Genomic DNA, 115343 nt, shown 5'->3' with positions numbered 1-115343 from the left:
AGGTCCGCGAATGTGAGCAATTTTTTTACACCCTTTTTGAATCAAATGTTCTACCGCATTGAAAGCCGCTTTTTGGTCGTTAATAATCACTTTTGAACACGGAATCAATTTGGAAATTTTGTCAAACATCACAAAAGGAACTTCTTTGCGAAGAATATCTTTGATATGCTCGTCGTCGTTTGATTCATTCGAAAGCGACATGATAATGCCATCGACTCTTTTATTCATCAAAAGCTCTACTTGCTTTTTCTCCATTTCCAAAGATTCATTCGATTGGAGTATAATTACCAAGTAACCATTTTTCTCTGCTTCATCAATAATACCATTAATGACATTGGAGAAAAAATGATGCACCACTTCCGGAATAATCAATCCAATGGTGCGCGATTCTTTGGTTCTTAGGTTTACGGCAAAACTATTAGGAGTATAACTTAAAGATTGTGCTAAATCTAAAACCGCTTTTCTCGTCTTCGGACTAACATCAGGGTAGTTTTTTAACGCTTTGGATACCGTAGTAATAGATATTCCTAAGGTTTCAGCAATTTGTTTCAAAGTAATGTCTCTCATTTAACAAATATCATAAAAAAAATCCAATCTTGTATCGAAAACGTTTTCGGTACTTTCGAAAACGATTTCGGTAATGAATTCTTAATTTTTTGTTAACTAAAAATATAATTTCGAAAAATAAACCAACAAAAATTACTAATCAAACAAATCACAAAAAATGAAAAAAAGTACTTTATTTTTGAAAAAGATGTTGTTTTTTATGGCGTTAATGCTATTCAATCTCTCTTTTTCACAAAGCAGTAGTTTAACTGGAAAAGTTACCGATACCAAAGGCGAAGCAGTAGTTGGCGCCAATGTAGTATTGAGTAGCGGATCTAAATCCACTGCCACCAATGCCGATGGTATTTACACTTTCTCAGGTTTAACTGATGGTGCAGCTACAGTGACGGTATCTTACATCGGTTTTGCGACCGAAAAGAAAACCACAACAGTAAGTGGGAATACCAATTTGGATTTCCAAATGCAAGATGATTCTAAAACATTGGATGAAGTGGTTGTAACGGGTGTTGTTAATCCGAGAGCCAAAATCAAATCCAGTGTTTCCATCACCACTTTAGATGTGAAACAAGTAGAGCAATCAGCACCAAGATCAACGGCCGAAATCTTCAGAACCATTCCGGGGATTCGTTCAGAATCTTCAGGAGGTGAAGGAAATGCCAACATCTCGGTTCGTGGAGTGCCAATTTCTTCCGGCGGTTCTAAATATTTACAACTGCAAGAAGACGGATTGCCGGTATTACTATTTGGCGATATCGCCTTTGCAACGGCAGATATATTTACGAGATTCGACAGAAATATTGCCAAAATTGAAGCGATTCGCGGAGGTTCTGCTTCTACACTTTCTTCCAATTCTCCGGGTGGAATCATCAACTTTATCAGCAAAACCGGCAAAACCGAAGGCGGAAGTATGGTAACCAGCTTTGGATTAGACTACAATGATTTCAGAACAGATTTAGAATACGGAGCCAAAATCGGAGATGGATTATATTTTCATGCCGGTGGTTTCTACAGAACTGGTGAAGGCGTTAGAAGTCCGGGATTTACAGCCAATAATGGAGGTCAATTTAAAATGAATGTTACCAAAGAATTCGAAAACGGTTCCGTGACTTTTTATGCGAAGTTCTTAAATGACAGAGCAGCAGCCTATATGCCAATGCCAGTGCAAGTAACCGGAAGTAATTCTAGTCCAAATTGGGGCAACGTCAGAGGATATGATGCTACTTCAGGAACACAACAATCTATTTATCTAAAACATAATGTTGGTTTAGATGGCAATGGCAATGTGAGAAGAGGAGATGTGTCTGACGGTATGCATCCGGTTTCTAAAACAATTGGTGCTTCGATGAACTTTGAGTTAGCTGATGGTTGGAAAGTAAGCAACAACGGGAGATTCTCTTCTAACAGCGGACAATTCATCGCGCCATTCCCGGCAGAAGTTTCTGCGGCAGCAACAATAGCCAACTCTTTCGGAGCTGGTTCAACTTTGACCTATGCTAATGACGGAACTCCATTTAATAACTCAAATGGATTGGTTTCAAGAATTCACATGTTTGATACACAATTAAATGATTTCAATAACTTCATGAACGATTTAAGAATCACCAAGAAGTTTGATAAATTCGGTTTAACAGCAGGTTATTTCAAATCGATTCAAAATATTTCAATGTCATGGTTGTGGAATTCTTATCTACAAGAAGTGTCGGATGATAATCCGCGTTTAATCAATGTTACTGATGCTGGCGGAAATTTACTTTCTGAAAACGGATTGTACGCTTATGGCGTTCCGGCTTGGGGTAACTGTTGTACCAGAAATTATGATACACAATACAATGTGTCTGCACCTTATGCTAATATTTCATTTGATGCATCAGACAAACTTTCATTAGAAGGTGGTATTCGTTTCGATATGGGACAAGTAAACGGTTCGTTTGCAGGTTCGTCTCAAACGGTTTTTGACATCAACAATGACAATGTAATCTCTGCACCTGAATCTAGCGTTTCAGCTATCAACACAGCCAATACAACCGCAGTTGATTATGACTATGATTATGTTTCTTATACTTTAGGCGGAAATTATTTATTAGACGCTCGTCAATCAGTATTCGTTCGTTACAGTAAAGGTGCTTCTGCCAAAGCGGACAGAATTTTATTCGCAGGATTAGATTATTTGGATGGAGACAAAATCAACTCTTTAGATTATTTAGCCCAAGCGGAATTAGGATACAAAAGAAAATTCTCTAAAGGTTATGTTTATGCCACTTTATTTAGCTCAACCACTAAAGAAGAAGGCGGATTTGAAGCGACTTCAAACAGCATCATCGAAAATGATTACAAATCAATGGGTCTTGAGTTAGAAACTTCATACAACGTAAATAACGATTTGAACTTACGCGGTGGATTTACCTATACTAAAGCCGAAGTAACTTCAGGAGCTAATGATGGAAACGAACCAAGAAGACAACCTAAAATGATGTACAACTTCATTCCAACCTATAAATTCTCTCAAGGTAAAAATACACTAGGATTGAGCTTTATTGGTCAAACTAAAGCGTATGCACAAGACAGCAATGAGTTAGTAATGAATGGATTTGTAATCGTAAACGGATTTGTAGAATTCGGAATTACCAAAGGCTTATCACTAAACCTTGCCGGTAATAATTTATTAAACACTTTAGCCATTACAGAAGCTGAAGAAGGAAGTATAACAGCCAATACCACTAATATCGTTAGAGCAAGACCATTGCCGGGAAGATCACTTTCTATGGCGTTGTCTTACAAGTTCTAAACAACCTTTTCATGTTTAATTTGAGTAATTCCTATACCGTAGTTTATATGGTATGGGAATTGTTTTTAAAGCAAAAGAATTTTTATATTTAATCAAATTCTATTCTAATGAAAAAATCAGCCTGCCTTCTTTTCCTTTTTATGTTGTTTTTCAATGCGAATGCGTTGGCTCAGGAAAACAAAACCAAAGACGAAACAAAACCTGAAAAAGCAGTAATGATTGTCTATGGAAGTGACGAATGTCATCATTGTACGGATACTAAAAAATACCTGAAAGAAAACAACATTGAGTTCCTCTTTTATGATATAGACAAAAGCCAAGAGGCCCTAAAAGAAATGCTTTTTAAACTCAAAAAAGCGAATGTCAGTTCCAATAATTTGTCAATTCCGGTAATCGATAAACAAGGCGTGATTTTTACCAATAACATTCCTTTTGAAGAGTTTCTAAAGAAATTAAATTAAAATCATGAGCAAAAAAACACACCTAAGCTTTTGGCAAATAATCAATATGAATGTTGGTTTTTTTGGCATTCAATATAGCTTTGGGTTGCAACAAAGTGCTGTTAATCCTATTTATGATTTTTTAGGAGCTCATCCTGATCAAATTCCCTTGCTTAACTTAGCCGGTCCATTAACGGGATTGTTAATCCAACCGATTATTGGCGCCTTGAGTGATAAAACTTGGTCACCAAGATTGGGCGGAAGAAGAAAACCATTTTTCCTAATCGGAGCTTTGATTTGCAGCTTAGCACTTTTTGCTTTCCCGTTTAGTAGTTCTTTGTGGATGGCAGCTGGATTACTTTGGATTTTAGATGCAGGAAACAACACGGCTATGGAACCGTATCGCGCTTTTATCGCCGATAAATTAGACGAATCGCAACAGCCAATGGGTTTTCAGGCGCAAAGCTTTTTTACCGGATTCGGACAAACTTTAGCCAATATTTCACTTTTTATTTTCCCGTTAATTTTTATTGGAACGACTGGCAAATTGCCTACTTGGGTTTTTGCTTCGTTCTTTTTAGGTGCTGTTTGCTCGATTGCTTCGGTGTGGTGGAGTTCTCACACCACAAAAGAAATTCCTCCAACTGAAGAAGAGCTGCAAAAAATCAAATCCGAACGCATCAGTCTTTTTACGCCTTTTATTGATATAGCAAAAGCCGTAAAAGACATGCCTAAAGTAATGTGGCAATTGGCTTTAGTCTATTTGTTTCAATGGTACGCTCTTTTTTGTTATTGGCAAAACTCCTCCAAAAGCATAGCGCTCTCGGTATGGAATACAAGCCCGGAAAAAGATATGAAATTGTACGGAGAAGCTGTTAGTTGGACAGGTTTGGTTAATGGTTGGTACAACATAGTCACTTTTTTATGTGCCTTTTCCTTGGTTTATTTCGCCAAAAAATATTCGCCAAAGTATGTGCATTTCGGTTGTTTACTATTGGCCGCTATTGGATTTTTAGTATTTCCTCATATTCATAATAAATATTTATTATTCCCCGCCATTACCGGATTTGGAATTGGTTGGGCCAGCATGATGGGCATTCCCTATTTGATGGTCGTTGCCAATATTCCAAAGGAACGTTACGGAGTTTACATGGGCATTATCAATATGATGATTGTCATTCCAATGTTTATCCAAACCATCACTTTTGGATTTATCATGAAGCATTTTTTGCACAATGATGCCCGATTAGCCATCACTTTCGCCGGAGTATTATTGGTAATCAGTGCGGTTTTGACCCTTTTTATATCAACTAAAAAACAAGCAATTAGTGAATAATACAGCCTACCATAAAGCCATTGAATTATTAGGTTATGTTTCCACACCCGATGGTTTTTTAGCCAGCGCGGTAAGCACTACCAATTACAAACGGGTTTGGGCAAGAGACGGTGTGATTTGCGGTTTGGCAGCCTTAGCTTCAGACGACGAGAAATTAATAAATACTTTTAAAAACACTTTAGAAACGTTGGCAAAAAACCAACATCCAACCGGAAAGATTCCTTCAAATGTCTTGATAATAGATGAAAAAAGTGAGGTGAGTTATGGCGGTTTAGCCGGAAGAGTAGATGCCGTGACTTGGTTCATCATTGGCGTTTGTCAATATGCCTATTACAAATGTGATGTTTCGTTTATATCAAAATACAATTCGGAAATTGAAAAATGTTTTGAACTTTTAGAGGCATGGGAATTCAACAACAAGCATCTTTTATATGTACCTCTTTCAGGGAATTGGGCAGATGAATACATTACCGATGGCTATGTTTTATACGACCAATTGCTTAGGATTTGGGCTTTAAAAAGTTATAATTATTTTGTAAAAAGTGAAGCCATCACTGATAAAATCGAAAAAATAACCACGCAAATTGAAATCAATTTCATGCCTGATACAAATGGTGAGAAATACCACGAGCGAGCCTATAAGGAAGTCAATTTTCAAGACTACATGCCCTGCTCGTTCTCTCCTTCGGGCTATAAAACCCAATTTGATGCTTTCGCCAATTCGTTGGCGTTATTGCTAAACATTGGTTCAAGCGAATTCCAAAATAAGATGTTGAACTATGCTAATACTCTCGCATCAGAAACTCAATTAGGATTGTTGCCTGCTTTTTGGCCACCAGTTTTTGAAACCGATGAATATTGGCATTTACTCAAAAATAATTGCAAATATGAATTTCGAAATTATCCTTATGAATTCCACAATGGTGGAAGTTGGCCTATGGTCAATGGTTTTTTCGGATTGGCATTGTTGTCAAAATTTGAAAGGCAAAAAGCAATCGCTATTTTGGAAAAAATAAATGAAGCCAATGCCAAAAAAGACTTTTCGTTTTATGAAAATTTCAATACCAAAACCACTGAACCCAATGGGGTTTCTCTTTGCGCTTGGAGTGCAGCAGCAGCGGTTTTAGTGCATCAATCATTACATTATAATTTTAAAATTTTAGTTTAATTGAAATCAATAGACATCATTAGCATAGGCGAGGTACTGATAGATTTTATTGGCCACGAAGTCAATACACCCATCAATAGAACCAAAGACTATCATCGTTTTTTAGGCGGTTCACCAACGAATGTAGCTGTGAATGCTTCGCGTTTGGGGTTGAATTCCGTGCTCGTGGCTTCTTGCGGTCAAGATGGTTTGGGCGATTATGTTATTCGAAAATTAAAAGCCAATCATGTGAACACTTCACATATCGGAAAATCGGAAACAGTGCCAACCTCGGTAATTTTTGTGTCGAAGTCAACAGAAACGCCCGATTTTATTCCCTATCGCCAAGCAGATTGCGAAATATACGAAAGCCAATTGCCAGATGAAGTCATAGCGGATGCCAAAATATTTCACACCACTTGTTTTGCATTGAGCAAAAATCCGGCAAGGCAGACCATTTTAAATCGAGCCAAGAAAGCCAAAGAATTAGGATTGCAGCTGAGTATCGATATCAATTTCTCAGAACGCATTTGGCCCGACAGAGAAGAAGCTAAAAAAGTGCTTAAAGAATATTTGTCTAACGACCCGTTAGTAAAACTCAGTGAAGACGATTGTTACCGACTTTTTGCTGCCGTCAAATCGGAAGAATATATTTTTGAATATTTCCACAGTTTAGGTGCCACAACCATTTGCCTTACCAAAGGAAAAAGCGGTGTTGTAGTTTCAGATATTAATCAAGGAGTTTTTTTTCAAAAAGCCATTCCTATTGACGAAGTAAAAGATACTACAGGCGCAGGCGATGCTTTCTGGACCGGATTTTTATATGCCCAATTGCATCAGAAAAACATAGAAGATACCATGGCGGTTGCCCAAAAATTAGCCGCCATAAAACTACAAAATGTTGGGCGATTGCCCGATAACATTAACATCAAAGAGTTAATACAGGATTAAACGCCATTCAGAAATATAGTTAGTTAGATTGCTGAAAAGCTGTAATGATAAATTACGGCTTTTTTGTTTGTCAGTTGTGCAAAAAGAAACCACTAAAAATTTCCTTTTTACATTCAGTCTTCTACCTTTGTAGTTATCAAAATAAAGACGATGCACAAAGATAGTAAACGTAGAGAAGCGCTTTTATACCACGCAAAACCCACGCCCGGAAAAATTAAAGTGGTGCCAACCAAAAAATATGCAACCCAAAGAGATTTGTCATTAGCTTATTCTCCTGGCGTTGCCGAACCTTGTTTGGAAATTGCCAAAGATGTAAACAATGTTTATAAATATACTTCCAAAGGAAATTTGGTTGCTGTAATCAGTAATGGAACTGCCGTTTTAGGTCTAGGTGATATTGGTCCCGAAGCTTCAAAACCCGTGATGGAAGGAAAAGCATTGCTCTTCAAAATCTTCGCCGATATTGATGTTTTTGATATTGAAGTTGGAACAAAAGATGTCGATGCGTTTATAGAAACGGTAAAAAACATAGCGCCGACTTTCGGTGGAATCAACCTGGAAGATATTAAAGCACCTGAATCTTTTGAAATTGAAAGACGTTTAGTTGAAGAACTGAATATTCCGGTAATGCACGATGACCAACACGGAACCGCTATTATTTCGGCAGCAGCTTTACTAAATGCAGTTGAATTGGCCGGAAAGAAAATGGATGAAGTAAAAATGGTTATTTCCGGTGCAGGTTCTGCGGCAATTGCTTGCGCTAATCTGTATGTTTCGTTTGGCGTAAAGCAGGAAAATATTGTTATGTTTAATAGCAAAGGAGCGCTTAAAAAAGACGACCCAAAAATTTCGGAAGAACAAAGAAAATATGCTACTGATAAAGACTTTCCATCGTTACTTGAAGCAATGACTGGAGTTGATGTTTTCGTCGGATTGTCAACCGGAGATATTGTTACGCCTGACATGTTATTGGGAATGGCAAAAAATCCAATCGTTTTCGCAATGGCAAACCCAAATCCGGAAATAAATTATGATTTAGCGATTAAAACCAGAAGAGATATTATCATGGCAACGGGTCGTTCTGACCATCCTAACCAAGTAAATAATGTGCTTGGGTTTCCCTATATTTTTCGTGGTGCTTTAGATGTTAGAGCGACCAAGATTAACGAAGAAATGAAAAAAGCAGCGGTAATTGCTTTAGCAGAATTGGCCAAAGAATCCGTTCCTGAGCAAGTAAATATTGCTTATGGTGAAACCAAATTAAATTTTGGGAAAGAGTATATTATTCCAAAACCATTTGACCCAAGATTGATTGCAAGAGTTCCATTAGCAGTTGCAAAAGCAGCCATAGAATCTGGAGTTTCGCTACATCCGATTACCGATTGGGAGAAATATGAAGAAGAGTTATTAGAGCGCCTTGGGTCTGATAATAAAATGGTTCGTTTGTTAACCAATCGCGCAAGAACCGAACCAAAACGTGTGGTTTTTGCTGAAGCAGATCATTTGGATGTATTGAAAGCAGCCCAAATTGCGTACGAAGAAGGTATTGCTCATCCGATACTTTTAGGAAATAAAGATGTTATTTTGGAACTTAAAGAAGAATTAGGTTTTGATGCTGATGTGCCTATTTTTGATCCAAAAGACAAAGAAGAAGACAAACGACGATTAAAATATGCTGAAATTTACTGGAAGTCGAGACAGCGTAGAGGAATTTCGTTACTCGATGCTCAAAAATGGATGCGTGAACGGAACTATTTTGCCGCAATGATGGTGAATGAAGGCGATGCTGATGCCATGGTTTCCGGATATTCCAGAAGTTATCCATCAACAGTGAAACCATTGATGCAATTGATTGGCAAAGCTCCGGGAATTACTTTAATTGCAACTGCCAATATGATGATGACCAATCGCGGACCCATGTTTTTATCAGATACGGCGATCAATCCAAATCCGACTGCAGATGAATTGGCAAAAATTGCTTTAATGACTGCCAAAACGGTTAAAATGTTTGGAATGGAACCAGTAATCGCAATGGTTTCTTTTTCAAATTTTGGATCGTCATCACATGAAAGTGCTAACAAAGTGAGAGAGGCTGTGGCTTATTTACATAAATATTATCCGGACTTAGTTGTCGATGGTGAAATACAATCTGATTTTGCCTTAAACGCCGAGATGTTGAAAGCTAAATTCCCTTTTTCAAAACTGGCAGGGAAGAAAGTCAACACCTTGATTTTTCCTAACCTGGAAGCTGCAAATATTACCTATAAACTTCTAAAAGAATTGGACAAAGTGGATTCTATCGGACCAATAATGTTGGGAATGGAAAAAGCAGTTCATATATTCCAACTTGGCGCAAGCGTAGAAGAAATGGTGAACATGGTTGCCGTTGCCGTGGTTGATGCACAAGAAAAAGAGAAAAGAAAAAAGATGTCTGCCAAATAGTTTTTGTATTATTGTACAGATATTGCAAAGACATTCTTTCAATTAAAGAATTTTGCTATATTTGAAATAGATTTTAGTAAAAAATGATTGCACACATTCAAGGAAAGTTAATTGAAAAATCACCTACTGAAGTAGTAATTGACTGCAATGGCATTGGTTATCATATTAATATTTCGTTGCATACTTTTTCTTTACTTCCCAATGCCGATTTTATCAAATTGTTTACGTTTCTTCAAATTAAGGAAGATGCGCATTCTCTGTTTGGTTTTGTAGAAAAATCTGAGAGAGAATTGTTTAAATTATTATTATCAGTATCAGGAATTGGAGCTAGTATCGCAAGAACAATGCTATCATCATTAGATCCAAAACAGATAATACATGCTATTGCTAGCGCAGACGTTGTTACCATTCAATCTATAAAAGGAATTGGAAGCAAAACTGCCCAGCGTGTGATACTTGATTTGAAAGAAAAAGTGTTAAAAATCTATGATTTAAGCGAAATTTCCACCTCGCAACACAATATTAGTAGAGAAGAATCGTTATCTGCTTTGGAGGTTTTGGGTTACGTTAGGAAAAATGCCGAAAAAGTGGTGGATAAAATCATAAGAGAAAACCCAGAAGCCGGAGTTGAAACAATAATCAAACAAGCGTTAAAAAATTTATAATTCTTGGAAACAATATACTTTACAAAATCGATATTGAACTTTAAAAAATTAGTCTTAGGATTAATTTTGTTGCTAAGTGCTACAGTTTTTGCGCAAGTAACTCCAACCGAACCAAAACCAACCGATCCAGAACCAACAGGTTATTCAACCGGTAAAGTTGAAATAAAAAATCCAAATAGCATTGTCAATGCTTATACATATGACCCAGCCACAAATAGGTATATCTATACCAGTACAATGGATGGTTTTAATATTAATTATCCAATAATTTTAACACCACAAGAATACGAAGAATTAGTGCTTCGTGAATCGATGCGCGAATATTTCAAAGAAAAATCAGACGCAATTGATGGTAAAAAAGAAGGAAGCGAAGCAAAGAAAAAGGATTTATTACCTCGATATTATGTCAATTCCAGTTTCTTTGAAACTATTTTTGGTTCTAATACAATTGATGTTAAACCTACGGGTTCTGTTGAAATGGATTTAGGAGTTCGCTATACCAAGCAAGACAATCCTGCTTTTTCACCAAGAAACAGATCACAAACTTCTTTTGATTTTGACCAAAGAATCAGTATGAGTTTGAATGGAAAAGTGGGGACACGATTGAGCGTGAATGCCAATTATGATACCGAATCAACTTTTGCTTTTCAAAATCTTATCAAGTTAGAATATGCACCAACGGAAGATGATATCATTCAGAAAATTGAAGTTGGAAATGTAAGTATGCCACTTTCAAATTCATTGATTCGTGGAGCACAAAGTTTATTTGGAGTAAAAGCTCAATTGCAATTTGGAAAAACTACAGTAACCGGAGTTTTCTCTGAACAAAAATCACAAACAAAATCAGTTACAGCTCAAGGTGGCGGAACCATTCAGGATTTTGAAATGTTTGCCCTTGATTATGATTCTGACAGACATTTTTTCTTATCCCAGTATTTTAGAAATAAATACGATGAGGCCTTAAAAGATTATCCTGTAATCAGAAGTAGAGTTCAAATTACAAGGATTGAAGTTTGGGTAACCAACAGACAAAATCGTGTAAGCACCACCAGTAATAACTTAAGAAATATTATTGCGCTACAAGATTTAGGTGAATCTAGGTTGTCTAATTTTACCGACAACAGTAGAGTGGTTGCTGTAAATCCAACTGAATATATTTCAAATAACTTCTTCTTATCACCTACGGCAACTGATTTACCTTCTGATAACAGCAATAATAAGTATGACCCAGAATTAATAACTACGGGTGGCGGATTATTGAAAACAAGTATTCGAGATATTGTCACGTCAAGTGGTGGTTTTAATAATATCAATCCGGTTGACGAAGGAACAGATTATTCCAAATTAGAAAATGCCAGAAAGTTAGCACCTAATGAGTATACACTTAATCCACAATTAGGTTATATTTCGTTGCAACAACGTTTAGCTAATGACGAAGTATTAGCAGTAGCGTATCAGTATACTATTGGTGATGACGTATATCAAGTTGGAGAGTTTGGAACAGATGGTGTTGATTCTACAGTACTTACTGGTACAACACCTGATGACGCATCAGTATCCACACAGAGTTTGATTCTGAAAATGTTAAAGAGTAATTTAACCAATGTTCAGAAACCAATCTGGAACTTGATGATGAAAAATATTTATCAAATTCAAGGCGGATACCAATTACAACAGGAAGATTTCAGATTTAACATTTTGTATAGTGATCCGTCACCGATTAATTATATTAGTCCGGTTGCAGGAACACCTTTTCCAACAAGTCCAACAACTCCACCGGGAAATGATGTTTCGGAAACACCACTTTTAAAAGTTTTCAATGTTGATAAATTGAATTACAATAACGACCCACAAGTTGGAGGTGATGGTTTTTTCGATTTTTTACCGGGATTAACAGTTGATCAACAAAATGGGCGAATTATATTTACTACAGTTGAGCCGTTTGGTAAACTCTTATTTGAAAAATTGCGTTTGCTTCCATCCGAAAACTATTATGGCGATCCAACTACTGCGGATTATAATGCTAATCAGAGAAAGTATGTATTCAGAAGCATGTATGCCGGCACACAAGCGGCGGCTTTGCAAGACGCTGAAAAAAATAAATTCCAATTAAGAGGAAGATTCAAATCTTCTGGTGGTGATGGAATTCCGATTGGAGCTTATAATGTTCCAAGAGGTTCAGTTGTGGTTACGGCAGGAGGAAGAGTATTGCAGGAAGGAATTGATTATAGTGTGAATTATCAGGCTGGAAGAGTTCAAATTTTGGATCCTTCGTTACAAGCATCTAATACGCCAATTCAGGTTTCCGTGGAAAACAACTCCACTTTTGGGCAACAAACCAGAAGATTTATGGGAATAAATGTAGAACACAAATTCTCAGATAAATTATTAGTAGGTGCGACCTACATAAAAATGACAGAAAGACCACTTACGAGTAAATCGAATTATGGTCAAGAATCAGTTAACAATACTATTTTTGGTTTCAATGCCAATTATTCTACCGAAGTTCCTTTTTTAACCCGATTGGTTAATAAATTACCGAATATAGATACTGATGTTCCTTCTAATTTCTCCTTACGTGGCGAAATGGCTTTCCTGAAACCCGATGCTTCCAAAGCAGATCAGTTTGAAGGGGAACCAACAGTTTATGTAGACGATTTTGAAGGATCACAAACAACCATTGATATGCGTTCTGCTCAGTCCTGGAGTTTGTCGTCTGTGCCAAAAAGGCCAATCACTAGTGATCCTAATTATTATAATGATTTTGGATCTGCTTCTACTACTTTAGAGTATGGATACAAAAGAGCCAAATTAAACTGGTACAGTATTGACCCAACCCTTTATGTGCAAACTCCAGGGGATATAGGTCAGGATGGAATTTCTGCCAATAATACGAGAAGGATTTTTAGCCGTGAATTATACCCTAATACTGACATTCAGGTTGGACAATCTCAGGTAATTAATACTTTAGATTTAACCTATTATCCGGAGGAAAGAGGGCCTTATAACTATAATCCAATAGCTCTTTCGTCTGGATTTAGTACAGGACCTACGGGAGATGCCAGGGAAAATTTTGGTGGAATTATGCGTGCCATAAACTCTACAAACTTTGAACAAAGTAATGTTGAATATATTCAGTTTTGGGTTTTAGATCCTTATTTTGATCCGGGAAATCCAACAGCTGTTGCGAACCCGTCAAACATAGGGCAAATTTATTTTAATCTGGGAGAAATATCAGAAGACGTTTTAAAAGATGAGCGTAAGCAATATGAAAATGGATTGCCGTCTAACAGCGCTTCACAATCGTTAACCAATACTACAATTTGGGGTAAAGTCCCTTCATCGCAATCACTTATCTATGCTTTTGATGTTGATGGAGCTAATAGAACAGCTCAAGATGTTGGATTTGACGGTATCGGAGATGCAGCTGAACAAAACCTTCCCGGAATTGGAGGATATGCAGGTCTTGCTGACCCTGCAGGGGATGATTATCAATATTTTTTAAGTGCTACGGGCTCAACCATTTTTGACCGTTATAAAAATTATAATGGAGTTGAAGGCAACTCACCAGTTGGAGTTTCAAATGACAATAGAGGGTCATCTACGATTCCGGATGTTGAAGATATAAATCGTGACAACACGATGAATTATTCAAATGCCTATTATGAGTATAAAATTGATATGCAACCGAACATGGTTGTTGGATCCAATTTTATTACAGATATTGTTCCAACCACGCTTCGAGATTCAGATATTCGAAATCAAAATCCAACAGAAGCAAGATGGATTCAATTTAAAATTCCGGTATCGCAGCCAACTTCAGTTGTTGGTAGTATTTCTGATTTTCGTTCTATCCGTTTTATGAGAATGTTTATGACGGGATTTGACAAACCAATTACAGTTCGTTTTGGGGCTTTAGATTTAGTTCGCGGTGAATGGAGACGTTATGAGAATTCATTTCAAACAGCAGATGACCCTTCACTTGATAATACCAATTTTGATGTGTTGTCAGTTAACATTCAAGAAAACTCACAGCGAGTTCCTATTCCTTATGTAACACCGCCTGGTGTTGTTAGAGAGCAACTTCAAAACGGGCAACAAGTTATTAATCAAAATGAGCAATCACTTTCGTTAAGAGTTAACGGAACACCAGCAGGAACAGGAGGATTAGAAGTTGGCGATTCAAGAGCGGTATTTAAAAATGTTGAAGTTGACATGCGTCAATACAATAAGTTGAAAATGTTTTTACATGCAGAGGCATTGCCAACAGACGGAACACCATTGCAGGATAATCAAATGAAGGCATTTATTCGTTTTGGAAATGACTTTACCAATAACTTTTATCAAGTTGAAATTCCACTTAAAGTAACTCCGCCAGGAGTGCCAACAGGAGATACTGAATCAATAGCAGAAACTATTTGGCCTGATGCTAATGAGATTAATCTAAATTTGTCATTGTTAACTAAAATGAAAGTTAAATCATTAGGTCTCGATTTAACGACATTCCCTGATGGCATTTACTATCCGGATGATGACATCACGCTTCCTGATGGTGATGGTGATCCAAACTTACGTTTGGGAATTAAAGGAACTCCAAATTTTGGTTTGGTAAGAACCTTAATGGTTGGTATTAAAAATAATCATACAGATAGTGTTCGTGGTGAGGTTTGGTTTAACGAATTGCGTATGGCCGATTTGAATAACAAAGGCGGAATGGCAGCTGTTTTAAATATGGACACGAACTTAGCCGATTTTGCTACAGTTTCTGCTACAGGAAGAATGAGTACCATTGGCTTTGGAGCTTTAGAACAAGCACCACAAGAAAGAAGCAGAGAAGATATGCAGCAGTATAATATTGTTACTAATCTTAGTTTAGGGAAATTATTGCCAAAAAAATGGGGTATTAATTTACCATTCAATTATGCTGTTGGCGAAGAATTAATTACGCCGGAGTATGATCCGTTTAATCAGGATATTCGTTTGCAACAGTTGATCGACAATACCACGGATGCTGCTGAGAGAGAAAATATGAGAAACCGAGCAATCGATTTTACAAAAAGAAAAAGCATCAACTTTATTGGTGTCAAAAAAGACAGAGCTCCGGAACAAAAGCAACGCATTTATGACCCTGAGAATTTAACCCTTTCGTATTCCTATAATCAAGTTGAAAAGCACAATTACGAAATTGAAAATTATATAGATCAGCAAGTAAATACTAGTGTTGATTATACCTATACTTTCAAAAATAAAGCAATTGAACCGTTTAAGAAAAGTAAGTTCTTTAAGAAAAGTTCGTATTGGAAAATGCTTAGTGATTTCAATTTCAACTATCTGCCGGCAAGTATTTCATTTAGCAGTAACATTATCAGACAATACAACAAACAGCAGTTTAGACAAGTTGATGTTGCCGGAATTGCTTTAGATCCATTGTTTAGAAGAAATTATATGTTCAACTATCTATACGGATTTAATTATAACCTCACAAAAGCTTTAAAAGTAAACTTTACAGCATCGACGCACAATATTGTTCGTACTTATTTAGATGAAAATAACGTTCCGGATAATAGCAATACGATTTGGACAGATTTTTGGAATATTGGAACACCAAATCAGCATAACCAACAAATTGTTGTTAACTATGAATTGCCAATCAACAAAATTCCAGTATTGGCGTTTGTAAAATCGACCTATTCGTATACCGGAGATTATAGTTGGCAAAGAGCTTCATTAGCTATGAATTCAGTTGATGGATATGATTTAGGAAACACCATTCAAAATGCTGGTTCACATCGTTTGAACACGGCATTCAACATGGAATCTTTTTATAAATATATTGGATTAGGTAAAAAACCTGCTGCACCAGCTCAGAAACCAGCTGCGTTACCAAAACCAGGAGAAAAAATAACCGGCGTCAAAACGCAACCTGCCAAAACAACTAATGTGTTTTTAGACGGATTGAAAGGCGTTTTAACAAGTGTAAAAAACATTCAGATTAACTACACTCAAAACGAAGGAACAGTACTTCCTGGATTCTTACCTGGATTAGGTTTCTTTGGTTCGGCAAAACCATCACTAAGTTTTGTTTTTGGAGGACAAGATGACGTTCGTTATGAAGCTGCGAAAAGAGGTTGGTTGACAAGCTATCCGGAATTTAATCAAAACTATACGCAAGTTGTAACCAAAACATTAAATCTTACGGCTAATGTTGATTTGTTTCCCGACTTTAAAATTGATTTAAGTGCAGACAGAACGTATGCTAATAACTATTCGGAACAATTCAATACTACTGACCTTCCGGATGCAAACGGAGATTACTATCACGCTCAATCGCCATACAACTTCGGAAACTTCTCTATTTCTGCAGTGATGCTAAAAACTTCCTTTAAAGGAAGTGATGAAAATTACTCTTCCTCTTTTCAGGATTTTAGAGATAACAGAATTATTATTGCCAACAGATTAGCAACACAATATTATGGTGGGCCAAATTTCCCAACATACGGAGACGGAGCGAATCAGGTTCCGCTACCAACAGATCCTAATTATAATTTTTATACTAATAACTTTGGTTACCCAATTGGTTTCGGTAAAAACAATCAAGCCGTTTTGATTCCCTCTTTCTTGGCAGCTTATACAGGTTTATACACAACAGGTGCGGGTGAGACTTCCAAAGATATTTCTTTAGGTGCTTTTAGAAACTTCCCAATTCCAAACTGGACAATTAAGTACAGCGGATTGATGCGTTATAAATTCTTTAAAGAAAGGTTCAAACGTTTCTCTATTCAACATGCTTACAGAGCTTCGTATACGATAAACTCTTTCCGTTCAAATCTTGATTATGATCCAAATTCTTCAGTACAACAGGATAATGGTAATATTGGGAACTTCTACAACAAAACAATTATTGCCAATATCAATTTAGTAGAGCAATTCAATCCGTTAATTCGTATCGATTTTGAAATGAAAAATGCGTTCAAAATTTTGGCAGAAATTAAAAAAGACAGAAGTTTATCGATGAGTTTTGACAATAATTTATTGACAGAGGTTCAAGGTAAAGAATATATTGTTGGTGTTGGATATCGCTTTAAAGACGTCATTTTTTCTTCGCAATTAGCGGATAATCCAACCGGAATTATTAAGAGTGATATCAATTTAAAAATTGATTTCTCCTATAGAAACAATAAAACCATTGTACGTTATTTAGATTATGATAACAATCAATTAGGAGGCGGACAAAATATTTGGTCAGCAAAATTAACAGCCGATTATTCGTTTAGTAAAAACTTGACGGCAATTTTCTTCTATGACCATTCATTCTCAAAACCTGTAATTTCTACATCATTTCCATTAACGAACATTAGAGCTGGTTTTACTATGCGATATAATTTTGGAAACTAACCCGTATTTTTCAATAAAAATTACAATATCAAATGGTATCTTTACGGTCTAAATTTAATATCAAATGAATATACCAAGCAATTTAAAGTATACTAAAGACCACGAATGGGTTTTAATTGATGGCGATATAGCAACTGTTGGCATCACCGATTTTGCACAAAAAGAATTGGGCGACATTGTTTATGTTGAAGTAGAAACTTTAGACCAAACATTAGACAAAGACGAAGTTTTTGGAACCGTTGAAGCAGTGAAAACGGTGTCTGATTTATTTTTACCAATGTCGGGAGAAATTATTGAGTTTAATGAGGAATTAGAAAGAAATCCTGAAGATGTTAATTCAGATCCTTATGGAAAAGGATGGATGGTGAAAATCAAAATTTCAAACGCCGCTGAAGTAGAAGAATTACTTTCGAGTGATGCTTACAAACAACTCATTGGTGCTTAAAAAAGCTACGTTTAGTTTAGCCCTAGGTTGGACGCTGTTAATTGCTGTTTTGTGCTTGCTCAAGTTCACCAATTTGCCTGCCATTAGGGTTTCAGGAGCTGACAAATATGTTCACTTTACGCTTCATTTTGTTTTTACAATGCTCTGGGGATATTATTTTTGGCTGAAGCTAAATGAAATAGTACTAAAGAAAATAGTGTTCGTTGTTACAAGCTCACTTTGCTACGGAATACTGATTGAGATTTTGCAGGAAACATTCACCACGACAAGACATGCAGATATATTTGATGTATTGGCAAATTTTAGCGGCGCATTAGTGGCCTTAGTTTTATTTGTTTTAATTAAAAGACATAAGATAGCAAACAAATAAATAATAAAGATTGTCCTGTCTCGCATGATATCGAGACGGGATTTTTTTTTACTTTTATCGAATGAATACAAAATCCTATCTTGAATCGATATATTTAGAGAAAATGAAGAAAATACTACCTTTTTTTGTACTGCTTTTTTTAACAAGCACAATTAATGCTCAGGTTACCCAAAAAGCTGCCGAAAGATTTCCTGTTTTTCCGACTTGCGAAAACTTACAGTATCAAGCATTAGAAACTTGTTTTTACAATCAAGTGCAGGATTTTGTGTACACTAATTTTAATGTGCCTGAAAACCTGAAACAAAATAATTTCAAAGGAAATGTAATTGTACTTTTTGAAGTGAATGATACCGGAAATTTTAAAGTGCAATATGTTGATGCTATCGATGAAGCATTAGTCGCCGAAAGCAAAAGAGTATTTGCAAAAATGCCAAAGATTTCTCCGGCAACGTATAACGGAAAACCAACATATGCCAAATACACTATCAAAATAGCCATTCCTTTGCAAAGCGCAGCCGACTTGCAAGCACAAAAAGATGCGGATGCTTTGGCCGAAAAGGAGTCAAACGTTCACAAACCCAACAACAAACAGCTTACAGAATTAGACAGCATCAAGTATAAAAAATTTGACAATCCACAGTTTGAAAGTCATATTAATATTCCGTTTTCACACAGTTACTATTCGCAGTTTGATGGTGCTTTGAATCAAGTTGGCGCCAATAATCATACTGGTTCAAAACCCTTTTCTTATGCGGAAGTTTCTAAATATTATAACTTAAAAGAAGAAAATCAAAAGCTCTTAAAAAATAAGACAGTATGGTTTGGCCGAAAACTTTGGAACGAAAATTTAGTCGAAATTCAAGGCGAGGATTATTGGTTTACACTGAATCCAATTTTCGATATCCAAGTTGGGAAAAGTGACCCAAGCGTTTCTTCTTATACTTATATAAACACCAGAGGAATTCAATTTAATGGTGGTTTGGGAAAGGAATTAAATTTTACAACTACCATATACGAAAGTCAAGGACGATTTGCTGATTACTTCAATAGTTATGCAGAATCGATAAAACCCGATGGTGGAAATCCAGCTATTATTCCCGGAATTGGAATTGCTAAAGAATTCAAATCGGACGCCTATGATTTCCCAATGGCTGAGGCCAATTTATCGTACACGCCAAGTAAATTCATCAATTTGAATTTGGGTTATGGCAAGAATTTTATTGGCGATGGTTATCGTTCGTTGTTGTTGGGTGATGGAGCGAGTCCGTATCCTTATTTTAAATTGAATACTAGTTTTTGGAAAATAAAATACACCAATTTGTATACATGGCTCAAAGATGTCCGTTCCGAAGTTACCGAAGACAGAACCTATGCGACCAAGTTTGCTGCCAGTCATTATTTGAGTTTGAATATTACCAATCGATGGAATATTGGTTTGTTTGAGTCGGTGATTTGGACCAACAAAAACAATCGTGGTTTTGACATGAGTTTTGTAAACCCAATTATATTTTATCGTACCGTGGAATTTACTTCTTCGGCTAGAAGCGGGAATGCATTGTTAGGTTTGACAACCAAAGTAAAATGGAACAATCAAATCAATTTTTACGGGCAGTTTTTGTTAGATGAATTTTCATTGGAAGCAGTAAAGGCAGGGAATAAGAGCTGGAAAAATAAGTTTGGGTATCAATTAGGAGCCAAATATTACAATGCATTCAACATTAAAAATTTATTGTTGCAGGTAGAATACAATCATGTGCGACCTTATGTGTATGCGCATAGCGAAGCCATTACTAACTATGGTCACAACAACCAAAGTTTAGGACACCAATGGGGCGGAAATTTCAAGGAATTTATTGCCATTGCCCGTTATCATAAAGGAAGGTATTTTGCAGATGCTAAAATTACGGTTGGCGAACGCGGATTGGATCTTAACAACGCTACCGACAATTTTAATTACGGAAGCAACATCTATTTGAGTTATAACGATAGTAGACCAAATGATACAGGCGTAAACATTGGACAAGGAAACAAAACCAGCATTTTCATCACTGATTTGCAAGCGGGCTATTTGATAAACCCTTCAACTAACATGAAACTATTTGGTAGTTTTATCTACAGAAATTTTAATCCTGCAACCGAAACCGCAACAGCCATTAAAGAAAGCACCACTTGGTTCTCTGTTGGATTAAGATGTGATATCTTTAATTGGTATTTTGATTATTAGGATATAGTTTAAAACATAGCAAAACCTGACAGGTCTTTAAGACCTGTCAGGCTTTTTTAGTGGGTTTTTTGCTAGATTTTTTTTTCATGGATTGTAAATCTACAATTCCGATAGAGTTGATTTGCAATTCCTATTTTAATCATAAAATAATCATTAATTTTTATGAATTGTTTTTTGTCAAATCGTTTTCTATAAAGTACCTTTGCGGCAGTTTTAAGACTACAAATGAACGCGACTGCTTCTACATTTTCCCTCAAACAAATTGCGATTGATTTCAAAGAAATCACCAAAGCGGGTTTAGCTATCAGCGTGGTGTTTTCCTCTATTGCGGGTTATTTGCTCGGCGTGCTTGATTTTCATGATTTAAAAGTGACAACCTTATTGATGTTAGCCATTGGTGGTTACTGCATGGTTGGTGCTTCAAACGCGTTTAATCAAGTCATTGAAAAAGATCTTGACGCGTTGATGGACAGAACCAAAAACCGTCCGGTGGCTTCGGGAAGAATGTCTCCAAATCATGCGTTGTTTATAGCCAGTTTGTTGACTATTATTGGTTTGATATTGTTGTATCTTATCAATCCAAAGTCGGCTATGTTTGGCGCGATTTCTATTTTTCTGTATACCAGTGTTTATACACCATTAAAACAATATACACCGCTTTCGGTTTTTGTTGGAGCATTTCCCGGCGCGATTCCATTTATGTTGGGTTGGGTTGCGGCGACGAATAATTTTGGCATTGAAGCAGGAACGCTTTTCCTGATACAATTTTTTTGGCAGTTTCCACACTTTTGGGCCATTGGCTGGTTTTTATTTGAAGACTATGAAAAAGCTGGATTCTTTATGTTACCAACAGGAAAAAAAGACACATCAACTGCCTTGCAAACCATTTTGTATTGCGTTTGGTTGTTAGTCGCTTCTATGTTGCCAAGCTTGGGTTATACCGGAAGATTATTTCTTTCGCCAATTGCAGCGGGAATCGTATTTTTTCTTGGTCTTTGGATGATTTTTTATGCGGTGAAATTATATCAGGAAAGGACTTCAAAAGCTGCCCGAACATTAATGCTGGTAAGCGTTTCTTATATATCTTTGCTGCAATTAGTTTATATTATAGATAAATTTTTAAGATAATGGATATGACAATGACTGCCCAAGAACACAAAGAAAGAAAAGAAAGATCAGCAAAACTATTGTTGTTGTTTGCAATGGGAAGCATGACAATGATGTTTGCCGGAATAGTGAGTGCATTTGTAGTGAGTAAATCGAGAGAAGATTGGATGAAAGATTTCCAGTTGCCAACCGCTTTTTACTTTAGTGCACTAGCGATTATTTTGTGCAGCATTACTTTTCATTTGGCCAAAAAAGCCATTCAAAAAGACGATAGAACGCTCACAACCAATTTTCTTTTTCTGACATTAGCCTTGGGAATCTCTTTTGTGTTTTTTCAATTTAAAGGCTTCGGACAATTGATGGATAGCGGCTATTTTTTTTCCGGACCGGAGAGTAATATTGCCACAACTTTTCTGTACGTAATTGCGACGGTTCACTTGGCGCATCTTGCCGGAGGATTAATTTGTCTTTTAATCATAATTTATAATCATTTTAAACAAAAATACAATTCAAGTCAAACACTTGGAATTGAGCTAGGTGCAATGTATTGGCACTTTCTTGATTTCTTATGGATTTGTTTGTTTTTGTTTTTATATTTCTTTAAATAAGAAAAAAAATCTAAATTTGGGAACTTTTTAACTTATAACTTTTATGGGAGCTACAGTTACTACTGGAAATAATACTTCAACTACTTGGGGCGGCGGAAATGAGCCAATGGGAGCAAGTTATGGCAAATTGATGATGTGGTTTTTCATCATATCGGATGCTTTGACCTTCTCTGGTTTTCTTGCGGCCTATGGTTTTTCTAGATTTAAATTTATTGATAATTGGCCTATTGCCGACGAAGTGTTTACGCACTTTCCGTTTATGCATGGTGTAGAAGCACCGATGTATTATGTGGCATTGATGACTTTTATCTTAATTTTCTCTTCTGTAACTATGGTTTTGGCGGTTGATGCAGGTCATCACATGCAGAAGATGAAAGTAGCGTTCTATATGCTATTGACTATTCTTGGTGGTTTAATCTTCGTTGGTTCACAAGCTTGGGAATGGAAAAATTTTATCAAGGGCGAATATGGTGCTGTAGAAACCAAAGGTGGAAGCATCATCCAATTCGTAAATAATGAAGGCGAAAGAGTAAAATTGGAAGATTTTGCAGTACGCTTAACGGGTCAAAGAGAAGAGTTGACAAGAAACAAAGGAAAGTGGTTCATGAAAGATGAAGAAACCCTAACGACCTATTCTGTTGCTGAGGTTCAGGCCGGATATAAAGCACATCCTGAATTATTAATCAGAACTGAAAAAATATATAGAGACACCGCTGAAGATAAAGCGAACAAAAAGCTTGAACCGGGTTTAAATCATAACAAAAAAAGAGAAATCTTAACAAGAGCCGAATCGGATATTATGGTAGCGAATAGTGCTATTGTTGTTGAAGGCGCTAATTTGAAACACAACGAATACGGAAGTAAATTATTTGCTGATTTCTTCTTCTTCATTACCGGTTTCCACGGATTCCACGTATTCTCAGGAGTTATTATCAACTTCATTATTTTCTTAAACGTTGTTTTAGGAACGTATGAGAAAAGAAGAACCTACGAAATGGTAGAAAAAGTTGGACTTTACTGGCACTTTGTCGATTTAGTTTGGGTATTCGTATTTACATTCTTCTACTTAGTTTAATTTTTTAGAAAACTCATATTATGTCACACGCACACGCACACGAGCACGTATCAAATACAAGAAGAATCTGGATGGTTTTCATCCTTTTATCTGTAGTAACCACAGTTGAGGTGTACTTAGGTATAACAAGACCAAGTTTTTTATATATGAATAACTTCATAAGCATGAACTTGTTAAACTGGGTATTCATCTTATTAACTCTTTATAAAGCATACTATATTGTTTGGGCTTTCATGCACATGGAAGGTGAAAAAAGCAGTTTGCGTTGGTCAGTTGTTGCGACTGTTATTTTCCTTGTATTATATTTATTATTTATACTTCTTGTTGAAGCAGATTACATTTTCGAGGTTTTTAAAAATGCTACCATTAAGTGGAATTTTTAACACTATATTAATTCAAAAAAAGTCCCGTCTATTCTATTGAAACAGACGGGATTTTTTTATTTTTGCACATCCGCTTTTCACAATCCAAATGAAAAAAAATATTGTCCTTTTTGTCTTGTTTGTTTTACCCATAGTTGCCTATCTTTTTTTTGCTTCCGGCGTAAACAGTTTTATTTCTTTGCCAATCATTACCAAAAACATTCCAGAAGTTAACACTTGGAAAACTCTAGACAATAAATCAGTTGCTTTAACTAATAAAATCACCATACTTGGCTTTACAGGAAGTGATGTGATTAAACATAAAGGAAACTTTTTTAACCTTTATGAAGTTATATATGATAAATATAAAGATTTCAAAGATTTTCAGGTTGTAATGGTTTTACCTGACGGAACGCAGAAACAGGTTGAGGAGTTACTAAAATTAGACATACAGAAATTAGGCACACACAAAGGATGGAATTTTGTTTTTGCTTCTCCAAATGAAATAACTACTTTCTATGACAAACTTCAATTGGTAGGGAAGCTCGATACTAGCTTGGCAACACCAAACGTTTTTATCATCGATAAGAAAAGAAACCTAAGAGGTAGAAAAGGGGAAGATCAAAAAGGAACACCCGAATATAAAGAGGGATACAACACTATTTTTGTTTCGGAACTTTATAATAAGATGATGGACGATATGAAAATCATCATTTATGAATATCGTGCAGCGCTTAAAAAAAATCATAATGCCACCAAAGAACTTTAGATTTTTATCAAATGAAGAATAAGTCATACATCGGATTATCGTTTGTTGTTTTGGTCTTTGGAATCATCTTTATTCCGAAAATTATAAGCATAATAAAAAGCGGTACTATAGTTCAAGGCGACAGAATTGATGCTATTTCCAATCATAAAAATGGTGAAACAGGTTTGGTTACAATTGGACCGGTTCCAAAATTTGAGTTAACCGATCAAAACGGAGCAAAGATTAACGACAAAACCTATTTAGGTAAAGTATTTGTGGTGGAATTTTTCTTTTCAACTTGCCCTTCCATTTGTCCAGTTATGAATAGAAACATGGTTGATATTCAAAATAAATTTTTTGGAAATCCTAATTTCGGAATTGCTTCTATTTCTATTGATCCGGAAAATGATACTTCAAAAGTATTGAAAGAGCATGCCAAAATAATTGGTGTGAAATCTTCCAATTGGCATTTGTTAACTGGCGATAAAAACTATATTTTTAATATTGCTAACAAAGGGTTTAATCTGTATGCCGGCGAAAATAAAAATGTCAAAGGCGGATTTGAACATTCCGGACTTTTTGCTTTGATTGACAAAAAAGGAAACATCCGTTGCAGAAAAGATGATTTTGGAAACCCAATTTTATATTATGACGGTTTAGAGAAAAAAGGGGTAAAAGCCATTATAGAGGACATAAAAAAACTTTTAAATGAATAAGTCAGATAACAAAACACTAGAGCAACGATTTAGATTTCCAATAATTCTGGTTTCAATACTAATTCCCTTAGCAGTAGCTGTTTTATTTACAGTCAAGCTAAAAGATTTTGGGATAGAAGTGGAGCCGCTTTCATTTTTGCCACCAATATATGCTTCCATAAATGGTTTTACTGCATTATTTTTAGTGATGGGAGTAATAGCAATCAAAAACGGAAACCAAAAGGTGCACGAAAGATTTATGACTACTGCAATTGTTTGTTCTGTAATTTTCTTGGTAATGTATGTGGCGTATCACATGACTGCAGATTCAACTGTTTATGGTGATATAGATGGGAACAAAATTTTAGATGCAACAGAAAAAACAAATGCAGGTTTAGGACGTGATGTGTATTTATTCATTTTGCTTACCCATATTGCGTTGTCAATTATAATCATCCCTTTTGTATTAATTACATATGTTAGAGCACTTGCTGCACGATTTGACAAGCATAAAAAAATAGCTAAAATTACTTTTCCATTGTGGTTGTATGTTGCTGTAACTGGAGTTGTAGTGTATTTAATGATTTCTCCTTATTATGCTAATTAAAGAACAAAGAGACTCGAGCCCAACGGGCGAACTGTATGGAGCGAAGCGGAATAAAAAGAACAAAGAGAAAAGACTTGTTTTCTGTAAAAGGACATTCTTTTTTCTATTCTCTATTTTCTATTCTCTAAATAGTTTTTCACAATGCGCCATGTGTCGTGCCGCTTTAGAAAGTGAAGGAAATAAAACGAAAGTTGAAGCAGTAAACGATGGTATTGTATTCCTAATGGCTATTCCGTATCTAATTGTGGCAGCTATAGGTTTTGCGATTTATAAAATGTATTACAAGAAGTCAATTTCTAAGGAAGAAAATCTGCCAACTGACCTCTAAAAACCTGCCTGCCGGCAGGCAGGCTGATCACTTTCTCAATCCATTCCGTCAATTTTCACATTCATTTTTCCGGTAGTTGTAATAAATGCAATGATGGCTTTATCAGTTACTTCTACTTTTTCAAAATCAAAATCATTCATAGTTCCGTTAACGAAAACACCTTTCATCGGGGAATAATTATTCAGATAAGGCAGCAAACTTTTTTTGCCTTCCTCCAAATTTTCTCTGATTGAATAGCGACAGTTGTCCTGAATTTTTTTCAAAATAACACCTTGCAATAGCCAATTGGCAGTTCTGGTTAATAGTCCTTTTGTATTTAAAACATAATCCATTTTTTCAAAATAAATCTCTTTGGTTACTGCATTATAATTTGGGCTTCCCGAAAGATATATTGTTCCGTTGATGCTTCCTGTCATTTCAAGCGCAATAATAATCTTGCTGTCTTTTTGCCAAAGCGCCACATTTTGAACTACGATTTTTCTACTTCCAGCTGCGAATTCTTTTCCTTGAAAATTACTCGAAATAATTCGGGATGCGCTTTCGTAAGTCGAAATAGCGGCAACGTTTGCAGTAAGTTTTTCAGGAATTTTAGCCACTGCCTTAAACTGAATAGCATCTCTGTCAAAACTGCTTTTTGGTTTTGAACCAACCATAGTTTGCATATTACATTTCAGCCCTAAATCCATTTTGATTTCTTTCTTTCCCAAAACCGCATCGGTAACATACACTTCAATGGGAATAAGTTTAAACCAAGACTGGTATTGCTCGCTGGTGATAAATGGCGTGCTCATTTTTTCCAAAACATCAAGCACATAAGGCTTAAAATCACAGGAGTTTTCAATGGCTTCATCAATCTTTTTAGCAATTTTTGATTTGAAAATGGAAAGCGTAGGATTAATGATATACGTAATTGGGACATTTCTTCCAGCGACTAGTATAGATGGGCTTTCTGACCATTCAAAATCCTCAATTTTAGAGGTAGTCGACATTTTCCAATTAGACAATTTCACATCGCTAATCAGTGTAATTGTTCCATTCAAATTAATTTCTCTAGTATCATTTAAACCCATAAAATCGGTTCCGTATTTGAATCGGGACCAAATTTTCAAAGGCAATGTCGTTTGGATTTTACCATTTTTCTCAATCAAACGAATCGGTGCCGTTTTAGTGATTTTCATTTCGGTTTTGTCATCTTCCAAATTCGAGTCGTTATAAATTTCACCATTCAGTGTTTTATTCAATTGGGTTTCTATTTCTTTTAATGAAATTTCCAACGGCATATTGACAAACGATGTTTTGGTATTGTATACCATCGGAGTATCATCTGAAGGAAGTGGTTTTAAGGCTTCAATTTTTTGAGTAGTCGAACAACTTGTATAAATAAGGGAAACAAATAGGATAGAAAGTGTTGCTTTTATTCTTGACATAACTGCGATTAATTTTTGGCAAAAATAAAAGTAAAAAATGTAAAACATTGTAACATTATTAAAAAAGGTAAGTCTAAAGTTGTAGGTTACTAAATAAGTAATCAAAAAGCAAAAACTATATCTTTGTCTATTAGAAAATTTGAGGGTTATAAACCCGTTTTACTATGAAAAACAGCATACAATCATTCACATTACTTTTTATCCTTTTTTTAGGTTTTACTTCCGTTGCTCAGCAAAAAAAGTGGACAATTCAGGAATGCGTTGAGTATGCCTTGAAAAACAATATTTCCATCAAACAATCAGAGTTGGATATAAAAACGGCCAATATTGATAAGTCGTCTGCTATTGGAAATTTTCTACCAAATCTAAACACCAGCATTTCTCATTCTTGGAGTATCGGCGCCAATACGAATCCGGTTACCAATGTTAGAGAAAATCAAACGACACAATATACTCAATTCGGTTTGAGTTCAAGTGTTACTCTTTATAATGGTCTGCAAAATGTAAATCGTTTACGCAATGCGAAAATGGTGCAATTAGCAAGACAATATCAGTTGACCAAAATGCAGGATGATATTTCATTATATGTTGCCAATGCGTATTTGGATATACTTTTTAATAAAGAAAATCTAAAAGTGCAACAAGGTCAGTTGGCCTATGATGAAACCCAGTTGAAACGTACGGATGAATTGGTGAATACCGGTTCAATACCAAGAGGAGATTTGTTGGATATGAAAGCAACAATTGCTGCCGATAATCAAAAAGTGGTTGCTGCCGAAAATAGTTTGTTGATTTCAAGACTGAGTCTGGCGCAATTACTTCAACTAGAAGATTTTCAAAATTTTGATATTGCCGATGTTGATATTGATGCAAAGCCAAGTCCAGTAATGGCAGAAACTTCCGAAGCGATTGTTGAAAAAGCAAAGCAGGTAAGAGTCGAAATTAAAATTGCGCAAACTAATTTAGACCTTGCACAAAGAGACATTAAAATAGCAAGAGGCGCATTGCAACCAAGTGTAACTTTTGGTTATAATTTTGGAACAAACGCCAGTTATTCCGATAGAATTGTTGGTGTTGATGGAAGCGGAACGCCAATAATCGCAAGTCCGTTACCTGTTTTTGAACAATTCAGTAATAACAAAGGGCACAACTTTGGACTCCAATTAAACGTTCCAATATTAAACGGTTTTTCTGCCAGAAATAATGTTCAACGTTCAAAAGTAGATTATGAAAAAACAAAAAATGCTTTCAACCAAGCGAATCTGGATTTAGAAACCAATGTTTACAAAGCAATTACCGATGCTAAAGGTGCTTTAAAAACGTATGAATCGGCAATTTCTACTTTGGAAGCAAGACAGGAAGCTTTTAATTATGCCAAGGAAAAATATGCTGTCGGTTTGATGAATGCTTTTGATTTTAATCAATCACAAACCATATTTGTAGCCACACAATCTGATGTTATTCGTGCTAAATACGATTATATTTTTAAAATGAAAGTAGTAGAGTTATACTTTGGAATCCCAATCATTCAAAAACAATAAATCATGTCAAAAAAGAAAATTTATATACTAGTTGGAGTTGTTATCTTATTAATCATAGTGCTTGTTACCCTAAAGACAAAAGGAATTATTGGCAGTAATGATGATTCAAAACAAATAGAAACATCCAAAGTTGATGAAATAACAATAGTTGAAACTGTTTCAGCAACTGGAAAAATCCAACCAGAAATTGAAGTAAAAATATCTTCGGAAGTATCAGGAGAAATTATTGCTTTGCCAGTAAAAGAAGGACAAGTGGTTAAAAAAGGAGATTTATTGGTTAAAATAAATCCCGATTTATACACTTCGGGTTACAACAGAACGATTTCCAATTTATCTGGAACCAAAGCGGGTTTGAGCCAGGCAGATGCAACTTTTAAAGAAGCAAAAGCAAGTTATGAAAGAAGCAAAACCTTGTTTGAAAAAGGAATTATATCCAGATCAGACTGGGACAAAGCGGTGGCTACATTTGAAGGAGCAGAAGCCAACAAAAAATCAGCTTATTATAATGTACAAAGCGCGAATGCAACAGTAAAGGAAGCAAAAGACAACCTTGGAAGAACAACTATTTATGCTCCGGCAGACGGTACTATTTCTTCGCTTGGAGTTGAATTGGGAGAACGGGTTTTAGGAACACAACAAATGACCGGAACCGAAATTCTTCGTGTTGCCAACCTTAATAATATGGAAGTAGAAGTGGATGTGAATGAAAATGACATCGTAAAAATCAGTATTGGTGATAGCACTAATATTCAGGTTGATGCTTATCTGAAAAAGGAATTTAAAGGAATTGTGACCAGTATTTCTAACTCGGCGAGCGCAGCCACTACAGCTGATCAGGTTACAAATTTTAAAGTAAAAGTTAGAATTTTAAAAGAATCCTACCAAGATTTGTTGGAAGGGAAACCGGAAACCTATTCGCCATTCAGACCCGGAATGACGGCAACTGTTGATATTATTACAAAACGAAAAGAAAAAGTTATTGGTGTGCCAATTAGCGCTGTGGTTGTGAAATCGGATACGGCGGCAACCAAAAGCTATGAGGTAAAAGACGAAGGCGAAGACAAAAAAGTTACCGCAAAAAGCGACAAAAAATTCGAATGTGTTTTTGTAAAAGTTGGGAACAAGGCCAGAATCAGAATTGTAAAAACAGGCATTCAGGACGACACTAATATTGAGATTACTTCTGGTTTAAAGAAAGGCGATATAGTCGTTGTTGGCCCATATACCACAGTTACGAAAGACCTGAATTCTGGTGATAAAGTTAGTCAGACGAAAGATTCTGATAAAGAGAAAAAATAATAGTAACCGCAAATTCACAAATTAGAAAAGCACAAATCAGCAAAAATAATCTGCGAATCTGCGGTAACTATTTAACATCAATACTCACTTACCATCTTGACATATATTTTAAACATAGAAACGGCAACTAAAAACTGTTCGGTTTCTTTAGCTAAAAATGGGGAAACTATTTTTTGCAAAGAAATCGCAGAACAAGGCTTTTCGCATGCCGAAAAATTGCATGTTTTTATTGAAGAAATTCTAAAAGAAACAGGCGTTTCGGTTCAAGAAATTAAAGCTGTTGCTGTGAGTAAAGGTCCAGGTTCTTATACCGGTTTGCGCATTGGTGTTTCTACCGCAAAAGGCTTGTGCTATGCGCTTGGAATTCCGTTGATTTCTGTTGATACTTTGCAGGTTTTAGCTAAGCAAGTTGCTGTTGACAATGGTTTAATTGTTCCCATGTTGGATGCGCGAAGAATGGAAGTTTATAGTGCCGTTTTTGATGCAAATCATAACAAAATAATGGAAGTACAAGCTGAAATTCTTACTGAAAGCAGTTATGCTGAAATAACCGAAGCTGTTTGTTTTATTGGTGATTGCCAAGAAAAATGCAAAACGGTTTTAACCAAAAACAATTTCCATTTTCTTTCCGATATAGTTTTCCCTTCGGCAAATGAAATGAGTTCTTTGAGCTATGAAAAATTCGTAAAAAATGAATTTGAAGATGTGGCGTATTTTGAACCTTTTTATCTAAAGGATTTTTTGATAGCAAAACCAAAGTAAATCATTTCTTCGGAGCTTCTTTTACAATAGTCTGCATAGCAATTCCTGCTTGGTCAAAAGCTTCTTTACATTCTTCTAAAACATCAGAACACATTTGTCCATAATCAGCATTTTTTGCCCACGGTTGTATGGCTAACTGAATTGTAGTATCTGTTAAAAGATTTACAACTACTGCTGGAGCTGGAGTTTTCAATACTTTGGGATGGTTTTCCAAAACTTGCATCACTATTTCTTTAGCCGTTTTAATATTGGTATGATACGAAATAGTGAAAAGCAAGTTGGCTCTTCTGTTTTTCCCCAATGAAAAATTAGTGATAACGCCATTAGATAAAATTCCGTTCGGCACAAAAATAGTTTGATTGTTTCCGGTAACTAATTTGGTTACAAAAATCTGAATTTCACTTACCGTTCCGGCAACTCCTTGCGCTTCTATCGAATCTCCAACTTTGAATGGCTTGAATAAAATAATCAGCACGCCACCGGCAAAATTGGATAACGAACCTTGTAAGGATAAACCAACCGCCAAACCTATTGCTCCAAGAATAGCGACAAACGAAGAAGTTTCAATTCCCAGTTTTGAAATAAAGGTTACGAAAAGTAAAAAGCGCATTGCCCAAAGCAAACTATCGGCTAAAAAGGTAGCTAAAGTTGGGTCCAATTCCCGCTTAACCATAATCTTTCTCACCAAACGATTGATAAGTCGAACAGCATAAAGTCCAATGAAAAGAATGACCAAAGCTGAAATTAACTTTGGCGAATAGTCAATTAAAAGTTTGATAAATTGATCAAAATATTCCGCGAAGGAATGGATATAGCGCAGTTCTTTCTTTTCCATAATTTGATAAAAAAATCCCGACTCCCGAAGCTTCGGGACGGGATAAATTATTTTGACAAAAATAGTAATTTTAAAAATTAATCGGCATTTTCATCAGCTGGTTTTACGACATCTTCTGCTTTAGTTCTTATTTCTTCGGCATCATCAGAAGCATCATTTCTAAATGAGCTTACTTTTTCTTTAACCGTTTCAACGGTATCGTGAGCAAAATTTTCTACTTTTTCAGCATATTCACTTGCCTTTTCTTTTACCGTTTCTACCGCATTTTCAAACGTTTCTTTTGCAGCCGGAATATGTTCGTTTACTTTTTCTCTTGCTGTATCCACAAAATCTTCCACCTTGTCAACTAGTGGAGCTGCGGCTACTTTTGCTTTTTCCAGTGTTTCTTCAGCAAAAGTTTCTGCTTTATCTGCCACTTCTTTTGGTGATGAACCAAATAATTTTTTAAAAAAATCTCCTAATGCCATGACTTTGAATTTTAAGAATTAATAATAACAATATTACGATTTTTATACGATTAAAGTCCAATTTCTTTAGTGATTTCTTCAAAACTAGTCGTTGGTTTTTGGCAGGTTTTGTTCTGGCATAAATAAAATAGCGTTTCGTTATCTGAAAAGCGATTTTCTAGAAATGGAAGTTTAGAAACTGAAGAACTTCCGGCAATAATGATGTTTGGTAAATACCTTTGATTTATTTTTTCCAAATAGTCCAAAGCATTATTTCCGCAAATTGCCAGCTCTTTATTTTGTTCTGAAAAATGTAAAAGTACGTTCAGCCAATTAGAAAATGCCGACGGATAAGTAATTGTTGGAATAATATTCTGAACCATTTGCTGGCAGATTTTTTCATAGTAACTATTCTCAAAATAAATACTCAATCTGAATAAAGCATTCGCCATGACTGAATTTGACGCCGGAATCACATTGTCTTCTAATTCAAAATGAGTAGTAATTAAAGCTTCATCTTGATGTGAAGTGAACGAGAAAAACTGCGCTTTCTCATCATAAAAATTATCAAAAGTATAATCCGTTAATTGCTTAGCGTTTTGCAACCAGTTCTCATTAAACGTAACTTCGTATAAAGAAATAAACGCCTGAATAACATGTGCATAATCTTCGAGAAAACCATTGATTGTAGCTTTTCCGTCTTTGTAGCTGTGTTTTAAATTTCCTCCCGAACTCCATATTTTATTGATAATAAAATCAGCATTTTGCAAAGCAATGTCTAAATAATGTATAGTTCCAGTTGCTTTATACGCTTCAACAAAACCCTTGAGCATAATGGCATTCCAAGAGGTTAAACATTTATCGTCTAATCTTGGTTTACTTCTTTTTTCTCTTTCGATATAAAGGATTTGTTCCCAATGTTTTTTCTTTTGTATTAAACTTTCTAAATCAATATTTTGTTGAAAAGCTATTTCTTCCAATGAGTGATTTTGGATTAAAACATAATTTTCATGTTCCCAAAATCCGAATTCATTGATGTTGAAAACCAATGAAAACAATTCGAAATCGTCTTGTAGTAAGGTTTGTAATTCGGTTTTTGTCCAAACATAAAAGGCGCCTTCTTCGAGATGATTTTCACTATTTAAACTATCTGCGTCAAGCGCTGAATAAAAACTTCCCTCTTTTGTAAGCCATTCTTTTTCGACGAATTTTAATGTTTTTTCAATGACTTCTTTATAGAGTTTATTTCCGGTTAGTTTATAGGCATTTGCATAAAGAGACATTAATTGCCCGTTGTCATAAAGCATTTTTTCGAAATGTGGAACATGCCATTTCATGTCGACAGAATAGCGTGAAAATCCACCGTCAATAGTATCGAACAATCCGCCATGAGCCATTTTCGTCAACGTTAGATTCACAAAATCCAATAGCGTTTGGTTTTTAGTTTGATACCCAAATCGCAATAGAAATTCATAATTGGTTGGCATCATAAATTTGGGCGCGCGAGCCATTCCGCCAAAATCCCAATCGAAACTTTTTTGCCATTTGGAAACTAAAGATTCAAGAACTTCGAAATTAAAGTTGGTTTCCGATTCATTTTTTGAAATGATACTCATTGATTGTAGGCCATCATTTAGTTTTTCGGCATAATCTAAAATAGTTTGTGGTTGTTCGTTATAAATTTCCTGAAGTCGTTCCAGTGAATTTATCCAATCATTTTTTCTAAAATAAGTTCCGCCCCAAATGGGTCTTCCGTCGGGCAAAGTCACGACATTCATTGGCCAACCGCCTTGACCAGTCATAATTTGTACCGCTTTCATATAAACGGCATCAATATCGGGACGTTCTTCGCGGTCAATTTTTATACTTATAAAATGAGCGTTCATTGTTGAAGCTACTTCATTGTCTTCAAAACTTTCGTGTTCCATTACGTGGCACCAATGACAAGCAGAGTAACCGATGCTAATGATTATGAGTTTGTTTTCTTTTTTTGCCAAAGCCAAAGAATTGGCATTCCACGCTTTCCAATGCACAGGATTGTTGGCGTGTTGCAGTAAGTATGGACTGGTTTCGAGATGTAGTTCGTTCATGGCAGGTTTTTTAGCCCCGATTGCAGTGGAAATCCTTTTTTATTGCTTCGTGAAAAGTCCTTCTCCCGAAACTTCGGGAGCGCTCAGGAAGACAAAGCAATAAAAAGATTGCAACGGAAAGCGGGAATAGCTCCTAAAATAATTAAAAAAACCGAATGTCCAGTGGACATTCTCTTCTTAATATCAAATATAAAAAAAGCGTCTCAAAAGAAACGCTTTGTGAATTATCCGTTTACCGCTTCGACCACAATGTCTTTATCATTGAGCATGTCTTTCAGCATATTTTCTATTCCACTTTTTAAAGTAAATGTAGAAGATGGGCAACCGTTGCAAGCACCTTGAAGCACTACTTTTACACGCTTTTCGGTTTCATCATACGAATCAAAAAGGATATTTCCGCCATCGGCAGCAACAGCTGGTTTTACATATTCTTCGAGAATATTTATAATTTGCTGTGAAGTCGTATCAAGATTGTCGAAGTTTTTGATTTGTTGTTTTTCCTGTTTTTCAGTAGCAGTAATTTGGCTTTCATCAATCACGGTTCCACCATTTTCGATAAATTGTTTGATGAAGGTACGCAATTCCAATGTGATTTCATCCCAAGAAATGCTATCGTATTTGGTAACAGATATATAATTTTCGGCTATAAAAATTTCCTTTACATAGTGAAACTTAAATAATTCCTGTGCTAATGGCGAAGGCTTTGCATCGTTAATGTTTTTGAATTCGGCTGCTGTTTTGGTCAACGCTTTATTCACTACAAATTTCAGCGAAGCCGGATTTGGTGTAGTTTCACCATAAACAGATATGGGTTGTTTTTTGGTCGGATTTTCATTTGGCAACACAATTACACCCCCGTTATTGACAAAATTTTCTATTTGTTCAGCAACGTCTTCCTGAACATCTGACCATTCAACAATGCTAAATCGTTCAATCGCAATAAAATTTCCAGAGATATAAACGGTTTTCACAAAAGGCAGGTAAAACAATTGTTGCGCCAAAGGAGAATTTTTAGCCTCATCAATATTTTTGAACTCAAAGTTCTCATTTTGAGTTATAAATTCGGGAAATTCAAATTTTAATATAGATGGATTTTGAGTTTCTTTTATGTTGATTTTCATTGGGAAAGTATATTTTTATGCAAATTTAACAAAGTTATTTTCTGTGAATAGCTATATTTGAACAATTAAACAATTAATTAACATATTGAAGTAGATTTGGAATTAAAACCTTTGTATATTATTCCTTTCCCAACATGAAAAGGGAGTAATGATATTCGAATATTGTTCTAATAGATAGAGAACGTATTACATAAATTTATATATTTGAACGCCGTGTCAAATTATTAACCAAATCAGTTAAAAAAGCAGAAAGCAAGGATAGATTGATTATAGATCAAGCATTTAGAAAATCTTGCAGCACAACATTTAGAGCCCATTTCACATCAATAAATATAGTTGACAATGAATTTTAGAAAGATTTATTTATTAGCACTACTAGTAGTTGCACAATTTGCACATTCACAAGAAGGATTACCGGTATATTCGGATTATTTATCTGATAATTATTATCTGCTTCACCCTTCAATGGCTGGAGCTGCAAATTGCGCAAAATTAAGATTAACAGCAAGACAACAATGGTTGGGACAAAAAGACGCGCCAGCTCTACAAACATTAAGTTTCAATGGAGCTTTAGGTGAAAGATCTGGTGGAGGAATTATTGTTTTTAACGATAAAAACGGTTATCATTCTCAAACAGGTATGAAATTGACCTACGCGCACCATATTATGTTTTCACGTGACAATGTTGATTTAAACCAACTTTCATTTGGAATGAGTGCTGGTTTTATTCAAAGTAATTTGGATGAAAGTACGTTTTATGACAATAATCCTGATTTTGACCCTTTGATTTTTGGTTCTATTCAAAAGTCAACCTATTTTAACGTTGATATTGGAGCATCTTATAATTTTCTTGATTTCTATGTACATGCGACAGTAAAAAACGCATTAGCCAGTGACAGAAAGTTATATACTGATTTCGAACCGGTAAATCTGAGACGGTTTATTTTAAATTCCGGGTATACTTTTGGTGATGCAGAACAAATTCTATGGGAACCCTCTTTTATGTTTCAACTGGTTACCTTGACTCAAGAAAAAACAATTGATTTAAATATTAAAGCCTATAAAGATTTAGATTTTGGAAGATTATGGGGTGGAATTTCATATAGAAGAAGTCTTGATGGAGCACAATATGTTCAAGGGAATGGTGTAGCTGACCAAAAGTTGCAATATGTAACACCAATAATTGGAGTTAATTTTAAAAATTATGTATTTTCATATACCTATTCTCATTTATTAGGTGATGTTAAATTTGATGCAGGTGGATTTCACCAAATAACTTTAGGACTTAATTTATTCTGTAAACCAGAGAAATATCATTGTAATTGTCCTGCTATTAATTAATACAAATAACTGTCCCGTCTCGTTTTCTAACCAGACGGGACAATTTTTTAACCATGATACTAAAATCTGTAAACGGTAAAAGCCCACAAATTCCCGAAGATTGTTTTGTGGCTGAAAATGCAACAATTGTTGGTGATGTTGTTTTAGGTAAATCTTGCAGTGTTTGGTTCAATGCAGTTATTCGAGGCGACGTTCATTATATCAAAATAGGGGATAAGGTTAACATTCAAGACGGTGCCATTATTCATTGTACGTATCAAAAGCATCCAACAGAAATTGGGAATAATGTTTCTATTGGTCATAATGCGATTGTTCATGGATGCAAAGTTCATGATAATGTACTAATCGGAATGGGAGCCATTGTGATGGACAATTGTGTTATTGAAAGCAATTCAATTATTGCTGCCGGAGCAGTGGTTACTCAAAACACTGTAGTGGAATCGGGGACAATTTATGCAGGTGTTCCTGCTAAGAAAGTAAAAGACATTAACCAATCTGATTTTGCCGGTGAAATTGAGCGTATTTCCAATAACTACGTGATGTATTCCGGTTGGTTTAAGGAAGAGTAAAGAAAGCCTTTAGTTTGAGTCTATCCCGAAGTCTCGGGACTGATGGTAGCTAGCTAGCATGTAGCGCGGACAGCAGGAACCTGCCTACCGGCAGGCAGGCATGATTTAAAATTCCTAAAAGTTTGGCTCTTAAAAATCTTTAGTAATTACGGCGTACTTATTATTTAAAATGTCCTTCAATACTTTTGGATCTGCATTAGAGTAGAAAACGGCTTTAGCATTATTCTTTTCATTTTTCAACCCGTTTCTTTCCGATAAAACATTTTTTGTTTGACGCGCTACAGCTTCGCCGGAATCGATTATTTTGATTTCTTTTGGAAGTATTTTTTTTATCTGTGGAATCAAATAGGGATAATGACTGCAGCCCAAGACCAAATAATCAATATTGGCAGCTATCATAGGTTCTAAATAGATATGAAGCAATTCGTTCATTTCGGGCGAATTTATCTCACCATTTTCAATTAGCGGAACTAAACCGTGTCCAATTTGTTCAATGATTTTGGTGTCATGGAATTTCTCAGCAGTTTGGTGAAACAATTCACTATTTAAAGTTCCTTGCGTAGCCAAAATTCCGATAACGTGTTTTTGAGAATTTATGGCTGCAGGTTTAATGGCTGGCTCAATGCCAATGAAAGGAACATCGTATTTTGCTCTTAGTTCTTTAATAGCATTGGTTGTTGCGGTGTTACAAGCTACAACTATAATTTTGCAATTTTGATTAAGCAAAAACTCTGTGTTTTTAATGCTTAACGCAATGATTTCTTCTTTAGATTTTTGACCATAAGGCGCATTTTTACTATCCGCAAGATAAATGGTATCTTCATTTGGAAGCAAATTGTGAATGGCGTACCAAATGGATGTTCCTCCAATTCCCGAATCAAAAAGCCCTATAGGATTATTGTTTTCCATAGAAACAAAAGTAAAAAAAAACTGCTCAAATCCCGAAGCTTCGGGAGAGCAGTTTTTGAAAGTATTATGATATTAATTTAAAATCCTAAATCTTTTTTAACATCAGCTGTTAAATCTGGACCATCAGCTAAAAGTAAATCAGCAAGGTTTAAAACGTATTGGTATCCTTTTGCTTTACCAACTTTTGCAATCGAAGCTTTAATTTTATCCATCAATGGTTTTACCATATCGGCTTCTTTCTTTTGCAATTCTTTTTGAGCATTGTCTCTATAATCTGTAATACGTTTAACTAAATCTTGAACTTCTGTTTGACGTGTTGCATTAACAGCATCTCCAACAGTTGCAGCTTCTTGATCGTATTTTTTTATTTTATTTTGATACTCCTCAGCCATTGTTTTGTATTCAGCATCGTAAGTTCCGCTCAATTTTTCTAATTGTTTTTGAGCATCAAGCATCGCTGGCATTTTAGAAATTAGTTCATTTACATCTACATGTGCCGTTTTAGCTTGTGCATTGATGGTATAACTAGTTCCTAAACACAACACAGTAGCTAGTAGTAATGATTTCAATCGTTTCATTTTAAAAAGTATTAATTAATTATTTGTTATTATTATATTATTCTGTTTTTGGTTTATTCTTTGCGTCTTCTTTTGCTTTTTTTGCAGCTTCTCTATCTTCTAGAATTTTTTTCTTTTTGTCTTCTAAAGCTTTTTTTCTGTCTTCTATAAGTTTTGCTCTTGCTGCAGCTTTTTCTACTTTTGGATCTACTGCAATTGAATCAGATGTAATGTTAACCTCGGTTGGAGATGTTGTTTTATCATCGCCGGCTTTCTCCTTAACAGGAACCGTGCCAGTTTTTTTGGCATTCTTAGCATCAAGTAATTCTTTTCTTTTTGCGTCTTGTTCAGCCTTTTTAGCATCAGCTGCATTTTTTCTATCTTCTAAAAGTTTTGCTCTTGCTGCAGCTTTTTCTTCTTTACTATTTAAAACAGCTGTTGAATCTGTTGTTTTTGGATTGGTTTGAGCTGGTGTTGAACTATTACTAGGTTTTTTACCATTTTTTAAATCCAACAACTCTTGTCGTTTTAATGCTTGTTCTTCTTTTTTAGCTTCTGCGGCTGCTTTTCTTTGTGCAACCAAATCTTCTCTAGCTTTCTTTTTATCCTCTAATGCTTTTTTTCTAGCTACTAAGGTTGGATTTGCATCAATTGCAGCATCTTCTAATTCATCTTTAGCTTCTTGTTGTTTAACTTGCTTTGCACTCATTTGTTCTCTTTTCTCCGCTCTAGTAATAACTCGTATAACTTGATCGCTTATATCATATCTCTTGGCAGAAAAAAGCATTGTTAAATCGGAAGCTTTATCAAATACAAAGTCATATTTTTTAGCTTCGGCAATATCTTGAACGGCAGTAAAAACTTGATCTTGAATTGGTTTTACTAAAACCGCCTTTTGTGTAATTAAATCGCCATTTGGTCCAAACTTTTTTTGTTGAAAGTCTAAAAGTTCAGTCTCCTGAAATTTTATTTCTTCATCACGTTCGTCTATTAACTCTTTGGTCAATAGGGCTCTTTCTGTTTTTAAGGCATCTTTTAATTTTGCAATTTCAATTTTTTTGGCTTCAATATCTTGTTTCCATTTTTGTGCTTTTTGCTCTAATTGACTTTTTGCTTCACTATAGTCAGGGACATTTTGTAGAATATATTCCATGTCTATATAGCCAATTTTAACACCTTTAGATTGAGCATTTGTCTGATATACTGCAGATAAAACAAGAATTGATATTAAAATATATTTTTTCATTCTTTCATTTGATTTAGAAATATTATACCAAATATAATTAAAATTGTTGACCAATTATAAAATGTGTTTCCCAACCATTAGGATTTGTAAATCCAGGAACTGCATCAAAGCCATGGGCAAAGTCAATTCCCAATAATCCAAATGCGGGCATAAATACTCTCAAACCAAATCCTGCAGAACGTTGAAGCACAAATGGATTGTATTCTTTGAAAGTGTCAAAAGATGATCCAGCTTCTAAGAAAGTCAGCGCATAAATTGATGCAGCAGCTTTTAATGTCAATGGATATCGTAATTCTAGTGAAAATTTATTGTAGACTGTTGCACCATCTTGTGAAGATAAAGATTGGTTTGGATATCCTCTTAATTGAACAACTTCTCTGCCGTCTAATGAAAAGTTAGCTAGTCCATCACCACCAACAAAGAATCTCTCAAAAGGTACTAATCCACGACCACTATTATAAGCACCTAAATAACCAAACTCACCCAAGGCTCTTAATACTAATGCTTTTGATTGTGACCCAGCTAATCTTGTATACCAATCGGCTTTAAACTTTACTTTGTAATACTCGAGCCAGTTAAATTTTTGCTGATCAACTTTTGCTCTGTCTGCGGTTGCTAGCGTGTAATCACTCCCAACAGTTTGATAAACTCCGGAACCAGGAGCTGTTTCACTTAAGTAATCGCCTGGAGCTGGTTGTTGTCCGTTGCTGGTTGGAATAGTATTTATACCAGTATCATCTCTGTAAGTAAGTTTATAATCTTTTTGATTTTCTAAATCGGCATAATTTATTCCATTAAATAAGGAATAAGGCAAAGTGAATTTTGCTGAAACACTAAATTCAGAACCAGATGTTGGGAAAATTGGATTTACTCCTTTATTATTTCTACTCAAACCAAGCGTATACGCTAAGTTTCTTGAAGAACCGTCTCCGAAGGTAAACAATCCGGTGTTATAGTTGTTCAAATCATAATATTGAAAACTTACAGAACTTGAAAACACAAAGAAATCATCTGGAACTGTCAATCTTTTTGCAATACCAACAGATAATGATGTGATGTTAAAACTCTTATCTCTATCTACGTTAGTTGATCTTCCTGAGTATAGAAATTGTTTACTATGCGACAAGGAACTTGAAAATTGAATTGGTTTTTTTCCGCCAAGCCATGGTTCAGAAAACGATAAACTATAGGTTTGGAAAAACGAACTTGCCTGTAAACGCAAGGCAACTTTTTGTCCATCTCCCATTGGAAGCGGTTTGTAAGCTTCTTTTTTAAACATATTTCTTGCAGAGAAATTATTAAAAGACAATCCTAAAGTCCCAATAAATCCACCACCACCATAACCACCTTGAAGTTCAATTTGGCTCGATCCTTTTTCAACAACATTGTATTCAATATCAACTGTTCCAGCAGCAGGATCAACGTTTTTGAATTTTGGATCAATAGCTTCAGGGTCAAAGAATCCTAATTGTCCAATTTCTCTAATGGTTCTCACCAAATCTTCTTTGCTGTATTTTTGACCTGGTTGTGTTCTTAATTCTCTATAAATTACTCTGTCATTTGTTTTGTCATTCCCAACAACCGTAATATTGTTAAAGTAAGCTATTGGACCTTCAGTAACTCTAATTTCAAAATCAATAGTGTCGTTAGCTGTTTTTACTTCAACAGCGTTAATACTCGAAAATAAATAACCATTATTTTGATACAAGTTGGTAAGATCATCGCCATCAGGTTTTGATTTATCGGCAATTCTTTTTTCCAGTAAAACACCATTATAAGTATCTCCTTTTTTGATTCCCAGAACTCTTCCTAACATTTGATCAGAATAAACAGAATTTCCAAGGAATTTCATGTTTCCAAAATGATATTTTCTGCCTTCTTCAACTTTTACATTGATTGCTAACTTCGATTTTTTGGCATTTAAAAACACCGAATCGGTTATAACTCGTGCATCTCTATATCCTTTTTCTTTATACTTATCAATGATAGAAGTTAAGTCTTCTTTGTATTTATCTTTTATATATTTTGATGCTTTGAAAATACGAATCGGATTGATTTGTTTCGTGTTTTTCATCGCTTTCCTCAGTTTGGCATCCGAAAACTTTTCATTGCCTTCAAAGGTAATTCTTGAGATTTTCAACTTATCACCTTTGTCAATATTGACAAGCATTTTAACGTTATTGCCTTCGGTTGTATCGGGAATAGTTTTTATAAAAACTTTGGTGTTAAAATAACCGTCTTTTTTATATTTGTTTTCGATGTAATTTTTAGTAGTCGTAATCAAGTTTTCATTTACAATTTTTCCTTTTGTCAATGAATTGTCTTTGATAAGTCCTTCGACTTTTGATTTTTTAACACCTTGAATTTTAGCTTCACTAAGTTTAGGAAGTTCAACAATATCTAAGTCTAACCAAATGCTATCTGCTTCCACTTTATTTACATAAAAATCAATATCGCTAAAAAGACCAAGTTTCCCTAGTTTTTTTATGGCATTGCTCAATTCTTCTCCGGGAACTGTTAGTTGTTGACCTTTTTCTAAACCGGCAAATGTGACAACCGTTTGCTCGTTGTAGCTGATTTTGCCATTTACTTTTACATTAGCTAAAATATATTTTTTGCCTTGTTCTAGGGGAATTCTTTCTTGGGCTTGTAATTGAAAAATAGTTCCAAATAATAAAATGAATAGGAATATTTTAGAAGGGTTAATCTGCACTGAAATTTTATTTAATTTGTTCACTTGTTTTTCCGAATCGTCTTTCTCTTTTTTGATAACTAATAATGGCTGCATATAAATCGTCTTCTTTAAAATCGGGCCATAAAACATCGGTAAAATAAAATTCTGCGTAGGCTATTTGCCATAACAAAAAGTTACTGATACGGTGCTCGCCGCTGGTTCTAATCACTAAATCTACATCGGGTAAATTGTGCGTGTAAAGATGCTCATTTATAATTGATTCATCAATAGTGTCTATAGAAATTATATTATTTTTAACTTTCTCACTTATAATTTTAACAACATTTAACAATTCTTCTCTCGAACCATAGCTTAGCGCCAGTGTCAGGGTCATTCTTGTGTTTTTTTTTGTTTTTTCGATGACTGATAAAAGCTCATTTTTAGCTTTTGTTGGAAGCAATTCAATGTTTCCGATACAGTTTAATCGAATGTTGTTTTTTTCTAAAGTTGCCAGTTCTTTTTTTAGGGAATTGACCAATAACTTCATCAAGGTATCGATTTCTAACTTTGGTCGGTTCCAATTTTCAGTGGAAAAGGCATATAATGTTAGATTTTCAATTCCTAGTTTGGCACAGGTTTCAACAGTAATTTGTACTGATTTTGTTCCTTTTTCGTGACCAAATGCCCTTAGTAAACCTTGTTGTTTCGCCCAACGACCATTTCCATCCATAATTATGGCCAGATGTTTAGGTAAGTTGTCTTTATTAATGGTTTCTAATAAGCTCATTTTTTATTCTTTGCAATAACACGGTTTTTCTCCAAAAGTATATGTAATTGTAAATCCAGTAAACACATACCAATCCTTACTATTTATATTACCAAATTTCAAGGGTTCTAAATTTTCATTTTTTGGCAAACTTCCATCTAAATTATCAGTGAAAGTATACCTTGCCCCAACTTCAAATCCTAAAACTATATTTTCAAACACATTACTTTTAACTCCAACTATCATTGGGATGGAGAACGTACCTGCCGTATAATCTTTTTTTGTTTCTCCACTAACAACATACAATTCATCGTAAATAAAATAAGTAATACCGGTATAGACATATGGAGTCACTTTTTTAGTCAACACATCATGTAGGTTAAAATCAAAAAAATTGAATTCTAATCCGGCTGAAAACTCTTTTATTTGATTTTTAAATTTATAACCTCTTTCCACTCTTCCTTTAACATCCGAATCTAAATCATTTCCAGAAATAGTAGACTGTGTATAGGAGAATCTATAGGAATGTCTGGGGCTTTTATTCCATTTGTATAAAACACCAATGGCTAATTTATTCGGAGAAACATAAGTGGTTTTACCCACATCTCCTATGAAATTACTTCCACCTAAGAAAACACCAATTTCATGAATTTGCGCAGTCAAAACATTCTGAAAAATCAAACAAAAAAATAATACTAAAATCCTTTTCATCAAATTGAAAATAGCGTGCAAATATAACAATTCTCAGTACTTATCTAACATGAATTTTATATTTCTGTTAAATTAAATAAAGTACTGATTATTATTAGTCTTGCAATGGTTTCTATTCTAAAACGGGATTTTTAGAATTGTAGTATAAACAGATGTGCATTTTTTCTAATTTCTCTTGTCTTCTCCCCAAAGTAATTTGGTCCGAAGTGTTTTAAGAAATGTTTCTTCCGGAATTTCAACCATGTTAATTTTGAATGGGGTTTTCTTAATTACCAATTCAGAATTATTGCTGATAGTGGTAATTCTGGAGTCTAAAGCAACCAAATATTCCTCTTCTCTTCCCGAAACTTTGAGTTTTATTTCGGTATCATCCGGAATCACAAGCGGTCTTGCGTTAAGATTGTGCGGAGCAATTGGTGTGATAACCAATCCTTTTACTTCGGGTGTTAAGATTGGGCCACCACAACTTAAAGAATATCCTGTAGATCCTGTAGGAGTTGAAATAATTAAACCGTCAGCCCAATAAGAATTTAAATATTCACCATTTAAAGAGGTTTCAATCGTAATCATCGAAGTCGTTGCCTTTCGGCTAATCGCTATTTCATTCATAGCAAAATTTATGTCAATATCAGGACATTCAATACTCAACAATGTTCTTTCGGAAAGGGTATATTTTTTTTCTAAAACAATTTGAAGAAATAATTCAATTTTTTCTTTCTGCACTTTGGCCAAAAACCCCAGTCTTCCCGCATTGACACCAAGAATTGGAATTCCGGAATCACGAACAAAAGTAGTCGCTCTTAAAATGGTTCCATCTCCACCAATACTGATAAGAATGTCAAAACTGCTGTCTAAATCTTTGTGTGAAGCGAACGTTTTATATTGTTTTTCAAGAATTTTTTCTTCGTATAATATCTTTAAAAAATTTTTCTCAATAACCAACTCGACATTGTTTCTGTTGAAAAAAACAAAAATATCCTTAATGATTGGTCGTGTGTCGTTTTGATAATATTGTCCGAAGATGGCAACTTTCATATGGTTTAGATTTTACTTTGTACCTTGTGTCTCTAACTTCGTACTTTAAATTACATATTTAAATATTTATCCAAATATTCAGAACGCTCTTTTAAAGTGTTCAAGTAATTGTCTTCGTGATGTTCGGATACAATTTCATAATTATACCTGCGAAACGATTGAATGATTTCATTCATAGCGCCAAGCGTTGTTTTTATGGTTACCTGCACTTTTTCTGCATCGGCTTCCGAAACAAAAACACCAAGGAGTTTACCATTATTGCTTTCTACAATTTGAGTAATCTGACTCATCGAATAATCCGCAGTTGGTTTTTCAACCACAATAATTCCACCAGTTTCTTTAAGAAAAGGAGTTTCATTTAAAAACTTAATGACATCTGTAATTTCGTAATAACCAATATAATTGTTGGTTTCATCCAAAATAGGAACAATATTCGAATTATTTCTGGCGAAAACCTCTAGTACATCCAACCAAATCATCGATTGCCGCACAAAAAAACCTTCAAATGCATAGCGATACTCAATAATAGTTTTTTGAGTTTCAAAAGTTTCCGCATCAACACCCGAAATAGAACCTATATAAATGTCATTATCCATAACTGGAAAATGCGAATAAGTATTGTCAGCAAAGAAATCCTGAATTTCTGCTACAGATTCCGTACTCGAAAAAGGTTTAAAATCGTTATTGATATACTCAGAAAGTTGTCTCATGTTTGCTGTATCTTTTAGCGACTGCAAAATAATCAAATTTTGGGACATGATAGCTTGGTTAACTTTGTATTTTTGTGTAAAAATTAATTTACCGCAAATTCACAATTTTTTTAATTTAAAAATAAAACCAATTAGCGAATTTGCGGTTAAAAAATAAAGCATGACAAAATTAAGCGTAAACATCAATAAAATAGCAACGTTGCGAAATGCCCGTGGTGGAAATGTTCCCGATTTATTGCAAGTTGCCAAAGACATTCAACGATTTGGTGCCCAAGGGATAACCATTCATCCAAGACCGGATGAACGGCATATCCGTTATCAGGATGCACGCGATTTGAAGCCGATTGTTTACACCGAATTCAATATCGAAGGCAATCCACAGCACAATTTTATTGATTTGGTTCTCGAATGTAAACCCGAGCAAGTGACTTTGGTTCCCGATGCTATTGGTGCGATTACGTCTTCTGCCGGTTGGGATACAGTTAAAAATCAATCGTATTTAACGGAAGTAATTCAGGAATTTCAACGCAACGGAATCCGGACTTCGATTTTTGTTGATCCAATTCTGGAAATGATTGAAGGTGCCAAAAAAACAGGAACGGATAGAATCGAATTATATACTGAAGCTTTCGCATACCAATATGGTTTAGGAAATCAAAAAGCGATTGAACCTTATACAAAAGCCGCGATTTTATGTAATGAATTAGGTCTCGGAATCAATGCCGGACACGATTTGAGTTTGGATAACATCAAATTCTTTAAAGATAATATTCCTGGATTGTTGGAAGTTTCAATTGGCCATGCCTTGATTTCAGAAGCTCTTTATCTTGGTTTAGATAATGTTGTTAATATGTATCTGCAAAAACTAAAATAATTAATCTAAACAGATTTAAGAAAAATGCTTTGTGACTCGAGCCTAAAGGGCGAACTGACGAAGTAATCTCTGCGTTTCTCTGTGAATCTCTGTGTAACAATTTATGCTCAAATCAAGAATAGAAGGACAAGGTAAACCACTTATCATCATACACGGTTTTCTAGGAATGTCCGACAATTGGAAATCATTTGGTTCGCTTTACACTGCCGAAGGTTTTCAGGTGCACATGCTCGATTTGAGAAACCATGGAAAGAGTTTTCATTCCGATGAGTTTAATTATTCGGTAATGTCTAATGATATTTTAGAATATTGCCAACACCATAATTTGTCAAAAATATCTATCATAGGACATTCGATGGGCGGAAAAGCAGCGATGCTTTTTGCAACCACTTATCCTGAAATAGTTGAGAAATTAATTGTAGCCGATATTGGTCCGAAATATTACGCGCCACATCACGACGATATTTTAGCCGGACTGAACGCAGTAGATTTTTCAACAAAACCCGACAGAACTCAAGTTGAAGAAATTCTATATCCGTTTATTCCTGATTTTGGCACACGGCAATTTTTAATGAAGAACCTCTATTGGGTTGAGCCAGGACAATTAGCGTTCCGATTTAATTTACCGGTATTTAATGCCAAAATAGAATCTATTGGCGAAGCTTTGCCACAAGGAAATCATTTCGATAAACCAACACTTTTTATTCGTGGTGGAAATTCAAAATACATTTTAGATACTGATTTGTCCGAAATAAAAAAGCATTTTCCTATTTTTGAATTAGCAACAATTCCGAATGTTGGTCATTGGTTGCATGCCGAAAACCCAAAATTGTTTTTTGAGGAAACGGCAAGGTTTTTGAGAAACTGAAAAATTTAAAATTAAAAAATACATATATGAAACTATTATTTAGAATACTTATCACAGCCATTTTAGTTTTGGTCATCGCCAAAATTATGAAAGGCGTGCAGGTTGACGAATTCACTACAGCATTAACAGTTGCCATCGTTTTAGGCTTACTCAATTTTTTTGTAAAACCGATTTTGGTGTTATTCACTTTGCCAGTGACAATCTTCACACTCGGATTGTTTTTACTGGTAATCAATGCCGCAATTATATTGCTTTGCGACCATTTTGTAGATGGCTTTAATGTCAGTTCTTTTTGGACAGCAATGCTATTCAGCATCATTTTGTCACTTTCGCAATCACTAGTTTATCAAATCACCGGCGATACGAAATAAGACTGTTAAAATCAGTAAAATAAAATTGGTTGGGTTGCAGAAATGTTATAATTTTGCAACCCAATTTTAGTTTGTATAAAAATGAATATTACAAGAAATAACATAGATGCATTAAATGCAGTTGTTACTGTAGAGGTAGCAAAAAATGATTATGCTGAAAAAGTAAATAAAGTATTAGCGGATTACCGTAAAAACGCTTCAATTTCTGGTTTCAGAAAAGGAACTGTACCAATGAGTTTAATCCAAAAACAATATGGAAAAGCAGTATTATTGGAAGAAGTAAACAAATTGTTGCAAGACAATTTGAACAAATATTTAGCTCAGGAAAAATTAGACATTCTTGGAAATCCACTTCCAAAAGTAACCGAAGATTTCAATTGGGATTTAGAAGATTATAAATTCGAATTCGAATTAGGTTTGGCTCCGGAATTCAAAGTTGATTTAGCGGCCAAAAATGATTTAGTGCAATACAAAATCGTTGCCGACGATAAAATGTTGAATGACCAAATAACGCGTATCCAAAAACAATACGGAAAACTAATAGCAAAAGACACTGTTGAAGAAGGAAATGACGTTTCCGGATTTTTCACTAACGATGAAAATGGAATCAACAACAGAACGACTTTGTCTTTAGACACTTTCGCTGACAAGAAAACAGGAAAAGCATTTGTTGGTAAAAAAGTTGGTGATGTTGTGACGTTGAAAACGAAAGGTTTATTCAATGACGATCACAAACTAATGGATGTCTTGGCAATTGGTCATGATGATGTTCACGGTTTAGATATCGAAGTAACTTTCACTATTGATGAAGTTGTAGGTCACGAACTGGCAACTTTAGACCAGGAATTATTCGATAAATTATTCGGGCCAAAGGTAATTACTTCGGTAGCTGAACTAAAAGTAAAAATCAAAGAAGATGCAGAGCAACAGTTCAAACAACAAGCTGATCAAAAATTCCTAAACGATGTTACCGAATCTTTAATTGCAAACACTAAATTCGATTTGCCTGCTTCTTTCCTAAAAAAATGGATACAAATTGCAGGTGAAAACCCAATGTCTGCCGAAGAAGCGGAAGCAGAATACACAAAATCTGAAAACGGTTTGCGTTACCAACTAATCGAAGGTAAAGTAATGGCTCAAAATAATTTGCAAATTACTTTCGAAGATTTGAAAGACTACACTACAAATGTTATCAAAAAACAAATGGCACAATTTGGGCAAATGAATCCAACCGATGAAGATGTTCAAGGGATTGTAGCTCGTGTAATGTCAAATCAAGACGAAGTAAAACGTTTGTCAGAGCAAGTGATGAATGAAAAAATGCTAGACTTGTTCAAAGATAAAGTAAAAGCAAAAACAAAAGAGGTAAGCTATGATGAATTCATCAAAGCAATGTATGGTGAATTAAAACACTAATAATATATTTTACTATATTTGAGCGTCGAAGTAATTTGGCGCTTTTTTATTTAGAAGCTAATCCGGCTATACGTTGCAATCTTTTTTGTTTTGTCATGCTGAGCTTGTCGAAGCACAAAACAAAAAAGGATTTCCACTGCTATCCGGGCTAGGGTTTCAGCTTACCGACACTATGTCACTTTAAATAACAAGGCACAAAATTTGACAAACCAAAACAGTATTTTAAAACCCATAACAAAATTTATAATGGACTACGGAAAAGACCCGAGAGCTACGCTCGAACTGGCGAAGCAATTTAAAAAATTTGCTACCAAAAAACATGGCGTAAACAGTTTATACTACGATAAAATCGTAGGTAGCATGACACCTTATATTATTGAAGAACGCCAAATGAATGTGTCGCAACTAGACGTTTTTTCCCGTTTAATGATGGATAGAATCATCTTCATGGGAACCGGAGTTGACGATTATATGGCCAACATTATCCAAGCACAATTGCTGTTTTTGGAAAGTGTTGACGCTTCAAAAGACATCCAAATCTATATCAATTCTCCAGGTGGAAGCGTTTATGCAGGTTTAGGTATTTATGATACTATGCAATACATCAAACCAGACGTAGCAACAATTTGCACCGGAATGGCAGCATCTATGGGCGCTGTTTTATTATGTGCCGGTGCAGCAGGAAAACGTTCGGCTTTACCACATTCAAGAGTAATGATTCACCAACCATCAGGCGGCGCATCTGGAGTGGCAACCGATATGGAAATCAACTTGAGAGAAATGTTGAAATTAAAAGATGAGTTATACCAAATTATTGCACATCATTCGGGACAAACATTTGATAAAGTGCACAAAGATTCAGAGCGCGATTATTGGATGATTGCCGATGAAGCCAAAGAATACGGTATGATCGATGAAGTTTTAAGAAGATAAATTTAAAAAGTTGCTAAGTAACTGAGTTGCTGAGTAACTGAGAAAAAACTCAGCCACTCAGCCACTTAGGACTCAGGCACTCAAATAGAAAATGGCAAAACAAGTTTTAGAATGTTCTTTTTGTGGAAGGAAAAAACCAGAAACCAATTTACTGATTGCTGGAATAAATGCGCACGTTTGCGACAGATGTATTGAACAAGCTCACGGAATAGTTTTAGAAGAATTGAAATCAGGTGGAAGTGCTGCTTTGAAGTCGGCAACTGATTTGATTTTGAAAAAACCAAAAGAAATCCGGGCGTTTTTAGATCAATACGTTATTGGACAAGAGCAAACCAAAAAAGTAATGTCGGTTGCGGTATACAATCACTATAAAAGATTGATGCAATTGCAACACGAAGAAGATGTTGAAATCGAAAAAAGCAACATCATCATGGTTGGTCAAACCGGAACCGGAAAAACATTGGTAGCTAAAACCATTGCGCGAATGCTCGAAGTTCCTTTAGCGATTGTTGATGCAACCGTTTTAACCGAAGCCGGTTATGTTGGAGAAGATGTAGAAAGCATCTTAACCCGATTATTACAAGCTGCCGATTATGATTTGGCAAAAGCCGAAAGAGGAATCGTTTTCATTGACGAGATTGATAAAATTGCACGTAAAAGTGACAATCCATCAATAACCCGCGATGTTTCCGGTGAAGGCGTGCAACAAGCTTTGCTGAAATTATTAGAAGGAACGGTTGTAAATGTTCCGCCAAAAGGTGGAAGAAAACATCCGGACCAAAAATTTATTGAAGTCAACACCAAAGACATCTTGTTTATTGCAGGTGGTGCTTTTGATGGTATCGAAAGAATTATTTCTAAACGGTTGAATCGAACTGCAGTTGGTTATAACACTTCTAAAAATGTTGACAATATTGACAAAGACAATTTGCTTCAATATATTATCCCAAAAGACATCAAAGATTTTGGATTAATTCCCGAAATCATTGGTCGACTTCCGGTATTGACACATATGGACCCTTTGGATAGAGAAACGCTTCGCGCTATTTTAACCGAACCAAAGAATGCCTTAATCAAGCAATATAAAAAATTGTTTGCGATGGATGAAGTGAAATTCACCATCGATGACAAAGCCTTGGATTATATTGTTGACAAAGCTTTGGAATACAAATTAGGTGCAAGAGGTTTGCGTTCACTTTGTGAAGCTATTTTAACTGATGCGATGTATGATTTGCCAAGTTCAGATGAAAAAGAATTGCATATCGATGTTGATTATACGCGAGATGCGTTAACCAAAAACCTTTTGAAAAGACTTGAAATAGCATCATAAAAAAATCCCTCTATTGAGGGTTTTTTTGTTTTAAGAAGTTTATCTAACTAGTCCGCCACCTGAATTGGTTTTGTCAACGTCAATGTTGGTGTTGTCTTTTTTCAAGCTTAAGTTTCCAAAGTTGTAAACTAACGAAAGTCTAAAAGTTCTCGAATCCTGTTTTTGATAAAATTGCGTTTGCAGATTAGTAGATGAAACCGTAGCGTTCACTTCATTGGCATTGAAAACATCAAAGCAATGCAATCCTATTTTTAAATTTTTATTCATAAAATCTTTGCTGAACGAAATATCAAACTGCTGAATTGGCTTGGTGATATTATAGATTTCCCAAGTTCCTTTTGGTAAAATATAGTAAGACATACTATTCTTGATATTCCAAGGTAAAATGAATTGGGCTTCTGCAGCATAATTAAAAATAGGTTTGTTTTTAAACGAAAAATCATAACCTTCTGTTTGGACTTTGATGTAATTGAAATTGAAAAAGATGTAATTCATTTTCTCCATATTGTTCATCCTTTTTTGAAACTCTTCTTTTCCTTTAAAGAAATAATCCAATGGCAAAGGAATCGAAGCAAACAAGCTAAAGGTTTTTACTTTATCAAACTGCTGAAAAGTTTGTGTACTAACCAATTCTCCCGGTTCAGCATTGAATATGAAGAAGTTTTTATCTTTAGCAATGGTGTAATTCCCGCCTAAACTCAAAAACTGAAAAGCAGTCATCTTCAACTCAAAATTGTCAAAAAATGTTGGTTTTAAAAATGGATTCCCTTGTGAAGTATTGTATTGGTCAAAATTCGCGAAATTATTTGGGTCTAACGTATTGTAATTGGCCTGTTGGATTTTTTTAGAATACGAAGCTGAAAAATTCACATTTTCATTCATTTCATAAAGCGCACTTACATTTGGGAAAAAGTTAGTGTTTTTGAAATTGATTTTGGTTTCAGTACTATTTTGCGTCGCCGTTCTGTTGACTTTATAATCTTCAAAACGAAGACCGGCAGTGAAGTTAAACTTCTTAATTTTCTGTCTGGCTTCAATATAAAAAGCCAAATTATTTTCGGTATAATCAAAATCGATAACCGAATTAGATGCCGAATTCAAGTTGTAGATTCCGTTATCAGTAACTTTAATGATATTGTATTTTCCACCAGTATTCAATGAAAAATTAATAGTGTTGAAAGGAATCGCAAAGTCATATTTCAAATAATAATTAGCCAGTTTAAAATCGGCAAAACCATTATAATACGTCGCATCGCCATTGCTTTGACCTTGTGAAATTGTTGTTGGCTTTTTGTCAAAGAAGTTGCTAAAAGCAGTAACATCTAGTGTTCTTCCAATAGTGTCCAACTTGGTTTTGTATTGTAAACTCAACTCGTGATTGTTGTTTTTGTTTTTGGCATAACCAAAATTTGAATAGTCAATTCCGGTTCCGGTAGTTGTGGCTTGGTTCGTAATTCGGTCATTCGCCATATTTAAATTATAGTTGAACAATAAATTTGATTTTTCGTTCAGCTTATAATTCGTTCCCGTTCTGAAATAGAAATTTCTATTGGTAAACTTTGCCAAATTCCTTTGATACAGATGCTCGTTTGGCGTAAAAGAAGTAAAGTTTTGGTCCGTTATATTCAAACTTTCACTGTCGATATAGTTGTAACCAATCATAGTTTGCCAACTCAAATCTTTTGTTTTTCCGTTCAACAAAATCTGTGGACTTGGCTTTTGATATTTATTAAAATTATAATTGATATTAAAACTGGCATTGATGCCTTTTTTTCTTTTGGCGCTTGTGATGATGTTAATTATTGAACCACTGGCATTGGCATCAAAAGAAGCTCCGGGATTGTAAATTAATTCGATTTTTTCAATGGCATTGGCGGGTAATGTGGCCAGATAATTTTGTAAATCAGTGCCGCTAAGAGTAGTGGGCGTGCCATCAATATAAATACTTACGCCTTTGCTGTTAAGCGTAATACTTCCTGATGGTGATGTAATAACTCCGGGAATTTTTTTCACCGCTTCAAGACTACTACCGCTGTTAAGCATAGCATTGTCTCTGACGTTAATCGTAGTTTTGTCTGAATCTACTTTTATGTATTGTTTTTTGTTGCCATACACAGTAACTTCTGAAAGTTCGTTGGTTTTATCTGTTGTGTTGGTCTTTGAGCTTTCCTGACTTCCTGTCGGATTCTCTTGTGCAAATGCACCAGTTGCTGCCAATAATAGCGCGCTCATAATGATTGATTTCATTTGTGATTGATTTTGATTGATGATTTTCTCCGCTGCGCTCCAAACAGTTCGGCTGCGCCTCGGGTGATGATTGCCCATAAGACTTTCTCATCCATCAATTGTTACAACACAAATAAAATTAATTTGCTTTTTTATAATTTACAATCACTACGCCGCTAATAATCAGTATAGTTGCGATGATAATACGCCCTGTAATTATTTCATCTAGAATCAACCAACCTAAAAATAAAGCCACTACTAAGTTGACATAGGACAGCACCACAACTTTTGTTGAAGGCAATTGCGTAATTAAATAACTAAAAGCAACATAGCCTACAACCGAGCCAAACAAAGCCAAGTAAATCATAGCAAAAACACTTCGTGAGCTCCAGGCTGTTGTAGAGAAATCAGGTGTAATATAGAATTGAATCGAAGTCAAAACCACACCGGCAATTAGCATTTGAACACAAACATTCATCAACATGGTCAACGAATTTTCATTACCTCTTTTCATAAATATCGTTCCAACAGACCAAGCTAAAATTGCCAACAACAATGCAAAAACCCCTTGCCTGTATTCAGGAATCAATAGATCAGCCAAGCTGCTTTGGTAGATTAGGAAAATCCCCGACATTCCTAACAGAATCCCAACTATCGTTTTAACAGATAACTTTTCATAAGCTAATATCAAATTCAAAATCAAGACACAGAAAGGTGTAAATGTTGAAATTAAAGAAGCCAATCCGCTAGTGATGTACTTTTCAGAATACGTAGTCAAACCATTTGCCAAAACAATCATCAGCATGGATAGTATAAAAGCTTGCAAAAATTGTCTCGGATTGATGCTTTCTAATTTCTTTTGAGACAATAAATAAATGAATATAATTGAACCTGAAATCAGATTCCTAATGCCAGCCAAAATAAACGGAGGAATGGTTTCAACCCCAATGCGTATGGCTAAAAAAGTAGTTCCCCAAAAGAACGCCACACAAAATAAGGCGAGGTAAAGTTTTGTTTTCAAGCAACGGGATTTTTTATAATCATTTTTTCTGTTGGAATGTCAACCAAACATCGTCTTCCCGGGCCACATTTCATTCGATGTGGTCCACAAGAGGTTAGGAAAGCTATAAAAAATAATATCGCTACTAGTTTTTTCATTTTGGAGTTTGTGATTTCTAAATTGAAATTTATTTGACTTTTGTTATTTTCTTTTTGTGATTTCAACCTGCATACTTTTCAGCTGCTCCAAATAATCTCTTTCGTTAGAAAGACGCGGAATCTTGTGTTGTCCGCCGAGTTTGTTGTTTTCTTTGAGCCAGTCGTAAAATAGATTTTCTCGCGCAACATTAATAGCTAAAGGATTTAGCGTCATATTCTTGTAGCGCTTTGCTTCGTAATCAGAGTTCAACGTCTGTAAATTTTCATCCAATCTTTTTTGAAAAAGTTTTATATCTTCTGGGTGTTTTTTAAATTCAATCATCCATTCGTGGGCGCCTTTTTCCTTTATTTTCATAAAAATAGGAGCAACCGTATAATCTGTCACTTCGCAGTTTAAAGCTGAGCATGTTTTAGCCAAAGCCATATCGGTATTTTCAACCATTAGTTCTTCGCCAAAAACGTTGATATGATGTTTGGTTCTTCCCGAAACCCGAATTCGATACGGCGACAAAGAAGTAAAGCGGACGGTATCGCCAATCAAATAGCGCCAAAGTCCAGCATTGGTCGTAATCACAACGGCATAATTCTTAAACAATTCCACATCAGCAAGCCGAATTACTTTTTGGTTTTCGGTGCCAAAAGTATCCATCGGTATGAATTCATAGAATATCCCATAATCCAACATCAGCAACAAATCGTTGGAATAATTCAAATCCTGGATTGCAAAAAATCCTTCTGATGCATTATATATTTCGTAATATTTAAAATTATTTCGAGGCAGTATTTTTTTGTATTGTTCTCTGTACGGTTCAAAACTTACGCCGCCATGAAAATAAACTTCCAGATTTGGCCACAATTCCATTAAATTATCTTTCCCAGTTTCGGTCATAATTCTGTTTAATAACACCAACATCCACGAAGGAACACCTGCAAAACTGGTTACGTTTTCATTTTTGGTTTCGTTGATAATGGCGGAAAGTTTGGATTCCCATTCGTGCATTAAAGAAATTTTACTACTCGGCGTACTACTGAATTCAGCCCAAATGGGCATGTTCTCAATCAAGATTGCGGATAAATCACCAAAGTACGTATTGTTGTTTTCGTAAATCTGAGAACTTCCGCCAAGACGCAAACTTTTGCCTAAAAACATCTCCGAGTTTTCGTTGTTATTCAAATACATACACAACAAATCCTTGCTGCCTTTGTAATGACAATCTTCCAAAGCTTCATTGCTTACGGGAATGAATTTACTTTTTGCATTGGTGGTTCCGCTCGATTTGGCAAACCATTTTATTGGCGTGTTCCAAAAAACATTTTGAGCTCCTTTTCGGGTTAACTCAATCATTGGTTCCAAATCTTCATAAGTAGAAACAGGAACTCTTTCTGCAAAAGTTTGATAAGATTTGATACTTTCAAAATCATATTTCTGACCAATTACCGTTTCTTCAGACAAACGAATCAAATTCATCATTAGTTCTTCCTGCACTTCGTGAGGATACTTCAGAAACAACTCAATCTGATGAATGCGCTGTTTCAAAACCCACGAAGCGATAGAATTTATTAATGGTATTGGCATGTTTCGAATTTAGGAATTGCGAATTATGATTTAGGATTGTAACTTTACGCTAAAATAAGCAATTAATTCCTAAATCCTTATTCCTAATTCCCAAATAAAGATATGACTTACGAAGGCGTATTAACCAAAATGCAAACCGAATTCTTAAATCCGATTCAGTATTATCTGGTTTTTGAGAACAGTTTTTTGAGTTTGAATCAGTTGCTGGGAAAATCGATGGAGATAAATTTCGTTGGTTACCAATGTTTGAATTGTGGCAAAAAGAAAAAGATTTTCCGTCAGGGTTTTTGTTATGATTGTTTTATGAGTTCGGCAGCTGCAGGCGATTGGATTATGAAACCCGAATTAAGCACGGCTCATTTAGACATAGAAGACCGCGATTTAGAGTATGAAAAGAAAGTCCAATTGCAACCGCATATTGTGTATTTGGCGTTGTCAAGTGAAGTAAAAGTGGGTGTTACCAGACAAACTCAAGTGCCAACGCGTTGGATTGATCAAGGCGCCATTCAAGCCATCCCAATTGTGGAAGTTCCGAATCGTTATTTAGCTGGAATTACCGAAGTCGCACTAAAGAATCATTACACTGATAAAACCAATTGGCAAAAAATGTTAAAAAATGATGTTCCAAAAGTTGATTTGCTCAAAGAAAAAGGGTCGCTGAAATATTTGATTCCAAAAGAAGTTCAGGACTTTTATTATCCCGAAAAGGAAAATTTATATGAATTGCATTATCCTGTTTTGCAATTTCCAACAAAAGTCAACAGCTTGAATTTAGACAAATCACCAAATTTTTCAGGAAAGCTAACAGGTATAAAAGGGCAGTATTTGATGTTTGAAGACGGAACGGTTTTTAATGTTCGAACTTTTGAAGGTTATGTGGTTAAGATTTCGATTTAGTTTTTATTTTTTGCCACAGATTCACAGATTTTAAAATCATTTTTAATGTGTGAATCTGTGGCAAAAATTTCCTGTTATTTTGTGGTTGTTGGCGTTGTCTCAGGTTTTGGAGCTGCTTTTTTCTTTTTATTGAACAATCCGTTTATTAAATCTGTGGCCTGAGTTTTTACATCAGGTTTTGGCGTTGCCGTTTTAGAAGTATCCTTTGGTGTCGTGCTGTTGTGAATTATATTACCAAGTGCCGAAGTGCCTTGTTGAATCAGTTTGTCTTTTTGTTGTTTCACCAAGTTAGTGACCAAAGTGGTCGTAGCTTGTTTGACATCGGTAGTAATATTTGGATTTTTAAAATTACCAGTTAGAATAGCATTTATCGGGATCGTTTCAAATTTTTTAGCGTCAGACGGTGTTAATTTCCCAATTAAATTATTGATTTCTGTTCCCAAATATTTAGAAGGAACATCCAATTTTACATTATAGTTCATCAATTGGTCGAAGCCATGACTTCCACCAATTGTTGCTTTGATGTCTTGGTATTTGATATCGAATGGTTTTACATTTACTTTTCCGTCTTTAAAAGTTAATGCAGCCTTCAAATCATTAAGATTCAATTTTTTCAAATCCATAAAACCCAGCTTGTCATCCAGAGCGGTTAACAAAGTCGAGTTGCTTGAATTTACGGTTGTGGAAAGCAATTGTCCGAGTAAATCTCCCGTGATGCTTTTTAACTCTGGCGTCATTTCTTTATTTTTCAAATTTCCGGAAAGTTTGATTTTTGAGTTTAGTTTTCCATTAATGACACCAGCAAGAGGTGCAATTTTTTTCATCATTTCCAATTGAGTGAAGGTTTGCGCAATGTCAACACCATTCAACCCTAAATCCATATTGAATTTTGACGTTTTTTCTTTGGTAGAAACATCACCATTGAAAGTAATCAAACCGCCAAAAATATCGGTTTTACCATTTTCCAAAGTTGCTTTTTGGTCTTTGATAATTATTTTTCCGGATACATTTTTCAAAACCAAATTATCATATAAAACCGTGTTGGCTTTAGCAGTTAACGAACAATTCAAAAACGCTGGAATTTTCATCGCTTCATTGGCTTTTGTTTGTTTTTTAGCATCCGTTTCAGTAGTCATAAAATCGCTTACCGCCAATTGATTCGAGTTTAAATTAAAGTTTCCTTTCAGTTCCTGATTTTTAAATATAAAACCATAGAAATTTTCCAAAACACCACTTACAGCCAAATCGGTGTTTCCTGTAGTGGCATTAAATTGTTTCAAATTCACGCGACTTGGGTCAAAAGAGACTAAAGCTCTACTGATTTTCATAGTTTTCCCATTTTCATCAGTATAATTAAAACCAGTCAAATCCATAGTTCCAGCGTTTCTGATTCGCGCATAATCGCTTTTTTCAACTGCTTGCATATCAAATGCTGTGGTAACATCGGCATTTAAAATTCCGGTTAACGGTTTGTCCAATTTTAAAGGATAGGCTCTCGTAAGATTAGCCAAATTGATAGTTCCTTTTAAAGCGGCATTCACTAAAGCATTTTCGGCAATATTTTTAATATTGGCTTTCGCATTGAAAACATCTTGGTCAATTTGGAACGACAATTGATCCAGGTTCACATAAGTGTCATTCATCAAGCCGGTTTCGTTGATGATTTTGGTATCGATAATAATATTCTTAACAGATTTTGGCAAATTCGGATATTGAAAAGAAGCATTGTTTGAGGCGATTTCGACATTGAATTTTGGAACCGTTTTATCCGAATACAAACCTTTAGCAAAACCTACAACGGTAAAATCGCCACTGGTTTTCACATCTTTCAAATTGCTCGAATATTGCGACGGAATCAATCCCAAGAAGTTTTTGAATGAAGAAGTTGGCGTTTTAAATGTTAAATCATATTGTTGTCCGGCATCGACCAATTGGATGAAACCATCAAATTCTAAAGGCAATTCATTGATTTTGGCTTTGTTTTCTTTGAACGTATATTTGCTTTTATCCAAATCAATTCCAAGTATGGCATCGAGTGAAATTACGACATTTTTCATATAATTAATTTTGTCCATATCAAGCGAAATTTTCGCAGTTGATTTGGTCACCAAATCCAATTTTGATGCGGCAAAATCTCCGGTTCCTTCGTGATTGATGCTGTCTAAAACCATTTTTATTTTTGACTTTTCATCATAATATTTGAACTTGAAATTTTCAACCGAATACTCTTTTATCTTTAACGAAAGTGGTTTACTTTTTTCATTGTCATCTTTATTTTTATCTTTTAAAGCAATATCATAATTGCCAATTCCGTCTTTGTTAAAGATAATGTTTATCAAACCATTTTTAGATGAAATCCCATCAATAATCATTGGTTCGTTAGCATCATTGAATAATTCTTTGATAGACATTTTCAGATTTAATTCTTCAAAAGCAACTAAAGTATCGCCTTCAAATGGCGCTTTGTTGATGATGGATAGCTTTTCTATCGAAACACTTGCGTTGGGAAAATTTCGGAACAAACTCAAATCGGCATCAGCAAAAGCCACTTTAGCATCGACTTTTTCATTGATGGAAGTTAAAATTTTGGCTTTGATTTGGTCTTTAAAGAAATACGGAATTGCAAATGCCGAAATCACTAACAGCAATAAAACAATTCCAACGATTTTTAAGATTTTCTTTAACATGATGTGATAGATTTAGTTACGCTTTAATTTAACAAAAATAGAGCAATTTCCTCATAATTCGGTTATACTTTATGGAAGTTTTAAGATTTCAATCCGCCTTGATTGTTGAGAAATTGTTATTAACAGTCTGGTAATTTTTGTCGAAATTCTAAAATAGTTTTAGTTAATTTGTGCTTCCATGAAAAAGCAGCATCAAGTCATTTTATCTTTAGGTAGCAATCAAGGCAATCGTCTCGAAAACATTATGCGTTGCATTGATAATTTACATAATGAAATTGGAACAATTATTAGAGTTTCCAAGCTTTATGAAACGCCATCTTGGGGTTTTGAGAGTGAAAAATTCTACAATTGTGCTGTGATTATGAATACGCACAAATCGGCACACCAAATTTTGGAAGAATGTCTTTTGCTCGAAGAAGCTTTAGGAAGAGTTCGTGAAGATGTTGAAGGGTATCAAGCCCGAATTATCGATATTGATGTGATTACTTTTGATGAAGAAATCATCGCTTCGGAAAAACTACAAGTGCCACATCCCGAAATGCAAAACCGCTTATTTGTTTTGTTGCCAATGCAGGATTTACATCTAGATTGGCGTCATCCCATTTTACAAAAATATTTGCATGAATTGTTAGTAATTTCAGAAGATAAAAGCAATTGCAAAGTCATTCAGAATTTAGAAATTCCGATTGCGAAATTAAAACTCGACCATTTCAATTACATTGCCATTGAAGGAAATATTGGCGCCGGTAAAACTACGTTGACAAATAAATTAGCCGAAGATTTTAATGCGAAATCAGTTTTAGAACGTTTTGCGGATAATCCATTTTTGCCAAAATTCTACGAAGACCAAAACCGTTATGCTTTTCCGTTGGAAATGTCGTTTTTAGCCGATAGATACCAGCAAATTTCGGATGATTTAGCGCAATTTGATTTGTTTAAAGATTTTATCGTTGCCGATTATCATATTTTCAAATCGTTGATTTTTGCCAAAGTTACGCTTGCTGAAGATGAGTTTCGTTTGTATAAAACGATGTTTGATATTATCTACAAAGAAATGCCAAAGCCCGATTTATATATTTATTTGTATCAGACTTCAGAGCGCCTTTTGGAAAATATAAAAGAAAGAGGAAGAAGTTATGAGCAGGAAATTTCGGCTGAATATCTTGAAAAAATCAATAATGGTTATTTAGATTATATCAAATCCCAAACAGATTTAAATGTTTTGATTATCGATGTGACCAATAGGGATTTCCAGAATAATCAGGAAGATTATGTTTTTATTTTAAACGAAATTCAGAATAAGATTTCCAACTAAATCTATCTTTTTAAGCAAAAATGCCCTTTTCTTTCGGGTAAAGTATTATTGATTTTTGCAACAAACCAGTAATCTGTCGAAGGTAAAAGATTCCCGTTAAATGTGCCATCCCAAGAAGTATTTACAGCATTTAAGATAGTAATCAATTTTCCGAACCGGTCAAAAACGGTCACCACAGCATTTGGATAATAATTTATACCGCTAACCAACCAATTGTCATTAAACCCATCGCCATTTGGTGTAAAAAAAACAGGGAATGTTATTAAAGTAAAATTCTCAGAGTCATACCCACAACCATTTTTTTCTCGAACAAAAGCTTGATAAAAACCTCCTTTAAGAAGATTGAAAATAGGAGAAGTTTGATAATCGATACCATTAACGGAATATTCAAAATCGCCTGTGTTAGATGTCAAAATAGTAGCAGTGTTTTCATTGATTAGGATTTCTGATATAATTGGTGTGGTATTTACACTAACATCAAAAGTTCGAGTGGCTGAACAATTGTTTCCGTCAAAAGCAGTGACTGTATATTGAGTTTGATTAGTGACGATTATTTTTTGTGATAATTCTCCCGTAGACCAATTATAAGATAGTCCAGAAACACCCGTATCAAGTTCAATCGATGTTCCCTCACATATTGTTACGATTACATCATTTGGCAATAATAATAATGGATAAACATTAATGGTTACTGACATTCTAGGAGCTGAAAAACATCCATTATTAATTGCGTCAACATAGTAGGTTGTATTGACCATAAGAACAGGTGTTGTAAAATTATTTCCTGTAGCTAATGGAGTAGTATCGGTTAATCCTGAATACCAATTTACACTGCCTACGTCGGTAGAAGCAGTTAAAGTCGCTGTTGTATTACCACAAATATTATTTCCAGGATTTAAGATAAGTGTAGGTGTCTTAATTACATTTACGGTTAAAGGAGTTCTCGTTCCAGTTGAACAGCCCAAAGGATAAGCATCTAAATAGTAAATTGTAGTCGTAATTAAATTTGGAGTTGTAAAAGAATTTCCTGTAGCTAATGGAGTTCCCCCTGTTGGGTTTTGATACCAACTTATAGTTCCATAGGTTGCTGTCGCATTTAGTGTTACATTTTGTCCTTCGCATATACCATAAACTCCTGGTTGGTTTATTTGAGGAATGGTTGTCGTGCTGCTTGCAGAAATATTCAAAATAGGATCACCGGGCATACCGCCGTACTCTACAATATATCCCTTAGGTTGATAATCGCCACTCGCGCCCCCTATATTTGATAAATCATTCCAAGAGCCTGTAATACCTAATCCTGGAGCTGTTATGTGAGCATAATCTTCATCTCCCAAATTATTAGGCTCTCCATTATTCCATTTGGCAAAATTTGGCGTTGACCCATTTACGTCACCATTCCAAAAAATGGTACCTGCTTCGGGACCAGTTATCCATTTCCAAATACCTTCTGTTACTTCATCACTTCCGCCAATCCATCCTGCGCCAGCAGCTTGTTCTCCTGACAATTGAGCTTCGTCAGCTGCAGTTATAGTAGCTAGATAACCTTGTAAACCATAGTAGTTGCTTGCTTGAGCAGCATTTTTCGCATCTGACCAAGTAATACCTGTATTGGGGACATATTGATAATAATGACCATTTGAAGGAAGATAATTTGACTGACCAATCGTTATCGAAAAAGTTCTGATACCACTAGGACTTGTAGAATTATTTAAAAAAACAATGTCTTTAACAGCCGCTATCATTTCGGTATATGTTGGTTGTAATGCGACTCCTGTCAGAGTGAGTTTCCCTGTGCTTTGATTCCAATTAGAATTAATAGTTGGATGAATTCCTGTTAAAAACAATAAGTCTTGGATAGAGGTATAACCTGATGAAATTTGAATGTAAATGGCGTCAATTCCAGTATCATCGGGATCAACAATATTAAAATCGGAAACAATTTTCATAGAGTTTCCTGGGCAATATGTTTGATTTCCAGTTGCTGATAGAACTGGAGCAATATTAACTTTTAAAGAGATACGGTTTTGTTGGAATTGTTGCGCAATTACATTATTTCCAAAAAGAAATTGAAGGCATAAAAACAAAAAAAGTGGAAGTCTTTTCTGCATGGCTAAAAATAGATAAGACAAATTTAAAAATTGTAAAATAAATGCTAAAATTCTGTATAAATTAACTCAACATCTTTTTGAACAAATCCCACACCACAATTCCGGCGCTTACCGAAATATTTAAAGAATGTTTTGTCCCTAATTGCGGAATTTCAATTGTTCCATCGCAAAGCTCGATGGCGCTTTGGGAAACACCATAAACTTCATTACCAAAAATTAATGCATATTTTTTATTCTTTTCAACTTTGAAATCCTGAAGAAAGATTGAATTTTCAACTTGTTCAATAGCAAAGACGGATACATTTTCTTTTTTAAGATTTTCAATTACTTCTAAAATGTCTTTTTGATATTCCCAAGAAACAGTTTCGGTTGCGCCAAGTGCCGTTTTGTGAATCTCTTTGTTCGGCGGAATGGCGGTTATGCCACAGAGATATATTTTTTCGATTAAGAAGGCATCGGCTGTTCGAAATACAGAACCAATATTATGAAGACTTCGAATGTCATCCAGTACAATTATTACGGGTGTTTTTTTGGCTTCTTTAAAATCAGTAATTGATTTTCGTTCTAATTCTTTATTTTCAAGCTTGCGCATTTTTTTTGACAAAGATATTCAAAAAAAAAGTCCTGATATTATCAGGACTTTCTTGAATTATAATTAAGTAAAATTTAGCTTTTTGTTGGAGCAGCAGCATCAGCTGGAGCATCTGGCAAAATAGTTCCTTTGATTGTAACTACTTTAGTTTCTTGTCCTGTAGCATTAGATTTGATGGTTACCGTTTTTGTAAATGGACCAACTCTGTCAGTCGCATATTTTACACCAATAACTCCTTTTGCACCTGGAGCAATTGCACCTTCTGGTTTTGAAGGAACTGTACAACCACAAGAACCTTGTGTGCTTTCAATAACTAAAGGTTTGTTTCCGTTGTTAACAAAAACAAATTCTCTTTTTCCATCAGCGTTGTGAGGGATTGTTCCGTAATCGATAGTTTCGTTTTCGAAAACCATTCCCGGTCCGTCAACTTTTGGAGTTTCAACTTTAACAGGTGTATCAGCTTTCTTAGCTGTTTTTTTTGCAGTTTGTGCGTTGCTAGTTGCAACACCAAAAACAGTAATTGCAGCTAATAGGATAATTCTTTTCATTTTTTATAGTATTTAAGTTTCAGGTACAAATCTATTTAAAAATTGAAACGCTCCTCTTTTTTTTGTCTTAAGGTTAAATTAATTTTTTTTGGATGGCTAAATCATTCTAAAATATTTAAATTCGCTTTCACTAAAATTAATTTTAAATCCATTGGCAGCCAAAGAAATTTCGACGAAAGAAACTCCGTTAATGAAGCAATACAACGAGATAAAAAGAAAGTATCCCGATGCGTGTTTGCTGTTTAGAGTGGGCGATTTTTATGAAACGTTTGGAGAAGACGCCATTCGAGCTTCCAAAATTCTTGGAATTGTTTTAACCAAGCGTGGTGCAGGTTCTGAAACCGAAACGGCCTTAGCGGGTTTTCCACATCATTCTTTAAATACCTATTTGCCAAAATTGGTAAAAGCCGGACTTCGTGTAGCGATTTGTGACCAGCTCGAAGATCCAAAGATGACTAAAACTATTGTTAAACGTGGTGTAACCGAATTAATTACGCCCGGAGTTTCAATGAACGATGAGGTTTTACAATCGAGATCGAATAATTTTTTGGCTTCGGTTTATTTTGGCAAAAAACAATTAGGAGTATCGTTTCTAGACGTTTCTACGGGTGAATTTTTAACAGCACAAGGCAATGAAGAATATATTGATAAGTTGTTGCAGAACTTTAGTCCGAGTGAAATTTTAATTCAAAAAAACAACCGAAACCAATTCAAAGAAATATTCGGAGATAGATTCAATGTTTTCTATCTAGAAGATTGGCTTTACAAAGAAGATTATGCTTTAGAAACGTTAAACAATCATTTTCAAACGAGTTCATTGAAAGGTTTTGGAATTGAAGAATTGCTCGATGGCATTATAGCTTCAGGTGCAATTTTGTTTTATTTATCGGAAACGCAGCATAATAAAGTTCAGCATATTACCAATATTCAAAGAATTGCAGAAGATGTTTATGTTTGGATGGATCGATTTACGATTCGGAATTTAGAATTGTATCACAGTCATTCTCAAAATGCAGTTACACTTTTGGATGTGATTGACAAAACGCTTTCGCCAATGGGTTCAAGATTATTGAAACGATGGCTGGCCTTGCCTTTGAAAGACATTCACAAGATTAGAAGTCGCCATGAAGTTGTTTCTTATTTAAAAGAGAATATAGAAATTCTTCAGAATATGCAATACCAAATCAAGCAAATTTCCGATTTGGAGCGTTTGATTTCAAAAGTGGCAACCGGAAAAATTTCTCCAAGAGAAGTTATTTATCTCAAAGAATCGTTAGATGCTATTATTCCAATAAAAGTAATTGCTTTGGAAAGTAAACAAGAAGCAGTTCGTGTTATTGGCGATAGTTTGCATGCGTGTGATTTGCTTCGTGAAAAAATAAAAGTTACATTAAATCAAGAGGCACCAGTGGCTATTGCCAAAGGAAACGCAATTGCTAGTGGAGTTCATGCCGAATTAGACGAATTGCGTAGTATTGCCTTTTCAGGAAAAGAATATTTGGAGGGCATCGAAAAACGAGAGTCAGAAGCAACAGGAATTTCTTCTTTGAAGATTTCTTTCAACAATGTTTTTGGCTATTATATAGAAGTACGGAACACCCATAAAGATAAAGTTCCGACAGAATGGATTAGAAAGCAAACTTTAGTAAATGCTGAAAGATACATTACGGAAGAATTAAAAGAATATGAAACTAAAATTCTTGGTGCTGAAGAAAAAATCCATCAAATAGAAAGTCAATTATTTGAACAATTGGTCAGTTGGATTGCAACTTATATTAAGCAAGTTCAGTTGAATGGTAATTTAATTGGACAATTAGATTGCCTGATTTCTTTTGCGCAATTAGCCATAGAAAACGATTATGTGTGCCCAATTCTTGACGAAACATTTGAATTAGAAATTACCAATGGTCGTCATCCGGTTATAGAAAAACAATTACCTGTTGGTGTTCCGTATGTGCCCAATGATGTTTTCCTCGATAGAGAATCGCAACAACTTATTATGATTACTGGACCAAATATGTCTGGTAAGTCTGCAATTTTGAGACAAACGGCATTAATTGTTTTATTAGCTCAAATGGGAAGTTTTGTACCTGCAGAAAAAGTCAGAATGGGAATTGTCGACAAAATTTTCACTAGAGTAGGAGCAAGTGATAATATTTCAATGGGCGAATCTACTTTTATGGTGGAGATGAATGAAACTGCTTCGATTTTGAATAACATTTCGGATAGAAGTTTGGTTTTATTAGACGAAATTGGACGTGGCACTAGTACTTATGACGGAATCTCGATAGCATGGGCAATCGCAGAGTTTTTGCATGAAAATCCAGCTAGACCAAAAACACTATTTGCGACACATTATCACGAATTGAACGAAATGAGTGAGTTGTTGCCAAGAATTAAGAATTACAATGTTTCGGTAAAAGAGTTAAAAGATACGGTTCTCTTCATCAGAAAGTTGGTTGCCGGAGGAAGCGCTCATAGTTTTGGTATTCATGTAGCAAAAATGGCCGGAATGCCGCAAACTGTGATTCAAAAGGCACAGAAACTTTTAAAGAAATTAGAAAAAAATCATTCTAGTGAATCATTAAGTGGAATAAAGTTAGCAAAGGACGAAATGCAGTTAAACATCTTCAATCTTGATGATCCGTTATTGGAAGAAATACGAGAAGATATAATGAATTTAGACATCAATACTTTCACACCAATTGAGGCTTTGATGAAACTAAATGAATTAAAACGAATGCTACAGAAAAAATAAATGCAGCTACTGAATTGTGTTTATCAATTGGTTATGGTTTAACAAACTTTTTTTCAAAAAAAACGTTTGTATTATTCATTTTTAATATTACATTTGCATCCGCAATACAGCATAAGTATTGCTGTTCTAACAAATAATGTGAATGCGAAAATAGCTCAGTTGGTAGAGCGCGACCTTGCCAAGGTCGAGGTCGCGGGTTCGAGCCCCGTTTTTCGCTCAAGATTAAACGTTCTGATTATGATGTTAATTATCATAATAGTATAGATGGGAATAGTTTTTTTTAAACTAAATCATCACAAAATATAGCGCTCGGATGGTGAATATATTTAATTAATTTTTTCTAAAAATTAAACATCAAAAAATTTAAAGCTCGGATGGTGAGTGTATTTAATTAATTTTTTCTAAAAATTAAACCATCAAAAAAATCATTCTGCTCGGATGGTGAAATTGGTAGACACGCTGGACTTAAAATCCAGTGAACAGCAATGTTCGTGCGGGTTCAAGTCCCGCTCTGAGTACAAAAAGCTTCAAACACAGTTTGAAGCTTTTTTTGTAATTAAGAATATATGTTTTTTGTTTATATTTTATTTTCAAAAAAAACTCAACCGATTTTATGTTGGAACAACTGATAATGTTGAAAAAAGATTGTTCGAACATAACTCAAGGTTGTATATAAATGCTTTTACAACAAAAGGAATTCCTTGGGAATTATTCTTAAGTCATTCATGTGAATCAAGTTAGAAAGCATATAAATTAGAAAGATTTATAAAGAGAATGAAGTCAAAGAAATTCATCGAACGGTTGATAGAAGATGAAATGATTATAAATAATATTGTTGCGAAACTTTGATTTCGTGCGTGTTCAACTCCGAAGCTTCGGAGCCGCTCTGAGTACAAAAAGCTTCAAAAACAGTTTGAAGCTTTTTTTGTTTACATACTTTACAAATAAATTTGAACATTACATAAAATAAGAAAGCCACGCTAAGCGTGGCTTTAAATCTTTAAAAATAATTAGTTGTCTAATTATTTTTTTTCAGCTGGAGCAGCAGCTTCAGTCGCAACTGAATCAACTGGAGCGGCAACTGAATCAACTGGAGCAGCAACAGAGTCAACAGCTTCAACAGTAGTTGAGTCAACAGCTTCAGTAGCAGCAGCATCAGCTTGCTTACAAGATACTACAGTTAATGCAGCAATAACAGCTAAACTTAAAAATACTTTTTTCATCTTACTTAATATAAAAGGTTAATTATTAATTCGAGGCAAAGATATAAATTTTTTAATAGGTTAAAATAATTTTTTAATTTTTTTTAAAAAACCTATATTTTACTTCGATTTTTGTTTAGCAAGAACTGTGCCAAAACTTAAATTAATGTTAAAATATCACTTTTTATTTTTTTGGAGCAATGATTTTTAACTCTTTAATTAAGTTATCAGCTCCAGCAAATTTATCAATGATGAACAAAACATAACGAATATCAACCATTATATTTCTACAAATTTCAGGAGAATAATAAATATCGCTCATTGTTCCTTCCCATACTCTATCAAAATTTAAACCAATTAAATTTCCTTTGGCGTCTAATGCAGGGCTTCCGGAGTTTCCGCCGGTAGTGTGGTTTGTAGCTATGAAATCTAATGGCATTCTACCGTTTACACCATAAATACCATAATCTTTTGCATTGTACAAATCAATTAGTTTTTTAGGAGCATCAAATTCGTAATCGCCGGGAATATATTTTTCGATAACCCCATCTAAATAGGAAAAAGGCTCATAAAAAACAGCATCATTTGGTTTGTAACCCTTAATTTTTCCATAGGTTACACGAAGTGTACTGTTAGCGTCCGGGAAATTTCTATTTTTTGGGAATAATTCTAAAATGGCTTTCATATAGGTTCTCTGCACAGCAGTATTTTTTAAATTTATCTCATCATATTTTGGTATTACTTTTTTTAAATGGGTATCAGCGATTGCTTTAGCCACTTTATATCCTTCGTCATTGTTTAATTTTTCTAAAACAGTCTTTGTATCACCAGTTAATAATTCTTTGACCTTATCATAGCTTACCAATTGTGATTTCGTAAAAACTTGATTGGCTATATTTTCTGCATTAACATTTTCTAATGAACTTGGTAAAAATTGTTTTGGATATTTTTTACAATATATGGTAATTAATTCCTCGAAAACTTTTTGATCAACCGCTGGATTAAACTCATTATAAAATTCTCCCCAACCATTGATTAATGTTTTTTTTCTATCGTTAAAAGCCAGCTCTCCTTTAGTATTAAATAATTGCTCTAACTGATATAATTTATAACCAACGTTTAATATTTCAGAATTTGTAATAACAATTTCATTAAAATAATCTCTCGCTAGAGCATAGTCTTTGATTTCGTTATAATTTTTTTCAAATTCAGGAATCAGATTTCCGTATTCGGCTTTTTTTCCTGTTTGGATAACTTTTTCTTGAAATTGCTTTTCAAATTTTTGTTTTTCTCTAATAGCATTAGACTTTTTCAATCCTTTGATTTCGCCTTGCCATTTTTTCCAAGCGTTTGCAATAGTTTGATTTTTTGATGCATATTGAATTTTAATAGCTCTATCATTTCGCATAAATCCATTCTGAACTTTTAAAGTAATATCCCGAATTTCAATTTTAGCTGGATCAGAAGTGTTTACAATTTGCTCAACTGCAAACGAAGGCAAATATTCCTGTGTTGTGCCCGGATAACCCAAAACCATCGTAAAGTCGTTTTCTTTCAAACCTTTAATAGAGATTGGAAAAAAATATTTGGGTTTGTAAGGCACATTTTCAGCTGAATATTCTGCAGGACGATTGTTTTTGTCTGCATAAATTCGGAAAAGTGAAAAATCACCGGTATGTCTTGGCCAAACCCAATTATCACTGACATCAGCAAATTTTCCAATCGAACTTGGCGGCGCTCCAACTAATCGAATATCTTTAAATGTTTCAGTTACGAAAAGCAAATATTGATTTCCGTTGTAAAATGTTTTGATTGCATTTTCCTCCCAGCTTTCTTTTGGCAATGTCTTGGTTAGAGTAGTAATGTTTTCAAGAATTTTTTTTTGTTTGTCGGCTTCAGATTCAATTGCCGCAACACCTTCCAAAACTTTTGTAGTAACATCATCAATTCGCACTACAAAAGAAACTACCATTCCTTTGTTAGGTAATTCGTCTTCCATTTTGTATGCCCAAAAACCATCAGCGAGATAATCGTGTTGAACCGTTGAGTGATTTTGAATGGCGTCAAAACCACAATGATGATTGGTTAAAATCAAACCTTTGTCCGAAATAACAGCAGCCGTACATTTTTTATCAAAATGTGGAACACCATCTTTTATACTCGATTTATTGATAGAATAAATCTGCTCGGCAGTTATTTTCATGCCAAGGCTTTTCATTTCGTCTTCGTTCATTCCTTTTAACAAAGAAGGAATCCACATGCCACCTTGCTGCGCAGAAACTTGGACGAAAACAAATAAGAGTAGGATTTTTAAAAATTTCATTTTTTGATTTAAAGTAATTTGAAAAATAATTCTATTAAAAGAATCAAGATTAACGGTATGGCACACATTGTTGAAAATACAAATACTAGTGAATATTTAATTAACGTTTTGTATTTGCCTCTGTATTTCTGCAAAATTATGATTCTTTTCTTGTCTCTAAATAAATTAAAAAAGCAGTATGCATACAGTATAAAAAAAGCGGTAAAAATCACTGATAATCTGATTGTTCCCGAATAATCAAAATATTTGTACCAATTAAGAATTCCATGTTCATATAATTTATGAAGTAAAAAAAGTGATGGTAGCAAAAACAAAAATAGTTTTCCAACAACGAACGACACATGAAAACTTCCAGCATTATAATACTTTTCATTTTTCATTCTCGCTTCATATTCTATATAAAAAAGTCTTTCTAACATTTTTACTTCGTAATATGCTTCATAATAACTTCAGTTGCACCTTTATTCATTTGCACAAAAGTCGAGCAAATATGACCTTTTTCATGTCTAATATCTTCATTCGAAATCAAATTGGGAAAGGCATCATTCAATTCATTTTGATTAGCAACAGAAACACAGCCTTCTTGATGAACTAAAGCCACAGCTTCGGCAAAATGCGAAAAATTGGGACCAACAATAATCGGAATGCCAAAAGTTGCTGGTTCTAGTATATTATGAACACCGGGATTTCCAAAACCGCCACCAACATAAGCAATATCTGCATAACTGTATATTTTGGTCAGAATGCCAAAAGTGTCAACAATTAAAACATCGTAATCAGATAAATCCATATTCTCTTTTTCTGAAAATAAAATCACTTTTTTTGAAATCGATTTTTTCAATTCCTGAATTTGTTCTGATTTGATATTGTGTGGCGCAATGATAAATTTTACTTTTCCATTGGTTTGATTGATGTAATTCACTAGCAAGTTTTCGTCTTTTGGCCAGGAACTTCCAATGACAATGGTAGTTGTATTGTTTTTAAATTGCTTTATAAAATACAGAGAATTATCTCGTTCCAAAATAGAAACTACACGGTCAAAACGTGTATCGCCCGAGATTTTTACATTAGTAAAACCAATACTTTGCAATAATTTTTTGGAACTTTCATTCTGTACAAAAAAGTAATCAAATGTTTTTAAAGCGTTTCGGTAAAATGCACCATACCATTTGAAAAACGCCTGGTTTTCTCTAAAAATCCCAGAAATTAAATATGTTTTGATATTGAGCTTTTTCAACTCATTTAAATAATTTGGCCAATATTCATATTTGATAAAGAAAACCAAATCGGGATGAACAAGGTTCAGGAATTTTTGAGCGTTTGATTTTGTATCCAAAGGCAAATAAACAGTAACATCGGCGATAGTATTATTTTTACGAACTTCATAACCAGAAGGCGAAAAGAACGTCACAACAATTTTATGATTAGGGAATTCTTCTTTAATTTTTTCCATCACAGGCAACCCTTGTTCAAATTCGCCTAACGAAGCCGCATGAAACCAAATGGTTTTATCAGCGGAACTTATTTTGCTTTCCAATGTTTGAAAAACAGTCTTTCTACCATCAATAAACAACTTTATTTTAGGAATAAAAAGCCCCAACAATTTCACTATTTGTGAAGCAAAAAGCAGCAATAAATTGTATAGAAAAAGCATCTTCAAAAATTTGTTGGGCTAAAATACGTTTCTTTTGCCGAACATTAAATTCTACCATAGAATTTCTTACTTTTGCAACTCAAAATTGAGCTTTATGAAGAAAATTCAAATGGTTGACTTAAAAAGTCAATACGAAAAAATAAAAACTACTGTCGATGCTTCTATTCAGGAAGTTTTAGACACTACAACTTACATTAACGGACCAAAAGTTCACGAATTTCAAAAAAATCTTGAAGACTATTTGGATGTTAAACACGTAATTCCATGTGCGAATGGAACTGATGCGTTGCAAATTGCCATGATGGGATTGGGTTTACAACCCGGTGACGAAGTTATCACTGCCGATTTTACGTTTGCTGCAACCGTTGAAGTGATTGCTTTATTGCAATTAACTCCAGTTTTAGTTGATGTTGATGTCGTGAATATGAACATTTCGATTGACGCTATTAAGAAAGCGATTACGCCAAAAACTAAAGCTATAGTTCCAGTGCATTTGTTCGGAAGAGCTGCCAATATGGAAGCTATCATGCGAATTGCTAAAGAACATAATTTATACGTAATTGAAGATAATGCACAAGCCATTGGAGCCAATTGTAAATTCTCTGACGGAACAAAAAAGAAAGCCGGTACGATTGGTCACGTATCGTCAACATCGTTTTTTCCATCTAAAAATTTAGGTTGTTATGGTGATGGTGGAGCTATTTTTACCAATGACGATGCTTTAGCACATACTATTCGCGGAATTGTAAATCACGGAATGTATGTTCGCTATCATCATGATGTGGTTGGCGTAAATTCACGTTTGGATAGTATTCAGGCAGCAGTTTTGAATGCTAAATTGCCATTGTTGGATAGTTATAACGAAGCACGACAAAACGTAGCACGTAAATATTCCGCCGCTTTTGAAGGGCATAAAAATATTATAGCACCAACTATTTGTGATATTTGTGATTGTCATGTTTTTCATCAATACACACTAAGAATAATAGATGCTGATAGGAATGCTTTAATGGAACATTTGTTAGCCAAAGGAATTCCATGTGCTATTTATTATCCAATTCCGTTGCATTCACAAAAGGCTTATGTAGATTCAAGATATAAAGAAGAAGATTTCCCGGTAACAAATCAATTGGTGAAAGAAGTAATTTCGTTACCAATGCATACCGAATTGGATGACGAGCAAATAAAATTTATTACGGATAGCGTTTTAGAGTTTTTAAAATAAAGAGAAAGAGCATAGAATATAGAAAATAGACTTTTAAAGTTGATGCTTCTTTTTTCTATTCTCTTTTTTCTATTTTCTCAAAAAATATGAAAATACTAGTAACCGGAGGTTTAGGATTTATAGGTTCACACACAGTTGTTGAATTGCAAAATGAAGGTTTTGAAGTCGTGGTGATTGATAATCTTTCCAATTCTTCTATTGAAGTTCTTGACGGAATTGAAAAAATTACAGGCAAAAAACCAATTTTTGAAAACAGTGATTTAAGAGAAAAATCGGCAGTTCAAAATTTCTTCAAAAAACATAACGATGTTGAGGGCGTAATTCATTTTGCAGCCTCAAAAGCAGTTGGTGAAAGTGTTGAAAATCCGTTGTTATATTATGAAAACAATATTAATTCGTTAGTTTACCTTTTACAAGAAATGGCAAATTTGCCACAAGCAAATTTTATTTTTAGTTCGTCGTGTACGGTTTACGGTCAGGCCAAAAAAATGCCAATTACAGAAGATGCTTCTGTTCAACCAGCAAATTCACCATACGGAAATACCAAGCAAATAGGCGAAGAAATCATCATTGATGTGGCAAAAGTTACCAATATCAATGCGGTTTTATTGCGTTATTTTAATCCAATTGGATCACATTCAAGTGCAGAAATTGGCGAATTACCAATAGGGATTCCACAAAATTTAGTGCCATTTATTACCCAAACTGCTTTTGGTTTGCGAAAAGAACTTTCGGTTTATGGTAATGATTATCCAACAGTAGACGGAACTTGTATTCGTGATTATATCCACGTAGTTGATTTGGCGAAAGCCCATGTTGTTGCACTGCAAAGATTATTGAAGAAACAAAATCTGGAAAAAGTTGAAAAGTTTAATTTAGGAACGGGAACAGGAAGTTCTGTTTTGGAAGTCATCAACGCTTTTGAAAAAGTTTCAGGACAAAAATTACGATACAAAATTGTTGGACGAAGAGAAGGAGATGTGATTTCCGCTTATGCCAATACCGATAAAGCAAATAAAGTTTTAGGATGGAAGGCAGAACTTTCGCTAGAAGATGGATTAGCTTCTGCTTGGAAATGGGAACAAAAAGTTAGAAGTTAAATTTAATAAAAAAAGCCCTGAGACATCAGAGCTTTAAAGATTATTTTGTAGAAGCATCTTTTAATTTTTGGGCTGCCTGATCTAGTTTTATCGCACCTTTTTCAAGTGCTTTTCCTGTTTTTGATTGAACGGTGTCTGCAGCTGTTTTTATTTTTTGGCCAATGGTGTCTATTTCCTGAGCAACGGTATCCACTTTTTGTTCGATTTCAGTTCCTACCGCGTCTGTGGCTTCATCAATTTTTTCTTTTGTTTTGTCTTGGCAGGACACTAATACAGCAACAAACGCTAGTGATAAAATTATTTTTTTCATTTTTATATTAATTATTTTTTATAATCTTTTTTACGATTCTTGATTTTGCACTTTCAATTATCAAAAAATAAACACCATCGGATAAACTTGCTACAGAAAATAATTTTTCAAGTTTATTATTCTCAATAGTTGCTTTTTCTGTTTTAACAATTTGCCCGATGCTATTTGTCATTGTAAAAGTATAGTTTTCATTCTCAATTCCGGCAGCTGTCACTAAAAAATCGTTATTAGTTGGGTTTGGGAACACTTTGAAATAATCAACATCAGGAGCGTCTGAAATCCCTAAAGAATGTGTAATAGTAAAAGTTTTAGAACAGGCAACACCATTATAACTTGCTTCAAAAGTATAAATGCCATCAGTTGTAGGTAATAATTTGGACGATCCATAATAACTTACTTTGTTATTCGTTGGAACAATATATGTCCAGCTATTAAAAGTGCTTCCATTTGGATTTAAAATCCGTAAAGATAGGGTTGCATTAGCTAGAATGTCCTTCCAAAAAAAGTAAAATTTTGCATAACCAGCCGCTAATCCTGCACCTTGAAACGGAACAACAAAAGTGTCGCTTTCGTTTGGCACATCACTGTTTGGGCAAGTTGCCAAAGTTATATCTGTTGGATGAACAGAAGCTTTCATAATAGCAGGTTCGACATGTGGTCTTTGAGCTGTCCACCATGAGGTTGCATTCAATAAATTACAAGTTCCGGAAAATGGATCTTTATAGGTAGTATTTGTACTTCCAGCCCAAATTTCAAAATGAAGATGTGGTCCAGATGAACTCCCAGAACTTCCCACAACTCCCAATTTTTCTCCTGTAACAACAGTTTGTCCAACCGCTTTTGTGGTAACAGAACCATTTTTCATATGCCAATACAAAGCGTAAGTTCCGTCAGCATGTTGAATAATAATTGAATTAGCTGTAAGGCCACTTCCAACACCTACACAATTTCTATCATAATTACCATCATTTTTTTGAATAATTGTTCCTGCCGCGGCTGCAATTACTTCAACTTGATTGTTGTCCATTTTATACAAACTATAAGGCCAAATGGCGATATCTGTTCCGTGATGTCCGTCATACGTATTTGTGCCACAATCATAATCCTGAATGGTTGTACTTGCCGTATTTTGGTCAACATACGCGCCAATAAAATGATATTCACATTGTGTAAATCCCGGTGCTAATTTCAATGGCCAAAGCAACGAAGTGGTAAGCACGTTTTTATTTGCGTTTTTGTTCAAGGCTAATTTTTTCAAATTATCGTTTACTTCTTTGTTTAAAGCAGCATATTCTTGTGTCGTTATACACGGATTTTGCGCATCTTTTTTTGGAAATGAATAGTCATTATAATCTATCGGAATAGTTACAGATTTACTTTGAGCACGAAGACTTGGTGCCAAAATCAAAACAGAAAAACCTATGGTTAATAGTATATTTTTCATGGCCGTAGGTTTAATGGGTTAATCAAATGTAAATAAAAAACCCTCACAAACAACTGTTTATGAGGATTTTAATTTTTTATAGTAGTATTGAGTTTCTAATATATTTTCAATAATAAATTTGGATCAGGACAATTTTTAGTATAAAAATCTAGTTTAGATGGGCTACAAACTCCAGGATAGTCTCCAAAATTATTTTCCATATCAATGATAATTTGAAAATGCAAATGTGGTGCATAATCACCATTTATAGGTGGTAATCCTAAGTTGGCTATTTGTTGTCCTTGCTTTACAACATCGCCTACTTTTTTGTCTTTCAAACTTTCTAGATTTAAATGGCCATAAAGTGTATGAAAAATATAATTTTCTATATGATGTTCAAGAATTATTGTTGGGCCATAGTCGCCTATTGATTCATTATTTTTAAAACTATGAATTTTTCCATCCAAAGCAGCAAATATTTCAGCTTCCTCGTTTATCCACAAATCCAGTCCTATATGAATGTTACGCTCTTCATCAGTTTGGTTCTTGAAAACAGTACTTCTTTTGTATAAATTCCGGGTTTCCAAATAACCACCAAAAGCTATTTTCTTTTGATAATGATCTAAATAGTGTTGAATATAGTTTTCGTAATATTTTGCAGTAGCTAAATTTTGGTGGATCAGGTTTTCATTAGTTACAGATAAATCCAAAGGCACATAATTCTTATAATCAATAGCGGAGGAAATGACTTTAGCCGATTTAATCTCACTTAAGATTTCGAGGATATCTTTCATTAAGCCGAAATTGTTTCGACTTCTTTGTCAATTTTATTTACTAAACCAACCAATACTTTTCCAGGACCAACTTCTGTAAAACTTGTCGCTCCGTCTTTTATCATTTGCTGCACCGATTGTGTCCATCTTACCGGAGCAGTCAATTGGATGATTAAGTTTTTCTTGATCTCGTCTGCAGACGAGACAGCTGCTGCTGTTACATTTTGATATACTGGGCAACTTGGAGAGTTGAAAGTTGTTGCTTCAATAGCCGCAGCCAATTCTTCTCTGGCAGGTTCCATCATTGGCGAGTGAAACGCACCACCAACAGGTAAAATTAAAGCGCGTTTGGCACCAGCTTCTTTCATTTTTTCACAGGCTAATTCTACCGCTTTATATTCACCGGAAATCACTAATTGTCCGGGACAATTGTAATTTGCAGCAACCACCACACCATCAATAGAAGCACAAATATCTTCTACGATTTTATCATCTAGATTTAAAACTGCAGCCATGGTACTTGGTGTAATTTCACAAGCTTTTTGCATTGCTATAGCTCGTTTTGAAACTAATTTTAATCCGTCTTCAAAGGATAAGGAACCATTGGCAACCAATGCTGAAAATTCGCCTAACGAATGTCCCGCAACCATATCGGGTTTAAAATTATCTAAGGTTTTGGCCAAGATAACTGAATGTAAAAAAACCGCTGGCTGTGTTACTTTGGTTTCTTTCAATTCTTCGGCAGTTCCTTCAAACATGATGTTTGTGATTCGGAAACCTAAAATATCATTGGCTTTTTCGAATAAATCTTTGGCTAAAGCCGAATTCTCGTATAATTCTTTACCCATTCCGGTAAATTGCGCTCCTTGTCCCGGAAAAACGTATGCTTTCATTTTCTGAGTTTATAGTTTATGGTTTAAAAGTTTAAGGTTGTTGTTAAAACTTGAAAACAAAAGTAACAAAATTTGAAACAAAATTTGAATCTGCGAAAATCTGTTAAATCCGTTTCATCTGTGTCCCATTTTATATTTCAATCGAATCTATAATCTTCAACAACTGCTCATCTAATTCTGAATTGGAAATTATTCCTTTTTCTGTATCAAAATTTTCATTAAAACTTGGCAATGAAAAACTTCCTTTTACAACGCCACCTTGAAACGGCATTCTTTTCACAGCAATGTCAAGCACTGAACTTCCGCCTCGTGCACCGGGTGAAGTAGCAAGTAAAAGCATTGGTTTTTCCTGAAAAGTTTTGCTGTTGATACGAGATGTCCAGTCCAAAATGTTTTTAAAAGTTGCTGTAAAGTTTCCGTTGTTTTCGGCAAAGGATATCAGGACAAAATCTGCATCACCAATTTTTTTATAAAAATCGTGCGCCAATTCTGGAAATCCGTGTTTTTTTTCGCGGTCTTTTGAATAAATAGGCATTTCATAATCATTCAAATCCAAAAGGTCGACAGTCACATTCTTAAACTGTTTCGAGGCATAAGAAGCCAATTGCTTATTGATGGAATCGCTGCTGTTAGAAGCACCAAAGGCTATTAGTTTTTTCATTTCTCGTTGTTTAAATAATATGTTAGCGCGCCGGAAGGACATTTGTTTACGGTTTCGATAATTTTATCTGTAGTTGAACCTTCAGGTATAATCCACGGTTTTTCTTTTGGTTTGAAAACATCCGGATTGTTTTTTACGCAATTGGCAGAATGAATGCATTTTCCCGATTGCCACACTATGGTCACTTCGCCATTAGTGTATTCTTTGGTTAGGTCTTTCGGATCCATTATACAGTGGTGTTAATAGTTATTTTGTTTTTCAGAATCTTGGAAATCGGACATTTTTCCGCAATCAAAAGCAAACGTTCTCTTTGTTCGTTGCTGATGTTGGATGGAAAAGTTACGGTTCTTGAAATCGAGGTTTCTAATTCGGGATTCAATTCCTGAGCTAAATTTAGCGAAATATTAATTTCAGGAATGTCCCAACCTTTTCGGTCGATGTACATTCGCAATGTAGACAAAGTACAACCCGCCAATGAGGCTAAGAAAGTAGAAAACGGATCAGGACCAATATTTTGCCCGCCAACATTTTCCGGTTCATCCATCAACAAGGTGCCATTACGCCAGGAAATGGTAGACAAATATTTCTGTGTACCAATTTTTCCTTCTACGTTATTTTCTAAAAGATTTGCCATAAATATTAGGTAAAACCTACAAGGTATAGAAAACCTTGCAGGTTAGTTATTGTTATAATACGTCTCTAAAGTCGAGAACTTTATCAAAAACACTTTTCGCAAACGGACAAAGTGGAATGATTTTAATATTATTTTCTCGTGCATATGCTACGGCTTTGGTTACCATTTTTTTGCCAAAACCTTTTCCTTCATTTTCTGGATTTACTTCAGTGTGGTCAATAATTATTTGCTTTTCACCTGCAAATACAAAGGTCATCATCGCTTCTTGTTTTCCATCGACATCAATATAAAAAAAACCTTTATTGCCGTCGATTTTTAATTGTACTTCTGTATTCATAGTTGTTGATTTTATCGCAAATTCGCAAATTGTTTAATTTGCGAATTTGCGGTTAATTTTTTATTTATTGAACCATCGGAACTTCCATTAATAAAATTTCAGCATCTGCAGTAGCTTCAAAAGTTACTTTGTCAAAATCGGTAATACCTAAACCGTCACGTTGTTCCAATTCCTGACCATCTACTTTTACGCTTCCTTTAATTACAAAAACGTACAAACCATTACCTTCTTTTTTGCGATTGTAATCGATAATAATTCCTTTATCTAAATTTCCCATGTGAAACCATGCGTCTTGGTGAATCCAAACGCCAGAGTCATTAGCATTTGGGGATAAAATTTGCTGTAATTTATTATGTCTGTCATTGGTGTCCAATGTGATTTGTTGGTAACGAGGTTCTACATTTCTCACTTTTGGGAACACCCAAATCTGCAACAGATTAGTTCTTTTATCGTGATCCGGATTAAATTCGGAATGTTGGATTCCGGTACCTGCACTCATTACCTGGACGTCACCAAATTTGATAACTTCGGTGTTTCCCATACTGTCTTTGTGCGCCAAGTCGCCTTCTAACGGAATCGTAATAATTTCCATGTTGTCATGAGGATGTGTTCCAAAACCCATTCCTGATGCTACGATATCATCGTTTAAAACTCTTAGAACTCCAAACTGAACTCTTTCTGGTTCATAGTAACTTGCAAAACTAAAAGTATGGTGTGCGTTTAACCAACCGTGATCGTCATGTCCTCTTGTATTTGCTTTGTGCAAAACGGTATTTTTCATATCTATAAATTTACTGATTATTATGATACAAATTTACAATCAAGAGGCAAGGTGAGTACTTAATGTAGATTAAGAAATTAGTCTTCTTCCCGAAGTTTCGGGAGCAGTAGCAGATCTCAGTTATGCATTTCTGTAAACTGTGACTGAATACTGAGACTATTTTTTAAGCATTCGCGCCTTCATTTTACTAAAAAACTCCGGCGTAACGCCAATATAGGAAGCAATTTGTTTTTGAGGAACTTTTTGAATTAAGGTTGGGTATTTTCTGCAGAATTTCTCAAAGCGTTCTTCTGCGGTTAAACTTAAATTATCCATCAGTCGTTCTTGGTTTGCAACTAATGAATTTTCAGTTAGGATTCTGAAAAAACGTTCCAGTTTTGGAATTTCAAGATACAATTGTTCCTGATTTTCTTTAGATAATACAACGACTTCAGCATCTTCTAATACTTCGATAAAAAGATTACCGGGTTTTTGCGAAAGCAAGCTGTACATATCACTAATCCACCAGCCTTCACAGGCAAAACTCATGACGTGTTCAACGATATTGTCATTGATGTTAAAACTTCTGAGTAAACCCGAATTTACAAAATAGCCTTCTTTACAAACCTGACCTGCATTTTGAAGAATGGTTTTTGTTTTGTAATGCTTCGTTTCAGTTTTGGATAAAAACAGTAACTCTTCTTCAGGAGTTAACAAGACGTGTTTCAAAATGTTTTGTATAATCAAACTCATATTCCCAAAAGTACAATAAAACTAAATCATAAAAAAAGCGTCCCGTTTTAATTGGGACGCTTATGTTTTTTAATGTTTGTGGCCTTCGTGCTCATCGTGAGCTTTTACTGGAAGCAATTTAAAGCTTGAAGCTACAAATCGGTCGTCTTTTATTTCGCCAACAACTTCTGCTTTTCTAATTGCTGAACAAAAACCATCTTCAGCATGAGCATCTCCGTGTTTATGAATGTCAGTTCCATCAACGAAATACGATTTTCCGTCAATACGAACAGCTAAATCACAACCGCCTTTACCCTTCATTCCGAATTGGCATTGACCGCAAGCAGCTTCTACGGTTTGTGTTTTTGGTTTTTCTTGTGCATTCATAGAAATGCAGATAAAAAGGATAAGAATTGAAATAATTTTTTTCATGATAGTATAATTTAAGATAAAGCTTCCTTAATTCTTTTGAAAGCTTCGGTTAATAATTCTTCACTCGTTGCATAAGAAATTCGGATGCAATTTGGATTACCGAAGGCATCACCAGTTACTGTAGCAACATTAGCTTCCGATAATAAATACATCGAAAAATCATCAGCATTGTTAATCAATTTTCCGCGTAATGTTTTTCCGAAATACGAAGATACATCAGGAAAAACATAAAAAGCACCTTCCGGAGTATTGATTTTTAATCCCGGAATATTTTTGGTTAAACCAACAACTAAATCTCTACGGTTTTTAAAAGCAGAAACCATTTCGTTTAAAACACTTGGATCAGCATCTACTGCTGTAATTGTAGCTCTCTGCGCAATTGAATTCGCTCCAGACGTAACTTGTCCTTGCATTTTTGTACAGGCTTTAGCAATAAATTCGGGTGCGCCAATATAACCAATTCTCCAACCTGTCATAGCAAAAGCTTTGGCAACACCATTTACGGTAATTGTTCTTTCAAACAATCCCGGAATGGAACCAATGCTGCAAAATGTCCCTGAGAAATTGATGTGTTCATAGATTTCATCAGAAACGATATAAACGTTTGGATACTTTTCTAATACTTTTCCAATCGCGGTCAACTCTTCACGATTATAAACCGAACCACTCGGATTACAAGGTGAACTAAACCACATCATTTTGGTTTTTGGCGTAATGGCGCCTTCCAATTGCTCGGCTGTAATTTTAAAATCAGTTTCCACAGAAGTTGGTACTTCAACAGGAACTCCACCAGATAATTTGATGATTTCAAAATACGAAACCCAATATGGTGCAGGAAGAATTACTTCGTCACCGTCATTCAGCATAACTTGTGCAATATTGTATAACGATTGTTTCGCGCCAGTAGAAACTACGATGTTTGCCGGTTTGTACTCTAAGTTATTATCGCGTTTGAATTTTCTACAAATGGCATCTTTCAGTTCTCCATAACCGTCAACGGGAGAATAGGTGCTATAGTTTTCATCGATTGCTTTTTTCGCTGCTTCTTTTATAAAGTCCGGTGTATTAAAGTCGGGTTCACCCAAACTTAAACTGATGATGTCTTTTCCCTGAGCTTTTAATTCTCTTGCCAATGCTGCCATTGCCAGAGTTTGTGATGTAGATAAATTATTGATTCTGTCCGATAATAGGTTGTTCATGTTTGTGTTGTTGATTAAAATATTTTTTATTTAAAAAATAAACCATTAAGATATTGAGAAAATTAAGATTTTGCGTTCTTAATATTGCTTAATATCTTAATGGTTAAAATATCTTCATTTAAATTTTATGCTAATTGTGGTTGTCTTCCCAGTTCCCTTAAATGTTTGAAGTGAGAAACAATGGCAGCTCTGGTTGTTTTAAACTCATAGTATGGAAGTTCACATTCTGCTGCCGTTTGCTTTACGATTTCCGCAATTTTACCATAATGAATATGGCTGATATTTGGGAACAAATGATGCTCTACTTGGTGATTTAATCCGCCTGTATAATAGTTTATCAACCAGTTTTTTGGGGCAAAATTCGCCGTTGTAAATAATTGGTGAATTGCCCAAGTATTTTCGATTTCGCCATTGTCATCCGGAATTGGGTTTTCAGTTTCTTCAACAACGTGAGCTAATTGAAAAACCACGCTTAAGATAACTCCCGCAGTGTAATGCATTACCAAAAATCCTAAAACTACTTTCCACCATGTGATTCCCATAACCATAGGTGTTACTATCCAAATTGAGAAATAAATAATTTTCGTGATGATTAATGTTGTCCAACGAATAGCAGGTTTTTTGAATTCGCCGTAAGATAAATTTCTTTTCAAATAGCGTTTCATTTGAAGGAAATCTGTAGTAATTGCCCAGTTAAAAGTTAGCAATCCGTACAAGAAAACAGAATACAAATGCTGAAATCTATGCAATTTATACCATTTTGCTTCTTTAGTAAAACGCATAATTCTTCCCGCTTCTAAATCTTCATCATGCCCTAATATATTAGTATAAGTATGGTGTAAAACATTGTGTTGCACTTGCCAATTGTATACATTTCCGGCCAAAATATAAATGCTTCCGCCCATAAATTTATTCACCCATGATTTAGAAGAATATGCCCCATGATTCCCATCATGCATCACATTCATACCAACGCCGGCCATTCCAATTCCGATAACAACATTAAGCAGAAGATACGCCCAAATAGGCATATGCATTGCCAACAAAATAAAGTAAGGCGTTAAGAAAACAGAGAACATTACAACTGTTTTTAGATGTAATTTCCAGTTACCTGTTCTGTCGAGATTGTTTTCTTTAAAATAATTATTCACTCTCGAATTTAAGGTTCTAAAGAATTTCAAATTATCGTTTTTAGAAAATATGGGGGTTGTAGTGTCCATTTATAATATTTCAAATTTGCAACAAATATAATTATTATAATTTTTTAAAGATTATAAACAAATCATAATTATCAACCAATAAGCACTATTTTTGTTGAAAATTCAATTTATGGAAGAAATTCAGAAGCAATTTCCTAACCTTACTGAAAATCAAATAGAGCAGTTTCAGAAACTCGAAGCATTGTATCAGGATTGGAATGCTAAAATAAATGTGATTTCCCGAAAAGATATTGACGAGTTATATACCAAACACGTTTTGCATTCGCTGGCTATTGCCAAAATTCAACCATTTGCAAACGGAACTTTTATTCTTGACGTTGGAACTGGTGGTGGTTTCCCCGGAATTCCGTTGGCGATTTTATTTCCTGAAACACGATTTTATTTAATTGATGTGATTCTAAAAAAAATTAATGTGGTTAAAGCGGTTGCTGAAGCTTTAGAATTGAAAAATGTAAAGGCCGAGCAAATTAGAGCTTCGGAAGTTAAAGGCGATTATGATTTTATTGTAAGTCGTGCTGTGACCAATATGCCCGATTTTGTTTCCTGGATAAAAGACAAAATAAAAAAGCAAAACAAGCACCAATTGCCTAACGGTATTCTTTATTTAAAAGGCGGCGATTTGTCAGAAGAGTTAAAAGATTTTCCTAAAGCAACCGAATATAATATCTCTGATTTCTTTAAAGATGAATTTTTTGAAACTAAAAAAGTGGTGCATTTGCCGCTAAAGTTTAAAGCATAAAAAAGCCCTCTGGTTTTTTAGAACGAGAGGGCTTTTTTAGTATTAACTCTTAACGATTTTCTTCGTTATACTTCCTTTTTCATTGCCTATAGTGATAAGATACAATCCTTTGGATAACGAAACCGGAATTTCAAATGCTCCATTTAAAGTTTCGTTTTTCGATTGATAAATGGTTTTACCTAGCATATCGGTTACACTAATATTGGCATTGTCAATAATGTTTAAGGTATTAATTTCTATACTATTCTGAACCGGATTTTGAATCCAGACAGATTGAAACGAATGGGTAGCGTTAGCCAAAACAGGAACATTTCCTATTTCATAGGTTGTATTATTTTCATTAATTCCTGCCGCAGATGCTACCACAACTGTATTCAAACTTCTGAATTTAAAGTTGTTGGTTGAATCATTCGGGTCATAATAGGTATAAGTCGTCTGGGATGCCGTACCTACAGGAAAAATACTTAGATACAAAGTAACTGAAAGCACTGTCTTTAGTCGGGTTACATTGACGGTATAGCCATAATCAGGTAAATTCAGAACACCATAACCATCAACGGTTGTGACTAATGATCCTGAAAATGTACCTGAATTAGTAGTGTAGTTGTATGTTCCGCTAACACTGTTGTCGGTATTGGTAAACGGATAAACCATTGGAAAAGCTCCCAAGGTAGCATTTCCGCTTCCGCCACTTCCGCCATTGCAATTAATCACCAAATCAGTAGAAGTTAATCCGGTAATGGAAACGGTTGTCCCTGCGTTTTTAGTAAACATCCTTCCTTCCGTTGCCCCTGAAGTAGTTACTATTACATTATTAGTTCCCGGATATGTTGAAGTCTCTGTTGCTGTTGGCGCAACATTGTTTGTGGTGGCAGTGCCCAGAGGGATAAAACCGGTAAATGTCCAAGATTGATTTATACCGCCTGCTCCATGGTTTGGTGCGGTAGCAGTAGTTACGTTCGTGCTTACGAAACCGTTGGTGCTATAAAATGAGTTGACTTGGTTTTGGGCAAAACCAACATTAGTGATAATAAGTAATGATATAAGTAATTTTATTTTACTCATCTTTTCTATTGGTTTTTGATATTCGTGACCCGAGCCTGAAAGGCGAACTGACGTAGTAATCTTCGATTTCATAGTTGTATTTTTTGACAAATCAATATTTAAGTTATTTAACATCAAATGTATAAAAAAAGTTCAAGTGAAAACTTGAACTTTAGATTTTTCATTTGACTAAATGACAACGGTTACTATAATTCTCCCAAAAACGGATAACGATAATCTTCAGGAGTTACAAAAGTTTCTTTGATAGTTCGTGGCGAAACCCAACGCAATAAGTTTTGCATTGAGCCCGCTTTATCATTTGTTCCCGAAGCTCTAGCACCACCAAATGGTTGCATTCCAACAACGGCTCCGGTTGGTTTGTCATTAATATAAAAGTTTCCGGCGCAATTTTGTAAAGCCAAAGTTGCTTCTTCAATTGCATATCTGTCTTGGCTGAAAATCGCTCCTGTTAAAGCATATTCTGAAGTTCCGTCAACCAATTCTAATGTTTCTGCCCATTTTTTGTCATCATATACATAAATCGTCATTACGGGTCCAAAAAGTTCCGTTTCCATAGTAGCATATTTTGGATTCGTGGTAACAATTACGGTTGGTTCAATGAAATATCCTTTTGATTTATCGTAGTTTCCACCAACGATGATTTCGGCATCAGTATCTGCTTTTGCTTGGTCAATTGCTTTAGCCAATTTGTCAAAGGAACCCTCGTGGATTACTGCTGTGATGAAGTTTCCAAAATCTTCAGGCGAACCCATTTTCATGGATTTCACATCGGTAATCAATTGGGCTGAAACGGCTGGCCACAAACTTTTCGGAATGTACGCTCTCGAAGCAGCCGAACATTTTTGCCCTTGAAATTCAAAAGCACCACGAGTGATACCTGTAACGACTTGTTTTACATTGGCACTTGGATGCGCCAAAACGAAATCTTTTCCACCTGTTTCTCCAACAATTTTTGGATAAGTTTTGTACGTATGAATATTGTTTCCGATTTTTTTCCAGATTTCTTTGAACACAAATGTGGAACCTGTATAATGAACACCGGCAAAATCAGGATGAGACAAAATAGTATCCGTAATCATAACAGGATCACCAAATACTACGTTAATAACGCCATCAGGAACACCAGCTTCTTTAAAAACATCAATAATAATTTTTGCCGAGAATACTTGGCTGTCACTTGGTTTCCATACTACAGTATTCCCCATCAAAGCCGCACTGGCAGGAAGATTAGCCGCAATCGCTGTAAAATTAAACGGAGTTATCGCATAAACAAATCCTTCCAACGGACGATATTCAACTCGGTTCCAAACATCAGAAATTGATTTTGGTTGGTCGTTATAAATTTGCGTCATGAATTCTACGTTGTAACGCAAGAAGTCAATCAACTCACAAGAAGCATCAATTTCAGCTTGATAAATAGTTTTAGATTGTGCAATCATCGTAGCCGCATTTATTCGGGCACGATATGGACCAGCGATTAATTCGGCAGCTTTTAAAAAGATGGCAGCACGTTGTTCCCAAGCCATGTTTGCCCATTTCTTTCTTGCTTCTAGAGCAGAAGCAATCGCTTTTTCAATATGTTTTTTTTCTGCCAAATGATATGTTCCAACTACATGTTGGTGGTCATGAGGCGCAGACATGCTTTTGGTATTTCCGGTGCGAATTTCCTCGTTACCGATATAGTTTGGAACATCTATTGTTTCGTTCCACATTTTTTTATAAGCTGCTAACACTGCTGCTTTTTCAGGAGAATTTGGAGCGTAAGATTTTACGGGTTCATTGACCGCTTTTGGAACATGAAAAAAACCTTTTGGCATATTCAGATTATTAGATTATTAGACATCTTAGAATTTTAGACAACAGATATCTAAAAGTGTCACAAAAGTACAAAGGAAATTTCGAATTTTTAATAAGAGAGGACAAAGTTTAATTTGCTTTTAACAAGACTTTTAATTCAACGCAAAAGGCGCGCTTAATTTAAAAGTCGGCACTATAACTTTGAAAGTTTTGGTAGAAGTAAAATTAATCATATTGAAATAACCACTCATCGCGCCGAATGGGGATGAAAGTAAACAGCCTGAATTGTAAGTGTGTTTCTCGCCTGGTTTTAGTACTGGTTTTTTGCCAATTACACCTTCGCCATCAACAATTTCAATAGTGTTAAGAGAATCTAGAATTTCCCAATGACGCGTGTTTAACTGAACGGAATCTTTGCTGTGATTTTCGATAGTAATTTCATAACTAAAGGCAAAATGAAGCTTGTAGTTCTTGAAGTAGGTACCTTCAAAACTAGTCAAAACTGAAATTTTTATGCCTCTTGTTATTTGAGTAACCATAAATGAGATTGTGAAACGATGTCAAAATTACAAAAAATACTGGTCTGTAGAGAATAAATTAGTGTTAATTTTTAGTTAGTTATATCAACTGAATTTGCTATTCCTCTTCCGATAATCCTATCGTAGCGTTGGTTGTTTTCTTTGTAATAGACTAACACAAAATAATTATTTTCTGTTTGAAAAAAGTTACCATCAACGGCATTTTCTTCATCTATTTTTCCGTTACTATCTGCAATTACATATTGGTAATTGGTAAATCCTTGTTTTATCATAATTGCTTTTTCATAGATTCCTTTTTCGGCATTGTAATCCATTTTATTTTCTTCCCCAATAGCAAAGTTGTTAAACATGCCATTTACATAGATAGATTTTTTTTCATAAAATGCAGGGGCTGAAAGAGAGAAAAAAACCCAAGCATAATCCGCTTCAATTTCATTATTTTCGCGGCCAATGTTTTTCACAATATAGTTTCCGTTAATATCGGGATAAAAAGTGTAGGGTGAATTCGCTCTTGCTTGAGATAAATACAAATGTGCATTATAGAGTCCACCTTTAGAGTCAATACTTGCAATACTGTTGTTGGCAGCACGTATATCTTTGTTTTCAAAAAACAAAAATTCATTTCCAGCAAAAAACTGTGTTTCTTTATCATATCGATAAATTAAATCATTGCCAATTGTAAATTGTGGTTTTATATTGGTTATGGCAGTGTCAAATTTCCCATTTTGTGATAACATTACTTTTACATTCTGTAGTGGACTTTGAAAATTAATTATGGCAGATTTTATAGAAAATTCTATATTATGTTTTTTTTCTACAACAGATAAATTTCTAGCTCTTCTTACTTGCATAGGAACCGAAACTAGTTCTTCATAAAGAATAAACTTTTTTGTAAAAACAATATTTTTATCATCGTCTAAAATCTTTATCATATAATTGCCACTTACTCTAAATTGAGTAAGTCTATTAGGAAAAGTTAGACTGTAATGGGAATATAATTGTAGTGTAGTTAATGAATTGGAATAATCTTGAATCCTTTGGTCATCAAAGCCATTTAGATATTCTTGCTTTGCTAATTGTGATGGCTTCCAATCATAATCACAATGGGTTATAGTATAAAAATAGTTGGCTTCTGTACCATATAAATCATCAAATACAAATTGGAATGAATCCCCTAATCTAAAAATAGGAATGGCATTTTGACCATTTTGTAGAAAGCTTATGGTTTTAAAATGATATGGTGGAATAATTTCTTTTTCAACTTGAGAATAAGAAATAACCGCAACTAATAATAGGTAGACGGGCAGCAATTTTTTTAGCATAATTTGTATATAAGAGATGTAAAGATACTAAAATTTCCTTACTAAGATTAGGCTAAAACTTATGTTTTACTTAAAACAAACAGGGATAATTTCACCTTTAGCCAAACAATATTTTTCTACCAATTCAGCAGCAATTTTGTTGGTGTAATCTTCTTCGACTACTTTAAAACCAATACGTCTTAGTTTATCGAAATAATCTCTTCCATAAACGCGTACATGATCGTATTGGCCGAAGATTTTAGCGCGTTCTTTTTGGTCAACGATAGTATCATCTGAGAAAGTCGTGGCTCTCGACAAGTCTTGTGGGATTTGAAAGATGCCCATTCCGCCAGGTTTTAACACGCGATACAATTCCTGCATCGCTTTAGTATCATCGGGAATGTGCTCTAAAACGTGGTTGCAAAGGATAATGTCATAGGCATTGTCTTCAAATGGTAAATTACAAATATCTGCTTTTACATCTGCTAATGGCGAAAGCAAATCGGTTGTAGTATAATCAATATTAGTTTGCTTTTTGAAACGTTTATAAAACTCTTGTTCTGGTGCAAAATGCAATACTCTTTTCTTTGTTTTTGAAGTAAAAAAATCCGTTTCATTCTGTAAATACAACCACAATAATCGATGTCTTTCTAACGAAAGTGTACTTGGAGATAGCACGTTATTTCTTTGGTTTCCGTAACCGTAAGGCAAAAACATTCGGAAACTTTTTCCGTCTATTGGATCAGTAAATTTACTTCCTTTTAGCAAAAAAGCCAATATTGGACGAACCACAATACTCAACCGGATAAGAATTGGTCTTGGAATAGTATTTAATATAAATTTGAAAATTTTTTTCATGGTTGTTGTAGAATAGTTACACAGAGATACAAGGAGTATTGCAGAGATTCACAGAGAATTTAATTTGTTATTTTCTCTTTGTTATGATTTAATTTTAATGGTTAAGTCATCAATGTTATATATTTTTAATTTCTCTGTGAATCTCTGTGTGACTTAAATAACCAAAGGCTGTTTCCTAAACTCATCTTCTTCGTTGCTCACGATTCCCAATGCTTTATAGATATAACCAAATGTCGAAAGCAATTCGGGTTTTCCATTTACCAAAGCTACATCGTGTTCAAAATGTGCGGAGGGTTTTCCGTCAGCCGTTAGAATTGTCCAACCATCTTTGAGTTGTTTGATGTTTTTGGTTCCCATATTTATCATCGGTTCGATGGCGACAACCATTCCTTCAACGAATAATTTTCCGCGTCCACGTTTACCGTAATTTGGCATCTCCGGATCTTCGTGCATTTTGGTTCCCAATCCGTGTCCCACCAATTCGCGAACTACACCATAGCCATGAGATTCACAGTATTTCTGAATTGCATTTCCAACATCTTCCACACGATTTCCTGCACGGAATTCTCGGATTCCAACGTATAAAGATTCTTTCGTAACTTTTAAAAGTTTTTTAGTTTCCGCATTCACTTCTCCAATTTCAAAAGAATAGGCATGGTCACCATAAAATCCATTTTTCAACACACCACAATCTACCGAAATCACATCGCCTTCTTGCAACGGAAGATTATTTGGAATTCCGTGTACAACTTGTGCATTCGGACTCATACAAAGCGAATTTGGGAAACCATATAAACCAAGAAAACCGGGAACTCCGCCATTATCACGCATGAATTCTTCGGCAATTTTATCTAATGCTAAAGTAGTTACGCCGGGTTTAATCACTTTCGCAATTTCACCTAAAGTTTTAGAAACCAACAAAGCACTTTCACGCATTAATTCAATTTCTTCGGCGGTTTTTGGAATAATCATATGTTGTAAATTTTGCTTTTTCCGTCTGATTTTTAATCTCAGATCGGTTGGCAAAAGTAATTATTTTTCCCTATTTATTTGAAATTAAAGAATGATTGCCAGATAAATTGGAAAACCCAATGTTATATTAAAAGGAAAAGTAACTGCAAGCGCCATAGGTAAAAAGAGTCCCGGATTTGCTTTTGGTGCTACAATTTTCATAGCAGCAGGTACAGCTATATATGAGGCACTGGCAGCTAAGATTGCAAAGATGAATCGGTTTCCAATATCGGCAGTTACTATTTGACTAAAATAAGCTACTAAACAACCATTAATCAAAGGAATCAATATGGCAAAAGCAGCAGCAAACCAGCCACTTTTGAAGAAGTCGTTTAGTTTTTTACCGCTCACTAATCCCATATCTAATAGGAAAATGGCCAAAAATCCTTTAAAAATATCAGTTGTGAAAGGCTTAATACCCATGGCTTGTTGTTCGCTAGCCAAAAAACCAATTACTAAACTTCCTAAGATTAGTAAAACGCTGCCATTAGTGAGAGAATGTTTTAATACAGAAGATAAGCTGGTTGTAGTAGTGTCTTTTTTTCCATACATTCTCATTAAAATCACGCCCACTACAATAGCAGGAGCTTCCATAAGAGCCATTACGGCTACCATGTGTCCACCAAAAGTGTATTTTTGGATTTCTAAAAAGGTAACAGCAGTCACAAAAGTTACTGCACTCACTGAGCCATAAGCTGCAGCTATTGCTCCAGCATTCTCAATGCTAAACTTTCTCTTTAAAATAAAAAAGCAATACAAAGGGATGATAACGGCTATAACTATCCCAAAAATAATAGACCATAAAATATCTGATGTAAAATGACTGTGAGCCAATTCCTGTCCTCCTTTGAAACCTATAGAAAATAAAAGATAGAGTGAAATAAATTTTGATGTGTTTGCAGGTATCTCTAAATCGCTTTTGAGTCGGGTTGCAATAACGCCGAGAAGGAAAAACAATAAAGCGGGGTTTGTTAGATTATCTAAAAGTAAATTTAAATTCATAAATGTGTATTATTAAAATTAATTTTGAAGTGGTTTAGTCAAAAAACTGAAGTTCACCCGTTTGAAGGACATAAAATGCACCAACTATTTTTATTTCACCGTTCTCTTCCATGGTTCGAAGTATTTCACTTTTGGCTCTTATTTCTGTTAGGGTGTTGCGAACATTATTCCGAGCTACTAATTTTACAAAAGCTTCATTTTTTGATGATTTTTCACCTTCGTAATTTTGACTCATTAAGACTGCTGGTTTAATATTTTGTAGCATAGCAGTAATATTCCCCAACTTTACATCATCAATAGCCCCTTTTATGGCACCACAATGTTGATGTCCCATTACTATTATGAGTTTGGCGCCAGCCACTTTACAGGCAAACTCCATACTGCCTAGTAAATCTGTATTCACAAAATTACCAGCGACTCTTCCCACAAAAACATCTCCTATTCCTTGATCAAAAACATCTTCTACGGGCACTCGGCTGTCCAAACAACTTAACACCATGGCTTCTGGATATTGTCCTCCTGTTGCAGCTTTTCTTATAGTATCTGAATGTTTTCTTATTGTGAAGTCACTATTTCTAAATCGTTCATTCCCTTCTTTGAATTGTTTCAGTACTTCATCAGGTGTTAAAGCTTGTTGCTGTTCCTTTGTATGAACAGAATGGTTTATAATAGTTGCTTTGGAATACTCTAAATCAGCTTTAGACTTACAACTACTGAACAGTATCACTGCTGCTATAAAAATCAAAAACGGAATTCGTTTGTTATTAACCATAATTATTGATTTACTATATTTAAATTATTCTTTGAGGCTGCAGCTCTCTTTAATCTGTCATTGATTGCTCTTCCTAGTTGATTGTCAGGAAACTTTTCGGCAATAATGACATCCAAATTCAAAGCATCTAATCGGTGTAGTGCAGCATATAAATGGGAAGCGGCTTCTTTTAAATCACCATTTAGAGAAAGCACTTCTTGATGCATTATACTATCGTCGCTAATTTTTGAATTGAAAAGTAATAGTCCAATTTTTTTTCCTCTATAATAGTTAATACCATCATGTATGTTTGAAACAACTAAGGTTTCTGTTTCTGGGGCATAATGTTTTGCCATCATACCTGGAGCACTAGGATTTTGCTCTTCAAAGTTTTTTATGGAAACGGGACCTATCTCATTTTCTATTTCTTCGATAGCAATTGCCCCCAATCGGTATAAGACGGGAAGGTTATTTTCAAATCCAATAATGGTTGATTCTATTCCGTTTTGACAACTTCCTCCATCCAAAACCATAGGTATTTTTTTATCAAAATAAGTAGCAACATGTGATGCTGAGGTAGGACTAATAGAGCCAAAAGGATTAGCGCTTGGTGCTGCCAAAGGGAAAGGCAATAAATCAAGTAATTTAAGTGTTATAGGATGATTAGGCATTCGAACTGCAACAGTGTTTTTTCCTCCGGTCACAAAATTGGGTACTGTTTCTTTTTTCTTTAACACTAAGGTTAGAGAACCAGGCCAAAATTTATCTATTAATTTTTTTGCCAAATCAGGAATTTCGGTAGTTAAGTCTTCTAATTGATCTTTAGAGCCTATGTGTACAATAAGAGGATTAATCAGTGGTCGTTTTTTTAAATCGAAAATGCTTCTTATGGCTTTTTCACTATAAATATTGCCCGCTAGACCATATACCGTTTCGGTAGGAATGGCTATAATTTCTTCATTGTATACTAATTGTGCTGCTAGATAAATATCTTTTGATACCATATTCATTTAATTAGGGGTTGCATAAATCACAATAAGTGGGATCTTCTTCGGTTTTTTGATGAGGATATAATACCTCTTTGGTAAAATCACATTTCTTACAGGTATATAAGAAACTCAGTGTTGAGGCTGTTGGTGCATTGCACCAACTGCAGGGTAATCCGGGTAAAGCTTTAGTTATAGTAAATCCTGGTGTTTTACATTCTGGACATTGTGATAGTATAGCTTCTAAAAGTTTTTGCGCTGTTCTTTCAATAACCTTCATTCGGGTTGGATTGTAATTCGCCCTCATATCGGTCTCAACATAGGCACTACCATACTCGTTCTTAAAGTCATGAAAATGTTTTTTCAATGTGTCAAAGTCTGTTATTCCTTTAATTATTTTACTGTAATTGTCTTCAGATGGTTTTAAGATAAGGCCGTGAGAAGGAAAATTCACCTGTTGAGCAAAGGCTAATAAATCAGGTTCATTTGAAATGATTAATGCGTTAAAGTTGGTATCCATACTAATCTCTCGCACCACTACTTCTAAATCGTTTTTCGTATCCATTAACATCATCAGTTCATCATCGGCAGAAGCAAAAAAAACCGATGGATGAGCTCCAAACGACCCTTCACTAGCAATAACCAAATCACAATGATTTTTTTCCATAGCAAGGACGCCTTTTTTTTTAAGGGTCGTAAGGGCATCATCTTTTCTTGAAACTTCGCCTGAAAAAGTTCCCAGAGTATCGGTATCAAATTCATCACTCACTAAACAGGAAACACCTAGTTCTTTTTCAAATAGTGTTCTAATTACTTTTTCCTTATGGTGTTTTGTGGCGATTAATAATTTACGATTCTGAAACATTATTTTGTAAATTCAATAGCTATTGAACTTTTTATAAGAAGATTAAAACCATTTTCGTTTGCTGTGTCAATGAATGACTTCAGTGCTGTTTTAGTCTCGTTTAATTCGGAAACACGTCTTTTTGAATGTTCAATATTTCTGTCCGCTCGAACGAAATTGCTGAAATCATCCAGATTGTGATAATTTATTTTACTGTTAATGAGATTTGTTAATACAGCATTGGCTTCTTCGGGAGTGAAGGTGCTTTCAATGAGCTTAAACTCTTTTTTCTGATTTTTTTTCATAGTTTTAAATTCATTTTTTTAAGTTGGATTATGGCAACAATAACTAGTATTCCCAGAATTCCGAATGAAATTATATTTTCTTGCAAAACGATATTAATTAGTAATGCAACGAGTAAGCAAAACATCACAAATGTCAGCCCAATCTTGCTCCTTTTTACTCTTATATTTTCTTTCATATAGAAACTGTTTTAATTTTATTTGGCAAAATTCTATATAATAATCCATATATTTTTATTTATATTTGTTATTATATGCATAAACATTATTTATGAATTACACACTACATCAGCTTCAGGTTTTTTTAAAAATCACACAAACGAAAAGTATCACAAAGGCTGCAGAAGAACTACATCTCACGCAACCTGCGGTATCTATACAATTAAAAAATTTACAGGATCAGTTCGAAATTCCTCTTACGGAAATAGTAGGCAGAAAATTGTATGTTACCGAATTTGGAAAAGAAATTGCCCTAGCTGCAGAAAATATTATTAATGAGGTTTACAACATCAATTATAAAACATCAACTTTTAAAGGGATACTAACGGGTAAATTGAAAATTTCAGTAGTCTCTACCGGAAAATATGTTATGCCTTATTTTTTGTCTGATTTTACAAATAAAAATACCGGCATTGAGTTAGAAATGGATGTTACCAATAAATTAAAAGTAATACATTCACTAAAGAATAATGAAGTTGATTTTGCATTAGTATCAACTTTGCCCGCTGCTGTTAAGATTGAATCAGAAGTATTACTGACCAATAAATTATTTTTGTTAGCCAATAAAAATAGTGCATTACCAGATACTAAGAAAACAGGAAAACACCTTTCTAACACTCCTCTCATTTTTCGTGAAGAAGGTTCTGCTACTCGAATTGCTATGGAAAACTATTTGAGCAAGCAAGGTATTCAAGCCAAGATGAAATTACAATTAACGTCTAACGAAGCAGTAAAACAAGCTGTTATAGCTGGATTAGGACTTTCCATTATGCCATTAATAGGATTGAAAAATGAATTAGAAAATGGAAATATTAGAATTATACCTTCAAAAAACCTTCCTATTGTTACCAACTGGACATTAATCTGGTTAAAAGGGAAAAAAATGAGTCCAGCAGCTACTGCGTATTTGGACTTTATTCGCAAAGAAAAAAACAGCATAATAAAAGAGTATTTTTCTTGGATAGAATCGTATTAAGTTTTCTATTTAAAAATTACTCGGGATTCCCAATCATTTTAAACAAAGCGGCATTCGATTCAAAAAAGCGGTTTTCAATTTGGAGTTGGGCTAATTGAGCTGATACTAAATTGTTTTCTCTCGAATTAATTAAAAAAATCGAACTTTCACCAAAGGAAAATAATCGGTCTTCCGAAGTTAGCATCGTATTGTTATCTTTTACTAAGTCGGAAATGATGTTTTTTTGTTTTAGCAATGACTTAATCTCAATTTGTTGTGCATTTATCTTGTTTTTCAGTTGAACACGCTCCAAGTCTAATTCTAGTTGCGCATCCTGAACTTTGAATTTTGCAATTTTTAAACTACCTCTTTCTTTTCTTAAAAACAAAGGGAAAGCGAAATTCAAACCGACTTTATAATCTTGAAATTTATAATCATCGAAATAGCTAGGCTCAGACAAATAGGAATACCCTAAATCAATTTTTGGTAAGATCATATTGGCCTTTAGTTTTTTATCAACAGTTAAAATGTCAACCTTACTTTGAAGCGCATTAATTTTGGGATGATTCGTAATAGAGATATCAGAATTCAATAATTCATTAGTTCGTAAAGTTTCCTGAATGGTCTGTTCTAATTTTTCTTCTGGAATTAAATCATCTGCTAATTCTAGCGGAATGTTGTTTTCGAGCCAAAGAAAATTAGATAATTCAAGCTTGGCTTTATTTAATTTAAGTTTAGAATCTTCAAAACTCAACAAACGATTTTTTACTAGTATTCCGGCCTCAACACTATCAATAGCTGGTTTGTCACCTTCTCTAATAAGCGATTGTACACCTGTAAATCTGATTTGAGCATTTTTAGTATACGCTTCATAAAGCTTCATTTCATTATAATTTCTTTTCCAATTAAAATAAGCTACAGATGCATCATATAGAACTGCGACGGCTAATAGTTTTTGTTCAGATTGACTTAATTTGATTTGCAGTTTTGCTTTGCGCAAATCCGCCATGCGTTGATTGATAAACAAACCTTGACCAAGCGGAATACTTATTCCTAAAGAAGTTAAACCTTGATTTGGAACCGTATTTTCAGGATTGAGGTAAATACCTTCATTGTTGTCAAAACCAGCTTTTACCTCAATACCATACCAAGTTGGAATGACAAAACTACTGTTGAGAATAGAGTAATATTCACTGTCTTTGAATTTTTTTTGATCAAAATCTACAATAATTTTTGGATCAAAACCACCACGAGCCATCATTAAATTAGCTTGAGCCGAACTAATCTGTAAGTTCGCACTTTTAACCAATGGATGGTATTTTTTAACATACCCCAAAAATTCATTATAGCTGAATTCTTTTGGTTGTAAATTTTGTCCAAAACCTAAAAATCCAATAAATAAAAAACCTAAAACTATTGATTTCATTATTTTTTTTCTTTTTGTGTATTGCCTTTTGGTTGATAATAATTAGGAGGAAATCCATTTAAAGTTCTCCAAAGTTCAAACCAAACAGGGACATTGTCTAATAAAGCCAAAGTTTGTGCACCTGAGCCAATACTAACTTGTTTTGGCCACGCTTCTTCTTCAGCATCGGGAGCAATCAAAACTCTAAATTTCCCATTATCGCTAATAAAATTTTCAACTGCTACAATTTTTCCACCATAAGTTCCATAACTCATGCCAGGCCAACCTGAAAACACTATTGTAGGCCAACCATCAAACCAAACCCTTACTTTTTCACCTTTATGTACTAGAGGCAAATCTGTTGGAGTTACATAAGTCTCAACAGCAATATCATATTTTGATGGCATAATACTAATGATTTGTGTCCCTTCTTTAATAGTCTCTCCAATACCCGATTGCAAAGCCCGATTGACATAACCACTTTGTGGCGCTTTGATGTAGTACATTCCGTTACGAATTTGGTAATTGGTATATTGGTTTTTTAATTTGTTGACTTGCGCTTCAGTATCATATTGATTACTCAATGCAGTATATTGATCACTTCTAGCTTTTTGTTCTTTTTCATTATACTCTGCCATGATTCGATTGACTTCTACTTTAGCATTTATAAGTTCATTTTCGCTACTCAAAAGTTTGTTTTCCTGAGTAATAATTTTGGCATCAACCTCTTGAAGTTTCAATCTTTTTTCTTCAACATCAGTCAATGGTTTTAGTCCTTCTTTGTTTAGAGCAATCGCACGATTAAATTGTGTGTTGGCTATTTTAACTTGAGTCCTAACGGCTATTAAATCAATGCTGTCACTTTTAACTTTAAGATATCCTTGTCTAATTTTATTTTTAGCTTGTTGTAGTTTCAAATTCTTTTCGTTTTGAATTGCTGCAATTTGAGAAGAAAGTGTAGTAACTTTTCCACCATAAGATTGTTGCGCCATTTCTTTTGCTTTCATTTGGGTTTCAGTGTTTTTAACTAAGTTCGGATCTAGGTAATCTTCTTTCGTTTCAGAAATGAATAAAATAGTATCTCCTTTGTTTACAAAATCACCTTCTTTAACATACCATTTTTCGATTCTTCCAGCAATGGCAGTATGAATGGTTTGTGGTCTTTGTCCGGGCTTCAATGTTGTTACAGCACCTGAACCAGAAATATTTTGTGTCCAAGGAAGAAATAAAATAATAACTCCTAAAATAGAAACTCCTAGGATTATTTTATTTAAAATTTTATAATGAGGTCTGTGACTTAGGTTTTTTACTGTGCTAAACTGTTCAATGTTTTCAGTAATCTGATAGTTGTTAGAAATATTGAGCATGATTAAATAGTTTTAGTGTCGTTACTAATTTTCCCTTCTTGCATAGTTATTTTACGAGTGCATTTTTCTATCCAATACGGATTTTTTGAGGATACAATTAAAGTCCATTTATTTTCACTCGATGTTAAAAAGTCAATGATTTCTTTAGCAACATTAGCATCCATTCGGTCTAAAGCATCTTCATAAAAAAGAATTTTTGGTTTATTCACAATGCTCCTTGCTAAAAGAATTTTTTGAGCATTGGATGAGGATAGTTGTTTTCCTTCAGGAAAAATTTTGGTATCCAAACCTTTTGGTAATGATTTTATAAAGGAACCTAATTTAACACTTTCAATCGCCCATTTTATATCTTCTTGAGTAATAGCAGGATTATTAAAAGTTATATTCTCTAAAACGGTTCCTTCAAATGGCGTTTCTCCGTTAATAATTGTTGCAATTTGGGAACGATATTGTTGCAAATCTATTTTTCTATACGTATCATCATTAATAAAAAATACTCCCGAAGTAGGCTGGATTAGTCCTGATAATATTCTGATTAATGTAGTTTTTCCGGAGCCATTATCACCTTCTAAGAGTATTTTTTCAGAGTTTTCAATTTTAAAACTAATTTTATTTAACACATAATCTGTTGATTCTGGAAACTTATAATTAATATTTTCAGCCTCTAATGAAATATTATTATAACATATTTCATTAGTTATGGTTTGATAAGGTTCTGTTTCTAAATCGGTTATTTGCCCTATTTTTTCAACTGCGGTTAAAACATCATATAATGTTTCTAAACCAACCACAATTTTCTCGACAGAGTTTATTACTAATAAAATAATAATTTCCGCAGCGACAAATTGACCAATATTCATTTTTTGATTCAGTACTAAATAGCCACCAATAAAAAGCAATCCAGCAGTAATAATGACTTTGAAAATTATCAATTGCAAGTACTGTCTTTTTATAATGTTAAAGTGTCTTTCTCTGTAGTCTAAATACTGAGAAACTAAGTTGTTATTTTTATTTAAAGCAAATTCAAAATTTGTTTGTTTTCTAAAGCTGAAATTATTACGCGCCATTTCTTGAAGCCAACTCACCACTTTATACTTATATTTTGATTCTTTTAAACTAGTTGAAAGTCCAGAATTATATGAAAATTTAAAAATAATATACAATAAAAACAACAGTATTAATCCAAAGAAAATAAAAAACGGATGATAAAGAGAAAGTAAAATAATCCCGAAAACTATTTGAAGTAATGCTGTAGAAAAATCGATTAATAATTTTGAAGCTCCTTTCTGAATGGTTATGGTATCAAAAAAACGATTGGCCAATTCCGGTGGATATTGATTATATAATTCATCGAACTTTATTTTTGGTAAACGATAGCCAAATTCAAAAGAGGAACGAACAAATATTTTTTGTTGTAAATTCTCCGTTATTCTAAGCTGCATGATAGATAAAATGCCAACCAAAGCAACTCCAATAATTACAATTATGACTAAAACAATCCAGGAAACACTTACTCTTCCTGATTGTATTAAATTGATAATGGCTTGAATGCCTAATGGCAAGGACAAACTTACTAATCCAGCAAAAATGGCATAAAAGAACACTTGTGAAATATCTCTTTTATCTAGTCGTAGTAAACTAATTAAACGTTGTAAAGGAGTAAACTTCATAGTTATGATTTTAAAGTTTGGAAAACTAAATTTATATAAAACGCTGTCGGAGATACATCGTCATTACAATTGGTAATGGTTTTCAAATGATCCTTCAAAAAATGTTGATGCAGTGCACCTTCAACAATTGAAGAAGCTAAACTTTTGGCAAACATATAGTCAGGATTCACTTCCTCAATAATAGTTATAATTCTATTGATTACTCTTTTGTATACCAAAAAGAAGCCTTCTTTATTTTCTTCATCAACTTCTTTGGTTAGTAATGTTTTTGTAAATTGAACGATGATGATTCGGTTTAAAATTGCTTCATTGATGTGAAGTGTTGTGTTGTCATCTTCAATTTTTTCGGTGACGATAGTTAGGGCTCTTTTTAGTTTTTCCATCGGGTCATTGATATTTGATGTTGATAATACCAAACGATATTCCATCCAACCCCAATACCAGGAAGATAAATACACCAAAAGCTTATGCTTGCTCTCAAAGTAGCGGTAAATCGAACTTTCGTTGGAGCCTATTCTATCTCCTAATTTTTTAAAAGTAAAATCTTCAAAGCCTATTTCATCAATCAAAATGATACTTTCTTGTATAATTTTTTTACCTAAAGTTGAGCTCTCTGGATCTTTTACATAAATTTTTTCGTTAACTTGTATTTTTATGTTGGATAGCACAGTGTCCATAATGATAATATTTTTTGCAAATATAATAGTAATACTATCAATATTGAAATTTTAACTTTTATTTATAAAAAAAAGAAACCCAAACTAATGAATTTCTTTTTTTATAAAATGTAAATAAAACAGGTTTACAATAGGGATTTACCAGTCATTACCGCCGGTTTTTCAATTCCCATCAAAGCTAAAATAGTAGGAGCAATGTCTCCTAAAATTCCATCGTGGATTGTTTTAAGTTCAGGGTCTACCAAAATTATTGGAACCGGATTGGTTGTGTGTGCGGTATTCGGACTTCCATCAGGATTAATCATCGTTTCGCAGTTTCCGTGGTCGGCAATTACGATAGTAGTATATCCGTTCTCAAGTGCAGCCGTAATTACTTTTTCGACACATTTGTCAACGGCTTCGCAGGCTTTAATTGCTGCTGACATAATACCGGTATGACCAACCATATCGCCATTGGCAAAATTAAGACAGACAAAATCAACTTCTTTTTTCTGTAATTCAGGCACCAAGGCATCCGCAAGCTCGAACGCACTCATTTCGGGTTGTAAATCATAAGTGGCCACTTTTGGTGAGTTGCGGAGGATTCGGGTTTCCCCTTCAAATGGATGTTCACGACCGCCGGAAAAGAAAAATGTCACGTGCGGATATTTCTCCGTTTCCGCAATACGGATTTGGTTTTTATTGTTTTTTTCCAAAACTTCACCTAAGGTTTCCGTAATGTTATCCTTGTCAAAAACACGATAAATGTTGTTGAACGTATCGTCATAATTGGTCATCGTCACATAATACAAATTCATTTTATGCATGTTTTGTTCCGGATGGTCTTTTTGCGAAAGCACTTCGGTCAACTGGCGACCACGATCGGTTCTGAAATTAAAGAAAATAACAACATCGCCTTCTTTGATGGTGGCTAAAGGTTTGTTATGTTCATCTACCATAACGGTTGGCGGAATAAACTCGTCGGTAATATTGTTAGCATAATTTTCTTTTAAAGAAGCTACAGCATCCGTTACATGTTGACCAATTCCGTTAACCAATAAATCATAGGCAAGTTTTACTCTTTCCCAGCGTTTATCACGATCCATCGCATAATAACGTCCAATTACAGAAGCCAATTTTACAGAACTGTTTTCAATATGATCCAGTATATCGCCGATAAAACCAGTTCCTGATTTTGGGTCAACATCGCGACCATCGGTAAAAGCATGGATGAATACGTTCTTTAAGTCTTCGTCTTTTGCAGCATCAATAAGCCCTTTTAGATGATTGATGTGGGAATGAACGCCGCCATCAGAAACCAATCCAAGAAAATGTACCGGTTTGTCGAATTCTTTTGCATAAGCGAAAGCATCGGCAATTACTTTTTCTTTGTTGAACGTTTTATTTTCTACGGCAAGATTGATTTTGGCTAAATCCTGGTAAATAATCCTTCCGGCACCAAGATTCATGTGACCCACTTCGCTGTTTCCCATTTGTCCTTCGGGCAAACCAACATTCAAACCATCGGTTCTAAGTTGTGCGCTTGGATATTTTTGGTACAGACTATTTATAAAAGGAACATTGGCATTGTCGATGGCAGAGACTTTTGGATCCGGAGATTTTCCCCAACCGTCCAATATCATTAGAATTACTTTTTTGTTCATGGCGTAGTATTTTTTATTTAGCTTCGCTCCGTTCGCTTCGCTCGGGTTCATATAGTTCGGCATATCGGCCTCGGGTAACAAAGATAATTCTAAAAAGTCAGTTTTAGAAATGTATTCTTTCCTTCGGTTTTGTAAATGATTTCGAAAACTTGGAGTTTTTTATTGAATTGTAATCTATAAAATAGCGAACACTGATTGAAAAGACATGACTCAAGTTTTGATTGTCAATAGCATCTCTAAAATTACTTCCGAATTGGCGGCTGTATTCCCGACTAAATAAAGAAGAACTGTTTCGATACAAAACAGAAACTTGACTTCCTGGAGCAAACCACCAGGAATAAGATAAATCTAGGTTCCAAGTATTGAGATTGGAGTTCTTGTTAGTGTTATAAATTAAATTATCAGTAAGAGTGCCATCATCTTGTAAGGTCAAATAGTCGTGATTTACCGCGTAAGACCAATAATGACGAACTGTTAAGTTAAGGTTCATATTGCTATTGAGTGAATATTTTCCTTGAAGTGTATTAATGTAGGTAATTCTGTCCCTTCTTGCAAAAATAGTGTTGCCGTTTTCATCAAAGTCAACCCAACCTATATTTCTGTTTTGCCTTGAAAATTTAAAAGAGTAAATCAAAGATATGTGATCACTGAAACGATATCTTGGGCTTATTAATGCGCCATAATTTATTCGGTCTTTTTCGTTTAAGAAAGTTATGGTTGGATTAAAATCTAAAGCAAATTTCCGAATAAAATTAGAAGAAAAGTAAAACCAACTCTCAATATTTTCAGGATATATTACAAATTTTGTTTGATCAAAAGAACGGGGTTCATAGAAATCGTAAATTTTAAATGGCCTTGAATTAAAGCCTAATGCAAAATAATCATTTTTTATACTATATGTGTTTAAACCTATATTTAAGTAATTATTTTGGGTTTTACCTGTAGCATTGTCAAAATCTGAAGAAGCATTCAAACTCAATTTAAAAGTGTTAAACGTTTTGGTTGGTTTTAAAATTCGGTAACTTACATTTCCATAAAATGAATGATAGTGGGTTTGAAAATTAATTCCTAAATCATTATTGTCGTAGTCCTTGGACACATAAGTACCACCAATGCCATATCGATACTTACCCTTTGTTTTATTGAATTCGATAAATGTTTTGAAACCATTGGTATCATCAACATCATTAATCTGACTGTATTGAAAATTACCTTGTGCCTGAAATGAATTAGTTTTAGTGTTTAAATCCCACGCCACGGCAGTAACATTAGCATCTCTAAAATGGCCGTTTCGGGTAACGTTTGTATTTGTCAAAGAAACAGTAGAGTTTTTATTAAATCGTTGATCAAGTACAAAAACATTATAATTTGTTACCGGAGCTAAAGTTTCTAATCGGGTTTGATTGGTGTCAGTATTTTTGACTTCAACTCTTGTTTGCTCAGTAACAGCATTCAAAACGCCAATTCCTAAACCTCCTTTAGTTCTTCCCGAAACTTTCAAGGCATTGATTAATTTTATAGTATTTGGATAAACATCTATAGTCTCGTTGTCTGCTAATGCAATTGATGGGCTCTCACCGATTCTTCGCGTGTAAAGCAAGTCGCCTTTATTAAACAAGTCGGTTCCTTCTGTAAAGAAAGGCCTGTTTTCAGCAAATTGCTGTTCAAATGCACTAAGGTTTAATTCTACATTGTCGAATTTGGTTTGTCCAAAATCTGGAATTAAAATGGCATCAAGAGTAAATGCATCATTGATTCCGTACTTAATATCCAATCCGCCTTTTAGTTCTCCATACGTTTTTTGATTCTTGTCTGCATGTAAATAATAAGAAGAAAAAGGAATTAGAAACAATCGGGTTGGCGTTTTTATATTTTCGATGCCTTCTAGAATTCCAGCCTGATTGCTTTCTGAACTTATCTCATTTCGAATCAAGTTCCAGTTATACTGCTGATTATCACGTCTAATTTCTCTATAAAAATTCAAACCCCATGTTTGTTTCTTTGCTGTCGAAAAACGTAAAGCGGCATAAGGTATTCTCATTTCAACAACCCAACCATAATTGGTAAGCTGTGTTTTGCTTTCCCAAATGGCATTCCAAGAAACATCTTCACCATTTGCTTCAGTATAAAAGACATCTATCTGAACACCGACAGCACTGACAAAAAAGCGAAACTCTTGTTGTCCATCATTGTATCCGTTGAGTTGTACTCCAAAATGATCTGCAGTTGCAAATTTATCTCTTTCGGTTAATTCTCTTGAAATTTCAGTGGGTTGATCATCATACATCGTTGCCGCTATATAAATGGCTTCATTGGTGTAAACAACTTTTACGTCTGTTTTTTTTTCAGGCGGAATGGGTACACCGTTATAGGGAGCATACATAACAAAATCGGTAGCGGTTTGAGCAGATTTCCATGCTTTCTCATCAAACTTGCCGTCAATTGAGATTTTTTCGTCGGTAAATTGTGTTAGAAGTGTCTTTTTTTGACCAAACATCTTGCTTGCAAAAAGCAAAATTATGCAGAAGAAATAGCATGAATACTTGGGCATTGGTGGTGTGGTTAGTCGAACAAAAGTAAATAATTAATTCAGAATTGCAACTTTTGAAATTAATAAAATCATTCAGCAATAACGAGTTAGTCCCTTAAGTTTAGCTTAATAAAAGTTAAAATATTTTTATGTTTCAAAATTTGGTTTATGTTTGCGAAACCAAGTCTAAATCTTTAACCTAAATATTATCAATGAATTATAAATGTTTCTCCCTGTTTTTTGTTGTTTTGTTGATGTCTTTTACAAATCTTCCAAGCAAATCAAATTCCAAAAAAATTAGCGTTAAAACAGAAACTACTGCTGTTTTAGAAAATGTATTTATTTACAATCAATTAGATGCAAACTCTTGTGTATTGCCTAGTTTTGATTGTTTTAATTTAGCATTGGATGGATTTCATTTGCTAAAAGAAAAAGGACTTATTCAAAAAAACATCTTAACCTTAGTTGATTTCAGTTTGTCTTCAAATTCGAAACGTCTATGGGTAATCGATTTAGATAAAAAAATCATATTGTTCCAAACTTTAGTAGCTCATGGAAGAAATACAGGGCAGGAATTTGCTCAAGTTTTTTCTAACCAAGCAGAATCTTTTAAAAGTAGTGTCGGATTTTATGCCACTGGTGAAATTTATGATGGTAAGCACGGAATGTCTTTAAAATTAGACGGACTTGAAAGAGGATTAAACGATAAAGCAAGAGAAAGAGCTGTTGTAATGCACGGTGCAGATTATGTTTCGGAATCTTTTATAAAACAAAACAAGAGATTAGGAAGAAGCCAAGGCTGCCCAGCACTTCCAGTTGAAATGAATGCCAAAATTATCAATGTGATAAAAAATAAATCGTGTTTGTTTATTTATCACCCTTCTGCAACTCACGAAATAATGTCGAGATTGGCTTCTTAAATTTTTGTAGTTAAGAAAGTGTTTCACAACATTTTCATTACAAATGACTTACAGTAGTAAATTCTTTGGTTTAAATAAGTCACCATTTTTTTTAAAAAAAAGTTGCATCGAAAGAATGTTATTCTATATATTTGCAGTCGCATTGCGGAAGTAGCTCAGTTGGTAGAGCTCCAGCCTTCCAAGCTGGTTGTCGCGAGTTCGAGCCTCGTCTTCCGCTCTCTTTTAAAGCCCTGATTTTCAGGGCTTTTTTATTGAATTTAACTGAAATCTTGATTTTTAAGCTAATTTTTTTTTCATCGAAAGCATTAAAATAGGTACAAAATAGGTACAAAATAATATCTTTGTTTACTTATTTTTTACTCATTATGACGATAGAATTCAAATTAAACACCTCAAACAAGGAATCAAAAAAAGGTTTCGCATTAATTATTTATGTTTATTTAAACAAAATACAAAAAATTCCCACTGCATACCATTGCAAAATTGATGATTGGGATGATGTATTAAAAGAACCCAAGCGCACGCATCCATTGTATTTTGATTTATTGGAATACGTTTTAAAAACGAAAATCAAAATTAATACTATTTTAGGGAAGCCTCAAAATTACGTTTCAATTAATCAAATTGAAAGTTTTCTAGCAAATGATAATCCTGAATCGTTTTTAAATTTTCTAAAAGATTATTGCGATGAGTTAAAAGCAAACGATAGAAAAACTTGGGTAAATTACAATGATGCTTATAACGTTATGAAAAAGTATCAAAGTGAAGTATATTTTTCAGAGATAAATTATAATTTTCTAACAAAGTTTAGAGATTTTAAATTAAAAAATGGCTGTAAAGCGGGAGGTGTACATTATTATCTGAGAACGATTAGAGCAACTTATAACGAAGCTATAAAGCGAGGAGCTTATAAGCCTGAAAGTTTTGTAAGCCCATTTAAAGGAATTATGCCTAAAGTTGGTAAAACAGAGGACAAACATTTTCTGTTATCAGAAATGAAAGTTTTATTTTCAAATCTGCCTCCGAAGATTAAAGGAATTCGTCCAGACTATGACTATCATTACCATAATTATTTCTTATTATGTTTTTATCTTGGAGGAATTGATTTTGTTGATTTGGCAAATTTGAGATATGATTTGCACGTAAAAAATGGGCGAGTAAAATTTACCCGTTTTAAAGGAGGTACAACTGAGTTTATTGATAATGTTATTATTCCGGAGGCGTTGGCAATTTTAGAGAAGTACAAAGACAATTCGCCTTATTTGATAAACATTCATAAGTATCAATACATTTCTCTACGCAATAATTTTACTAAAAGGTTTTCTAAATTTATTTATAGCATAAATGACGAAAACAAAAAACCATTAATTGAAAGTTACTTTACTTCAAAAACTGCAAGATATACATTTGTCAATCTCGGGAAACAACTCGAATTAAACAGGGATATAATTATGGAACTTACGGGACACAGTAGGGGTGATGTACATTCAATTTATGAAGGCTCTTATTCTTATGATGCCAAAGATGCTGTCCATCGAAAGATTATAGATGCGGTTTTAAATTAACAAGAATATTAATCGTAGAAATTTAGTTTTTGTTAAATTAAATATATTTTTCCGTTATATATTTGCTGCACATTAAGGAGCAAAAATGAGTTAGTTTATGAAAAAACCCTTTTATAAGGGTTTTTTTTTCGATAAAATGTGAGGGAAATTCAATAAATGCAACGCCAAAACAAACATAAACCAAACCAACATTATTTGAACCCTAACAAACCCCCTATAAAGTCAGTTCCCTTTGCGGAACTCATTGCAGTAACTTTAGCACAGTCCACAAATACAAATTTAGATTTAATCATTGAAGAGCAAATTACCTTAGATAACTATTGCGATACTTTAATTGATAAACTTCTAAAGCTTCCTCAATCCCGATTTTCCAATTTTATTAATCATCAATTAGAACAAATGAAATCGCCTTTAAATTGGCTAGATAGTTTCGATTTGTTAATTGCTGAGAATGAAAAATTATTTACTCAGAGTGGAGCATTGTTTAAATATAACAAACTATTTAATCTCATTGAAAAGAAAAGAGATTCATTACAAGTTGCCGTTGTAAAGCCTTGCAAAATAAGTACACCAAAAAGATTCGTTAATGCCGATACAGAAGATAGGTATTTCTCTTTTCACGAAGCTAAATTGCATATTGAAACACTTTCCAGTTTCAATAACAAAATTATTTATTTAACGGAAGAGATATTTGAATACAAGCAAGCAGATATTATTTCAAAAAATAATAAATTATTGGATTATGATTTTCAATGTAACCAGTTAATTGAAAAACTCCAAACAATACGCAAGATGAAAACCGATTTTGAGAAAGAGGTAACACAAAATAGTGCCCGATATTATTCAAATGAGAGTAAACCCCAACCACTTCAAATAAATGGTGCTATAAATATATTAACCAATGTATTTAAACAGATGATGACGAGTGTTAAACCAAATGGCAAACCTTATCTTGGCTACAAGATAAAAGAGATAACAGAATTTATCTGTGAAAATTTTATTGATGAAAACGGTCAGCCACTTTCGCAGTCAACTATTCAAACCTATCTTTCTCCCAATCGAACTGATAAAGACCCTAATTTGGATAACATCATTAAGATATAATTCAATTTTAACTTCCTTTAGATTTAAGACTTGACAAGATGCGGAGTCCGATAAGACCTAATAAGACTTATCGGACTTTGTAGTTTTTTAATCGTTTAATAACCTTTTTTTGGCGTTTTCAAATATTATCACTGATTTTAAGACACAGCCAAAAGCAATTTAAATAAGGTCTGATTATTTAGAAAGCATCATTTTCAACATTCCCTTTATTTCTAGTAGTTCCCGAAGTTTTTAGTCTTATCAGACTAAAAAGTACTTATCGGACTTTCTACTATTTCTTGTATTTGCACCATAATCTAAAAGCTATGCTATGCAAACAATTCAAATTCCTGATGGTCATCAAGTAGTAATCCTTTCAAATGATCTGTTGGCGGTTCTAAACGGACTTACCGATTGGCATACTATTAACGAACCTACTATTAGACAGGTTGCCAATTACATAGGTATTTCAGTGGAAAAAATAAAAAAAGACCTAAAAAGCCAACATTGTCTTTTAAGAATTGCCAAAAAAGGAAGCAAAGGACGAGGGAATGAAACAGTTTTTATAAAAAGTACTGTAGAGCTTTATAAAAACAATAGAATATAAAAGCCATTCTCTTTTCATTGCAATTCCATTGCAATTGAATAGAAAAATCATTGCAAAATAAAAATACATACACGGCAATAAGCTGTTGAGCCTTGAAGCAATGGCGTAAAAATGCGCCATTGTCAAAGGTTAAAAGAAAATCCCTATGATAACAAATCCGCATCAAAGACTTGATAACAAAGTCTTTTCTATGGCATCTACACTTTTTGGCTTTGGGGAGAACCCATTCAAAGAAGTATCAAATACTCCAACTGAAAGACCATTGCAATTATCGGGCAGAATCATTGCAATTTATCCCGCTATCATTGAAGAGGCATTTTCCAGTACTATGGATAATTACCGAAAGTATATTGCCAGTTACAATTTCAAAACACAGGCGGAAAATGAGTTGATTCAAGCGCACAATAATTCAGTAAAGTAATTTTGCAAAACGACTGTACTCAATGATATTCAAACAGAATATAAAAGACTGTTTTTACTTCATAACGCAAAGAATAACAATCCAAGAGACTACAACGAAGCTGTAACCCAGTTTTGCAATGATTATGGGCTTATTGTAGAGAAAAAGAAAATACAAACGGTCAAATATGCTACTGAAGTAGTATTTCAAAATCTGTTGCATTTGTATAACTCCCAACTGATGAAACGCAATGAAAAGTTTATCAAAGGTGGCATAACATCAAAGCGACCAATTGAAGAGTTTAAAATCAATTCCTTTCTAGTTACCCAGTTAAAGCGAAACGAGGTTAGTAGTATTGCCATTTGCTCTAAAACGGTTCGCAATCACAGAAAACGTTTAGAAGAGGCAGGAGTATTTGTTGAGTACCATTTTGCAGGTAGAAACAGACCTATTGAAGTACATATCAATCCCGAAATCCTTGTGATTTTGGATGTATATACCTCGAAATTGAAAAGTTCTGAAACCAAAGAACTTAGACTTACATATTGGAATGTTTTACCTGATAACAATGAAAGTACAAGAACATTTATAAATGAATATAAAAAGAAAGAGAATGTTGAAAACAATTCTCAGGATATAAGGAGTTCGAGCAAAGCTCTCACGCCTTCTCATTTGTTTTTTACAGGAACACATACCAGCAAAGAAGCTATTCAAACTAAGGGGGCGGGCGGCGAACCACAAACCAATGAACAAACGCTCTCGGATAAACTGCAAGAGTTAATTCTGCACCCGCAGGAATTAGCCGAGAATCTAGCCAATGGGGACTATCACAATTATAAACCTATCGATATACGCTATTTGTACAAAGAAGCTTTCAGCGGTACGCTAACCAGTGAAGAGTTTAGGGAACTGGCAATACAGGATTTTTTCAAATCCATATCGAAAATTTACAAATCCTCCACACCATTTGCAGGAAGCTATAAAAAAGCAATCAATCTGTATTATCAAAACAAGTGGATTGCCTTTACAGGAAACAGTTTTAACAAAAGTGTGTTGGTAGATGAAATCAGTCAGATGCGTTGGCGTACCGAATGGGCTAGAAAATGGTTTATCAAGAATGAGTTTACGCCATTATTTCCATACAATTATTTTGACATGACCAGAAAAACTTCAAAAGAAGTAGGTTTTGAATATACCAAAGCCAAGTGGAACGAACATTTAGTTGCCATTGCCAAGTATGATGCCCTAAAGAAGAAACAGCAAAGTAACGCCACCAAAAGAACGCAGACTATCAACCACTCCAAAAAGTGTGAAACTGCATTAACACGCTTCTTTAAAAACAAGCTGACCTATTCTCAATTATTCGATTATGTAGAGCAGAATTTACCAAAGCAGTACCTAGAAAAATTACCTGATTTAATACTTAAAAAATCATTGAAAGCTAATGAGAAAACCATTGCAATCAATTGCAATGATGCTGTAAAGGGCAATTGGTTTGAATTTTAAAGTATAAAATTTAAAGAAGAAGAGTTAAACGAATAACAGGTATGTGCAAATTTTGCCCATACCACTCAACACATTGCAATAAAAGAAAATCATTGAAAGGTAACGAGAAAACCATTGCGATAGATTGTAATGATGTTATGAAGTATAGTTTACTTGAATTATAAATCGTTTATATGTAGCACTACATTTTAAAGTTCTATGGTTAGGTTTAAAGAATTAGAAGATTGTAGTAATGATTGTTTAGATGCTCATATTGATGGATATGTTAATGATGTGTCAGGTAAAAGATGGAATAAACTTGACATATTAAATATATTTATATATCTTTGTTGCTGATTATGAAAGTAACAGATAAAATACTTGCTAAGATAAATCGAATAGATACAGGAGATGTATTCGGATATGATGCACTTGGAGTAACTTCTGATGAAGTACTAGCTGCTTCAAAAGCACTTAGTAGATTAGTTGATAAAGGAGTTATTAAAAGAGCTAGAAAAGGTTATTACTATAAACCTAAAGTTTCTGTATTTGGTGAACAAAAACCTAGAGAAGATGCTTTGCTTTATCTTTATTTGTTTGATAAGAATAAGCAAGTTGCTTATGTTACAGGAACTAGATTATATAATAGATTAGGTTTGACAACACAAGTTCCTAATTCTATTAGAATTGCTTCTTTAGACAAACAAGTTAAAGGAAAAGTTGGCAATACGATTGTTAAGCCAGCTAAGAGTTATGTTAAGGTTACTAATGACAATATCAAATATTTAGAAATTTTAGATGTTATCAAAGATTTGAATTCAATACCCGATTTAAAAAAGAACGATGGAATTGTTTTTTTGAAAAATATATTGAGGGGTTTTGATACTTTACAAATAAAAAAACTGGTTACTTTTGGAGCAGCTTATCCTCCAAAAGTTAGAGCTTTACTGGGTGCTTTGTTGGAAGAACTTAAAATTAATTTTAGTACTTATGATGTATTAAAAAGGTCAATGAACCCGTCAAGTAGTTTTGAATATGGTATTAATTCACAATTGCTCCCTACAGTTAATTCTTGGAATATTACATAATGAATTTACATATAAACAACAATGATTTTGAAGGGGCAATAGTTGCAACTTCTGAATACTTTAAAATCCCTGAAATTTTTATTGAAAAAGATTATTGGGTTACTTATGCTTTACATCAATTGTTTCATTCTGATGTTAAGGATTTGATTGTTTTTAAAGGAGGTACTTCCTTATCAAAGTGCTATAAAGTAATAGAACGATTTTCAGAAGATATTGATTTGGTTGTTGTAAAAAGCAATGAAGACACAGGTAATGACTTGAAAAGAAAGCTAAAAGCGGTTACTGATGTAATTGATAAATCTATCCTTGAAGTTGTTCCAAATGACCCGAATAGTAAGAAGATGGGAAGTTTGCGGAAAATAGTTTATTCCTATCCGAAAGTTGGTGTTAAAGGAAATTATGGGCAGGTTAGAGAAAATATTTCTTTGGAAGTTTCCCATCTCGGTAATTTTGAGCCAAATGCAACTAAACCAATTTGTTCATTGATTGCTGAATATATTAAAACCACTTCAAATACAGGCTTAATTAAACAGTTTGGATTAGAAGATTTTGAAGTCAAGACTTTGTCAATAGAACGTACATTTTGTGAAAAAATAATCAGTTTAGTTAGGTTCTCTTATTCTGAAAATCCTATAGAGGATTTATCCGCAAAAGTTCGACATACTTATGATTTACATCAGTTATTACAACTTGAAACCGTACAAAAATTTGTAAATTCTACAGAATTTGATTCTATGCTACTACAAGTTGGAAAAGATGATGACAAAGCGATTCCGAATGACAAAGACTGGTTATATATCCATCCAAAAGAAGCGCTGCTTTTTAAAGATACTGCTAAAGTTTGGGACGAGTTAAAAAAAACTTACACAACTTCTTTTAAAGAATTAGTTACTGGTACTCTTCCTGATGAAAGTGAAATATTAAAGTCGTTACTATTTCTTTCTAAAAGAATTGAGGGAATAGGATGGGATATTAAAAGGTAATAATACTTTTAGAATTACTAGTTTGAAAGAGTGATTTTTTTGCCTTAATAACTAGTACCTTTTCAACAATTACTTAATAAAATTATATAAATCTCAAACATTCAGCCACTTCACGTTTCGATACGTTTGTTGATAAAGTAAAACCGATTGAGTGCGCTAATTTGATTAATTTTGCGTTATTTTATAAGTTAAATACATCTTAAATTTATTGCTGATGCAGAAGAATATAAACACCATAAATAAACTAACTTTTTCAGGACACGACACTTTTCATTGTAGGCATTTGTGGTTAAAAAAAGGGTATGATTTTATTAAAAAAGGAAGAAAATTTACAGATGAAGATGCAGTAGTTGAATTAGGCGTAGGTAAAAATATGGTCTCAAGTATTAGTTTCTGGATGAGAGCGTTTGGGATAATTGACAAGGATGGCATATTAACTGATTTTGCAGATTATATTTTAGACGATAATGGGAAAGACCCTTATATCGAAGATGAAGCAACTCTTTGGTTACTTCATTATCAATTAATAACACAGAATATTGCTTCCACTTATAGTTTGATTTTCAATGAGTTTAGAAGAGAAAAAATAGAATTTATACATCCCCATTTGTCAAACAATATCAGATGTCTAACAATTCCTCAGCATGAGCCATTGCGAATATAAAATAGTAACAGAC

The 115343-nt window shown here is 34.4% G+C and carries 102 protein-coding genes and 3 tRNA genes (1 of these 105 running past the window's edge); 50 read left to right on the top strand and 55 right to left on the bottom strand.

What is annotated here, in order from left to right; all coding sequences use genetic code 11:
* Window positions 1-567, bottom strand: the 5' portion of a protein-coding gene (locus RMN97_RS07040; protein ID WP_309613815.1) for a LacI family DNA-binding transcriptional regulator. Its footprint begins 459 nt before the window's first position; 567 of the gene's 1026 nt are visible here — the first part of the coding sequence; the start codon lies at window positions 565-567; the stop codon falls past the left edge of the window.
* Between the two features lie 157 nt (window positions 568-724).
* Between RMN97_RS07040 and RMN97_RS07035 the strand changes: the two genes are divergently transcribed.
* The 19 genes from RMN97_RS07035 (at window position 725) to RMN97_RS06945 (ending at window position 26297) form a co-directional block, all read left to right on the top strand.
* Window positions 725-3352 carry a TonB-dependent receptor domain-containing protein gene (locus tag RMN97_RS07035; RefSeq protein WP_309613814.1) on the top strand — a complete coding sequence of 876 codons (2628 nt, stop codon included), beginning with the start codon at window positions 725-727 and terminating at the stop codon, window positions 3350-3352.
* A 107-nt stretch (window positions 3353-3459) separates the two neighbouring features.
* Window positions 3460-3813 (top strand): glutaredoxin family protein, encoded by a 354-nt coding sequence (locus tag RMN97_RS07030; protein ID WP_309613813.1) that lies wholly within the window; start codon window positions 3460-3462, stop codon window positions 3811-3813.
* 4 nt (window positions 3814-3817) lie between these two features.
* A complete protein-coding gene (locus RMN97_RS07025; protein WP_309613812.1) occupies window positions 3818-5128 on the top strand; it encodes an MFS transporter in 1311 nt (436 codons plus the stop codon).
* Complete coding sequence (locus RMN97_RS07020; protein ID WP_309613811.1) at window positions 5121-6296, top strand: glycoside hydrolase 100 family protein; 1176 nt, start codon at window positions 5121-5123, stop codon at window positions 6294-6296. The genes RMN97_RS07025 and RMN97_RS07020 overlap by 8 nt, the downstream gene beginning before the upstream one ends.
* Window positions 6297-7226 carry a carbohydrate kinase family protein gene (locus tag RMN97_RS07015; RefSeq protein WP_309613810.1) on the top strand — a complete coding sequence of 310 codons (930 nt, stop codon included), beginning with the start codon at window positions 6297-6299 and terminating at the stop codon, window positions 7224-7226. It begins immediately after the preceding gene.
* Window positions 7227-7376: 150 nt separating this feature from the next.
* Window positions 7377-9668, top strand: a complete 2292-nt coding sequence (locus RMN97_RS07010) for an NADP-dependent malic enzyme (RefSeq protein WP_309613809.1) — start codon at window positions 7377-7379, stop codon at window positions 9666-9668.
* Window positions 9669-9751: 83 nt separating this feature from the next.
* Window positions 9752-10333 (top strand): Holliday junction branch migration protein RuvA, encoded by a 582-nt coding sequence (ruvA, locus tag RMN97_RS07005; protein WP_309613808.1) that lies wholly within the window; start codon window positions 9752-9754, stop codon window positions 10331-10333.
* Window positions 10334-10336: 3 nt separating this feature from the next.
* On the top strand, window positions 10337-17728 hold the full coding sequence (sprA, locus tag RMN97_RS07000) for a cell surface protein SprA (protein ID WP_409024881.1): 7392 nt from the start codon (window positions 10337-10339) through the stop codon (window positions 17726-17728).
* 64 nt (window positions 17729-17792) lie between these two features.
* The gene (gene gcvH / locus RMN97_RS06995; protein ID WP_309613807.1) at window positions 17793-18173 is read left to right on the top strand and encodes a glycine cleavage system protein GcvH; all 381 of its coding nucleotides are present in this window, start codon (window positions 17793-17795) and stop codon (window positions 18171-18173) included.
* Complete coding sequence (locus RMN97_RS06990) at window positions 18145-18543, top strand: VanZ family protein (RefSeq protein WP_309613806.1); 399 nt, start codon at window positions 18145-18147, stop codon at window positions 18541-18543. The genes gcvH and RMN97_RS06990 overlap by 29 nt, the downstream gene beginning before the upstream one ends.
* A 103-nt stretch (window positions 18544-18646) precedes the next feature.
* Window positions 18647-20767 carry an energy transducer TonB gene (locus tag RMN97_RS06985; RefSeq protein WP_309613805.1) on the top strand — a complete coding sequence of 707 codons (2121 nt, stop codon included), beginning with the start codon at window positions 18647-18649 and terminating at the stop codon, window positions 20765-20767.
* A gap of 225 nt (window positions 20768-20992) precedes the next feature.
* Window positions 20993-21895, top strand: coding sequence for a heme o synthase (gene cyoE / locus RMN97_RS06980; RefSeq protein ID WP_309613804.1), 903 nt, complete (start codon window positions 20993-20995; stop codon window positions 21893-21895).
* The gene (locus RMN97_RS06975; RefSeq protein ID WP_309613803.1) at window positions 21895-22482 is read left to right on the top strand and encodes a cytochrome c oxidase subunit 3; all 588 of its coding nucleotides are present in this window, start codon (window positions 21895-21897) and stop codon (window positions 22480-22482) included. The genes cyoE and RMN97_RS06975 overlap by 1 nt, the downstream gene beginning before the upstream one ends.
* A gap of 43 nt (window positions 22483-22525) precedes the next feature.
* Window positions 22526-23557, top strand: coding sequence for a cytochrome c oxidase subunit 3 (locus tag RMN97_RS06970; RefSeq protein WP_309613802.1), 1032 nt, complete (start codon window positions 22526-22528; stop codon window positions 23555-23557).
* Window positions 23558-23577: 20 nt separating this feature from the next.
* Window positions 23578-23940, top strand: coding sequence for a cytochrome C oxidase subunit IV family protein (locus RMN97_RS06965; RefSeq protein ID WP_309613801.1), 363 nt, complete (start codon window positions 23578-23580; stop codon window positions 23938-23940).
* An 88-nt stretch (window positions 23941-24028) separates the two neighbouring features.
* A complete protein-coding gene (locus tag RMN97_RS06960; RefSeq protein ID WP_309613800.1) occupies window positions 24029-24688 on the top strand; it encodes a hypothetical protein in 660 nt (219 codons plus the stop codon).
* An 11-nt stretch (window positions 24689-24699) separates the two neighbouring features.
* Window positions 24700-25383 carry an SCO family protein gene (locus tag RMN97_RS06955; RefSeq protein WP_309613799.1) on the top strand — a complete coding sequence of 228 codons (684 nt, stop codon included), beginning with the start codon at window positions 24700-24702 and terminating at the stop codon, window positions 25381-25383.
* Window positions 25376-25969, top strand: a complete 594-nt coding sequence (locus RMN97_RS06950; RefSeq protein WP_309613798.1) for a DUF420 domain-containing protein — start codon at window positions 25376-25378, stop codon at window positions 25967-25969. Before RMN97_RS06955 ends, RMN97_RS06950 begins: the two co-directional genes overlap by 8 nt.
* Window positions 25970-26117: 148 nt before the next feature.
* On the top strand, window positions 26118-26297 hold the full coding sequence (locus RMN97_RS06945) for a hypothetical protein (RefSeq protein ID WP_309613797.1): 180 nt from the start codon (window positions 26118-26120) through the stop codon (window positions 26295-26297).
* Between the two features lie 35 nt (window positions 26298-26332).
* On the opposite strand, the gene RMN97_RS06940 is transcribed toward RMN97_RS06945, so the two are convergent.
* Complete coding sequence (locus RMN97_RS06940; RefSeq protein WP_309613796.1) at window positions 26333-27724, bottom strand: DUF4403 family protein; 1392 nt, start codon at window positions 27722-27724, stop codon at window positions 26333-26335.
* Window positions 27725-27888: 164 nt separating this feature from the next.
* On the opposite strand from RMN97_RS06940, the gene RMN97_RS06935 reads away from it, so the two are divergent.
* From RMN97_RS06935 to tsaB, 3 genes are all read left to right on the top strand, one after another.
* Entirely contained in the window at window positions 27889-29265 is a 1377-nt protein-coding gene (locus RMN97_RS06935) for a TolC family protein (RefSeq protein ID WP_309613795.1), read from the top strand.
* 3 nt (window positions 29266-29268) lie between these two features.
* Complete coding sequence (locus tag RMN97_RS06930) at window positions 29269-30564, top strand: efflux RND transporter periplasmic adaptor subunit (protein ID WP_309613794.1); 1296 nt, start codon at window positions 29269-29271, stop codon at window positions 30562-30564.
* Between the two features lie 96 nt (window positions 30565-30660).
* Entirely contained in the window at window positions 30661-31326 is a 666-nt protein-coding gene (gene tsaB, locus RMN97_RS06925) for a tRNA (adenosine(37)-N6)-threonylcarbamoyltransferase complex dimerization subunit type 1 TsaB (RefSeq protein WP_309613793.1), read from the top strand.
* 1 nt (window position 31327) lies between these two features.
* Here the strand turns inward: tsaB and RMN97_RS06920 are convergent, their stop codons facing one another.
* The 4 genes from RMN97_RS06920 to RMN97_RS06905 all read right to left on the bottom strand — a co-directional run bounded on the left by RMN97_RS06920 (window position 31328) and on the right by RMN97_RS06905 (window position 35818).
* Window positions 31328-32161, bottom strand: a complete 834-nt coding sequence (locus RMN97_RS06920; protein ID WP_309613792.1) for a mechanosensitive ion channel domain-containing protein — start codon at window positions 32159-32161, stop codon at window positions 31328-31330.
* Window positions 32162-32238: 77 nt separating this feature from the next.
* Window positions 32239-32628, bottom strand: coding sequence for a hypothetical protein (locus RMN97_RS06915; RefSeq protein ID WP_309613791.1), 390 nt, complete (start codon window positions 32626-32628; stop codon window positions 32239-32241).
* A 50-nt stretch (window positions 32629-32678) separates the two neighbouring features.
* The gene (locus RMN97_RS06910) at window positions 32679-34697 is read right to left on the bottom strand and encodes a thioredoxin domain-containing protein (RefSeq protein WP_309613790.1); all 2019 of its coding nucleotides are present in this window, start codon (window positions 34695-34697) and stop codon (window positions 32679-32681) included.
* A 224-nt stretch (window positions 34698-34921) separates the two neighbouring features.
* On the bottom strand, window positions 34922-35818 hold the full coding sequence (locus RMN97_RS06905; protein ID WP_309613789.1) for a NifU family protein: 897 nt from the start codon (window positions 35816-35818) through the stop codon (window positions 34922-34924).
* A gap of 342 nt (window positions 35819-36160) precedes the next feature.
* On the opposite strand from RMN97_RS06905, the gene RMN97_RS06900 reads away from it, so the two are divergent.
* Complete coding sequence (locus tag RMN97_RS06900; protein WP_309613788.1) at window positions 36161-37159, top strand: type IX secretion system membrane protein PorP/SprF; 999 nt, start codon at window positions 36161-36163, stop codon at window positions 37157-37159.
* 53 nt (window positions 37160-37212) lie between these two features.
* A complete protein-coding gene (locus RMN97_RS06895) occupies window positions 37213-37728 on the top strand; it encodes a gamma carbonic anhydrase family protein (protein WP_309613787.1) in 516 nt (171 codons plus the stop codon).
* Between the two features lie 129 nt (window positions 37729-37857).
* Here RMN97_RS06895 and murI read toward each other — a convergent pair whose 3' ends face one another.
* From murI to RMN97_RS06855, 8 genes are all read right to left on the bottom strand, one after another.
* A complete protein-coding gene (murI, locus tag RMN97_RS06890) occupies window positions 37858-38637 on the bottom strand; it encodes a glutamate racemase (protein WP_309613786.1) in 780 nt (259 codons plus the stop codon).
* A gap of 77 nt (window positions 38638-38714) precedes the next feature.
* Window positions 38715-39215 carry an OmpH family outer membrane protein gene (locus RMN97_RS06885; protein ID WP_309613785.1) on the bottom strand — a complete coding sequence of 167 codons (501 nt, stop codon included), beginning with the start codon at window positions 39213-39215 and terminating at the stop codon, window positions 38715-38717.
* Between the two features lie 37 nt (window positions 39216-39252).
* Window positions 39253-40440, bottom strand: coding sequence for an OmpH family outer membrane protein (locus RMN97_RS06880; protein ID WP_309613784.1), 1188 nt, complete (start codon window positions 40438-40440; stop codon window positions 39253-39255).
* 37 nt (window positions 40441-40477) lie between these two features.
* A complete protein-coding gene (locus RMN97_RS06875; RefSeq protein ID WP_309613783.1) occupies window positions 40478-43228 on the bottom strand; it encodes a POTRA domain-containing protein in 2751 nt (916 codons plus the stop codon).
* Complete coding sequence (locus tag RMN97_RS06870; protein WP_309613782.1) at window positions 43161-43901, bottom strand: isoprenyl transferase; 741 nt, start codon at window positions 43899-43901, stop codon at window positions 43161-43163. The genes RMN97_RS06875 and RMN97_RS06870 overlap by 68 nt, the downstream gene beginning before the upstream one ends.
* 3 nt (window positions 43902-43904) lie before the next feature.
* Entirely contained in the window at window positions 43905-44591 is a 687-nt protein-coding gene (locus RMN97_RS06865; protein WP_309613781.1) for a DUF6089 family protein, read from the bottom strand.
* Between the two features lie 165 nt (window positions 44592-44756).
* Window positions 44757-45626, bottom strand: coding sequence for an NAD kinase (locus RMN97_RS06860; protein ID WP_309613780.1), 870 nt, complete (start codon window positions 45624-45626; stop codon window positions 44757-44759).
* Between the two features lie 50 nt (window positions 45627-45676).
* Window positions 45677-46336 carry a CBS domain-containing protein gene (locus RMN97_RS06855; RefSeq protein ID WP_309613779.1) on the bottom strand — a complete coding sequence of 220 codons (660 nt, stop codon included), beginning with the start codon at window positions 46334-46336 and terminating at the stop codon, window positions 45677-45679.
* Window positions 46337-46496: 160 nt separating this feature from the next.
* Here RMN97_RS06855 and RMN97_RS06850 point away from each other — a divergent pair, with 160 nt between their 5' ends.
* The 6 genes from RMN97_RS06850 to clpX all read left to right on the top strand — a co-directional run bounded on the left by RMN97_RS06850 (window position 46497) and on the right by clpX (window position 52128).
* Window positions 46497-47210 carry a pyridoxine 5'-phosphate synthase gene (locus RMN97_RS06850; protein ID WP_309613778.1) on the top strand — a complete coding sequence of 238 codons (714 nt, stop codon included), beginning with the start codon at window positions 46497-46499 and terminating at the stop codon, window positions 47208-47210.
* A gap of 103 nt (window positions 47211-47313) precedes the next feature.
* Window positions 47314-48078: an alpha/beta fold hydrolase gene (locus tag RMN97_RS06845; protein ID WP_309613777.1), complete on the top strand. Its 765-nt coding sequence runs from the start codon at window positions 47314-47316 to the stop codon at window positions 48076-48078.
* Window positions 48079-48104: 26 nt separating this feature from the next.
* Window positions 48105-48449 carry a phage holin family protein gene (locus tag RMN97_RS06840; protein ID WP_309613776.1) on the top strand — a complete coding sequence of 115 codons (345 nt, stop codon included), beginning with the start codon at window positions 48105-48107 and terminating at the stop codon, window positions 48447-48449.
* 81 nt (window positions 48450-48530) lie between these two features.
* Window positions 48531-49865 (top strand): trigger factor, encoded by a 1335-nt coding sequence (gene tig, locus RMN97_RS06835; protein WP_309613775.1) that lies wholly within the window; start codon window positions 48531-48533, stop codon window positions 49863-49865.
* Window positions 49866-50111: 246 nt separating this feature from the next.
* Window positions 50112-50798, top strand: a complete 687-nt coding sequence (gene clpP / locus RMN97_RS06830) for an ATP-dependent Clp endopeptidase proteolytic subunit ClpP (protein WP_309613774.1) — start codon at window positions 50112-50114, stop codon at window positions 50796-50798.
* 91 nt (window positions 50799-50889) lie between these two features.
* The gene (clpX, locus tag RMN97_RS06825) at window positions 50890-52128 is read left to right on the top strand and encodes an ATP-dependent Clp protease ATP-binding subunit ClpX (protein ID WP_309613773.1); all 1239 of its coding nucleotides are present in this window, start codon (window positions 50890-50892) and stop codon (window positions 52126-52128) included.
* Between the two features lie 39 nt (window positions 52129-52167).
* Here the strand turns inward: clpX and RMN97_RS06820 are convergent, their stop codons facing one another.
* The 4 genes from RMN97_RS06820 to RMN97_RS06805 all read right to left on the bottom strand — a co-directional run bounded on the left by RMN97_RS06820 (window position 52168) and on the right by RMN97_RS06805 (window position 57088).
* Window positions 52168-54375 (bottom strand): TonB-dependent receptor domain-containing protein, encoded by a 2208-nt coding sequence (locus RMN97_RS06820; protein ID WP_309613772.1) that lies wholly within the window; start codon window positions 54373-54375, stop codon window positions 52168-52170.
* Window positions 54376-54493: 118 nt separating this feature from the next.
* The gene (locus RMN97_RS06815; RefSeq protein WP_309613771.1) at window positions 54494-55375 is read right to left on the bottom strand and encodes an EamA family transporter; all 882 of its coding nucleotides are present in this window, start codon (window positions 55373-55375) and stop codon (window positions 54494-54496) included.
* Window positions 55372-55512, bottom strand: coding sequence for a hypothetical protein (locus RMN97_RS06810; protein WP_309613770.1), 141 nt, complete (start codon window positions 55510-55512; stop codon window positions 55372-55374). Before RMN97_RS06810 ends, RMN97_RS06815 begins: the two co-directional genes overlap by 4 nt.
* A 43-nt stretch (window positions 55513-55555) precedes the next feature.
* A complete protein-coding gene (locus RMN97_RS06805; RefSeq protein WP_309613769.1) occupies window positions 55556-57088 on the bottom strand; it encodes a GH3 auxin-responsive promoter family protein in 1533 nt (510 codons plus the stop codon).
* 102 nt (window positions 57089-57190) lie between these two features.
* Here RMN97_RS06805 and RMN97_RS06800 point away from each other — a divergent pair, with 102 nt between their 5' ends.
* Window positions 57191-57985, top strand: a complete 795-nt coding sequence (locus tag RMN97_RS06800; RefSeq protein WP_309613768.1) for a DUF2797 domain-containing protein — start codon at window positions 57191-57193, stop codon at window positions 57983-57985.
* 74 nt (window positions 57986-58059) lie between these two features.
* Here RMN97_RS06800 and RMN97_RS06795 read toward each other — a convergent pair whose 3' ends face one another.
* Window positions 58060-60672 carry an AsmA-like C-terminal region-containing protein gene (locus tag RMN97_RS06795; protein WP_309613767.1) on the bottom strand — a complete coding sequence of 871 codons (2613 nt, stop codon included), beginning with the start codon at window positions 60670-60672 and terminating at the stop codon, window positions 58060-58062.
* A 178-nt stretch (window positions 60673-60850) separates the two neighbouring features.
* Here RMN97_RS06795 and folK point away from each other — a divergent pair, with 178 nt between their 5' ends.
* A complete protein-coding gene (gene folK, locus RMN97_RS06790) occupies window positions 60851-61987 on the top strand; it encodes a 2-amino-4-hydroxy-6-hydroxymethyldihydropteridine diphosphokinase (protein ID WP_309613766.1) in 1137 nt (378 codons plus the stop codon).
* Window positions 61988-61989: 2 nt separating this feature from the next.
* On the opposite strand, the gene RMN97_RS06785 is transcribed toward folK, so the two are convergent.
* The 3 genes from RMN97_RS06785 to RMN97_RS06775 all read right to left on the bottom strand — a co-directional run bounded on the left by RMN97_RS06785 (window position 61990) and on the right by RMN97_RS06775 (window position 65238).
* Window positions 61990-64098 carry a T9SS type B sorting domain-containing protein gene (locus RMN97_RS06785; protein WP_309613765.1) on the bottom strand — a complete coding sequence of 703 codons (2109 nt, stop codon included), beginning with the start codon at window positions 64096-64098 and terminating at the stop codon, window positions 61990-61992.
* 61 nt (window positions 64099-64159) lie between these two features.
* The gene (locus tag RMN97_RS06780; protein ID WP_309613764.1) at window positions 64160-64690 is read right to left on the bottom strand and encodes an RNA methyltransferase; all 531 of its coding nucleotides are present in this window, start codon (window positions 64688-64690) and stop codon (window positions 64160-64162) included.
* A 74-nt stretch (window positions 64691-64764) separates the two neighbouring features.
* Window positions 64765-65238, bottom strand: a complete 474-nt coding sequence (locus RMN97_RS06775) for a DUF1573 domain-containing protein (RefSeq protein ID WP_309613763.1) — start codon at window positions 65236-65238, stop codon at window positions 64765-64767.
* A gap of 151 nt (window positions 65239-65389) precedes the next feature.
* Here RMN97_RS06775 and mutS point away from each other — a divergent pair, with 151 nt between their 5' ends.
* The 4 genes from mutS to RMN97_RS12890 all read left to right on the top strand — a co-directional run bounded on the left by mutS (window position 65390) and on the right by RMN97_RS12890 (window position 68737).
* A complete protein-coding gene (mutS, locus tag RMN97_RS06770) occupies window positions 65390-67996 on the top strand; it encodes a DNA mismatch repair protein MutS (RefSeq protein ID WP_309613762.1) in 2607 nt (868 codons plus the stop codon).
* A 144-nt stretch (window positions 67997-68140) separates the two neighbouring features.
* Window positions 68141-68213, top strand: a tRNA-Gly gene (locus RMN97_RS06765).
* Window positions 68214-68428: 215 nt separating this feature from the next.
* Window positions 68429-68514 (top strand) — tRNA-Leu (locus tag RMN97_RS06760).
* Window positions 68515-68569: 55 nt separating this feature from the next.
* Window positions 68570-68737, top strand: a complete 168-nt coding sequence (locus RMN97_RS12890) for a GIY-YIG nuclease family protein (protein ID WP_409024880.1) — start codon at window positions 68570-68572, stop codon at window positions 68735-68737.
* 281 nt (window positions 68738-69018) lie between these two features.
* On the opposite strand, the gene RMN97_RS06755 is transcribed toward RMN97_RS12890, so the two are convergent.
* The 3 genes from RMN97_RS06755 to RMN97_RS06745 form a co-directional block, all read right to left on the bottom strand.
* Window positions 69019-69219 (bottom strand): hypothetical protein, encoded by a 201-nt coding sequence (locus RMN97_RS06755; protein ID WP_309613761.1) that lies wholly within the window; start codon window positions 69217-69219, stop codon window positions 69019-69021.
* Between the two features lie 163 nt (window positions 69220-69382).
* Entirely contained in the window at window positions 69383-71521 is a 2139-nt protein-coding gene (locus tag RMN97_RS06750) for a S46 family peptidase (protein ID WP_309613760.1), read from the bottom strand.
* A gap of 421 nt (window positions 71522-71942) precedes the next feature.
* Complete coding sequence (locus RMN97_RS06745; protein ID WP_309613759.1) at window positions 71943-73175, bottom strand: glycosyltransferase N-terminal domain-containing protein; 1233 nt, start codon at window positions 73173-73175, stop codon at window positions 71943-71945.
* A gap of 94 nt (window positions 73176-73269) precedes the next feature.
* Here RMN97_RS06745 and RMN97_RS06740 point away from each other — a divergent pair, with 94 nt between their 5' ends.
* Window positions 73270-74400, top strand: a complete 1131-nt coding sequence (locus RMN97_RS06740) for a DegT/DnrJ/EryC1/StrS family aminotransferase (protein ID WP_309613758.1) — start codon at window positions 73270-73272, stop codon at window positions 74398-74400.
* Window positions 74401-74486: 86 nt separating this feature from the next.
* A complete protein-coding gene (galE, locus tag RMN97_RS06735; RefSeq protein ID WP_309613757.1) occupies window positions 74487-75500 on the top strand; it encodes a UDP-glucose 4-epimerase GalE in 1014 nt (337 codons plus the stop codon).
* Window positions 75501-75540: 40 nt separating this feature from the next.
* Here galE and RMN97_RS06730 read toward each other — a convergent pair whose 3' ends face one another.
* From RMN97_RS06730 to RMN97_RS06670, 13 genes are all read right to left on the bottom strand, one after another.
* Window positions 75541-75810 carry a hypothetical protein gene (locus tag RMN97_RS06730; RefSeq protein ID WP_309613756.1) on the bottom strand — a complete coding sequence of 90 codons (270 nt, stop codon included), beginning with the start codon at window positions 75808-75810 and terminating at the stop codon, window positions 75541-75543.
* Window positions 75811-75817: 7 nt separating this feature from the next.
* Window positions 75818-77254 (bottom strand): peptidoglycan DD-metalloendopeptidase family protein, encoded by a 1437-nt coding sequence (locus tag RMN97_RS06725; protein WP_309613755.1) that lies wholly within the window; start codon window positions 77252-77254, stop codon window positions 75818-75820.
* Between the two features lie 95 nt (window positions 77255-77349).
* Window positions 77350-78027, bottom strand: a complete 678-nt coding sequence (locus RMN97_RS06720; RefSeq protein WP_309613754.1) for a peptidoglycan DD-metalloendopeptidase family protein — start codon at window positions 78025-78027, stop codon at window positions 77350-77352.
* Window positions 78027-78899: an ACP S-malonyltransferase gene (fabD, locus tag RMN97_RS06715; protein WP_309613753.1), complete on the bottom strand. Its 873-nt coding sequence runs from the start codon at window positions 78897-78899 to the stop codon at window positions 78027-78029. The genes RMN97_RS06720 and fabD overlap by 1 nt, the downstream gene beginning before the upstream one ends.
* Window positions 78900-79029: 130 nt before the next feature.
* On the bottom strand, window positions 79030-79560 hold the full coding sequence (locus RMN97_RS06710; protein ID WP_309613752.1) for an NAD(P)H-dependent oxidoreductase: 531 nt from the start codon (window positions 79558-79560) through the stop codon (window positions 79030-79032).
* Complete coding sequence (locus tag RMN97_RS06705; RefSeq protein ID WP_309613751.1) at window positions 79557-79787, bottom strand: (4Fe-4S)-binding protein; 231 nt, start codon at window positions 79785-79787, stop codon at window positions 79557-79559. The genes RMN97_RS06710 and RMN97_RS06705 overlap by 4 nt, the downstream gene beginning before the upstream one ends.
* Complete coding sequence (locus RMN97_RS06700; protein ID WP_309613750.1) at window positions 79787-80194, bottom strand: OsmC family protein; 408 nt, start codon at window positions 80192-80194, stop codon at window positions 79787-79789. Before RMN97_RS06700 ends, RMN97_RS06705 begins: the two co-directional genes overlap by 1 nt.
* Window positions 80195-80246: 52 nt before the next feature.
* Window positions 80247-80531, bottom strand: a complete 285-nt coding sequence (locus tag RMN97_RS06695) for a GNAT family N-acetyltransferase (RefSeq protein ID WP_309613749.1) — start codon at window positions 80529-80531, stop codon at window positions 80247-80249.
* Between the two features lie 64 nt (window positions 80532-80595).
* Window positions 80596-81312 (bottom strand): pirin family protein, encoded by a 717-nt coding sequence (locus RMN97_RS06690; RefSeq protein ID WP_309613748.1) that lies wholly within the window; start codon window positions 81310-81312, stop codon window positions 80596-80598.
* A gap of 156 nt (window positions 81313-81468) precedes the next feature.
* Window positions 81469-82044 (bottom strand): Crp/Fnr family transcriptional regulator, encoded by a 576-nt coding sequence (locus tag RMN97_RS06685; protein ID WP_309613747.1) that lies wholly within the window; start codon window positions 82042-82044, stop codon window positions 81469-81471.
* 69 nt (window positions 82045-82113) lie between these two features.
* A complete protein-coding gene (locus RMN97_RS06680; protein ID WP_309613746.1) occupies window positions 82114-82455 on the bottom strand; it encodes a DUF6370 family protein in 342 nt (113 codons plus the stop codon).
* Between the two features lie 11 nt (window positions 82456-82466).
* Window positions 82467-83654, bottom strand: coding sequence for a pyridoxal phosphate-dependent aminotransferase (locus RMN97_RS06675; protein ID WP_309613745.1), 1188 nt, complete (start codon window positions 83652-83654; stop codon window positions 82467-82469).
* A 125-nt stretch (window positions 83655-83779) separates the two neighbouring features.
* Window positions 83780-84874, bottom strand: a complete 1095-nt coding sequence (locus tag RMN97_RS06670; RefSeq protein ID WP_309613744.1) for an acyl-CoA desaturase — start codon at window positions 84872-84874, stop codon at window positions 83780-83782.
* A gap of 109 nt (window positions 84875-84983) precedes the next feature.
* On the opposite strand from RMN97_RS06670, the gene rsmG reads away from it, so the two are divergent.
* A complete protein-coding gene (gene rsmG / locus RMN97_RS06665; protein ID WP_309613743.1) occupies window positions 84984-85613 on the top strand; it encodes a 16S rRNA (guanine(527)-N(7))-methyltransferase RsmG in 630 nt (209 codons plus the stop codon).
* Window positions 85614-85655: 42 nt separating this feature from the next.
* Here rsmG and RMN97_RS06660 read toward each other — a convergent pair whose 3' ends face one another.
* The 11 genes from RMN97_RS06660 to RMN97_RS06610 form a co-directional block, all read right to left on the bottom strand.
* The gene (locus RMN97_RS06660) at window positions 85656-86750 is read right to left on the bottom strand and encodes a T9SS type A sorting domain-containing protein (RefSeq protein ID WP_309613742.1); all 1095 of its coding nucleotides are present in this window, start codon (window positions 86748-86750) and stop codon (window positions 85656-85658) included.
* Between the two features lie 113 nt (window positions 86751-86863).
* On the bottom strand, window positions 86864-88495 hold the full coding sequence (gene pruA, locus RMN97_RS06655) for an L-glutamate gamma-semialdehyde dehydrogenase (RefSeq protein ID WP_309613741.1): 1632 nt from the start codon (window positions 88493-88495) through the stop codon (window positions 86864-86866).
* A 132-nt stretch (window positions 88496-88627) separates the two neighbouring features.
* Entirely contained in the window at window positions 88628-89014 is a 387-nt protein-coding gene (gene apaG / locus RMN97_RS06650) for a Co2+/Mg2+ efflux protein ApaG (protein WP_309613740.1), read from the bottom strand.
* A 71-nt stretch (window positions 89015-89085) separates the two neighbouring features.
* Window positions 89086-90336 (bottom strand): DUF5103 domain-containing protein, encoded by a 1251-nt coding sequence (locus tag RMN97_RS06645; protein ID WP_309613739.1) that lies wholly within the window; start codon window positions 90334-90336, stop codon window positions 89086-89088.
* A gap of 66 nt (window positions 90337-90402) precedes the next feature.
* Window positions 90403-91173 (bottom strand): methyltransferase domain-containing protein, encoded by a 771-nt coding sequence (locus RMN97_RS06640; protein WP_309613738.1) that lies wholly within the window; start codon window positions 91171-91173, stop codon window positions 90403-90405.
* 153 nt (window positions 91174-91326) lie between these two features.
* Window positions 91327-92145 carry a type I methionyl aminopeptidase gene (gene map, locus RMN97_RS06635; protein ID WP_309613737.1) on the bottom strand — a complete coding sequence of 273 codons (819 nt, stop codon included), beginning with the start codon at window positions 92143-92145 and terminating at the stop codon, window positions 91327-91329.
* 84 nt (window positions 92146-92229) lie between these two features.
* The gene (locus RMN97_RS06630; RefSeq protein ID WP_309613736.1) at window positions 92230-93186 is read right to left on the bottom strand and encodes a sodium-dependent bicarbonate transport family permease; all 957 of its coding nucleotides are present in this window, start codon (window positions 93184-93186) and stop codon (window positions 92230-92232) included.
* 34 nt (window positions 93187-93220) lie between these two features.
* Window positions 93221-93958, bottom strand: a complete 738-nt coding sequence (locus tag RMN97_RS06625) for a carbonic anhydrase family protein (RefSeq protein ID WP_309613735.1) — start codon at window positions 93956-93958, stop codon at window positions 93221-93223.
* A 2-nt stretch (window positions 93959-93960) separates the two neighbouring features.
* Complete coding sequence (locus RMN97_RS06620; protein WP_309613734.1) at window positions 93961-94947, bottom strand: L-threonylcarbamoyladenylate synthase; 987 nt, start codon at window positions 94945-94947, stop codon at window positions 93961-93963.
* Window positions 94948-94951: 4 nt separating this feature from the next.
* Window positions 94952-95788 (bottom strand): DUF6671 family protein, encoded by an 837-nt coding sequence (locus RMN97_RS06615; protein WP_309613733.1) that lies wholly within the window; start codon window positions 95786-95788, stop codon window positions 94952-94954.
* The gene (locus tag RMN97_RS06610) at window positions 95788-96072 is read right to left on the bottom strand and encodes a hypothetical protein (protein ID WP_309613732.1); all 285 of its coding nucleotides are present in this window, start codon (window positions 96070-96072) and stop codon (window positions 95788-95790) included. The genes RMN97_RS06615 and RMN97_RS06610 overlap by 1 nt, the downstream gene beginning before the upstream one ends.
* 268 nt (window positions 96073-96340) lie before the next feature.
* Here RMN97_RS06610 and RMN97_RS06605 point away from each other — a divergent pair, with 268 nt between their 5' ends.
* On the top strand, window positions 96341-97264 hold the full coding sequence (locus tag RMN97_RS06605; protein WP_309613731.1) for a LysR family transcriptional regulator: 924 nt from the start codon (window positions 96341-96343) through the stop codon (window positions 97262-97264).
* Between the two features lie 16 nt (window positions 97265-97280).
* On the opposite strand, the gene RMN97_RS06600 is transcribed toward RMN97_RS06605, so the two are convergent.
* The 6 genes from RMN97_RS06600 to RMN97_RS06575 form a co-directional block, all read right to left on the bottom strand.
* Entirely contained in the window at window positions 97281-98669 is a 1389-nt protein-coding gene (locus RMN97_RS06600; RefSeq protein ID WP_309613730.1) for a TolC family protein, read from the bottom strand.
* Window positions 98669-100015 carry an HlyD family efflux transporter periplasmic adaptor subunit gene (locus RMN97_RS06595; RefSeq protein WP_309613729.1) on the bottom strand — a complete coding sequence of 449 codons (1347 nt, stop codon included), beginning with the start codon at window positions 100013-100015 and terminating at the stop codon, window positions 98669-98671. The genes RMN97_RS06600 and RMN97_RS06595 overlap by 1 nt, the downstream gene beginning before the upstream one ends.
* Before the next feature lie 2 nt (window positions 100016-100017).
* Window positions 100018-101685 carry an ATP-binding cassette domain-containing protein gene (locus RMN97_RS06590; protein WP_309613728.1) on the bottom strand — a complete coding sequence of 556 codons (1668 nt, stop codon included), beginning with the start codon at window positions 101683-101685 and terminating at the stop codon, window positions 100018-100020.
* A 2-nt stretch (window positions 101686-101687) separates the two neighbouring features.
* The gene (locus RMN97_RS06585) at window positions 101688-102362 is read right to left on the bottom strand and encodes a TetR/AcrR family transcriptional regulator (protein WP_309613727.1); all 675 of its coding nucleotides are present in this window, start codon (window positions 102360-102362) and stop codon (window positions 101688-101690) included.
* A gap of 125 nt (window positions 102363-102487) precedes the next feature.
* Window positions 102488-104005, bottom strand: a complete 1518-nt coding sequence (gene gpmI / locus RMN97_RS06580; RefSeq protein ID WP_309613726.1) for a 2,3-bisphosphoglycerate-independent phosphoglycerate mutase — start codon at window positions 104003-104005, stop codon at window positions 102488-102490.
* Between the two features lie 103 nt (window positions 104006-104108).
* Complete coding sequence (locus RMN97_RS06575; RefSeq protein WP_309613725.1) at window positions 104109-106556, bottom strand: DUF5916 domain-containing protein; 2448 nt, start codon at window positions 106554-106556, stop codon at window positions 104109-104111.
* A gap of 191 nt (window positions 106557-106747) precedes the next feature.
* Here RMN97_RS06575 and RMN97_RS06570 point away from each other — a divergent pair, with 191 nt between their 5' ends.
* The 10 genes from RMN97_RS06570 to RMN97_RS06525 all read left to right on the top strand — a co-directional run bounded on the left by RMN97_RS06570 (window position 106748) and on the right by RMN97_RS06525 (window position 115330).
* The gene (locus RMN97_RS06570) at window positions 106748-107455 is read left to right on the top strand and encodes a murein L,D-transpeptidase catalytic domain family protein (protein WP_309613724.1); all 708 of its coding nucleotides are present in this window, start codon (window positions 106748-106750) and stop codon (window positions 107453-107455) included.
* Between the two features lie 144 nt (window positions 107456-107599).
* Window positions 107600-107672, top strand: a tRNA-Gly gene (locus tag RMN97_RS06565).
* Between the two features lie 148 nt (window positions 107673-107820).
* Window positions 107821-109020 carry a site-specific integrase gene (locus tag RMN97_RS06560; protein ID WP_309613723.1) on the top strand — a complete coding sequence of 400 codons (1200 nt, stop codon included), beginning with the start codon at window positions 107821-107823 and terminating at the stop codon, window positions 109018-109020.
* Between the two features lie 156 nt (window positions 109021-109176).
* Window positions 109177-110124 carry a hypothetical protein gene (locus tag RMN97_RS06555; RefSeq protein WP_309613722.1) on the top strand — a complete coding sequence of 316 codons (948 nt, stop codon included), beginning with the start codon at window positions 109177-109179 and terminating at the stop codon, window positions 110122-110124.
* Between the two features lie 310 nt (window positions 110125-110434).
* A complete protein-coding gene (locus RMN97_RS06550) occupies window positions 110435-110710 on the top strand; it encodes a hypothetical protein (RefSeq protein WP_309613721.1) in 276 nt (91 codons plus the stop codon).
* A gap of 145 nt (window positions 110711-110855) precedes the next feature.
* Window positions 110856-111131: a hypothetical protein gene (locus RMN97_RS06545; protein WP_309613720.1), complete on the top strand. Its 276-nt coding sequence runs from the start codon at window positions 110856-110858 to the stop codon at window positions 111129-111131.
* 219 nt (window positions 111132-111350) lie between these two features.
* Complete coding sequence (locus tag RMN97_RS06540) at window positions 111351-112616, top strand: hypothetical protein (protein WP_309613719.1); 1266 nt, start codon at window positions 111351-111353, stop codon at window positions 112614-112616.
* Window positions 112617-112954: 338 nt separating this feature from the next.
* Complete coding sequence (locus RMN97_RS06535; protein WP_309613718.1) at window positions 112955-113683, top strand: DUF6088 family protein; 729 nt, start codon at window positions 112955-112957, stop codon at window positions 113681-113683.
* Window positions 113683-114666 (top strand): nucleotidyl transferase AbiEii/AbiGii toxin family protein, encoded by a 984-nt coding sequence (locus RMN97_RS06530; protein ID WP_309613717.1) that lies wholly within the window; start codon window positions 113683-113685, stop codon window positions 114664-114666. Before RMN97_RS06535 ends, RMN97_RS06530 begins: the two co-directional genes overlap by 1 nt.
* Before the next feature lie 214 nt (window positions 114667-114880).
* A complete protein-coding gene (locus tag RMN97_RS06525) occupies window positions 114881-115330 on the top strand; it encodes a DUF4007 family protein (protein ID WP_309613716.1) in 450 nt (149 codons plus the stop codon).
* Window positions 115331-115343 lie beyond the last annotated feature (13 nt).

This window comes from Flavobacterium sp. (assembly GCF_031381455.1).
Lineage (GTDB): Bacteria > Bacteroidota > Bacteroidia > Flavobacteriales > Flavobacteriaceae > Flavobacterium.
This window is presented reverse-complemented; position numbering and strand designations above follow the sequence as displayed.

What these genes read in the sequence shown, in the direction of transcription:
- RMN97_RS06530 (WP_309613717.1), top strand. Translation starts at nt 113,683, where the DNA reads ATGAATTTACATATAAACAACAATGATTTTGAAGGGGCAATAGTTGCA.
- RMN97_RS06695 (WP_309613749.1), bottom strand. Translation starts at nt 80,531, where the DNA reads ATGAATACAGAAGTACAATTAAAAATCGACGGCAATAAAGGTTTTTTT.
- RMN97_RS06785 (WP_309613765.1), bottom strand. Translation starts at nt 64,098, where the DNA reads ATGCAGAAAAGACTTCCACTTTTTTTGTTTTTATGCCTTCAATTTCTT.
- RMN97_RS06630 (WP_309613736.1), bottom strand. Translation starts at nt 93,186, where the DNA reads ATGAATTTAAATTTACTTTTAGATAATCTAACAAACCCCGCTTTATTG.
- RMN97_RS06620 (WP_309613734.1), bottom strand. Translation starts at nt 94,947, where the DNA reads ATGAATATGGTATCAAAAGATATTTATCTAGCAGCACAATTAGTATAC.
- RMN97_RS06545 (WP_309613720.1), top strand. Translation starts at nt 110,856, where the DNA reads ATGATAACAAATCCGCATCAAAGACTTGATAACAAAGTCTTTTCTATG.
- RMN97_RS06725 (WP_309613755.1), bottom strand. Translation starts at nt 77,254, where the DNA reads ATGAAAAATATACTATTAACCATAGGTTTTTCTGTTTTGATTTTGGCA.
- cyoE (WP_309613804.1), top strand. Translation starts at nt 20,993, where the DNA reads ATGAACGCGACTGCTTCTACATTTTCCCTCAAACAAATTGCGATTGAT.
- RMN97_RS06690 (WP_309613748.1), bottom strand. Translation starts at nt 81,312, where the DNA reads ATGAAAAATACCGTTTTGCACAAAGCAAATACAAGAGGACATGACGAT.
- RMN97_RS06875 (WP_309613783.1), bottom strand. Translation starts at nt 43,228, where the DNA reads ATGCAGCCATTATTAGTTATCAAAAAAGAGAAAGACGATTCGGAAAAA.
- RMN97_RS06820 (WP_309613772.1), bottom strand. Translation starts at nt 54,375, where the DNA reads ATGAAATCAATCATTATGAGCGCGCTATTATTGGCAGCAACTGGTGCA.
- RMN97_RS07025 (WP_309613812.1), top strand. Translation starts at nt 3,818, where the DNA reads ATGAGCAAAAAAACACACCTAAGCTTTTGGCAAATAATCAATATGAAT.
- RMN97_RS06780 (WP_309613764.1), bottom strand. Translation starts at nt 64,690, where the DNA reads ATGCGCAAGCTTGAAAATAAAGAATTAGAACGAAAATCAATTACTGAT.
- RMN97_RS06535 (WP_309613718.1), top strand. Translation starts at nt 112,955, where the DNA reads ATGAAAGTAACAGATAAAATACTTGCTAAGATAAATCGAATAGATACA.
- RMN97_RS06540 (WP_309613719.1), top strand. Translation starts at nt 111,351, where the DNA reads ATGAAACGCAATGAAAAGTTTATCAAAGGTGGCATAACATCAAAGCGA.
- RMN97_RS06700 (WP_309613750.1), bottom strand. Translation starts at nt 80,194, where the DNA reads ATGGCAAATCTTTTAGAAAATAACGTAGAAGGAAAAATTGGTACACAG.
- RMN97_RS06660 (WP_309613742.1), bottom strand. Translation starts at nt 86,750, where the DNA reads ATGAAATCGAAGATTACTACGTCAGTTCGCCTTTCAGGCTCGGGTCAC.
- RMN97_RS06670 (WP_309613744.1), bottom strand. Translation starts at nt 84,874, where the DNA reads ATGGACACTACAACCCCCATATTTTCTAAAAACGATAATTTGAAATTC.
- RMN97_RS07010 (WP_309613809.1), top strand. Translation starts at nt 7,377, where the DNA reads ATGCACAAAGATAGTAAACGTAGAGAAGCGCTTTTATACCACGCAAAA.
- RMN97_RS06685 (WP_309613747.1), bottom strand. Translation starts at nt 82,044, where the DNA reads ATGAGTTTGATTATACAAAACATTTTGAAACACGTCTTGTTAACTCCT.
- RMN97_RS06605 (WP_309613731.1), top strand. Translation starts at nt 96,341, where the DNA reads ATGAATTACACACTACATCAGCTTCAGGTTTTTTTAAAAATCACACAA.
- murI (WP_309613786.1), bottom strand. Translation starts at nt 38,637, where the DNA reads ATGGAAAACAATAATCCTATAGGGCTTTTTGATTCGGGAATTGGAGGA.
- RMN97_RS06590 (WP_309613728.1), bottom strand. Translation starts at nt 101,685, where the DNA reads ATGAAGTTTACTCCTTTACAACGTTTAATTAGTTTACTACGACTAGAT.
- RMN97_RS06570 (WP_309613724.1), top strand. Translation starts at nt 106,748, where the DNA reads ATGAATTATAAATGTTTCTCCCTGTTTTTTGTTGTTTTGTTGATGTCT.
- RMN97_RS06710 (WP_309613752.1), bottom strand. Translation starts at nt 79,560, where the DNA reads ATGAAAAAACTAATAGCCTTTGGTGCTTCTAACAGCAGCGATTCCATC.
- RMN97_RS06965 (WP_309613801.1), top strand. Translation starts at nt 23,578, where the DNA reads ATGTCACACGCACACGCACACGAGCACGTATCAAATACAAGAAGAATC.
- RMN97_RS06975 (WP_309613803.1), top strand. Translation starts at nt 21,895, where the DNA reads ATGGATATGACAATGACTGCCCAAGAACACAAAGAAAGAAAAGAAAGA.
- RMN97_RS06550 (WP_309613721.1), top strand. Translation starts at nt 110,435, where the DNA reads ATGCAAACAATTCAAATTCCTGATGGTCATCAAGTAGTAATCCTTTCA.
- RMN97_RS06865 (WP_309613781.1), bottom strand. Translation starts at nt 44,591, where the DNA reads ATGAAAAGGATTTTAGTATTATTTTTTTGTTTGATTTTTCAGAATGTT.
- RMN97_RS06990 (WP_309613806.1), top strand. Translation starts at nt 18,145, where the DNA reads ATGCTTACAAACAACTCATTGGTGCTTAAAAAAGCTACGTTTAGTTTA.
- RMN97_RS06795 (WP_309613767.1), bottom strand. Translation starts at nt 60,672, where the DNA reads ATGTTAAAGAAAATCTTAAAAATCGTTGGAATTGTTTTATTGCTGTTA.
- RMN97_RS06750 (WP_309613760.1), bottom strand. Translation starts at nt 71,521, where the DNA reads ATGAAATTTTTAAAAATCCTACTCTTATTTGTTTTCGTCCAAGTTTCT.
- pruA (WP_309613741.1), bottom strand. Translation starts at nt 88,495, where the DNA reads ATGCCAAAAGGTTTTTTTCATGTTCCAAAAGCGGTCAATGAACCCGTA.
- RMN97_RS06625 (WP_309613735.1), bottom strand. Translation starts at nt 93,958, where the DNA reads ATGGTTAATAACAAACGAATTCCGTTTTTGATTTTTATAGCAGCAGTG.
- RMN97_RS06955 (WP_309613799.1), top strand. Translation starts at nt 24,700, where the DNA reads ATGAAGAATAAGTCATACATCGGATTATCGTTTGTTGTTTTGGTCTTT.
- RMN97_RS06615 (WP_309613733.1), bottom strand. Translation starts at nt 95,788, where the DNA reads ATGTTTCAGAATCGTAAATTATTAATCGCCACAAAACACCATAAGGAA.
- RMN97_RS06720 (WP_309613754.1), bottom strand. Translation starts at nt 78,027, where the DNA reads ATGAAAGATATCCTCGAAATCTTAAGTGAGATTAAATCGGCTAAAGTC.
- RMN97_RS07035 (WP_309613814.1), top strand. Translation starts at nt 725, where the DNA reads ATGAAAAAAAGTACTTTATTTTTGAAAAAGATGTTGTTTTTTATGGCG.
- RMN97_RS06740 (WP_309613758.1), top strand. Translation starts at nt 73,270, where the DNA reads ATGAAGAAAATTCAAATGGTTGACTTAAAAAGTCAATACGAAAAAATA.
- galE (WP_309613757.1), top strand. Translation starts at nt 74,487, where the DNA reads ATGAAAATACTAGTAACCGGAGGTTTAGGATTTATAGGTTCACACACA.
- RMN97_RS06910 (WP_309613790.1), bottom strand. Translation starts at nt 34,697, where the DNA reads ATGAACGAACTACATCTCGAAACCAGTCCATACTTACTGCAACACGCC.
- rsmG (WP_309613743.1), top strand. Translation starts at nt 84,984, where the DNA reads ATGGAAGAAATTCAGAAGCAATTTCCTAACCTTACTGAAAATCAAATA.
- map (WP_309613737.1), bottom strand. Translation starts at nt 92,145, where the DNA reads ATGATTATTCCAAAAACCGCCGAAGAAATTGAATTAATGCGTGAAAGT.
- RMN97_RS06585 (WP_309613727.1), bottom strand. Translation starts at nt 102,362, where the DNA reads ATGGACACTGTGCTATCCAACATAAAAATACAAGTTAACGAAAAAATT.
- apaG (WP_309613740.1), bottom strand. Translation starts at nt 89,014, where the DNA reads ATGGTTACTCAAATAACAAGAGGCATAAAAATTTCAGTTTTGACTAGT.
- RMN97_RS06640 (WP_309613738.1), bottom strand. Translation starts at nt 91,173, where the DNA reads ATGAAAAAAATTTTCAAATTTATATTAAATACTATTCCAAGACCAATT.
- RMN97_RS06705 (WP_309613751.1), bottom strand. Translation starts at nt 79,787, where the DNA reads ATGGATCCGAAAGACCTAACCAAAGAATACACTAATGGCGAAGTGACC.
- RMN97_RS06900 (WP_309613788.1), top strand. Translation starts at nt 36,161, where the DNA reads ATGAATTTTAGAAAGATTTATTTATTAGCACTACTAGTAGTTGCACAA.
- gcvH (WP_309613807.1), top strand. Translation starts at nt 17,793, where the DNA reads ATGAATATACCAAGCAATTTAAAGTATACTAAAGACCACGAATGGGTT.
- RMN97_RS06525 (WP_309613716.1), top strand. Translation starts at nt 114,881, where the DNA reads ATGCAGAAGAATATAAACACCATAAATAAACTAACTTTTTCAGGACAC.
- RMN97_RS07030 (WP_309613813.1), top strand. Translation starts at nt 3,460, where the DNA reads ATGAAAAAATCAGCCTGCCTTCTTTTCCTTTTTATGTTGTTTTTCAAT.
- RMN97_RS06675 (WP_309613745.1), bottom strand. Translation starts at nt 83,654, where the DNA reads ATGAACAACCTATTATCGGACAGAATCAATAATTTATCTACATCACAA.
- ruvA (WP_309613808.1), top strand. Translation starts at nt 9,752, where the DNA reads ATGATTGCACACATTCAAGGAAAGTTAATTGAAAAATCACCTACTGAA.
- fabD (WP_309613753.1), bottom strand. Translation starts at nt 78,899, where the DNA reads ATGAAAGCATACGTTTTTCCGGGACAAGGAGCGCAATTTACCGGAATG.
- RMN97_RS06860 (WP_309613780.1), bottom strand. Translation starts at nt 45,626, where the DNA reads ATGAAAGTTGCCATCTTCGGACAATATTATCAAAACGACACACGACCA.
- RMN97_RS06905 (WP_309613789.1), bottom strand. Translation starts at nt 35,818, where the DNA reads ATGAAAATCAACATAAAAGAAACTCAAAATCCATCTATATTAAAATTT.
- tig (WP_309613775.1), top strand. Translation starts at nt 48,531, where the DNA reads ATGAATATTACAAGAAATAACATAGATGCATTAAATGCAGTTGTTACT.
- RMN97_RS06940 (WP_309613796.1), bottom strand. Translation starts at nt 27,724, where the DNA reads ATGTCAAGAATAAAAGCAACACTTTCTATCCTATTTGTTTCCCTTATT.
- RMN97_RS06920 (WP_309613792.1), bottom strand. Translation starts at nt 32,161, where the DNA reads ATGGAAAAGAAAGAACTGCGCTATATCCATTCCTTCGCGGAATATTTT.
- clpX (WP_309613773.1), top strand. Translation starts at nt 50,890, where the DNA reads ATGGCAAAACAAGTTTTAGAATGTTCTTTTTGTGGAAGGAAAAAACCA.
- folK (WP_309613766.1), top strand. Translation starts at nt 60,851, where the DNA reads ATGAAAAAGCAGCATCAAGTCATTTTATCTTTAGGTAGCAATCAAGGC.
- RMN97_RS06575 (WP_309613725.1), bottom strand. Translation starts at nt 106,556, where the DNA reads ATGCCCAAGTATTCATGCTATTTCTTCTGCATAATTTTGCTTTTTGCA.
- RMN97_RS06945 (WP_309613797.1), top strand. Translation starts at nt 26,118, where the DNA reads ATGTGTCGTGCCGCTTTAGAAAGTGAAGGAAATAAAACGAAAGTTGAA.
- RMN97_RS06850 (WP_309613778.1), top strand. Translation starts at nt 46,497, where the DNA reads ATGACAAAATTAAGCGTAAACATCAATAAAATAGCAACGTTGCGAAAT.
- RMN97_RS06970 (WP_309613802.1), top strand. Translation starts at nt 22,526, where the DNA reads ATGGGAGCTACAGTTACTACTGGAAATAATACTTCAACTACTTGGGGC.
- RMN97_RS06805 (WP_309613769.1), bottom strand. Translation starts at nt 57,088, where the DNA reads ATGCCAATACCATTAATAAATTCTATCGCTTCGTGGGTTTTGAAACAG.
- RMN97_RS06730 (WP_309613756.1), bottom strand. Translation starts at nt 75,810, where the DNA reads ATGAAAAAAATAATTTTATCACTAGCGTTTGTTGCTGTATTAGTGTCC.
- RMN97_RS06985 (WP_309613805.1), top strand. Translation starts at nt 18,647, where the DNA reads ATGAAGAAAATACTACCTTTTTTTGTACTGCTTTTTTTAACAAGCACA.
- RMN97_RS06560 (WP_309613723.1), top strand. Translation starts at nt 107,821, where the DNA reads ATGACGATAGAATTCAAATTAAACACCTCAAACAAGGAATCAAAAAAA.
- RMN97_RS06595 (WP_309613729.1), bottom strand. Translation starts at nt 100,015, where the DNA reads ATGCTCAATATTTCTAACAACTATCAGATTACTGAAAACATTGAACAG.
- RMN97_RS06950 (WP_309613798.1), top strand. Translation starts at nt 25,376, where the DNA reads ATGAATAAGTCAGATAACAAAACACTAGAGCAACGATTTAGATTTCCA.
- RMN97_RS06745 (WP_309613759.1), bottom strand. Translation starts at nt 73,175, where the DNA reads ATGCTTTTTCTATACAATTTATTGCTGCTTTTTGCTTCACAAATAGTG.
- RMN97_RS06810 (WP_309613770.1), bottom strand. Translation starts at nt 55,512, where the DNA reads ATGAAAAAACTAGTAGCGATATTATTTTTTATAGCTTTCCTAACCTCT.
- RMN97_RS06555 (WP_309613722.1), top strand. Translation starts at nt 109,177, where the DNA reads ATGCAACGCCAAAACAAACATAAACCAAACCAACATTATTTGAACCCT.
- RMN97_RS06870 (WP_309613782.1), bottom strand. Translation starts at nt 43,901, where the DNA reads ATGAGCTTATTAGAAACCATTAATAAAGACAACTTACCTAAACATCTG.
- RMN97_RS06935 (WP_309613795.1), top strand. Translation starts at nt 27,889, where the DNA reads ATGAAAAACAGCATACAATCATTCACATTACTTTTTATCCTTTTTTTA.
- RMN97_RS06610 (WP_309613732.1), bottom strand. Translation starts at nt 96,072, where the DNA reads ATGAAAAAAAATCAGAAAAAAGAGTTTAAGCTCATTGAAAGCACCTTC.
- RMN97_RS06645 (WP_309613739.1), bottom strand. Translation starts at nt 90,336, where the DNA reads ATGCTAAAAAAATTGCTGCCCGTCTACCTATTATTAGTTGCGGTTATT.
- RMN97_RS06855 (WP_309613779.1), bottom strand. Translation starts at nt 46,336, where the DNA reads ATGAGACAACTTTCTGAGTATATCAATAACGATTTTAAACCTTTTTCG.
- RMN97_RS06680 (WP_309613746.1), bottom strand. Translation starts at nt 82,455, where the DNA reads ATGAAAAAAATTATTTCAATTCTTATCCTTTTTATCTGCATTTCTATG.
- RMN97_RS06600 (WP_309613730.1), bottom strand. Translation starts at nt 98,669, where the DNA reads ATGAAATCAATAGTTTTAGGTTTTTTATTTATTGGATTTTTAGGTTTT.
- RMN97_RS06915 (WP_309613791.1), bottom strand. Translation starts at nt 32,628, where the DNA reads ATGGCATTAGGAGATTTTTTTAAAAAATTATTTGGTTCATCACCAAAA.
- clpP (WP_309613774.1), top strand. Translation starts at nt 50,112, where the DNA reads ATGGACTACGGAAAAGACCCGAGAGCTACGCTCGAACTGGCGAAGCAA.
- RMN97_RS06885 (WP_309613785.1), bottom strand. Translation starts at nt 39,215, where the DNA reads ATGAAACGATTGAAATCATTACTACTAGCTACTGTGTTGTGTTTAGGA.
- RMN97_RS06840 (WP_309613776.1), top strand. Translation starts at nt 48,105, where the DNA reads ATGAAACTATTATTTAGAATACTTATCACAGCCATTTTAGTTTTGGTC.
- RMN97_RS06800 (WP_309613768.1), top strand. Translation starts at nt 57,191, where the DNA reads ATGACTTACGAAGGCGTATTAACCAAAATGCAAACCGAATTCTTAAAT.
- RMN97_RS06960 (WP_309613800.1), top strand. Translation starts at nt 24,029, where the DNA reads ATGAAAAAAAATATTGTCCTTTTTGTCTTGTTTGTTTTACCCATAGTT.
- RMN97_RS06845 (WP_309613777.1), top strand. Translation starts at nt 47,314, where the DNA reads ATGCTCAAATCAAGAATAGAAGGACAAGGTAAACCACTTATCATCATA.
- RMN97_RS06775 (WP_309613763.1), bottom strand. Translation starts at nt 65,238, where the DNA reads ATGAAAAGAATTATCCTATTAGCTGCAATTACTGTTTTTGGTGTTGCA.
- RMN97_RS06755 (WP_309613761.1), bottom strand. Translation starts at nt 69,219, where the DNA reads ATGAAAAAAGTATTTTTAAGTTTAGCTGTTATTGCTGCATTAACTGTA.
- RMN97_RS06880 (WP_309613784.1), bottom strand. Translation starts at nt 40,440, where the DNA reads ATGAAAAAATATATTTTAATATCAATTCTTGTTTTATCTGCAGTATAT.
- RMN97_RS06895 (WP_309613787.1), top strand. Translation starts at nt 37,213, where the DNA reads ATGATACTAAAATCTGTAAACGGTAAAAGCCCACAAATTCCCGAAGAT.
- gpmI (WP_309613726.1), bottom strand. Translation starts at nt 104,005, where the DNA reads ATGAACAAAAAAGTAATTCTAATGATATTGGACGGTTGGGGAAAATCT.
- RMN97_RS06930 (WP_309613794.1), top strand. Translation starts at nt 29,269, where the DNA reads ATGTCAAAAAAGAAAATTTATATACTAGTTGGAGTTGTTATCTTATTA.